At 60.7% G+C, this 114,160-nt stretch carries 112 protein-coding genes (1 of these 112 cut by a window edge); 66 read left to right on the forward strand and 46 right to left on the reverse strand.

The annotated features are described in order from the left end of the window. Window positions 1–123: 123 nt before the first annotated feature. The 6 genes from HU806_RS05030 to HU806_RS05055 form a co-directional block, all read right to left on the reverse strand. Window positions 124–777, reverse strand: a complete 654-nt coding sequence (locus tag HU806_RS05030) for an HAD family hydrolase (RefSeq protein ID WP_186610340.1) — start codon at window positions 775–777, stop codon at window positions 124–126. Between the two features lie 46 nt (window positions 778–823). After that, window positions 824–1,813, reverse strand: coding sequence for an ABC transporter ATP-binding protein (locus HU806_RS05035; protein WP_186610341.1), 990 nt, complete (start codon window positions 1,811–1,813; stop codon window positions 824–826). Continuing rightward, window positions 1,810–2,610, reverse strand: a complete 801-nt coding sequence (locus HU806_RS05040) for an ABC transporter permease (protein WP_186610342.1) — start codon at window positions 2,608–2,610, stop codon at window positions 1,810–1,812. Before HU806_RS05040 ends, HU806_RS05035 begins: the two co-directional genes overlap by 4 nt. Continuing rightward, window positions 2,597–3,433, reverse strand: coding sequence for an ABC transporter permease (locus HU806_RS05045; RefSeq protein ID WP_186610549.1), 837 nt, complete (start codon window positions 3,431–3,433; stop codon window positions 2,597–2,599). Before HU806_RS05045 ends, HU806_RS05040 begins: the two co-directional genes overlap by 14 nt. Before the next feature lie 5 nt (window positions 3,434–3,438). Next, window positions 3,439–4,245 (reverse strand): alkaline phosphatase family protein, encoded by an 807-nt coding sequence (locus tag HU806_RS05050; protein WP_186610343.1) that lies wholly within the window; start codon window positions 4,243–4,245, stop codon window positions 3,439–3,441. A gap of 117 nt (window positions 4,246–4,362) precedes the next feature. Beyond that, complete coding sequence (locus HU806_RS05055) at window positions 4,363–5,430, reverse strand: ABC transporter substrate-binding protein (protein WP_186610344.1); 1,068 nt, start codon at window positions 5,428–5,430, stop codon at window positions 4,363–4,365. Between the two features lie 349 nt (window positions 5,431–5,779). Between HU806_RS05055 and HU806_RS05060 the strand changes: the two genes are divergently transcribed. Next, window positions 5,780–6,505, forward strand: a complete 726-nt coding sequence (locus HU806_RS05060; RefSeq protein ID WP_186610345.1) for a UTRA domain-containing protein — start codon at window positions 5,780–5,782, stop codon at window positions 6,503–6,505. Between the two features lie 7 nt (window positions 6,506–6,512). Here HU806_RS05060 and HU806_RS05065 read toward each other — a convergent pair whose 3' ends face one another. The 6 genes from HU806_RS05065 to minC all read right to left on the reverse strand — a co-directional run bounded on the left by HU806_RS05065 (window position 6,513) and on the right by minC (window position 11,016). Continuing rightward, window positions 6,513–6,695 carry a hypothetical protein gene (locus tag HU806_RS05065; RefSeq protein ID WP_186610346.1) on the reverse strand — a complete coding sequence of 61 codons (183 nt, stop codon included), beginning with the start codon at window positions 6,693–6,695 and terminating at the stop codon, window positions 6,513–6,515. Between the two features lie 206 nt (window positions 6,696–6,901). Beyond that, a complete protein-coding gene (locus HU806_RS05070) occupies window positions 6,902–8,191 on the reverse strand; it encodes a M18 family aminopeptidase (RefSeq protein ID WP_186610347.1) in 1,290 nt (429 codons plus the stop codon). Window positions 8,192–8,278: 87 nt separating this feature from the next. Next, window positions 8,279–8,914 (reverse strand): RluA family pseudouridine synthase, encoded by a 636-nt coding sequence (locus HU806_RS05075; RefSeq protein WP_186610348.1) that lies wholly within the window; start codon window positions 8,912–8,914, stop codon window positions 8,279–8,281. 100 nt (window positions 8,915–9,014) lie between these two features. Further along, a complete protein-coding gene (gene minE / locus HU806_RS05080; protein WP_039594520.1) occupies window positions 9,015–9,269 on the reverse strand; it encodes a cell division topological specificity factor MinE in 255 nt (84 codons plus the stop codon). Next, complete coding sequence (minD, locus tag HU806_RS05085; protein ID WP_003179114.1) at window positions 9,269–10,081, reverse strand: septum site-determining protein MinD; 813 nt, start codon at window positions 10,079–10,081, stop codon at window positions 9,269–9,271. Before minD ends, minE begins: the two co-directional genes overlap by 1 nt. Window positions 10,082–10,281: 200 nt before the next feature. Then, window positions 10,282–11,016, reverse strand: a complete 735-nt coding sequence (gene minC, locus HU806_RS05090) for a septum site-determining protein MinC (RefSeq protein ID WP_186610349.1) — start codon at window positions 11,014–11,016, stop codon at window positions 10,282–10,284. Between the two features lie 118 nt (window positions 11,017–11,134). Between minC and HU806_RS05095 the strand changes: the two genes are divergently transcribed. Continuing rightward, entirely contained in the window at window positions 11,135–12,067 is a 933-nt protein-coding gene (locus HU806_RS05095) for a lipid A biosynthesis lauroyl acyltransferase (protein ID WP_186610350.1), read from the forward strand. A gap of 36 nt (window positions 12,068–12,103) precedes the next feature. Continuing rightward, window positions 12,104–13,276 (forward strand): patatin-like phospholipase family protein, encoded by a 1,173-nt coding sequence (locus HU806_RS05100; RefSeq protein WP_186610351.1) that lies wholly within the window; start codon window positions 12,104–12,106, stop codon window positions 13,274–13,276. A gap of 45 nt (window positions 13,277–13,321) precedes the next feature. On the opposite strand, the gene HU806_RS05105 is transcribed toward HU806_RS05100, so the two are convergent. The 6 genes from HU806_RS05105 to puuE all read right to left on the reverse strand — a co-directional run bounded on the left by HU806_RS05105 (window position 13,322) and on the right by puuE (window position 18,974). Further along, window positions 13,322–14,107: an outer membrane protein OmpK gene (locus HU806_RS05105; protein ID WP_186610352.1), complete on the reverse strand. Its 786-nt coding sequence runs from the start codon at window positions 14,105–14,107 to the stop codon at window positions 13,322–13,324. Window positions 14,108–14,477: 370 nt separating this feature from the next. Further along, window positions 14,478–15,779 carry a urate hydroxylase PuuD gene (locus HU806_RS05110; RefSeq protein ID WP_186610353.1) on the reverse strand — a complete coding sequence of 434 codons (1,302 nt, stop codon included), beginning with the start codon at window positions 15,777–15,779 and terminating at the stop codon, window positions 14,478–14,480. Between the two features lie 50 nt (window positions 15,780–15,829). Further along, window positions 15,830–16,333, reverse strand: a complete 504-nt coding sequence (locus HU806_RS05115; protein WP_186610354.1) for an ureidoglycolate lyase — start codon at window positions 16,331–16,333, stop codon at window positions 15,830–15,832. 139 nt (window positions 16,334–16,472) lie between these two features. Next, window positions 16,473–17,468, reverse strand: coding sequence for an allantoicase (gene alc / locus HU806_RS05120; RefSeq protein WP_186610355.1), 996 nt, complete (start codon window positions 17,466–17,468; stop codon window positions 16,473–16,475). Between the two features lie 67 nt (window positions 17,469–17,535). Further along, window positions 17,536–18,051, reverse strand: coding sequence for a 2-oxo-4-hydroxy-4-carboxy-5-ureidoimidazoline decarboxylase (uraD, locus tag HU806_RS05125; protein ID WP_186610356.1), 516 nt, complete (start codon window positions 18,049–18,051; stop codon window positions 17,536–17,538). Further along, window positions 18,048–18,974 carry an allantoinase PuuE gene (gene puuE / locus HU806_RS05130; protein WP_186610357.1) on the reverse strand — a complete coding sequence of 309 codons (927 nt, stop codon included), beginning with the start codon at window positions 18,972–18,974 and terminating at the stop codon, window positions 18,048–18,050. Before puuE ends, uraD begins: the two co-directional genes overlap by 4 nt. Window positions 18,975–19,385: 411 nt before the next feature. On the opposite strand from puuE, the gene uraH reads away from it, so the two are divergent. Beyond that, complete coding sequence (gene uraH / locus HU806_RS05135; protein ID WP_186610358.1) at window positions 19,386–19,739, forward strand: hydroxyisourate hydrolase; 354 nt, start codon at window positions 19,386–19,388, stop codon at window positions 19,737–19,739. Between the two features lie 147 nt (window positions 19,740–19,886). Here the strand turns inward: uraH and HU806_RS05140 are convergent, their stop codons facing one another. The 3 genes from HU806_RS05140 to HU806_RS05150 form a co-directional block, all read right to left on the reverse strand. After that, complete coding sequence (locus tag HU806_RS05140) at window positions 19,887–20,513, reverse strand: LysE family translocator (protein ID WP_186610359.1); 627 nt, start codon at window positions 20,511–20,513, stop codon at window positions 19,887–19,889. 63 nt (window positions 20,514–20,576) lie between these two features. Further along, on the reverse strand, window positions 20,577–21,926 hold the full coding sequence (locus tag HU806_RS05145; protein ID WP_186610360.1) for a solute carrier family 23 protein: 1,350 nt from the start codon (window positions 21,924–21,926) through the stop codon (window positions 20,577–20,579). Window positions 21,927–22,169: 243 nt separating this feature from the next. Continuing rightward, a complete protein-coding gene (locus tag HU806_RS05150) occupies window positions 22,170–22,607 on the reverse strand; it encodes a MarR family winged helix-turn-helix transcriptional regulator (RefSeq protein ID WP_186610361.1) in 438 nt (145 codons plus the stop codon). Between the two features lie 81 nt (window positions 22,608–22,688). Here HU806_RS05150 and HU806_RS05155 point away from each other — a divergent pair, with 81 nt between their 5' ends. Then, window positions 22,689–23,855 carry an aminotransferase-like domain-containing protein gene (locus HU806_RS05155; protein WP_186610362.1) on the forward strand — a complete coding sequence of 389 codons (1,167 nt, stop codon included), beginning with the start codon at window positions 22,689–22,691 and terminating at the stop codon, window positions 23,853–23,855. 60 nt (window positions 23,856–23,915) lie between these two features. Here the strand turns inward: HU806_RS05155 and HU806_RS05160 are convergent, their stop codons facing one another. The 5 genes from HU806_RS05160 to HU806_RS05180 all read right to left on the reverse strand — a co-directional run bounded on the left by HU806_RS05160 (window position 23,916) and on the right by HU806_RS05180 (window position 26,682). Next, window positions 23,916–24,287: a glutathione S-transferase N-terminal domain-containing protein gene (locus HU806_RS05160; protein WP_186610550.1), complete on the reverse strand. Its 372-nt coding sequence runs from the start codon at window positions 24,285–24,287 to the stop codon at window positions 23,916–23,918. Window positions 24,288–24,385: 98 nt separating this feature from the next. Then, window positions 24,386–24,931: a GTP cyclohydrolase I FolE gene (gene folE, locus HU806_RS05165; protein WP_030142335.1), complete on the reverse strand. Its 546-nt coding sequence runs from the start codon at window positions 24,929–24,931 to the stop codon at window positions 24,386–24,388. A gap of 78 nt (window positions 24,932–25,009) precedes the next feature. Then, entirely contained in the window at window positions 25,010–25,567 is a 558-nt protein-coding gene (locus tag HU806_RS05170; RefSeq protein WP_186610363.1) for a Smr/MutS family protein, read from the reverse strand. Window positions 25,568–25,641: 74 nt separating this feature from the next. Then, entirely contained in the window at window positions 25,642–25,962 is a 321-nt protein-coding gene (locus tag HU806_RS05175) for a hypothetical protein (protein WP_186610364.1), read from the reverse strand. A 129-nt stretch (window positions 25,963–26,091) separates the two neighbouring features. Then, window positions 26,092–26,682 carry a cysteine hydrolase family protein gene (locus HU806_RS05180; RefSeq protein WP_186610365.1) on the reverse strand — a complete coding sequence of 197 codons (591 nt, stop codon included), beginning with the start codon at window positions 26,680–26,682 and terminating at the stop codon, window positions 26,092–26,094. Window positions 26,683–26,936: 254 nt separating this feature from the next. Here HU806_RS05180 and prmB point away from each other — a divergent pair, with 254 nt between their 5' ends. Then, window positions 26,937–27,845, forward strand: coding sequence for a 50S ribosomal protein L3 N(5)-glutamine methyltransferase (gene prmB, locus HU806_RS05185; RefSeq protein WP_186610366.1), 909 nt, complete (start codon window positions 26,937–26,939; stop codon window positions 27,843–27,845). Window positions 27,846–27,929: 84 nt separating this feature from the next. On the opposite strand, the gene HU806_RS05190 is transcribed toward prmB, so the two are convergent. Further along, window positions 27,930–28,718: a hypothetical protein gene (locus HU806_RS05190; protein WP_186610367.1), complete on the reverse strand. Its 789-nt coding sequence runs from the start codon at window positions 28,716–28,718 to the stop codon at window positions 27,930–27,932. A gap of 109 nt (window positions 28,719–28,827) precedes the next feature. Continuing rightward, the gene (locus HU806_RS05195) at window positions 28,828–29,793 is read right to left on the reverse strand and encodes an alpha/beta hydrolase (RefSeq protein ID WP_186610368.1); all 966 of its coding nucleotides are present in this window, start codon (window positions 29,791–29,793) and stop codon (window positions 28,828–28,830) included. A 142-nt stretch (window positions 29,794–29,935) separates the two neighbouring features. On the opposite strand from HU806_RS05195, the gene aroC reads away from it, so the two are divergent. The 5 genes from aroC to mtnC are packed head-to-tail and all read left to right on the forward strand — an operon-like array spanning window position 29,936 to window position 34,076. After that, window positions 29,936–31,027, forward strand: coding sequence for a chorismate synthase (gene aroC, locus HU806_RS05200; protein ID WP_186610369.1), 1,092 nt, complete (start codon window positions 29,936–29,938; stop codon window positions 31,025–31,027). Between the two features lie 34 nt (window positions 31,028–31,061). Beyond that, complete coding sequence (locus HU806_RS05205) at window positions 31,062–32,207, forward strand: MFS transporter (RefSeq protein ID WP_186610370.1); 1,146 nt, start codon at window positions 31,062–31,064, stop codon at window positions 32,205–32,207. Further along, window positions 32,204–32,824: a methylthioribulose 1-phosphate dehydratase gene (locus HU806_RS05210; RefSeq protein WP_186610371.1), complete on the forward strand. Its 621-nt coding sequence runs from the start codon at window positions 32,204–32,206 to the stop codon at window positions 32,822–32,824. The genes HU806_RS05205 and HU806_RS05210 overlap by 4 nt, the downstream gene beginning before the upstream one ends. Before the next feature lie 18 nt (window positions 32,825–32,842). Next, a complete protein-coding gene (locus HU806_RS05215; RefSeq protein WP_186610372.1) occupies window positions 32,843–33,388 on the forward strand; it encodes a 1,2-dihydroxy-3-keto-5-methylthiopentene dioxygenase in 546 nt (181 codons plus the stop codon). A gap of 4 nt (window positions 33,389–33,392) precedes the next feature. Then, window positions 33,393–34,076 (forward strand): acireductone synthase, encoded by a 684-nt coding sequence (mtnC, locus tag HU806_RS05220; RefSeq protein ID WP_186610373.1) that lies wholly within the window; start codon window positions 33,393–33,395, stop codon window positions 34,074–34,076. An 88-nt stretch (window positions 34,077–34,164) separates the two neighbouring features. Here the strand turns inward: mtnC and HU806_RS05225 are convergent, their stop codons facing one another. Next, window positions 34,165–34,443, reverse strand: coding sequence for a DUF3509 domain-containing protein (locus HU806_RS05225; protein WP_030142324.1), 279 nt, complete (start codon window positions 34,441–34,443; stop codon window positions 34,165–34,167). A gap of 357 nt (window positions 34,444–34,800) precedes the next feature. On the opposite strand from HU806_RS05225, the gene HU806_RS05230 reads away from it, so the two are divergent. The 4 genes from HU806_RS05230 (at window position 34,801) to HU806_RS05245 (ending at window position 38,128) form a co-directional block, all read left to right on the forward strand. Continuing rightward, the gene (locus HU806_RS05230) at window positions 34,801–36,627 is read left to right on the forward strand and encodes a long-chain-acyl-CoA synthetase (protein WP_186610374.1); all 1,827 of its coding nucleotides are present in this window, start codon (window positions 34,801–34,803) and stop codon (window positions 36,625–36,627) included. 95 nt (window positions 36,628–36,722) lie between these two features. Further along, a complete protein-coding gene (locus HU806_RS05235) occupies window positions 36,723–37,241 on the forward strand; it encodes an ankyrin repeat domain-containing protein (RefSeq protein ID WP_186610375.1) in 519 nt (172 codons plus the stop codon). 93 nt (window positions 37,242–37,334) lie between these two features. After that, window positions 37,335–37,865, forward strand: coding sequence for a hypothetical protein (locus HU806_RS05240; RefSeq protein ID WP_186610376.1), 531 nt, complete (start codon window positions 37,335–37,337; stop codon window positions 37,863–37,865). A gap of 71 nt (window positions 37,866–37,936) precedes the next feature. Further along, entirely contained in the window at window positions 37,937–38,128 is a 192-nt protein-coding gene (locus tag HU806_RS05245) for a PLDc N-terminal domain-containing protein (protein ID WP_053149901.1), read from the forward strand. Window positions 38,129–38,205: 77 nt separating this feature from the next. Here the strand turns inward: HU806_RS05245 and HU806_RS05250 are convergent, their stop codons facing one another. From HU806_RS05250 to gcl, 9 genes are all read right to left on the reverse strand, one after another. Next, on the reverse strand, window positions 38,206–39,405 hold the full coding sequence (locus HU806_RS05250) for an MFS transporter (RefSeq protein WP_186610377.1): 1,200 nt from the start codon (window positions 39,403–39,405) through the stop codon (window positions 38,206–38,208). A gap of 260 nt (window positions 39,406–39,665) precedes the next feature. Further along, entirely contained in the window at window positions 39,666–40,664 is a 999-nt protein-coding gene (locus tag HU806_RS05255) for a sulfate ABC transporter substrate-binding protein (protein ID WP_186610378.1), read from the reverse strand. 90 nt (window positions 40,665–40,754) lie between these two features. Next, window positions 40,755–41,579 (reverse strand): ion transporter, encoded by an 825-nt coding sequence (locus HU806_RS05260; protein WP_186610379.1) that lies wholly within the window; start codon window positions 41,577–41,579, stop codon window positions 40,755–40,757. Window positions 41,580–41,599: 20 nt separating this feature from the next. After that, window positions 41,600–42,514, reverse strand: coding sequence for an urea transporter (locus HU806_RS05265; RefSeq protein ID WP_186610380.1), 915 nt, complete (start codon window positions 42,512–42,514; stop codon window positions 41,600–41,602). Between the two features lie 57 nt (window positions 42,515–42,571). Further along, entirely contained in the window at window positions 42,572–43,987 is a 1,416-nt protein-coding gene (gene pyk / locus HU806_RS05270; protein ID WP_186610381.1) for a pyruvate kinase, read from the reverse strand. Next, window positions 43,974–45,257 carry a glycerate kinase type-2 family protein gene (locus HU806_RS05275; protein ID WP_186610382.1) on the reverse strand — a complete coding sequence of 428 codons (1,284 nt, stop codon included), beginning with the start codon at window positions 45,255–45,257 and terminating at the stop codon, window positions 43,974–43,976. The genes pyk and HU806_RS05275 overlap by 14 nt, the downstream gene beginning before the upstream one ends. Before the next feature lie 84 nt (window positions 45,258–45,341). Next, window positions 45,342–46,232, reverse strand: a complete 891-nt coding sequence (locus tag HU806_RS05280) for a 2-hydroxy-3-oxopropionate reductase (RefSeq protein ID WP_186610383.1) — start codon at window positions 46,230–46,232, stop codon at window positions 45,342–45,344. Between the two features lie 53 nt (window positions 46,233–46,285). Beyond that, window positions 46,286–47,068, reverse strand: coding sequence for a hydroxypyruvate isomerase (gene hyi / locus HU806_RS05285; protein ID WP_186610384.1), 783 nt, complete (start codon window positions 47,066–47,068; stop codon window positions 46,286–46,288). Window positions 47,069–47,146: 78 nt separating this feature from the next. After that, complete coding sequence (gene gcl / locus HU806_RS05290; RefSeq protein WP_186610385.1) at window positions 47,147–48,922, reverse strand: glyoxylate carboligase; 1,776 nt, start codon at window positions 48,920–48,922, stop codon at window positions 47,147–47,149. Between the two features lie 233 nt (window positions 48,923–49,155). Between gcl and HU806_RS05295 the strand changes: the two genes are divergently transcribed. From HU806_RS05295 to HU806_RS05310, 4 genes are all read left to right on the forward strand, one after another. After that, window positions 49,156–49,596, forward strand: coding sequence for a GlcG/HbpS family heme-binding protein (locus HU806_RS05295; protein ID WP_186610386.1), 441 nt, complete (start codon window positions 49,156–49,158; stop codon window positions 49,594–49,596). 193 nt (window positions 49,597–49,789) lie between these two features. Then, the gene (recQ, locus tag HU806_RS05300; RefSeq protein WP_186610387.1) at window positions 49,790–51,916 is read left to right on the forward strand and encodes a DNA helicase RecQ; all 2,127 of its coding nucleotides are present in this window, start codon (window positions 49,790–49,792) and stop codon (window positions 51,914–51,916) included. A 117-nt stretch (window positions 51,917–52,033) separates the two neighbouring features. Beyond that, window positions 52,034–52,468 carry a MarR family transcriptional regulator gene (locus HU806_RS05305; protein WP_186610388.1) on the forward strand — a complete coding sequence of 145 codons (435 nt, stop codon included), beginning with the start codon at window positions 52,034–52,036 and terminating at the stop codon, window positions 52,466–52,468. A gap of 112 nt (window positions 52,469–52,580) precedes the next feature. After that, entirely contained in the window at window positions 52,581–54,545 is a 1,965-nt protein-coding gene (locus HU806_RS05310) for a FimV/HubP family polar landmark protein (protein ID WP_186610389.1), read from the forward strand. Between the two features lie 35 nt (window positions 54,546–54,580). On the opposite strand, the gene HU806_RS05315 is transcribed toward HU806_RS05310, so the two are convergent. After that, window positions 54,581–56,770, reverse strand: a complete 2,190-nt coding sequence (locus tag HU806_RS05315) for a patatin-like phospholipase family protein (protein ID WP_186610390.1) — start codon at window positions 56,768–56,770, stop codon at window positions 54,581–54,583. A 71-nt stretch (window positions 56,771–56,841) separates the two neighbouring features. Here HU806_RS05315 and HU806_RS05320 point away from each other — a divergent pair, with 71 nt between their 5' ends. Further along, on the forward strand, window positions 56,842–57,129 hold the full coding sequence (locus tag HU806_RS05320) for an Rdx family protein (protein WP_186610391.1): 288 nt from the start codon (window positions 56,842–56,844) through the stop codon (window positions 57,127–57,129). Here the strand turns inward: HU806_RS05320 and HU806_RS05325 are convergent. After that, entirely contained in the window at window positions 57,123–58,013 is an 891-nt protein-coding gene (locus tag HU806_RS05325; RefSeq protein WP_186610392.1) for a DMT family transporter, read from the reverse strand. The genes HU806_RS05320 and HU806_RS05325 overlap by 7 nt on opposite strands. Window positions 58,014–58,105: 92 nt before the next feature. Then, entirely contained in the window at window positions 58,106–58,855 is a 750-nt protein-coding gene (locus HU806_RS05330) for a helix-turn-helix transcriptional regulator (protein WP_186610393.1), read from the reverse strand. 134 nt (window positions 58,856–58,989) lie between these two features. On the opposite strand from HU806_RS05330, the gene HU806_RS05335 reads away from it, so the two are divergent. Next, complete coding sequence (locus HU806_RS05335) at window positions 58,990–59,808, forward strand: UDP-2,3-diacylglucosamine diphosphatase (RefSeq protein WP_186610394.1); 819 nt, start codon at window positions 58,990–58,992, stop codon at window positions 59,806–59,808. Between the two features lie 70 nt (window positions 59,809–59,878). On the opposite strand, the gene HU806_RS05340 is transcribed toward HU806_RS05335, so the two are convergent. After that, complete coding sequence (locus HU806_RS05340; RefSeq protein WP_186610395.1) at window positions 59,879–60,190, reverse strand: Mpo1-like protein; 312 nt, start codon at window positions 60,188–60,190, stop codon at window positions 59,879–59,881. Window positions 60,191–60,508: 318 nt separating this feature from the next. Here HU806_RS05340 and HU806_RS05345 point away from each other — a divergent pair, with 318 nt between their 5' ends. Further along, entirely contained in the window at window positions 60,509–61,561 is a 1,053-nt protein-coding gene (locus HU806_RS05345; protein WP_186610396.1) for an AraC family transcriptional regulator, read from the forward strand. Here HU806_RS05345 and HU806_RS05350 read toward each other — a convergent pair. Further along, window positions 61,518–62,972 carry a TrkH family potassium uptake protein gene (locus HU806_RS05350; protein ID WP_186610397.1) on the reverse strand — a complete coding sequence of 485 codons (1,455 nt, stop codon included), beginning with the start codon at window positions 62,970–62,972 and terminating at the stop codon, window positions 61,518–61,520. The two genes, HU806_RS05345 and HU806_RS05350, sit on opposite strands and share 44 nt — an antisense overlap. Window positions 62,973–63,126: 154 nt before the next feature. Here HU806_RS05350 and HU806_RS05355 point away from each other — a divergent pair, with 154 nt between their 5' ends. Continuing rightward, window positions 63,127–63,690: an NAD(P)H nitroreductase gene (locus HU806_RS05355; RefSeq protein ID WP_186610398.1), complete on the forward strand. Its 564-nt coding sequence runs from the start codon at window positions 63,127–63,129 to the stop codon at window positions 63,688–63,690. Window positions 63,691–63,885: 195 nt separating this feature from the next. Here HU806_RS05355 and HU806_RS05360 read toward each other — a convergent pair whose 3' ends face one another. The 3 genes from HU806_RS05360 to phhA form a co-directional block, all read right to left on the reverse strand. Then, the gene (locus tag HU806_RS05360; RefSeq protein WP_186610399.1) at window positions 63,886–65,079 is read right to left on the reverse strand and encodes an amino acid aminotransferase; all 1,194 of its coding nucleotides are present in this window, start codon (window positions 65,077–65,079) and stop codon (window positions 63,886–63,888) included. Beyond that, window positions 65,079–65,435: a 4a-hydroxytetrahydrobiopterin dehydratase gene (locus tag HU806_RS05365; protein ID WP_186610400.1), complete on the reverse strand. Its 357-nt coding sequence runs from the start codon at window positions 65,433–65,435 to the stop codon at window positions 65,079–65,081. Before HU806_RS05365 ends, HU806_RS05360 begins: the two co-directional genes overlap by 1 nt. Window positions 65,436–65,532: 97 nt before the next feature. Further along, entirely contained in the window at window positions 65,533–66,318 is a 786-nt protein-coding gene (phhA, locus tag HU806_RS05370; RefSeq protein WP_186610401.1) for a phenylalanine 4-monooxygenase, read from the reverse strand. 313 nt (window positions 66,319–66,631) lie between these two features. Here phhA and HU806_RS05375 point away from each other — a divergent pair, with 313 nt between their 5' ends. The 43 genes from HU806_RS05375 to fliP form a co-directional block, all read left to right on the forward strand. Beyond that, entirely contained in the window at window positions 66,632–68,197 is a 1,566-nt protein-coding gene (locus HU806_RS05375) for a sigma-54-dependent transcriptional regulator (RefSeq protein ID WP_186610402.1), read from the forward strand. Between the two features lie 230 nt (window positions 68,198–68,427). Continuing rightward, entirely contained in the window at window positions 68,428–69,165 is a 738-nt protein-coding gene (locus HU806_RS05380; protein WP_186610403.1) for a flagellar basal body rod protein FlgF, read from the forward strand. Between the two features lie 49 nt (window positions 69,166–69,214). Further along, complete coding sequence (gene flgG, locus HU806_RS05385) at window positions 69,215–70,000, forward strand: flagellar basal-body rod protein FlgG (RefSeq protein ID WP_186610404.1); 786 nt, start codon at window positions 69,215–69,217, stop codon at window positions 69,998–70,000. Between the two features lie 63 nt (window positions 70,001–70,063). After that, complete coding sequence (gene flgH, locus HU806_RS05390) at window positions 70,064–70,759, forward strand: flagellar basal body L-ring protein FlgH (RefSeq protein ID WP_186610405.1); 696 nt, start codon at window positions 70,064–70,066, stop codon at window positions 70,757–70,759. Window positions 70,760–70,819: 60 nt separating this feature from the next. Further along, the gene (locus tag HU806_RS05395) at window positions 70,820–71,890 is read left to right on the forward strand and encodes a flagellar basal body P-ring protein FlgI (protein ID WP_186610551.1); all 1,071 of its coding nucleotides are present in this window, start codon (window positions 70,820–70,822) and stop codon (window positions 71,888–71,890) included. A gap of 14 nt (window positions 71,891–71,904) precedes the next feature. Beyond that, on the forward strand, window positions 71,905–73,206 hold the full coding sequence (gene flgJ, locus HU806_RS05400) for a flagellar assembly peptidoglycan hydrolase FlgJ (protein WP_186610552.1): 1,302 nt from the start codon (window positions 71,905–71,907) through the stop codon (window positions 73,204–73,206). Window positions 73,207–73,216: 10 nt separating this feature from the next. Then, entirely contained in the window at window positions 73,217–75,283 is a 2,067-nt protein-coding gene (flgK, locus tag HU806_RS05405; RefSeq protein ID WP_186610406.1) for a flagellar hook-associated protein FlgK, read from the forward strand. Between the two features lie 13 nt (window positions 75,284–75,296). Further along, window positions 75,297–76,862: a flagellar hook-associated protein 3 gene (locus tag HU806_RS05410; protein ID WP_186610407.1), complete on the forward strand. Its 1,566-nt coding sequence runs from the start codon at window positions 75,297–75,299 to the stop codon at window positions 76,860–76,862. A 94-nt stretch (window positions 76,863–76,956) separates the two neighbouring features. Beyond that, window positions 76,957–80,529 (forward strand): glycosyltransferase, encoded by a 3,573-nt coding sequence (locus HU806_RS05415; RefSeq protein WP_186610408.1) that lies wholly within the window; start codon window positions 76,957–76,959, stop codon window positions 80,527–80,529. A gap of 263 nt (window positions 80,530–80,792) precedes the next feature. Then, window positions 80,793–81,566, forward strand: a complete 774-nt coding sequence (rfbF, locus tag HU806_RS05420) for a glucose-1-phosphate cytidylyltransferase (protein ID WP_186610409.1) — start codon at window positions 80,793–80,795, stop codon at window positions 81,564–81,566. After that, the gene (rfbG, locus tag HU806_RS05425; protein WP_186610410.1) at window positions 81,548–82,630 is read left to right on the forward strand and encodes a CDP-glucose 4,6-dehydratase; all 1,083 of its coding nucleotides are present in this window, start codon (window positions 81,548–81,550) and stop codon (window positions 82,628–82,630) included. The genes rfbF and rfbG overlap by 19 nt, the downstream gene beginning before the upstream one ends. After that, window positions 82,627–83,187 carry a dTDP-4-dehydrorhamnose 3,5-epimerase family protein gene (locus tag HU806_RS05430; protein ID WP_186610411.1) on the forward strand — a complete coding sequence of 187 codons (561 nt, stop codon included), beginning with the start codon at window positions 82,627–82,629 and terminating at the stop codon, window positions 83,185–83,187. Before rfbG ends, HU806_RS05430 begins: the two co-directional genes overlap by 4 nt. Further along, window positions 83,184–84,410 carry a class I SAM-dependent methyltransferase gene (locus tag HU806_RS05435; RefSeq protein WP_186610412.1) on the forward strand — a complete coding sequence of 409 codons (1,227 nt, stop codon included), beginning with the start codon at window positions 83,184–83,186 and terminating at the stop codon, window positions 84,408–84,410. The genes HU806_RS05430 and HU806_RS05435 overlap by 4 nt, the downstream gene beginning before the upstream one ends. Beyond that, window positions 84,407–85,264 (forward strand): NAD-dependent epimerase/dehydratase family protein, encoded by an 858-nt coding sequence (locus HU806_RS05440; RefSeq protein ID WP_186610413.1) that lies wholly within the window; start codon window positions 84,407–84,409, stop codon window positions 85,262–85,264. Before HU806_RS05435 ends, HU806_RS05440 begins: the two co-directional genes overlap by 4 nt. Next, window positions 85,254–86,324, forward strand: a complete 1,071-nt coding sequence (locus HU806_RS05445) for a class I SAM-dependent methyltransferase (RefSeq protein ID WP_186610414.1) — start codon at window positions 85,254–85,256, stop codon at window positions 86,322–86,324. The genes HU806_RS05440 and HU806_RS05445 overlap by 11 nt, the downstream gene beginning before the upstream one ends. Window positions 86,325–86,339: 15 nt before the next feature. Beyond that, entirely contained in the window at window positions 86,340–87,077 is a 738-nt protein-coding gene (locus HU806_RS05450; RefSeq protein ID WP_186610415.1) for a cephalosporin hydroxylase family protein, read from the forward strand. A 51-nt stretch (window positions 87,078–87,128) separates the two neighbouring features. Further along, window positions 87,129–90,062, forward strand: a complete 2,934-nt coding sequence (locus HU806_RS05455; RefSeq protein WP_186610416.1) for a TIGR00180 family glycosyltransferase — start codon at window positions 87,129–87,131, stop codon at window positions 90,060–90,062. A 229-nt stretch (window positions 90,063–90,291) separates the two neighbouring features. After that, window positions 90,292–91,218, forward strand: coding sequence for a ketoacyl-ACP synthase III (locus tag HU806_RS05460; protein WP_186610417.1), 927 nt, complete (start codon window positions 90,292–90,294; stop codon window positions 91,216–91,218). An 83-nt stretch (window positions 91,219–91,301) separates the two neighbouring features. Further along, entirely contained in the window at window positions 91,302–92,594 is a 1,293-nt protein-coding gene (locus tag HU806_RS05465) for a motility associated factor glycosyltransferase family protein (protein WP_186610418.1), read from the forward strand. Next, entirely contained in the window at window positions 92,591–92,860 is a 270-nt protein-coding gene (locus HU806_RS05470; RefSeq protein WP_186610419.1) for a hypothetical protein, read from the forward strand. Before HU806_RS05465 ends, HU806_RS05470 begins: the two co-directional genes overlap by 4 nt. A 253-nt stretch (window positions 92,861–93,113) precedes the next feature. Next, the gene (locus tag HU806_RS05475) at window positions 93,114–93,965 is read left to right on the forward strand and encodes a flagellin domain-containing protein (protein WP_079305252.1); all 852 of its coding nucleotides are present in this window, start codon (window positions 93,114–93,116) and stop codon (window positions 93,963–93,965) included. Between the two features lie 72 nt (window positions 93,966–94,037). Then, window positions 94,038–94,403 carry a flagellar protein FlaG gene (locus HU806_RS05480; RefSeq protein ID WP_186610420.1) on the forward strand — a complete coding sequence of 122 codons (366 nt, stop codon included), beginning with the start codon at window positions 94,038–94,040 and terminating at the stop codon, window positions 94,401–94,403. An 80-nt stretch (window positions 94,404–94,483) separates the two neighbouring features. Next, window positions 94,484–95,920, forward strand: coding sequence for a flagellar filament capping protein FliD (gene fliD, locus HU806_RS05485; RefSeq protein ID WP_186610421.1), 1,437 nt, complete (start codon window positions 94,484–94,486; stop codon window positions 95,918–95,920). Between the two features lie 131 nt (window positions 95,921–96,051). After that, on the forward strand, window positions 96,052–96,447 hold the full coding sequence (fliS, locus tag HU806_RS05490) for a flagellar export chaperone FliS (protein ID WP_186610422.1): 396 nt from the start codon (window positions 96,052–96,054) through the stop codon (window positions 96,445–96,447). An 11-nt stretch (window positions 96,448–96,458) separates the two neighbouring features. After that, on the forward strand, window positions 96,459–96,755 hold the full coding sequence (gene fliT, locus HU806_RS05495) for a flagellar protein FliT (RefSeq protein ID WP_186610423.1): 297 nt from the start codon (window positions 96,459–96,461) through the stop codon (window positions 96,753–96,755). A 173-nt stretch (window positions 96,756–96,928) separates the two neighbouring features. After that, window positions 96,929–98,404 carry a sigma-54 dependent transcriptional regulator gene (locus HU806_RS05500; protein WP_030141088.1) on the forward strand — a complete coding sequence of 492 codons (1,476 nt, stop codon included), beginning with the start codon at window positions 96,929–96,931 and terminating at the stop codon, window positions 98,402–98,404. Window positions 98,405–98,514: 110 nt separating this feature from the next. Continuing rightward, entirely contained in the window at window positions 98,515–99,723 is a 1,209-nt protein-coding gene (locus HU806_RS05505) for a sensor histidine kinase (protein ID WP_186610424.1), read from the forward strand. A gap of 5 nt (window positions 99,724–99,728) precedes the next feature. Further along, window positions 99,729–101,117, forward strand: a complete 1,389-nt coding sequence (gene fleR / locus HU806_RS05510; RefSeq protein ID WP_186610425.1) for a sigma-54-dependent response regulator transcription factor FleR — start codon at window positions 99,729–99,731, stop codon at window positions 101,115–101,117. 191 nt (window positions 101,118–101,308) lie between these two features. Next, window positions 101,309–101,635: a flagellar hook-basal body complex protein FliE gene (fliE, locus tag HU806_RS05515; RefSeq protein ID WP_186610426.1), complete on the forward strand. Its 327-nt coding sequence runs from the start codon at window positions 101,309–101,311 to the stop codon at window positions 101,633–101,635. Between the two features lie 15 nt (window positions 101,636–101,650). Further along, window positions 101,651–103,435 carry a flagellar basal-body MS-ring/collar protein FliF gene (gene fliF / locus HU806_RS05520; RefSeq protein ID WP_186610427.1) on the forward strand — a complete coding sequence of 595 codons (1,785 nt, stop codon included), beginning with the start codon at window positions 101,651–101,653 and terminating at the stop codon, window positions 103,433–103,435. Beyond that, a complete protein-coding gene (gene fliG, locus HU806_RS05525; RefSeq protein ID WP_007958288.1) occupies window positions 103,428–104,447 on the forward strand; it encodes a flagellar motor switch protein FliG in 1,020 nt (339 codons plus the stop codon). Before fliF ends, fliG begins: the two co-directional genes overlap by 8 nt. A 7-nt stretch (window positions 104,448–104,454) precedes the next feature. Continuing rightward, complete coding sequence (gene fliH / locus HU806_RS05530; protein ID WP_186610428.1) at window positions 104,455–105,285, forward strand: flagellar assembly protein FliH; 831 nt, start codon at window positions 104,455–104,457, stop codon at window positions 105,283–105,285. Beyond that, window positions 105,275–106,633 carry a flagellar protein export ATPase FliI gene (gene fliI, locus HU806_RS05535; RefSeq protein WP_186610429.1) on the forward strand — a complete coding sequence of 453 codons (1,359 nt, stop codon included), beginning with the start codon at window positions 105,275–105,277 and terminating at the stop codon, window positions 106,631–106,633. Before fliH ends, fliI begins: the two co-directional genes overlap by 11 nt. Window positions 106,634–106,639: 6 nt before the next feature. Next, window positions 106,640–107,089, forward strand: coding sequence for a flagellar export protein FliJ (gene fliJ / locus HU806_RS05540; RefSeq protein WP_003184033.1), 450 nt, complete (start codon window positions 106,640–106,642; stop codon window positions 107,087–107,089). Between the two features lie 99 nt (window positions 107,090–107,188). After that, a complete protein-coding gene (locus tag HU806_RS05545; protein ID WP_186610430.1) occupies window positions 107,189–107,494 on the forward strand; it encodes an STAS domain-containing protein in 306 nt (101 codons plus the stop codon). A 5-nt stretch (window positions 107,495–107,499) separates the two neighbouring features. After that, the gene (locus HU806_RS05550; protein WP_186610431.1) at window positions 107,500–109,206 is read left to right on the forward strand and encodes an ATP-binding SpoIIE family protein phosphatase; all 1,707 of its coding nucleotides are present in this window, start codon (window positions 107,500–107,502) and stop codon (window positions 109,204–109,206) included. Window positions 109,207–109,237: 31 nt separating this feature from the next. Then, window positions 109,238–109,582, forward strand: a complete 345-nt coding sequence (locus HU806_RS05555; RefSeq protein ID WP_186610432.1) for an Hpt domain-containing protein — start codon at window positions 109,238–109,240, stop codon at window positions 109,580–109,582. 86 nt (window positions 109,583–109,668) lie between these two features. Next, window positions 109,669–111,060: a flagellar hook-length control protein FliK gene (locus HU806_RS05560; protein ID WP_186610433.1), complete on the forward strand. Its 1,392-nt coding sequence runs from the start codon at window positions 109,669–109,671 to the stop codon at window positions 111,058–111,060. A gap of 213 nt (window positions 111,061–111,273) precedes the next feature. Further along, the gene (gene fliL, locus HU806_RS05565; RefSeq protein WP_186610434.1) at window positions 111,274–111,777 is read left to right on the forward strand and encodes a flagellar basal body-associated protein FliL; all 504 of its coding nucleotides are present in this window, start codon (window positions 111,274–111,276) and stop codon (window positions 111,775–111,777) included. Between the two features lie 9 nt (window positions 111,778–111,786). Continuing rightward, the gene (gene fliM / locus HU806_RS05570; RefSeq protein WP_186610435.1) at window positions 111,787–112,755 is read left to right on the forward strand and encodes a flagellar motor switch protein FliM; all 969 of its coding nucleotides are present in this window, start codon (window positions 111,787–111,789) and stop codon (window positions 112,753–112,755) included. 73 nt (window positions 112,756–112,828) lie between these two features. Beyond that, window positions 112,829–113,284, forward strand: a complete 456-nt coding sequence (fliN, locus tag HU806_RS05575) for a flagellar motor switch protein FliN (RefSeq protein ID WP_186610436.1) — start codon at window positions 112,829–112,831, stop codon at window positions 113,282–113,284. Next, window positions 113,285–113,722, forward strand: a complete 438-nt coding sequence (gene fliO / locus HU806_RS05580; protein WP_186610437.1) for a flagellar biosynthetic protein FliO — start codon at window positions 113,285–113,287, stop codon at window positions 113,720–113,722. Beyond that, a protein-coding gene (gene fliP / locus HU806_RS05585; protein ID WP_186610438.1) for a flagellar type III secretion system pore protein FliP crosses the window boundary here: on the forward strand, window positions 113,722–114,160 show its 5' portion. 311 nt of this gene lie beyond the right edge of the window; only the first 439 of its 750 coding nucleotides appear in the window; it begins with the start codon at window positions 113,722–113,724; its stop codon lies beyond the right edge, outside the window. The genes fliO and fliP overlap by 1 nt, the downstream gene beginning before the upstream one ends.

Raw genomic sequence — 114,160 nt, forward strand, 5'->3', positions numbered from 1 at the left:
GTGATAGCGGACAGCTTGAATTGCGATGTGTACTTACTCATGAAAACACCCCGGAGGTTGGATAGGGTGTCCAACTTCTGGGGCGCACTTCACGGGGGGCGGAGTGTTGTTCTTGCTTGGTGTTCACTTCCAGGTATGAATAGGCCACCCAGCCAACTCGGCATGGGCCTTCAGCACCGGGTCCGGGTTCACCACGTGCGGGTGATCGACCTTGAGTAACAACGGCAGGTCGTTGCGCGAATCGGAGTAGAAACTCGCGCCTTCGAGGTTCTCTTCCTCGGCATCCAGCCAATCCAGCAGTCGCTCGATCTTGCCCTCGCGGTAGGTCAGGGTGCCCACGGTCTTGCCGCTGTAGACGCCATGGGCCACTTCAAGCTCGATCGCCAGGATCTCGTCGATGCCCAGGCGTTCGGCAATCGGCTTGACCAGATGCGTGCCCGAGGCCGAGATCACCAGGACTCGATCACCGGCCTTGCGGTGTTCAGCGATGGCCTTGGTGGCGTCGCTGAAGATGATCGGCTCGATGAAGTCTTCCACCCATGGCGCCACCAGATGCTCGATTTCTTCCGGCGTACGGCCGATCATCGGTTCCAGGCTGAAGTCCATGTACTCTTCCATGCGCAACTTGCCGTGGCTGTAGGCGTCCATAAGCTCGTTGTTGCGCCGCATGAACGACTCAGGGTCGACCCAGCCCAGGCGCCCCATCTGTTCGCTCCAGAGGGTGGCGCAGTCGCCGTGGATCAGGGTTTCGTCCAGATCAAATATTGCCAGGGCCATCAGCGCGTTTCCCTTTTCAGAATCATTTTCAACATCAATAGAGCCGTCAGGCTACCTCACACAGCGCCGACGGATCGATGGTAAGTGCCAGCCGTGCCCCATCGGGATGCAGGTCTGCCGCCGAGCGGTTGAGCACATCCACCATCAGTTCCACGCCACGGGCCTCGACCCGGTAACGGATCACGTTGCCCAGCAGGCTGTGGCTGCGGATCAGTGCATCGGCCTGGCCGTTGCGGCTCAGCTCGATGGCTTCCGGGCGAATCGCGATGCGGCTGTTCACCGGGCGTTGCAGCAGGCGGGTGGCGGTGTCGGCGTCGAGCAGGTTGTAGTTGCCGATGAAGCCGGCGGCAAAGACATCGACTGGCGCAGTGTAAAGCGTTTCGGCATCGCCGCTTTGTACGATCTTTCCCTGGTTCATCAGGAAAATTCGGTCAGACATGGTCAGGGCTTCTTCCTGATCGTGTGTGACAAAGATCGTGGTCAGGCCCAACTCACGTTGAATCTGTCGGATCTGTTCGCGCAGATGCTTGCGAATCCGCGCATCCAGTGCAGACAGCGGCTCATCCAGCAGCAACAGCCGTGGCCGGGTGACCAGCGAGCGGGCCAGGGCCACGCGCTGGCATTGGCCGCCAGACAGTTGATGAGGATAGCGCGCGGCAAAATCATGCAGCTCCACCAGGCGCAGGATCTCCAGCACGCGCTGGCGACTGTCGTCGGCCGCGACCTTTTGCATGCGCAGGCCGAAAGCGACGTTCTGCTCCACGGTCATGTTGGGGAACAATGCATAGCTCTGGAAGACCATGCCGATCCCGCGTTTCTGCGGACTCAGCGGCACGATGTCTTGGCCGTCCAGCAGGATCTGGCCCGCGTCCACCGCGGTCAGGCCGGCGATGCAGCGCAGCAGCGTGGATTTGCCGCAGCCCGAAGGTCCGAGGAGAGTGACGAATTCGCCCTTGTGGATTTCGCAATTGATGTCGCTGAACACCGGTGTGCCCGCGTAGTTTTTTTGCAGGTGTTGGACGCTGACGTAGCTCATTGGCTTTTGTCCTTGTTCAAGATGTTGGCCGCCCAGGTCAGGACCAGTACGAAGAAGAAGTAGGAAATCACCAGCGCACTGGTGAAGTGGCCGCTGCTGTTGCGCATGTTGTTCAGGTACACCTGCAAGGTTTCATAGCGTGTGCCGACGAGGATGTTGGCGAACACGAACTCGCCGAACAGGAACGAGAAGGACAGCAACAGCGCAACCATCAAGCCCTTGCGCAGGTTCGGCAGCACCACCAGCAACGCCGCCTGGAAAGTGCTGGCGCCGAGCAGTTGGGCGGCGTCCATCAAGTCCCGCAGGTTGATGGCTTGCAGATTGTTGGTGATCGCCCGGTACATGAACGGCAGGGCAACGGTGAAGTAGCAGCCGATCAGGATCCACGGTGTGCCCACCATCGCCAGCGGTCCGGAGCCATAGAGCTGCAACAACCCCACCGAGGACACCACCGGCGGCACCGCGAAGGGCAGCAGGATGAGGATGTTCATCAGCGCGTCGAGCTTGGGAAAGTGGTAATGCACCACGAACAGCAGCGGCAGGATCAGCACCACCGAGAGCACCAGCGCGCCGACGCAGACGATCAGCGATTGGCCGAACGCGTTCAGAAAGCGCGGATCGCTCCATAGCTGCACGTACCATTTGAAGGTGAAGCCGCTGGGCAACACGGTGGCCGACCAACTGCTGGCGATGGAGTAGACCAGCGTGCCGATCAAGGGCAGCAGCAGGATGGCGAACAGCAGGTACACCACCACCCGATGATAGAGCCCGACGGAGCTCGATTCAGCGCGAGACATGGTAGCTCCTCTTGAGCAGCAATTGATGGACGATGGTTACCAGGGTCATCAACGCCACCAACACTACGGCCAAGGCGCTGGCCATGTTCGGGTCGAGGGAAATATCGCCGGATACCATGGCTGCGATGCGAATCGGCAGGACGTTGAAATTGCCAGTGGTCAGGGCATAGACCGTCGCGTAGGCACCGAGGGCGTTGGCCAGCAGGATCACGAAAGTGCCCAGCAGCGCCGGGGTCAGTACCGGCAAGCCGATGTGCCGCCAGAATTGCCAGCCGTTGGCGCCGAGCAGGGCGGCGGACTCTCGCCAGTCTTCGCGCAACGCATCAAAGGCTGGGTAGAGCAGCAGCACGCCGAGGGGAATCTGGAAGTACGTGTAGAGAATGATCAGGCCGGTTTTCGAGTAGAGGTTGAAATCCTCGATGATCCCCGCCTGCTTGAGCATGATCGTGATGCTGCCGTTGAACCCCAGCAAAATGATGAAGGCGAAGGCCAGGGGCACGCCGGCGAAGTTGCTGGTCATGTTAGCGAACGCGTTGACGAAGTTGCGTAGCCGCGAATCGACACGGCGCAGGGAGTAGCTGCCGAGAACGGCGATGATGATGCCGAAGACGCTGGACCAGAAGCTGATTTCCAGGCTGTGCTGGATCGCCTGCCGGTAAAACTTTGAGCTGAAGATCTTGCTGAAATTGGCCAGGCCCCAGCCGAACTCTTCCGATTCCAGACTGTTGACCAGCACCCAAAGCAGCGGGGCGATCTGGAACACGATGAAGAAAATCGCGAAGGGCACCAGGCACAACGCTGCCAGCCATTTGCCGCGCGTCATGGCGTTCACTTGAGTAACTCCTGGCAATAAGGTTTGTCGTGGTCGACGCCGAGCAATTGGCAAATGGTGCCGCACAGTTCGGTCTGCTTGGGCGCGGCAGCGGGATCGAAACTGAAGCTGTCACCCAGCACGAACAGCGGCACTTCCCGTTCTTCGGCCAGCAAACCGTTGTGGGAACGGTCGTTGTTCATGCCATGGTCCGAGGTCACCAGCACCTGGTAACCGGCGTCGAGCCAGGCTTGCAGGTAGACCGCCAGGTTTATGTCGGCCGAGCGGGCACTGTTGCGGTATTGCGGGGTGTCGAGGCCGTGCTTGTGGCCGGCATCGTCGATGTTCATCGGGTGGACCAGCAAGAAGTTCGGCAGGTAGCGCTGGCGCAAGTGTTCGGCGTCGGCGAACAGATGGGAATCGGGGTAGTGGTCATTCCAGTAGAAATGCCCGTATTGAATCGGCAGGTCGGGGTTTTCGGTATGACGGTCCCGGCCGGCTATGAACGGTGACGCGTTATAGAGCTCACTGACCCAATGATACGCAGCGGCTGCCGTGCTCAAGCCGGCGTCGGTGGCGTAGTGAAAAATGCTCCGCTGATTGGACAGGCGCGAGACATTGTTGTGCACGATCCCGCTGTCGATGGGCACGACGCCGGTGAGGATGCATTCGTAGAGTGGGCGGGACAGGGCGGGTAGTTCACATTCCAACTTGTAGAGCGCCGCGCGTCCTGCGCCAACATACGCCTGCAAATGTCCCATGGCATGCCGGGCGACTTCATGGTTGAGGCCGTCGAGCACTACCAGGATGACGTTGTGCTTCATGGATACCGCGACTCCGGGACAAGGACCAGGAAACTCGAACGAACCAGGGTCCCGGTGGAAGCGAGCAAGCCCGCTCCCACAAGAATTCCCAGCGGATATCCGAGCGGGGCTAGCGCCTCACTTCATCTCGACGATGACGTGTTCATTCCACATCTGCGGCAGTGCCTTGGAAGTCTTCTCCCACGCGTCCGCATCCTTGATCGGGGTCACGCCTTTGTACTGCTCGTTCGGCAGCAACTTGGCCTGGACTTCTTCCGGCAGTTTCAAGTGCTCGGCTCGGATGGGGCGGGCGTTGCCTTTGGCCAGGTTGATCTGCCCGGCGTCGCTGAAGATGTATTCGCGGGTCAGCTTGGCGGCGTTCGGGTGCTTGGCGTATTTGTTGATGATGGTGGTGTAGCCGGAGATGACCGAGCCGTCGGACGGAATCAGCACGACGTAGTCATCCGGGTTTGCCATCTTGGCTTTGTAGCTCAGGCCGTTGAAATCCCAGACCACACCGACTTCGACTTCACCTTTTTCCATCGTGGCGATGGTCGGGTTGGCCATGGAAAGGCGTCCCTGCTTGGCGATCTCGGCGAACATCAACAAGGCCGGTTGAACGTTTTTCTCGTTGCCGCCGTTGGCCAGGGCCGCTGCCAGCACGCCGTTGGCGGCCTGGGCGGCGGTACTCACGTCGCCAATCGAGACCTTGTACTTACCGGTTTTCAGATCGGCCCATTTGGTCGGTACATCGGAGCCGTGCAGCAGTTTCTTATTGACGATGAAGGCGATGGTGCCGGTGTAGGCGAGTGCCCAGTTGCCGTCCTTGTCCTTGGCCCAGTCCGGGATCTGTTCCCAAGTGCTTGGCTTGTAGGGTTGCACCACGCCTTGCTTGACTGCGATCGGGCCGAAGGCCGCGCCGACGTCACCGATATCGGCGCTGGCGTTGTCTTTCTCGGCGGCGAACTTGGCGATTTCCTGGGCCGAGCTCATGTCGGTATCGATGTGTTTCAAACCGTAGAGCTTGGCCAGGTCGTCCCAGGTGCCTTTCCAGTTCGCCCAGTCGTCGGGCATGCCGACGCTGTTGACGGCGCCTTCCGCTTTCGCAGCGGCTTCCAGTGTTTTCAGATCGGTATCAGCGGCCATGGCGGCGGTGCACATGGCAATGGTCGAGCCTAACAGTGATGCCAGGAAAAGCCGTTTCATCCGAAGCTCCTATGGGCGTTTTCAACGCTGCGATTGCGGTTGTGTTGGTCTAGGTCAGCAATACCTGAGCCAATGTAGGCGCGTCCCATGACATTTTGATGTCGATGGGAAGTTCGCCAGCAATCGTCAGGCTCATTGAGGCTCGCTGCGTCATAAGCGTAGACCATGGATAAACAACTGATCTGCAAGGACATGGCCGTTAAATTGCAAGGATACGGACAGACCGTTCAGCGGTTCTGTCATCTGCCAGTCATGCTTAACGCCTAGGCTTGAAGGCGTGAATTGCGGATCGACACGGTGACGATCCTGCCCCGAAACAGTGCTGGTCTAGTCCAGATAGGTAACGTTGATGCGCGTTGAGGCAACCAAAGCGGTGACAACCATCGGGCAGGTCCTGCAAGAGCAGATCGACCACGGCTTGCTGGCGCCCGGTTGCAAGTTGCCGGCCGAGCGCAAGCTCAGCGAATTGTTCGGCACCACCCGGATTACCGTTCGCGAGGCGCTGTTGCAGCTCGAAGCCCAGGGACAGATCTACCGGGAGGAGCGTCGAGGCTGGTTTGTCTCGCCGCCACGGCTGGCCTATAACCTGATGCAGCGCAGTCATTTCCACGCCATGGTCGCTGCCCAGGGGCGAGTGCCGTCCACCGAAGTGATCTCGGCGCGCCTGCAGCCGGCCTCGGCGGCGGTGTGCGCCTGGCTCCAATTGCCGGCACTGTCAAGCGTCATCCAGATCTGCCGCACCCGGCGCATAGATGAACGCCTGGTGCTATACGTCGAGCATTACCTGAACCCACTGTATTTTCCGGACATCCTGGAGTTCGACCTCAACCAGTCGATGACCGAGTTGTATGCGAGCCATTACGACCTGCACTACGGCCGGGTGAGATTCGAAATCGTGCCGACGTCGCTACAGCCAGAAGCGGCGGCGGCGCTGAAAGTCTCGGTCGGTAGCCCTGGGTTGCGGATTGCGCGGGTCAATTATGACCAGCACCAGCGCTTGATCGATTGCGACCTGGAGTTCTGGCGGCACGATGCGATTCATGTCGGCGTCGACGTCCCGGCGCAGCCAGTTTGAAGCGGGCTCAGGAAGACTCGTTGAGCTTGGCCATGATCCTGAAAAGCACGGTCAAGAGGATAAGCAACATGCCAATCCACATGGCGAACACCCCGACGTTCTTGTCGCGGAAATTGAAGCCGATGGCGAGCAGGATCATGCCGGCGATGATGGGCACCAGCATGGCGTTGAACGAAGACATGGAAATCATGGCGACAGCCTTGTCGGGAGGGATAAGGTCAGTCTAGTCGGGGTTTGGCGGGCAGATCATTAGCCTTCGCACATTTCGAAGCGAACGCTCTTGTGGCGAGGAAGCTTGCTCCCGCTCCAGTGCGCAGCACTGGCATATCTGCATTCAGTTGCAAATTTGGGGCGGCTGCGCCACCCAGCGGGAGCAAGCTCCCTCGCCACGAAGGCTTACGGCAATTCGCGACAGGCGTAGAACGCGCTCAGCACTTTCACCAGATGCGCCAGGTCATGGCTGCCGCACAGCTCGCGGATCGAATGCATGGCGAACGTCGGCAGGCCGATGTCCACCGTGCGCACGCCCAGTTGGCTGGCGGTGATCGGGCCGATGGTCGAGCCGCAGCCCATGTCGCTGCGCACCACGAAGCTCTGCACCGGCACCTCTTCGGCCATGCACAGATGGCGGAAGAACCCGGCGGTTTCGCTGTTGGTGGCGTAGCGCTGGTTGCTGTTGACCTTGATCACCGGCCCGGCGTTGAGTTTGGGGCCGTGGTTGGCGTCGTGCTTGTCGGCATAGTTGGGATGCACGCCGTGGGCGTTGTCGGCAGACACCAGCAGGGATTTCTGAATGGTTCGTACGAACTCTTCACCTTCGGGCAGCAGGCGACGCAGGGTCTGTTCGAGCATCGGACCGTCGGCGCCACAGGCCGAGCACGAGCCGACTTCTTCGTGATCATTGCACACCAGCACGCAGGTTTCCTCGGTGTCGGCGGTCAGCAAGGCCTGCAGCCCGGCGTAGCACGACAGCAGGTTGTCCAGGCGCGCGCCAGCAATGAAATCGCCGTTCAGGCCGATGACCGCGGCGCTTTGGGTGTCGTAGAAACTCAGCTCGTAATCGAGCACGACGTCGGCATTCAGGCTATGTTCGCGGGCCAGTTGATCGGTGAGCACGGCACGGAAATCGACGCGCTCGTCGCCGGCGAACTGCGCGAGAATCGGCGGCAGCTCGTTCTGCGGGTTGATCGCCCAGCCCTGGTTGGCTTCGCGATTGAGGTGAATGGCCAGGTTTGGAATCGTGGCGACCGGTGCCTTGAAATCGATCAATTGGCTCTCGACCTTGCCATCGCGGCGGAAGGTCACGCGACCGGCCAACGACAGGTCACGGTCGAACCATGGCGCCAGCAGCGCGCCGCCGTAGACTTCGACGCCCAGCTGCCAGAACCCGTGGCGTTGCAGTTCAGGCTGCGGCTTGACCCGCAGGCAAGGGCTGTCGGTATGGGCGCCGACCAGGCGGATGCCGTCGTGCAGCGGTGAGTTGCGGCCGAGCTTGAAGGCGATGATCGAGGAATCGTTGCGCGTGACGTAATAACGACCGTTGGCTTCGGTGGCCCAGGTTTCGCGTTCGTCAAGACGCTGGTAACCCGCCGCCTCCAGGCGCTGGACAAGGCTGGCGGTGGCGTGGAATGGGGTGGGGGAGGCCCTGAGGAAGTCGATGAGGCCTTGGTTCAACTCTGCGCGCATAAATAACTCCAGACAGCAATGGGCGGGAGTTTACCGTATTAGCAGCGTTGGTGAGCATTCCTGGCGGAACTGTGGCGAGGGTGTTTCTCAGAACGGCGCCGGGCATTCGAAGCGCAGGCGCTCGCCACTTTGCGGGTGGGTGAAGCTGAGCATGCTGGCGTGCAGGCACAAGCGTGGCCAGGCGGCCAAGGCCTGCGGGTGGGCGTAGAGTCCGTCACCCAGCAACGGATGGCCGATGGAAAGCATGTGCACCCGCAACTGGTGCGAGCGCCCGGTGATCGGCGTCAGCTCGACCCGACACCAGTCGTCGCAGCGTTCCAGCACGCGCCAGAACGTCAGGGCGTGTTTGCCTTGTTCATGGTCCACCACGTGACGAGGTTTGGTCGGCGGGTCGTAGCGCAAGGGCAGATCGATGCTGCCGCTGTCCAGCTCCGGTTGGCCCCAGCACAACGCCGTGTAGGCTTTTTCGGTTTCACGGTCATGAAACTGCCGAGACAGTTCGCGATGCGTATCCGGGTCGCGGGCCAACAGGATGATGCCCGACGTCTCCCAGTCCAGCCGGTGCACGATTCGTGCTTCCGGATAGCCGTTTTCCTGCAGGCGGGTGATCAGGCAGTCTTTGTTGTCGTCCGCCCGGCCAGGCACGGAGAGCAACAGGGTCGGCTTGTCGACCACGAGCACGGCGGCGTCCTGGTGGATAATGCGGATGTTGGACAGGGGCATTAAACAGTCTCGTTACAAACGCCAACGGCGGCTCGGGCCTTTCTCAATTCCCCAAGGAAGAGCAGAAGAGCCCGAGCCGCCGTGGCTCCCGCCGGTGCGATCAGCGATCCGGCAGGGTGATATTGAGTTCCAGGATCGAGCAGCTGCCCTGGCTTTCCAGTGCGACATGCACGTCATCGTTGCCGATATTGACGTACTTGCGGATCACTTCCACCAGTTCCTTCTGCAACGCAGGCAGGTAATCCGGGGTGCTGCGTTGGCCGCGTTCGTGCGCCACGATGATCTGTAGACGCTCTTTCGCTACCGAGGCAGTACTTGGCTTTTTGTTGGCACGAAAGAAGTCAAAAAGGTTCATTACCTACCTCCAAACAGGCGCTCGAAGAAACCTTTCTTCGTGACATCGAGGAATCGATGCTCGACGGTTTTGCCCAGCAGTCGATCGACTGCATCGCTGTACGCCTGGCCGGCGTCGCTCTGGTCGTCAAGAATGACCGGCACACCGGAGTTCGAGGCCTTGAGTACGGCTTGGGATTCTGGAATCACGCCCAGCAGGGTCACCGCGAGGATTTCCTTGACGTCTTCGACGCCGAGCATTTCGCCGTCGCTGACGCGTTGCGGATTGTAGCGGGTCAGCAGCAAGTGTTCCTTGATCGGCTCTTCGCCTTTCTCGGCGCGTCGGGATTTGCTCGCCAACAGGCCCAGCATGCGGTCGGAGTCACGTACCGACGACACTTCCGGGTTGGTCACGACAATCGCTTCGTCCGCGAAGTACATGGCCAGGTGGGCACCCTTCTCGATACCGGCCGGGGAGTCGCAAACCACGAACTCGAAGTCTTCCTTGAGTTGCATCAGGACTTTTTCCACGCCTTCCTGGGTCAGCGCGTCTTTGTCGCGGGTCTGGCTGGCGGCCAGCACGTAGAGGTTTTCAAGGCGCTTGTCCTTGATCAGGGCCTGCTGCAGGTTCGCTTCGCCGTTGACCACGTTGACGAAGTCATAGACCACGCGACGCTCGCAACCCATGATCAGGTCGAGGTTACGCAGGCCGACGTCGAAGTCGACGATGACTGTTTTGTGGCCGCGCAAGGCGAGGCCGGTACCGATAGCGGCGCTGGTGGTGGTCTTACCCACACCACCCTTGCCGGATGTAACCACGAGAATCTTGGCCAAGGTGTTTCACCCCTAAGGAAAAAGGACTTTGTCAGCCCCTGAAAAACATCTCTGGAAAACTGCTGCAATTGGACAGGCTTGGCTGGAATCGGATGTGCGGCGGGGTCTACCTTCGGTAAACACTGCCTGATCTTTTTCCTACGTCCTTTAAGCCGTTTTCGCTACGTTTTAGAGATGCTTGGAAAATGCGGCAGTATCCGTTAAAGCCGAATGATGTTCAACACGTCGCCCGAAAGGCTGACCTGGACGCCGGCCCCCCACAACGGGTCGCGCCGCAAATCCTCGGAAACCTTGTAATGCCCAGCGATGGAGACCAGTTCCGCGCTCAACTGCTGACAGAAAATCCTCGCCTTGGTGTCGCCCTTGACACCGGCCAGCGCTCGGCCGCGCATCGGGCCGTATACATGGATGTTGCCATCGGCCAGAAGTTCCGCGCCCGGGCTGACCGAGGACACGATGACCAGATCGCCACCCTGGGCGTAGATCTGCTGTCCGCCGCGCACCGGCGAGGTGATGATTCGAGTGGGCTTGACGGAGGGCTCTGGCGGTTTTTCCGGCTTTTTCGGTTCGGCCGGGCTCAGCTCCAGCACGCGTTCGCGGGCGCCGGAGGGCGGCAGCACCGGAATGTCCACGGCGATGGCGGCGGCGATGTCTTCAATGCGGCTGGCGCGGATCGCCAGGGTGCGCAGGCCGTGCTGGCGGCAAACGCGCATCAGGCCTGGCAAATCCACCGAGCCTTCGCCGGCCGGCAGCTTGTCCAACGCCAGCACCAGCGGGGCGTTGCTGAAAAAATTCGGGGCCTGGGCGACTTTCGCCGCCAACTGCCGGTCAAGACCTTCCAGGTCGTTACGGGCCAGTTCCAGCACCGTAATGGCGAGCATGCTGCCCTTCAGCTGGAACACGGGATCTTGGTCTAGCGGTTCGGTTTGGCTCATGGTCGGCGTACAACGACTTGTCACTAAAAGTGCCGAGACTTATAACGAGATCGCCCGCGAGCCGCAAGCCGAGTCGAACAATGTAGAATGCGCGGCCCAGGTCTTGATGGAAGCTGTAATGGATCGCCCGCGTTTTCGAGCTGCGTTTTTTCATCCGCGTTTCTGGCTGCTGTGGTGTGGCCTGGGATTGTTGTGGCTGATGGTCCAGTTGCCTTATCCGCTGTTACTGCGGGTCGGTCGTCTCTTGGGCGCGCTGATGTTCCGGGTGGCCGGCGACCGGCGGCGCATCGCCAGTCGCAACCTGGAGTTGTGTTTCCCCGATAAGTCCGCTGCCGAACGCAAGCGCTTGCTCAAGGAAAACTTTGCCTCCACTGGCATCGCCTTCTTCGAAATGGCCATGAGCTGGTGGTGGTCACGTTCGCGCCTGGCGAAGCTCGCCCATGTCGAAGGGCTCGAGCATCTCAAGCAGGCCCAGCGCGACGGCAAGGGCGTGATCCTGATGGCGCTGCATTTCACCACGCTGGAAATCGGCGCGGCGTTGCTGGGGCAGCAGCACACCATCGATGGCATGTATCGTGAGCACAAGAACCCGCTGTTCGACTACATCCAGCGCCGGGGCCGTGAGCGCCACAACCTCGATTCCCTGGCGGTGGAGCGCGATGATGTGCGCGGCATGCTCAAGTTGCTGCGCGCCGGCCGGGCGATCTGGTATGCGCCGGACCAGGACTACGGCGCCAAGCAAAGTGTGTTCGTGCCGCTGTTCGGTATCCAGGCGGCGACAGTGACCGCAACCAGCAAATTCGCCCGCTTGGGCAAGGCGCTGGTCGTGCCGTTCGTCCAGGAACGCATGGCCGATGGCAGCGGCTATCGTCTGGTGATCCAGGCGCCGCTGGAAGATTTTCCGGGCGAGACCGAAGAGGCCGATTGCCTGCGGATCAACCAATGGGTGGAACGCTCGGTAAGCCAGTGCCCCGAGCAGTACCTCTGGGCCCACCGGCGGTTCAAGACCCGTCCACCGGGCGAGCCGAAGTTGTACGAAAAGCGTGGTTGAGCGTGTAGCCTAATTGACTGACGACGGAGTATTGCGATGACCCCAGCTGAACCGGTAACAGGTTTGATTCTTTCCGGCGGCGGGGCTCGAGCGGCGTATCAGGTAGGCGTACTGGCGGCCATCGCCGAGTTGTTGCCGGACGGGGCGCGAAATCCTTTCCCGGTGATCGTCGGCACGTCGGCCGGAGCGATCAATGCGGTCAGCCTGGCGAGTGGGGCGATGGATTTCAAGAACGCCATCGAACGCCTGACGGCCTTCTGGCAGGCGGTGCGCAGCCATCAGGTCATGCGCAGCGACTGGCGTGGAGTGATGGGCCAGGCGACGCGTTTTTTCAGTCATAGCCTGCTCGGCCTGGGCGCCAAGCTGCCAGTGGCGCTGATCGACAGTTCGCCGCTGCGCGAGCTGCTCCAGGCACAATTTCACGCGTCGGGCATCGAACAGGCGATCGCCGAGCATCAATTGCGCGCAGTGGCGGTGACAGCGTTCGGCTACGAATCCGGACAGGCGGTGACGTTCTATCAAGGTCGCGGCACCATTGGCGCCTGGCTTCGGCATCGGCGCATCGGTGTGCCCACGCAGCTGACGGTGGAGCATCTGCTGGCCAGCTCGGCGATTCCCTTGCTGTTCGCTCCGGTCAAGATCGGCCCACAGTATTTCGGCGACGGCGCGGTGCGCCAATCGGCGCCGATCAGCCCGGCCCTGCACCTGGGGGCGAATCGAGTGCTGGTCATCGGTGTGAGCGGCAACCCCCGTGGCGCGGGTGGGCTGACTCCGACGGAGCGCACCTACACCGGCCAGCAACCGACCCTCGCACAGATCGGCGGCCATATGCTCAACAGCACGTTCATCGACAGCCTGGAAAGCGACATCGAGCTGCTCGAGCGCCTGAACCAGTTCAGTCACATGCTACCCGACGACGTACCGGCCCACGCCCTCGGCGCAGCTCCGGTGGAGGTGCTGGTGATTTCGCCGAGCCAGCCAATCGACGAGATCGCCGCCCGCCATCGCCAGGAGTTACCGCGTGCGTTGCGGGTATTCTTGCGCGGGCCGGGTGCGACCAAGACCAGCGGCGCCGGAGTGCTGAGTTATCTACTGTTCGAGGCAGGTTATTGCGGCGAGTTGATCGAGCTGGGGCGTCAGGATGCGTTGGCGCAGCGTGACGCGTTATGCCGGTTTCTAGGGTTGCAAGCAGGTCCACCGTTACCGTGAGCCGGCTCGCGCCGACAATGGACCTGCTGGGAACGCTTGTTTCGATCAGAAGTGGTACTTCAGCAAAAAGCTGGTATTGCTCTGGTTGGTCTTGAACCCATCGCTGTCTTCAATCGCGTACTTGTTTTTCCAGTAGTCATATTCCACGCCGACATACAGCTGCTTGGCGCCCAGTTTCAACGCCTTGCCCAAGTCGTATTTGATCTGCGGGACGATGTGCAGGTTGGCGTGGTACGTGCCCTTGGAATTGGTGTCATTGTCCACGACCCAATCGATGAACCCGTCGAACAGGATGTCGGATGAACCCACGGGCACGGTAATGGCCCAGACCGGGGTGATCTGCCAGACGTTGTCGCCGGCACGCGGGCCTTCGGTCTGGCGATTGTAGAAATTCAGTTGGAAGTAATCGAAACCGGGAATCGCCAGGTCGAAACCCGGGCCGATCAGGTATGACTCGTTGTCGCCTTCGCCGAACTCGTAGGTCATGGCCAGCAGGACGTCCTTGACCGGACCCAGGGCGAGCTTCTGGTCGAAGATCTTGCCGAACGACAAGCGTGGGCTGAATTCGCCGTAATAAGTGTTCGGGCCGGAATTGCTGTCGTCCTGGCCGTTGTAGAAGATCCGGTCGAGGAAGAAGAAGTTGTCGCCGTATTTCCAGGCATCGGCGTGCTCGAACGTCACGGTTTGCTGGATGCGCGGATTGATCTGGAAATCCTTGCCATAGAGGTAGCTCAGGCTGTTGTTCTGCCACTGGAGGAGATCGCCTGCCATCGCCTGGCCCCCGGCCAACAACGATCCCGCGAGTATCAGGTTGGTGCTCGTACGTTTCATTCGGTTTGCTCCCAAAGGTAGGTGGTACCGCGTTTCTTGTCGTCAGCGCTCTGGTGTGGCGCCTTTTTCCACGGACAAAACATCCGTTCGGTCAGCTTTTTGTTTGTGGCAAGGGCTGAAAGTCGGTGAGTCGCTCAGGTTTTGATTGTTGTTATGAGGTGTCCGGGTTCGAACGGCCGCGCAGGATACGGACTTGCCCGTAGAGGCTCAAGTGCGCGGCAACGGCGCATTTGCGACGAGTTGTGAGTAACGGTCGGGCATCTGCATGGGGGCGTTCCTCTTGTTCTTATTGTTGAGGCGCAGGCAGCCGCTGACGGGCGACCGGTCGGGTGCCGGTCTGCCTGTCTGCGGTATTGCGTGTGTAACGGAACTAGTTGGTGCGCGCGCCTTGGGTGATCCAGGCGCCGATCAGATCGCGTTCCTGCTGGGTCATCTGCGTGATGTTGCCCAGCGGCATGATCTGCGTGGTCACCGCCTGGGCCTGGATGCGCGCGGCCTCTTGCTGGATCTGCTGCGGCGTGTCGAACATCACCCCGCCCGGCGCTGCGCTGAACAGCGGACTGGTGGGTTTGGCCGAATGGCAGACCGAGCAGCGTTCCTGGATCACGCTATGGACTTTCTCGAACGAAGGGCCTTGGGCGTTGGAAGCCTGGGTGGGCGCCGCTGCCGGGGCGGTCGCCGCCGTCGCCGGTTTGGCGCCACCGCCCACTGCGGTCTCCGGCAATGGCTGGTACTCGATGACGCTCGGGTTCTTGGCCACTTCCGGCGCGGTGGACATGGGCTTGGGGCCGGTGACATAAGCCAGGCAGATCATCGCCAGGGCACCTACCGGCAAGGTCCAGGCGAATTTGTTGCTGTCATGCCGCGTGTTGAAGTAGTGCCGCACCAACACCGCCGCCACGGCGATCCCTGCCAGGATCAGCCAGTTGTATTGGCTGCCGTAGGTGCTCGGGAAGTGGTTGCTGATCATGATGAACAGCACCGGCAGGGTGAAGTAGTTGTTGTGGCGCGAGCGTAACAAGCCCTTGGCCGGCAACGCCGGGTCAGGCGTGCGATTCTCGGCGATGGCCGCGACCAAGGCCCGTTGTGCCGGCATGATGATGCGGAACACGTTACCGACCATGATCGTGCCGATGACCGCGCCCACGTGCAGGTAAGCCCCACGACCGCTGAACACCTTGCTGAACCCGTATGCCGCGGCGATCAACAGCACGAAAAGGATCAGGCCGAGCAGGGCAGGGCGCTTGCCCAGGGCGGAGTCGCAAAGAAAGGAGTAGACGAACCAGCCGACGAACAAAGAACCGATGCCCAGGGCCACGCCCTCGGCGCCACTCAAGCTGCTGCCGGGAGCCAGCAGGTAGACAGTCGGGTTCCAATAGAACACCACGCACAGCAGGGCGATGCCCGACATCCAGGTGAAGTAGGCTTCCCATTTGAACCAGTGCAGGTTGTCCGGCATGGACGGTGGCGCGAGTTTGTATTTTTCCAGGTGATAGATACCGCCACCGTGGATGGCCCACAGGTCGCCCGCCAGGCCGCTGCGGGGGTTGACGCGATTGAGGTTGTTTTCCAGCCAGACGAAGTAGAACGACGCGCCGATCCAGGCCACGCCAGTGATCATATGAACCCAGCGAATGCTCAGGTTCAGCCATTCCAGCAAATGTGCTTCCACAGTCTTTACCTCTCGCCCGTCACCCTTGTTTCGGGTGATCGGACCTTCTCTTATTGGTGGGGGGCGAGGATCAAGTACTCATCCTCTTTGAAAAAATGCTCATCGCAGTTATTACCTGTGCCACTGCGATCAACCACCAGGAAGTCATCCCGCTTTTCGATCGTCAGCACCGGGTGGTGCCAGACGCCGCGATGGTAATTGATGCCCTGCCTGCCGTTGGTGACGAAGGCGCGGACCAAGCCTGATACAGGTGCATCGCCAAGTGGCGCGACCACGATCAGAAAGGGGTTGCCGAGCAGCGGAATGAAGGCTTGGCTGCCCAGCGGATGACGCTCCAGCATGCGCACGGTCAGCGGCATGTCCTGCGCGTCGGAGCGGAAAATGCTGATGATCGCCTGATCGTCCGGCGTAGCGGTTTCAACCGTCGCCAGGCGATGGAAGCGCATGGTCGAACCGTTGTTGATCATGAAGTGATCGCTGCCGTCGGTTTCGATCACGTCACCGAACGGGGCGAAGGCTTCTTTGGTCAGCGGTTCGATCTTGAGTGTGCGCATGCTGGTCTTCTTAATCTTTTGAGTTTGATCGTACCCACGCTCTGCGTGGGTACGCCGCCATGGACGCTCCGCGTCCACTGTGACGCGGAGCGTCACGGTATGCATTCCCACGCAGAGCGTGGGAACGATCATCGCAGTCTTATTTAGCTACCTTGCCCAATACACGCAGGCGACTCACGCCACCGTCCGGGAACACATTCAGGCGAATGTGGGTGATCGGTCCCAGCGCCTTGATCTGTTCGGCAAAGGTGTGTTCGGCGTGCATCTCCAGCTTCTGGCTCGGCAGCAGTTCGCGCCAGAACAGCGACTGGGTCTCGATCTGGCTGTCGGTGCCGCCCTTGACGAATGCGCCCTGGATCGAGCAACTGTCGGGGTAGTTGCCCTTGAAGTGCAGCGTGTCGACGACGACTTTTTCAACGATGCCGGCGTGGCCCAGGGCGACAATCACCCAGTCATTGCCGGGGGTGCGACGACGGGCGGTTTCCCAGCCGTCGCCCATGTTGATGCCACGGCCCGGGTTGAGGATGTTGCTCATGCGGCCGAAGTGTTCGTCGGAGCAGGCCAGGGCGCGGCCACCGTTGAGGGCAGCAGCCAGGTCGATCTGTTCGTTGTCGCCCACGGCCGACCAGTCACGGTATGGAATGCCGTACACCCGCAGGCGAGCCACGCCACCATCCGGATAGATGTTGAAGCGCAGGTGGCTGAAGGCTTGGTCATTGCCGATTTCGTGGTAGTGGTGGCTGTCGCCTTTCAACTCGACGGCCGACAGCACTTCGGTCCACTGGGTGTTTTCGTCCGGCTCGCCTTCCGCCAGGAAACAGGCTTCCAGGGAGGCCGACGGCGGGTAGTTGCCGGTGAAGAATGAGGTGTCGATGTCCACGCCCTTGATCGAGCCGGGTACACCGAGGCGAATCACCGCGCTGTCGTAGCCTTCGAAGCGCTTGCGGCGCGACTCCCAGCCGTCCATCCATTTGCCGTTGTCATCGAATACGCCCTCCTTCCACACGGCCGGGGTCGGCTGGAACAGCCGGTTGGCGTCGGCGAACCAGTCGTCGGTCACCGAGATGATTTTGGTACCCAGGCGGGCGTCGGCCAGGTTGACGAACTTCTCGAACGGTACGGCGTAAGCTTTCATTCTTCTTGTCTGCCTTTGATAAGTTGGCTGGGGATGCTTGCAGGACCTGGTCTTGAGGTGCTGCTCGCTAAAGGGTCAGTAATCGGAACAACGCGATCTTGTTGATCTCGGCCAGTGCGCATTTGAATTCGACGTCTGTCGAGTTATGGATGCGCGTTTCGAACGCGGCGAGGATCTGGTGCCGGTTGCTGCCTTTTACCGCCATGATGAAGGGAAACTTGAACTTGGCTTTGTAGGCCTCGTTCAGCTCGGTGAAGCGCTGGAACTCTTCGGCCGTGCATTGGTGAATACCGGCGCCAGCCTGTTCGTTCGTGCTGGCTTCGGTCAGTTGGCCCTGGACGGCAGCTTTGCCGGCCAGGTCCGGGTGAGCGTTGATCAACGCCAGTTGGCTGGCGTGATCGGCGCTCAACAGGATGTCGCTCATGCGCTGATGCAGGGTTTCGATCTGGTCGATCGACGGATCCTGGCCCAGATCGAAAGCTTTCTCGGCCACCCATGGCGAATGTTCATAGATATCGGCGAAGGCTTTGATGAAGGCTTCGCGGCTCAGCGTAGAAGGCTTGAGGGTCTGGAAAGCGGTCATTTGGACGGCCCCTGATACGGATGAGCCTGCTGCCAGTGACGAGCAATATCGACGCGGCGACTGAACCAGACCTGCTCATGGCTCTTGGCGTATTCGAGGAAACGCTTGAGAGAGGCCAGGCGCGCGGGGTGGCCGATCAGCCGGCAGTGCAGGCCGATGGAAAGCATCTTCGGTGCTTCGGCGCCTTCGGCGTATAACACGTCGAAAGCGTCCTTCAGGTACTGGAAGAAATCGTCGCCCTTGTTGAAACCCTGCACCTGGGTAAAACGCATATCGTTGGTGTCGAGGGTGTACGGGATCACCAGATGCGGCTTGCCGGTGGGGTTGTTCGGTTCCCAGTAGGGCAGGTCGTCGTCGTAGGTGTCGCTGTCATAAAGGAAACCGCCTTCTTCCATCACCAGCCGGCGGGTGTTGGGACCGGTGCGGCCGGTGTACCAGCCCAGCGGGCGTTCGCCAGTGATTTCAGTGAGGATGCGGATCGCTTCGAGCATGTGCTCGCGCTCCTGGGCTTCATCCATGTACTGGTAGTCGATCCAGCGATAGCCGTGGCTGCAGATTTCATGACCGGCGGCGACCATGGCGCGGATCACGTCGGGGTGGCGCTGCGCGGCCATGGCGACGGCGAAGACGGTCAGCGGAATGTCGAATTCCTTGAACAACTTGAGGATGCGCCAGACACCGGCACGGCTACCATACTCATACAGCGACTCCATGCTCATGTTGCGCTCGCCCAACAGCGGTTGCGCCGACACCATTTCCGAGAGGAACGCTTCGGACTCACGGTCGCCATGCAGGATGTTGCGCTCGCCGCCTTCTTCGTAGTTGAGCACGAAGGACAGGGCGATGCGGGCATTGCCCGGCCAATGAGGATGGGGAGGGTTACTGCCGTAACCGATCAGGTCGCGTGGGTAGTCAGCGCTCACTGCAGTCTTCCTTCTTGTTCGAACCATGTGGGTGGCGCTCGGGCTTGAATATCTGGCTGGCGTCACGACGATGGAGTGATTGTATACAACTTATCGAGCGACTTGTAAGCCCGTTTTTTGCATTTTTTACCGCAGGCGACGGTTTGTCTACACTGCAAGAAATCTGCCCACTTGGTCAATTTATACCCTGGCAGCCTCCGGGTGCGCTGGATCGGGCACAGATCGAAGTGCCGCGTGCATCATCAGCCAAATCAGGCAGATTCGTGTTTTTAATTGTGTACAATTTCTGTTTGAAGTGTCTTAATTCGTCCACTGCTGCATCGTTTCGTGCTTCGAAACGGTGCGGCCTGTCTTTCAACTGACTCAGGAGGCGCCGTGCCGGGCTGCTCAGCAGCGAGGCACGCACAATCAATGGGACGTCTGACTACACACGTTTTGGATGCCGCACACGGCTGCCCGGGCAGCTCGATCAAGGTCGAGCTGTACCGCGTTGAAGGTTCGCAATTGCACTTGGTCGCCAGTGCATTGACCAATAGCGACGGCCGTTGCGATACACCGCTGTTGCAAGGGGATGACTACCGCAGCGGCGTCTATCAGATTCAATTCCATGCCGGCGATTACTATCGCGCCCGTGGCGTCCAGCTGTCCGAACCGGCGTTCCTGGATGTGGTGGTGCTGCGCTTTGGTATTTCCCAGGAGCAAGAGCATTACCATGTGCCCTTGCTGATTTCACCTTACGCCTATTCAACGTATCGAGGCAGCTGAGCCCCCAAGCAGCTGCCTTGCCCTGGAAGCGATTGCGCATAGCTTCTTTGGTTTTTAGCCCGCTCACACTGCGGGCTTTTTTTGGCCTGTGGAAAAGTGCTGTCCGGGAGCGCGCCTTCGCGAGCAAGCTCGCGAAGCTTTTGCTGTCTAGCGGCTGAACAACGAAGCCGCCCCCGCCCCGCTGAACAACCCCGCACTGACCCGGTTGAACCAGCTCTGGCCCTTGCCTGTGCGCAGGTACCGCGCCGCGCCGTGGGCGCCCAGGCCATAGGCCAACTTGCACAAAAGATCCAGCACGGTCCAGGTGGCGATCATGACCAGCAACTGCGGGAGGAACGGTTGTTGCGCGCTGAGGAACTGTGGCAGGAAGGCGGCGAAGAAGAGGATGTCCTTCGGGTTGCTCGCGCCCAGTACGAACGCTCGACCGAACAAGGCGCGAAAGCGCGGAACGGCGGCCGCCTGGGGCACTTCGGCAGCCTGGGCAGGCTGGCGCGATTGCTGCCAGCTCTGCCAGGCGAGGTAAAACAGGTACAGCGCGCCGACGATCTTCAGGGCGCTGAACAATTGCTCCGAGGCCAGCAGCAGCGCCCCGAGCCCCAGCGCCGAAGCGCTCAACAGGCAGATCGAGGCCATGACCCCGCCGAGAAACGCTGGATAAGAGCGGCGCAGGCCGTAGTTGAGGCTGTTACTGATCATCAGCAGCGACAGCGGGCCGGGGATGAGGATCACCACTAACGCGGCGCCGCTGAACAACAACCAGGTTTCCAGATTCATTGCTTTGCTCCTGATGCACAAAAGCCCCACCAACGGGGTGAGGCGGATGAAGATGTGTACCGTCTACAAGAAGATGAACTTGGCGATAAAGATCGCGCAGAGCGCCCACAAGCTGACGGATATTTCCTTGTATTTACCGGTGCCAGCCTTTAGCACCACGTAGGTGATGAAACCCAGCGCAATGCCATCGGCGACCGAAAAGGTCAGCGGCATCATGATGGCTGTAACGATTGCCGGGATGCTGTCAGTCGCTTCGTCCCATTCGATGTGGGCCATGCCGCCCATCATCAGCATGGCGACATAGATCAAGGCGCCGGCGGTAGCGTAGGCCGGGATCATCCCAGCCAGCGGTGCGAAGAACATGGCGGCAATAAATAACACGCCGACTGTGACGGCGGTAAGCCCGGTGCGGCCACCGGCGGCGACACCGGCGGCGCTTTCCACATAACTGGTGACGGGTGGCACACCGACCATAGCGCCAAATACGCTGGAAGCGCTGTCAGCCTTCAGCGCCTTGGACAGGTTTTCGATCTTGCCATCGGGCTTCACCAGGCCGGCGCGCTGGGCCACGCCCATCAGGGTGCCGGCGGTGTCGAACATGTGGACGAAGAGGAAGGCCAACACCACGCTGATCATGCTGACATTGAACACGCCGGCCACATCCATCGCCATCCAGGTCGGTGCGAGGCTTGGCGGCGTGGACATCACACCGTTGTATTGCACCAGTCCAAGGCCCCATCCGGCCAGGGTCACGGCAATGATGCTGATCAGGATCGCGCCGAACACGCGGTGGTAGCTGAGCACAGCGATCATCAGAAAGCACACCGCGGCCAGCAGCGGTCCAGGCTCGTGCAGGGAGCCCAACTTGATCAGCGTGGCGGGGCTGTCGACGACGATGCCGGCGGTTTTCAGGCCGATCAGCCCAAGGAACAGCCCGACGCCCGCGCCCATCGCATAGCGGAGGCTGACCGGGATGCTGTTGAGCAACCACTCACGGACCCGCGACAGGGTAAGGAACATGAACAACACACCGGAAACAAACACCGCGCCCAGCGCGGTTTCCCAGTTGTAGCCCATTGTGCCGACTACGGTGTAGGTAAAAAAAGCGTTCAGGCCCATGCCGGGTGCCAGGCCTACCGGCCAGTTGGCGTACAGGCCCATCAACAGGCAACCGAGGGCCGCGGCGATGCAGGTGGCGACGAACGCGGCGCCGTGATCAATGCCGGCGTCGGCCATGATGTTGGGGTTGACGAAGATGATGTAGGCCATGGTGATAAAGGTCGTCACACCGGCGATAAGCTCGGTCTTCACCGTGGTGCCATGCAAGCTGAGTTTGAAGAGGCGTTCCAGCCAGCCACTGCGTAATGGCGGCGAGAGATCCAGCGTCTGGGCTTCGGGTTTGCGGCTTTCCACAGCGAGTACTCCTCAAGAGTTTTATTGTTATTTCCAGCACCGCGTGTTCCCTGAGGAAGGCTGCGAGGCATTGAGGCAGGTAAGGCTGGCGAAGTTGTTGACCGCTTGGTCAGGAACTCGCACGAGGCGAATTATGCTTTTGTATACAAATAAAGCAAATAATGTTTTCTGTTTTGTAGACGAAATTTATGGCGATAGGGATATATCGCCATGAGGATGCCTTGGGATCGGACGCGCAAGCTGTCAGTCGCTAGCCTTCCCTAATCCCAGATTCACCGCCAACCAGCCATCGACAGCTGCTTCGCCTGCCTCGGCAAACACCCGTTCGAGCAATTTCACCTGCTCGCGCCGCAGCGCCTGCTCAAACCGCTCGCCTTCGGCCGTCAATTCCAGCAGCCGCTTGCGCTTGTCGGTCTCGGACGCAACGCTGTTGACCAAATGCATTTCCATCAGCTGGCGTAACGGCATGTTCAGCGCCTGTTTACTTACGCCGAGCAGCGCCAGCAATTCCTTCACGCTCAGGGACGGATAACGAGCGATGAAAAAAACGATGCGTTGATGCACGCGGCTCAGCCCGCGACGCTCGAGCATTTCATCGGCCTTGGCGGTGAACGCCTGGTAGCCGAAGAAAAAAGCTTCCATGGCCATTTGTTGGGAGGTTGGGTGTTTAAGGTCAAGCATATTGACGTTTCCGGAGAAGGCGGAGTAATTTCAGTCAACCAGTTTGACTCATCTATCCCTACCCTCGCTACAGGTGACCCCATGGCATTTTCCGAACGTGTCTCGCGCCTCAAGAGCTCTTTGATTCGAGAAATCCTCGCCGCGGCGCAGCGCCCGGAAGTGATGTCGTTCGCGGGTGGCCTGCCCGCCGAAGCCATGCTGCCGAAGGTGGATTGGCAGGATATGCCGCGATCCATGGGCCAATACGGCATGAGCGAAGGTGAGCCGGCCCTGCGTGAAGCGTTGGCAGCGCAGGCGCGATCCTTGGATCTGCCATGTACGGCAAGCCAGGTAATGGTGGTCAGTGGTTCCCAGCAAACCCTCGACCTGGCGGCGAAGTTGCACATCGACATCGGCACCGAGGTCATGCTCGAAGCCCCGACTTACTTGGCGGCGCTGCAGATTTTCCAGTTGTTCGGCGCCAACTGCATCACCGTGCCGCTGGAGGCGGATGGCCCGGACCTGGAGCAACTGCGGGCTAGGCTGGAGCGGCATCGGCCAGCGTTCATCTACCTGATCCCGACCTTCCAGAATCCTTCGGCGGTGCGCTACAGCGAGGCCAAGCGCGATGCGGTGGCGGCGCTGCTGGATGAGTTTGGCGTGACCCTGGTAGAGGACGAACCCTACCGTGAGCTGACGTTCGACGGCGCCAGTGCCACGCCAATCGTCAGTCGCTTGAAAAAAGCCAGTTGGATCTACACCGGCACCGTGTCGAAGACCCTGCTACCGGGGCTGCGGGTGGGTTATTTGATTGCCAGCCCGGACCTGTTCCCGCACCTGCTGCGGCTCAAGCAATCGGCGGATCTGCACACCAACCGCATCGGCCAGTGGCAGGCGTTGCAATGGATCGGCACCGAGCAGTACCGCAGCCATCTGAGCGATTTGAGGGATTTCTACCGGGAGCGTCGCGACCGGTTCCAAGCCGCGCTGCAACGGCACTTTTCCGACCTGGCGGACTGGAACGTGCCTCAGGGCGGGCTGTTTTTCTGGCTGACCCTCAAGCAACCGCTGGACACCCGCACCCTGTTGGCCGCGGCGCTGACGGCGGACGTCGCGTTCATGCCGGGGGAGCCATTCTTTCCGGACCCGGACAAACACCCAGGGCATCTGCGCTTGAATTTCAGCCACATCGATCCGGCACGGCTGGATGAAGGACTCAAGCGCTTGGCAGGCGTGGTGCGTGAGGCGCTGGCCGCGGAAGCGGCGTGACTTCAGGGGGATGGCTTCGACGCTTGCGCGCGATAAGGCCATCCACTGCCTTGAAAATCCTTAGACCGCCGAAAAGCGCTTATCCAGATAATCGATGATCACTTTCGACTCATACAACCAAGTGGTCTCGCCGTTTTCTTCAATTCGCAGGCACGGCACTTTGATCCTGCCGCCTTGCTCCAGCAGCGTTTGGCGATCCTGCTCGTTATTCTTCGCGTCGCGCAGGACCACCGGCACGTTGAGGCGGCGTAGGGCGCGGCGGGTCTTCACGCAAAAAGGACAGGCGTGGAATTGATACAGCGTCAGGCCGCTGGCTGCCTGGTCAACTTGCGCCTGGGCGTCGGCCGTGCGCTGTTTCTTGGCGGGCCGGGTGATGAAATCGAGGAAGATGATGAGCTGGCCCAGGCCAACTCGAAGCGCTTTGACGATCACGGTACAAGCCTCGCGGGAAGAACAGGGCGCGCAGCTTACCTGATTTTTCGCGGGCAAAAAAAAACCGGCGATCAATGCCGGTTTTTTTACGCGACGGGTTACTTGATGAGGCTGAGGAACTCCATGCGCGTCGCCGCATTTTCGCGGAACTCGCCAAGCATCACCGAAGTGATCATCGAGGAGTTCTGCTTTTCCACACCGCGCATCATCATGCACATGTGCTTGGCTTCGATGACGACCGCCACGCCGAGTGCACCGGTCACTTGCTGGACCGCATCGGCGATCTGGCGGCTGAGGTTTTCCTGGATCTGCAAACGACGCGCGTACATGTCAACGATGCGTGCAACTTTCGACAGGCCCAAGACCTTGCCGCTCGGGATATAGGCGACATGAGCCTTGCCGATAAACGGGAGCAGGTGATGCTCGCACAGCGAGTACAACTCGATGTCCTTGACCAGCACCATCTCGCTGTTGTCGGAGCTGAACAAGGCACCGTTGGTGACTTCTTCCAGGGTCTGTTCATAACCGCGGCAAAGGTACTGCATGGCCTTGGCAGCGCGCTTGGGCGTGTCGAGCAGGCCCTCGCGGGAAACGTCCTCGCCCAATTGGCCGAGAATCGCGGTGTAATTCTGTTCCAGAGACATGAAACTACCTGTGGGGATTTTACGCAAAGGGCAAGGGTACGGTGGCGGACACGGCGCTGCAAGCTCGGCAATCGAGGGCTACTCGTCGCGGCCTTCCATCATGGTGCGCTTGAGCATCACGTACACCGCCCCGGCGCCGCCGTGTCTGGCCTGGCAGGAAGTGAAGCCCAGCACTTGCGGATGCTGGCGCAGCCAGGTGTTGACGTGACTCTTGATCATCGGTCGCTTGCCGTCCAGTCGCACGGCTTTGCCGTGGGTGACGCGCACGCAGCGGATTTCGAATTTGGTGGCCTCGGCGAGGAAGGCCCAGAGGGTTTCCCGGGCTTTTTCGACAGTCATGCCGTGCAGGTCGAGGCTGCCTTCGAAGGGGATCTGGCCGACCTTGAGCTTGCGCATCTGGCTTTCCTGCACGCCGTCGCGAGCCCACATCAGCTCATCTTCAGGGCCGACATCGATCACAAACTGATCGGACAAACCGTCCACGGTGGCGGCATCGGTACGCACGGTGGCGGCTTGGCGCAACTTGGCGATCTGCGCGCGATCGGCTTTGGGTTTGCCGGTTTCAGCGCGATCGTGCTTGATCGGTTTTACGCCTTGGATGGCACTTTTGAACAGGGAAAAGTCGTCGTCTTGCATGTCAGCCTCCGCGAAGGCCGGCCAGTTTACCGAACTCCTGGGGGATCAGGCGCAAGAAAACGTCGGATGGCGGGTCAGTCGTGCTTTTTCATCAGATGTGGAGACATGGCCAGCTCCAGGGATTGGCGGGCGCGACGGCGGCAACGGCGCCAAAGCCAGACGCCCAACAGCAATACCAGCAAGCCGATCGCCAGGATCATCGCCGAGCCGAGCGGGGTGGCATTCAATTCACCCAGTGCGGGTGGGCGGCCGAGCAGGCTGGCGGCACCGGCCATGGCCAGCAGGACACCGAGCGTTGCCAGCAGCGCGGCAATCGCCGCGCCGAAACGAAATCGCCAGTTGCTCGGGCCTTTGGGCCGCAAGCGACGTGCATCAAAACCATCGGATATCTTCATTCCGACCTTCCTCAATGGGTATCGGCCCTTCGACCGGAAGATGTTCGGGTTGTTCCTGAGGCTAGGGTATTTGAAGGAAATGGGAGGCTTTTGCGGATGAGCGGCGGAACGGGCCGCTCATCGAGGGCATCAGGTGAAGTCGCGGGTCAGGGCCAAGGTGGCGAAGTTGTCCGCCATGATTGCCATTTCGGTCTGGTGCACCTGTTCGGCGCTCAGCACGCCGCCTTTGTGCGGCAGGTCGCGGGTGGTGCAGGCGTCTTCGACGAGGGTGCAACGGAACCCCAGGTTCTTGGCGGCGCGCACGGTGGTGCTGACGCTGGAATGGCTCATGAAGCCGCAGACGATCAGGTCCAGGGGGCCGAAGTCTTCGAGGCGCTTCTTCAGCTCTGTGCCGTGAAATGCGCTGGGGAGCAATTTTTCGATCACGGTTTCGTCGCCCTGGGGTTCGAGGCCCGGAATGAATTCGCCGCGTTCGCCCTGCGGATCGAACAGCCCGCCATGGGTGCCGAGATGGCGCACATGCACGATCGGGCGCCCGGCGGCTCGGGCCGCGCCGAGCAATTGCTTGATGTTCGCGACCGCCGCGTCCATGCCGCTCAGGGCCAAGGGGCCGGCGAGGTATTCTTTCTGGGCATCGATGATGATCAGGGTCGCTTGACTCAGGTTGGCCGCCGCATAACCACGGCCGCTGAGTTGAAACATCGTTTTTGGAACGGACATTCTGGGGCTCCTTCGGGTGGGGCTTTTGCGACATTGTCCTCCGGCTGAGCGGTTCTGTGAATCGCTTCCATCGCAAGGGCCGCCGTTGCTGGCCTACAGCCTTGTCAAGTTCGGCATCTTGTTCAATAGGACGTGCAAAAAAGGGAAGATTCTTACAGCTAAGCCGGCACTTTTCGTTCGCCCTTGGCGCGTGTTTGGGTGGGCATGCGTTTGGCTGTTAGACTCGCCCGTCGATTTTCCTGGAGTTTGCCGCCGTGATCACATCCCGCCTTCGCACCCTGCGCGACCACATCCGTTGGGCCGTCAGCCGTTTCCATGGGGAGGATCTGTTTTTCGGCCATGGCACCGATAACGCCTGGGATGAAGCTCGCCAGTTGGTCCTTGGCGCGCTGCACCTGCCTTGGGAAATTGCCGACAGCTACCTGGATTGCCGCCTCGAAGACGAAGAGCTGGTGCACGTCCAGCGCTTGCTGCGCCGACGCATTGACGAGCGCATCCCGACTGCCTACTTGCTGGGTGAGGCCTGGTTTTGCGGCATGTCTTTCATCGTTGACGAGCGCGTGCTTATCCCGCGCTCACCCATCGGCGAGCTGATTGAAAAACGCTTCGAACCCTGGTTGGGGCAGGAGCCGGCACGGATTCTCGACCTCTGCACCGGTTCCGGCTGCATCGGTATCGCGTGTGCTTATGAATTTCCCGAGGCCGAAGTGGTGCTGGCCGACCTGTCGTTCGAAGCGCTGGAGGTGGCCAACCAGAACATCGAGCGCCACGGTGTCGACGAGCGGGTGTTTACTGTCCAGGGCGATGGTTTCGATGGATTGCCTGGGCAACGTTTCGATCTGATCGTGTCGAACCCGCCCTATGTCGATGCGGAGGATTTCGCCGACATGCCCCAGGAGTACCAGCATGAGCCTGAACTGGGCCTGGCCTGCGGCGATGACGGCTTGAACCTGGTTCGCCGGATGCTGGCTGAGGCGGCCGATCATCTGACCGACAAAGGATTGCTGATTGTCGAAGTGGGCAACAGCCAGGTGCACGTCGAAGCGCTGTACCCGCAAGTCGACTTTGCCTGGCTGGATTTCGAGCGCGGCGGGCACGGGGTGTTCATGCTCAGTGCCGAACAGTGCCGTCAGCACCAGGCGTTGTTTGCTTCGCGGGTTTGATTCTGGCTACGGCGGACTGCCTTTGTGGCAGGGAGCAAGCTCCCTCGCCACGGGATCGGGGGCGGCCCCCACGTTCAACGGTGCTCAATGCCGCGTCGCAATCCAGATCAGCAACCCCGCCTGGAACATCGCAAACGCCACCAGGCAGGTAATGGTGAAGCGTAGACCGGTGTCTTCGCGTTTGAACTTGTTGACCTTTTCTTCCTGCTTCTTGAGTTTGACTTCCTGTTCCGCCAGGTTCTGCTCGGCTTGTTGGAGCATTTGCGCGGCTTCGAGGATCTCGACGAATTGCAGTTTCTCGGTGTTCCAGTCACCTAGCAGATCGCCGACCTGGGCTGGCTTGACGCTGCCCTTGAGGTGTTGGGCGTCGGCGTAGACCACTTCAAAACCGTGGGCCTTGAGGAAGTGGTCGCGGCGCAGACGCGTGTCTTCGTTCAGCGCGTCCTTGTTATTCAGATCGGTACCGTCGACCCGGTAGCCCGACCAGCGCTTCTTTGCCCAGGTAATGCCTTGGGCGGCGAGGAAGCGACCAATGCCTCGGTTCAACGGCTCGACTTGCAAACTGTCGGGAGAGAAGTACAGGCGTTTTTCGACGTGATCGGCCCAGACATCCAGATGGTTCTGTTCCTTGCGCACCCGCTGGCCCGGCAGCTGGACGCTCATGCGCAGCAAGCTGCGCTCCTTGCTATGGCGCTCGGCATAGCTGAATTCGACAAACCGCAGCGGTCGCACGCCGGTGGCGCGATCGGTCTTGAGCGGGGCCAGCCGGAGCATTTTGTGATGCTCGGCGTGCACGTCCGCCCAAGGCAGGTCCGCCGCAGGTGAGGCGGCCGTTTCGGCGACGGCGTCGGGTGAAGTTTCAGTCTCAGTCATAACGGCAAAATCCTGTCCAGGCCGGCTCCTCGGCAGCCAATGCGCTGTCCGACACCGGTTTATCGGCCGTTTTTGCCAAGACTGGAGGGCTATAGGCCACTAATCCCGCTCAACGGGCGGCCAGCGCGCCAATAAAGTTCAGGATGTGCGCGCCGAGTTCGGCGGCCAGGGGCAGGTTGGGATCCTTGTAGGAAGCCAGTTGCCGTTTCACGTCGTTGGGCACGATGCGCATCACATGGTTCATGCCTTCGATCAACGCCAACTGCGCATCGGGCTTGGCGGCCTTCAACCGCTTGGCGTCGTCGACGCTGACCTGGATATCGTTGCTGCCCTGGATAATCAATGCCGGCATCTTCAGCGCGGCGAAGGCGTGGGCCGGGTCCTGACGGAACAAGGAAATGAGGTAAGGCTGCACGCTGGGGCGGAAGATGACATGCAGTTGCGGCGGCACATCAGCGTCGGGGCGGCCGGCCTTGAGGCTGTCGAGCAATTCGTTGCTGCGCAACATCAGCGCCGGTGGCAGGCGGTTGCTGAGCTGTTGGCGCAGCACTTGGTCAATCGGACGAGCGCTGCCGGACACCGAGATGACAGCCGCCGCGTTGGCCTGGGGCGCGGCGAGGCTGGCGATCAGCGCGCCTTCGCTGTGACCGAGGAGGATCAACGGGCCCAGCCGAGGATCAGCGGCCAGTTTGTGGCTCCAGGCCACGGCATCGGCGACATAGGCTTCGACGCTCAGGTTGCGTTCGTCGGGCGTGGCCGCGAGGCTGGCCGCCACGCCGCGCTTGTCGTAGCGCACGCTGGCGATGTTGTGCCGGGCCAACACCCAGGCCAGTCGCTTGAGGCTGTCGTTGCGCCCGCCCTCGGGGTTGTTTCCGTCACGATCCGTAGGACCTGACCCTGAAATGATCAGGACAACCGGCACCGGCGTGTCGGACTTGGGCAGCAGCATCGAGCCGAAAAGCTCACCGCTACCGGTGTCGAGGCTGATGGGACGTTGCAGCACGGTGGCCTGGGCGAAACCAGGAAGCAGGCCGGTCAACAGGGTAAGGCTCAAGGCAAACGCTCTTAACATCATGACGCCATTAGTTGCAAAGGTGCCGGTTGGACTGGCGGGCACCGATAAGGTTCGAGGATGAACTACTTGGGGAGCCTGCGTATACTGGCGCCCACTACGAATCCAAGGTTGAGTCTCTCAGCGATTTCACGGAGCACCCTGCATGTCCGGCAATACCTACGGCAAGCTGTTCACTGTCACCACCGCGGGCGAAAGCCATGGCCCGGCGTTGGTCGCCATTGTCGACGGCTGCCCGCCGGGCCTGGAGATTTCCCTGGAGGACCTGCAGCGTGATCTGGACCGTCGCAAGCCCGGCACCAGCCGCCACACCACCCAGCGCCAGGAAGCCGATGAAGTCGAAATACTTTCCGGGGTGTTCGAGGGGCGCACCACCGGTTGCGCGATTGGCCTGCTGATTCGCAATACCGACCAGAAGTCCAAGGACTACTCGGCCATCAAGGACTTGTTCCGCCCGGCCCACGCCGACTACACCTATCATCACAAATACGGCGAGCGCGACTACCGTGGCGGCGGCCGCAGCTCGGCGCGGGAAACCGCCATGCGCGTGGCGGCCGGGGCGATTGCCAAGAAGTACCTGGCCAGCCAGGGCATCGTCATCCGAGGCTACATGAGCCAGTTGGGCCCGATCGAGATCCCGTTCAAGACCTGGGACTCGGTGGAGCAGAACGCCTTCTTCAGCCCCGACCCGGACAAGGTGCCGGAACTGGAGGCCTACATGGACCAGCTGCGCCGGGACCAGGATTCGGTCGGCGCGAAGATCACCGTGGTTGCCGAGGGCGTGATGCCTGGCCTGGGCGAGCCGATCTTCGACCGCCTCGACGCCGAACTGGCCCACGCGCTGATGAGCATCAACGCGGTGAAGGGCGTGGAGATCGGAGCCGGTTTCGCCTGTGTCGCCCAGCGCGGCACCGAGCATCGCGACGAACTGACGCCTGAGGGTTTCCTGAGCAACAATGCCGGCGGCATCCTCGGCGGCATTTCCTCGGGCCAGCCGATTGTCGCGCACCTGGCCTTGAAGCCGACGTCCAGCATCACCACGCCCGGACGCTCCATCGACGTTCATGGCAATCCGGTTGACGTCATCACCAAGGGCCGCCACGACCCTTGCGTGGGCATCCGCGCGACGCCGATCGCCGAAGCGATGATGGCGATTGTGTTGATGGATCATCTGCTGCGTCATCGCGGCCAGAACGCCGACGTTCGGGTCGGCACGCCGGTGTTGGGTCAGCTTTGATGACTGGCCAGCCGACCGCCGTGGCCTGACGACCATGGCGGCGTTGCCGTACTGGCGGCTTTCCAGTTTCTATCTGTTTTACTTTGCGTTGCTCGGTTCGACCGCGCCGTTCCTTGCGCTGTACTTCGATCACCTGGGTTTCAACGCGGCGCGTATCGGCGAGCTGGTGGCGATTCCCATGCTGATGCGCTGCGTGGCGCCGAATCTCTGGGGCTGGCTCGGGGACTACACCGGCCGGCGCCTGGCGATCGTACGCTTCGGCGCGATCTGTACGCTGCTGAGCTTCTCGCTGATTTTCATTGATAAAAGCTACGCTTGGCTGGCGATGGTCATGGCGCTGCATGCGTTCTTCTGGCATGCGGTGCTGCCGCAGTTCGAGGTCATCACCCTGGCCCACCTGAGCGGGCAAGCGTCGCGCTACAGCCAGGTCCGCCTGTGGGGCTCCATCGGTTTTATCATCACCGTGGTGCTGCTGGGGCGGTTGTTCCAGTGGCTGAGCCTGGACGTCTATCCGGTAGCCCTGGCCCTGATCATGGCCGGTATCGTGCTCAGCAGTTTCTGGGTGCCCAACGCCCAGCCCGTGCAGGGGCCGCGAGTGGCTGGGGACGGTTTTCTGCGGCAATTGCGCAACCCGGGGGTGCTGGCGTTTTATGCCTGCGTCGGTTTGATGCAACTGAGCCATGGGCCTTACTACACATTTCTGACCTTGCACCTGGAGCGCCTGGGTTACAGCCGTGGATTGATCGGCGTGCTCTGGGCCGTTGGCGTGGTCGCCGAGGTGCTGGTGTTCCTGCTGATGAGCCGGATCCTGGCGCGGTTTTCCGTGCGCCGGGTGCTGATCGCCAGCTTCCTGCTGGCGGCGCTGCGCTGGTTGCTGCTCGGGTCGCTGGCGGAGTTTCTCTGGGTGCTGTTGTTTGCCCAGGTGTTGCACGCGGCGACATTCGGCAGCTTTCACGCCGCCGCCATTCATTTCGTGCAACGTAGCTTCGGCCCTCGCCAACAAGGCCAGGGCCAGGCGCTGTACGCCGCGCTGGCTGGCACCGGCGGGGCGCTGGGCGCGTTGTATTCCGGCTACAGCTGGAATGCGTTGGGCGCCGGATGGACGTTCAATATCGCCAGCCTCGCAGCCTTGGCTGCAGCCGTTATCATTGCCACACGCATGCAAGAGGACAGGCCATGAGCCTTACCCGTGAACAGCTCGCCCAGGAAATCATCGACGCCGGGCGTTTTTTGTATGGTCGCGGCTGGTCCCCGGCCACCAGCAGCAACTATTCGGCGCGGCTTTCGCCTGACCAGGCCCTGCTCACCGTGTCGGGAAAACACAAGGGACAGCTGGACATCGACGATGTGCTCGCCACCGACCTGGATGGCAACAGCCTGGAACCGGGCAAGAAACCGTCCGCCGAAACCCTGCTCCACACTCAGTTGTATCGCTGGCGGCCGCAGATCGGCGCGGTGTTGCACACCCATTCAGTGAATGCCACGGTGCTGTCGCGCCTGACGAGCGAAGCCTTCATTGACTTTGAAGACTACGAACTGCAAAAAGCCTTCAGTGGGATCACTACGCACGAATCCCAGGTTCGCGTGCCGATTTTCGACAACGACCAGGACATCACGCGCCTGGCCGCCAAGGTGCAGCCATGGTTGGAGGCGCACCCCGATTGCGTCGGCTACCTGATTCGTGGCCACGGCTTGTACACCTGGGGCCCGCGCATGAACGATGCGCTGCGGCAGATCGAAGCGTTCGAATTCCTGTTCGAGTGCGAACTCAAGACCCGCGCACTCCTGAACCGTTAATTTGCTGGAGCCATTGCCATGAGCAGCCTGTCTGTCTACCACGTATCGAGTCCCGAGATTCCGAACAAGGTGCTGACCCACTTTGAAGACATTGCCTCGACCCTGGCCGAGAAGGGCGTGCGCTTCGACCGATGGGAAGCCGCGGCCAAGATCCAGCCCGGCGCCAGCCAAGAGGAAGTGATCGCCGCCTACCGGACCCAGATCGACAAGCTGATGACCGAGCGCGGCTACGTCACGGTCGATGTCATCAGCCTCAACAGCGATCACCCGCAAAAAGCCGAACTGCGCGCCAAATTCCTCGATGAACACCGCCATGGAGAGGACGAGGTACGATTTTTCGTCGCCGGTCGTGGCTTGTTTACCTTGCATATCGACGACTACGTCTACGCGGTCCTCTGTGAAAAGAACGACCTGATCTCGGTGCCCGCCGGTACACCGCATTGGTTCGACATGGGCGAACAGCCGCATTTCGTTGCCATTCGCCTGTTCAACAATCCCGAAGGTTGGGTCGCGAAGTTTACCGGCGACGACATCGCCAGCCGTTTCCCGCGCCTGGAGGACTGAGCTCATGACGATCAAAGCCATCCTCACGGACATCGAAGGCACCACCAGCGCGGTGAGTTTTGTATTCGACGTGTTGTTTCCCTACGCCGCTGAACACCTGCCGGATTTTGTCCGGCAGAACGCCGCGCGCGTTGATGTAGCCGAGCAATTGGACGCTGTGCGCCGCGACAGTGGTGAAGGCCACGCCGATACCGAGCGGGTCATCGCCATCCTCTTGGGCTGGATCGCCGAGGACCGCAAGGCCACGCCGCTCAAGGCGTTGCAGGGCATGGTCTGGGAACAGGGCTACCAGGCCGGACAGTTGAAAGGTCATGTTTATCCGGACGCGGTACAGGCGCTCAAAAATTGGCACCAGCAAGGCTATCGCCTGTTTGTCTATTCCTCGGGTTCGATCCAGGCGCAGAAACTGATTTTCGGCTGTTCCGAAGCGGGCGACCTGTCGCCGCTGTTCAGCGGCTATTTCGACACCACGTCGGGGCCCAAGCGGGACGTGCAGTCCTACCAGCGGATCAGCGTGGCGGTGGGCGTTGCGCCGGGGGAAATCCTGTTCCTGTCGGATATCGTCGAGGAACTGGACGCGGCTCGCGATGCCGGCATGGCGACTTGTGGCTTGGCGCGTGAAGGTGGTGAGCTGGTGGGCCATGAAACCGTGGAAAGCTTTGCGCGGATCGATCCGGCGAGTTTCTGAGGCGCAGCACGTCGCCCAAACGAAATCGGGCCATGCAGCCGCAAAGCTTCATGGCCCGATCAGGGTCGTTGTTACAGGGACGTTGCTATCAGGCGCTGTGATAAGTCGGCAGCGCAAAGCGATGCTGGCTCTGCAACATGGCGACCGGCGGCAGCTCGCTGGCCTGTTCAGCCAGGTCACGGCGAATGGCGCTGATTGCCCAGGACAACTGGTCGCCAGCGTGCAACTGAGCGTAGGAAATCGTGCGTTTGAACAGTTTGCCGTCGCTGTTGCGCAAGGTCAGCAGGATGCCGCCATCCGGGCGAGCCTGGGTAGTGACTTCGTAGTTGGAAAACAGCGATGCAAACTTCTCTTGAATCATGTTCATAGTTGACTGCTCCATGGTGTGGCAAACCGTGGAGGGGTAGTTGCAGTGTCTGTGCCAGCATTTGATCGATAGAAAATTCCATAAAAAACAATAGGTTATATTCTTACCGAATTTTCGCTTTCGTGCATCTTGCATGAATGGCCATCGTGCATCCTGCATTTTGCGTGGTTGGAGCAGATTTTTGGAACCAAACTACGCTCGCACGCTCACGCTTCGCCTGGCCTTGGGTTGCGGATACAAAACATTGCAAAAACCGCGTGTACAGCCGCCGAATCGCTGGCGTACTTTCGACTCCAGATTTCGCACAACCTATAACAAGAACCGCGGTCCATAAGGCCGGACGGGGAAGGATCACCCATGAGTCGTACACCCAGCGACGCTATTACCTGGGGCATGATGCTGCGCAAACTGCCGGCCATCGCCAGGGCTGTTCCGCGCCTTGTCAAAGGCATGAAGCTCGCCAACGTCCAAGACCCCAGCCAGCCCTGCGGCTTGGGCTGGTGCTTCGAGCAGGCCACGCAACGTAATCCCCAAGGCCCGGCGTTGCTGTACGGCGACACGGTGCTGAGTTATGCACAGGTCAACGCGCAGGCCAACCGCATCGCCCATTACCTCCAGGCGCAAGGCATCGGCAAGGGCGACTGCGTGGCGCTTTTCCTGGAAAACCGTCCACAACTGTTGATAACCGTGCTGGCGGTGGCAAAGGTCGGCGCCGTCAGCGCGATGATCAATACCTCGCAAACCGGCGATGCGTTGGTCCATAGCCTGGCGCTGGTCGCGCCCGTTGCCGTGGTGGTCGGGGACGAGCGAGTCGCAGTGTTCAACGACGTGCGCGGTCGGACTGCGCTGTCGGAGGCCCGTACCTGGTGGGTGGAGGATCAGGAAAGCGCCGCGGCTCCGTGCGGATTCGTTGACCTGATAAGCAACAGCGAGCAATACCCGGGCGATAATCCGGCCAGCAGCCAGCAGGTCTTCCTCAACGACCCGTGCTTCTACCTCTACACCTCAGGCACTACCGGACTGCCCAAGGCCGGCGTTTTCCGCCATGGCCGTTGGATGCGCACCGCCACCAGTTTCGGGCTGATCGCCCTGGACATGCAGCCCGAGGACATCGTCTATTGCACGCTGCCGCTGTATCACGCCACCGGTCTGTGTGTGTGCTGGGGCGCGGCGGTTTGTGGTGCGTCGGGGTTTGTGATCCGCCGCAAATTCAGCGCCAGTCAGTTCTGGAACGACGTTCGCCGTTACCGCGCGACCACCTTGGGTTATGTCGGCGAGTTGTGCCGCTACCTGGTCGACCAGCCTGAGAACGGCACGGACCGGCAGCACGCCGTGACCAAAATGATTGGCAACGGTCTGCGCCCAGGCGCCTGGGCGGCCTTCAAGACCCGCTTCGGTGTCGGTCACATCTGCGAGTTGTATGCGGCCAGCGACGGCAATATCGGCTTCACCAATATTCTGAATTTCGATAACACGGTGGGTTTTTCCCTGATGGGCTGGGCGTTGGTGCAGTACGACCACGACAGCGGCGCGCCCTTGCGCAACCTGCAAGGACGCATGCAGAAAGTCCCCAAGGGCGAGCCGGGCCTGCTGTTGGCGCGCATCGACGACAAGGCGCCGCTGGACGGCTACACCGATGCGGCCAAGACTGAAAAAACCATCTGCCGGGATGTCTTTGTCCCCGGCGACCGCTATTTCAATACGGGCGACTTGCTGCGCAACATCGGGTTCGGCCATGGACAGTTCGTTGATCGCCTTGGCGACACTTATCGTTGGAAGGGCGAAAACGTCTCGACCACGGAAGTCGAGAACGTGCTGCTGCAACACCCGCAGATCTGCGAGGCGGTGGCTTATGGCGTGGAAGTCAACGGCACCAATGGCCGTGCCGGCATGGCCGCGATCACGCCGTCCGAATCCCTTGCGACGCTGGACTTCAGTGAACTATTGCAGTTTCTCCAGGGCGAGTTGCCTGGCTACGCCGTGCCGCTGTTCCTGCGCATCAAAGTGAAGATGGACACCACGGGCACCTTCAAATACCAGAAGACCCGGCTCAAGGCTGAAGGCTTCGACCCTTGCCTCGCCAGCGACGAACCGGTCTTCGCTTGGCTGCCCGATACCGCGACCTACGTGCGAGTAGACCGGCAACTGGCGACGCGGATCCAGGGCGGGCAGTACCGCTATTGATTCTGGCTATGGCTGTTGCAGGGAAAAAAGGGATGACAGCGCCTAAGTCCCTCGGGAAACTAGCGGCTTTGCGAAGAGCCAACTGGAGTTTTCCCATGTCCGATACAAGCCGCCAGATGACCCCGGAAGAGGCTGCGGAATTTGCCGAGCAGGTGTTCAACGTCGCGCGCCAGGGCGATGCCGCGATGATGGCTGCGCTGCTGAGCAAAGGCCTGCCGCCGAACCTGCGTAACCACAAGGGCGACACCTTGCTGATGCTCGCCGCTTACCACGGGCATGTGGAAACCGTGAAAGTGTTGCTGGAAAACCAGGCCGATCCGGAAATTCGCAATGACAACGGCCAGAGTCCGATTGCCGGCGCGGCGTTCAAGGGCGACCTGGCGGTGGTCTCGGCCTTGGTGGACGGCGGCGCGCAAGTGGAAGGTTGCTCATTTGATGGCCGCACGGCCTTGATGATGGCGGCGATGTTCAACCGGGTGGAAATCGTCGATTACCTGATCAGCAAGGGCGCCGATCCCAAGGCCAAGGATGCCAACGGCGTCTCGGCCCTGGATGCGGCCAAGACCATGGGCGGGGTGGATACCACGGCGCAGTTGGAGAAACTGTTGGGCTGAGAGCGAGTTCCGCCGTCACAGGATCTGCCCTGACATCAGCCGATGTGATGCGCTATCCTGCGCGCCTGAAAATTCAGTCACAGGATTCGCCCAATGAAAGCCGCACTCGCCGAACTCATCAGTAAAATCAGCTCCGGCTGCCTCGGTGAAGCGGACATTGAGAAAATCGCCGACGAAGCGGCCCAGGCCTATGCCGATCCGGTGGCTTTCCTGGCGGCCAATACGGACATCAACTACGACGACACCTTCCCCATCCCGTTGGGCGAATGGGTGGTGGTGGGCAGCCTGCCGGACACGGTGTTGTTCCAGGCTGACTCCTACGTCGAGTTGTTCGAGCAGATCGTCGCCTCGTTCGGCCCCGGTGTCGCCTTCAACCTCAAGCCCAAGCAACTGGCCAAGACCGAAGCGCTGACCGCACTCAACCGCATCCAGATCCAGATGAGCAGCCTGAACAAGGAAAACGGCGGCTACGTGCTGATGAACTTCAGTCAGTTGCTCGACGATGAACTGCAAATGGTACTGGTGTACGGCAATGACCTGCCGCGCGTGCTGGCGCTGTGCGCTGAAGTCGGCATCGCCGCTGCGCCCGCCCTGGAAGCGCTCAAGGTCGCGGTTCACGTCTGATGCAATAATACGGAACCCTTGCCCCGGCGCCGCTATCCTAAGTGTGCATATCACCATTTGGGAGCGACACCATGGGTTCCACTTTCAACGGCCTGATTGGCCTGATCATCCTGGCGCTCGATATCTGGGCCATCATCAATGTGCTCAAGAGCGGCGCGGGCACCGGGGCGAAGGTCCTGTGGGTGCTGCTGATCCTCCTGCTGCCGGTGTTGGGCCTGATTATCTGGGCGATTGCCGGGCCGCGTGGCAACGTGCGGGTCTGACCGCTCCAGCAAAAATGCCCGACAGGTACTGACCTGTCGGGCATTTTTTTATGGCCTGACGTTATCGCGGCAGGCTCTCAGGCCGTTGCCAGCGTGGATTTCTGCGAAGCACTCAAGAAGCGCAGCAACGCCAGCAACGGGAAGGCGCTGCCGACGATCACCACCCACAACCAGCCGCCATGTTCGTAGACCGCACTGGCGATCGACGAGCCGAACGCACCGCCGACAAAAATGCTGGTCATGTACAGCGCGTTCAGCCGGCTGCGACTTTTCGCATCCAGGCCATAGATAGTGCGCTGACCCAGGACCATGTTCATCTGCACACAGAAGTCCAGCACCACACCGGTCACTGCCAGGCCGATGACGCTGTACAACGGGTGAATGAACGCAGGCAGGAAACTCAGGGCGGCGAACAGCATGGCCAGCAGCGAGGCGATGCGCGTGTGTCCTGCATCGGCGAGGCGGCCAGCAATGGGCGCCGCGATGGCGCCGATGGCACCCACCAGGGCGAACAGCGCGATCTCGGTCTGGGACAGGCCGTGGTTGCGCGACAGCTCCAGGGGTACGGCGGTCCAGAACAGGCTGAACGTGGCGAACATGCAAGCCTGATAGAAAGCTCGCTGACGCAACTGCGGTTGCTGGCGCAGCAGCGTGCCGAGCGAGCCCAGCAGTTGCCCGTAGGAGGCACGGTGGTCGGGCTGGCGCTTGGGCACGGTGACCGCCAGGACGATACTGATCGCGGCCATCAGCGCTGCGGCGATCATGAACATCGCCCGCCAACCGAAATGGTCCGCCACGAGGCTGGACACCGGCCGGGCCAACAGGATCCCGAGCAACAGCCCGCCCATGATCCCGCCCACGACGCGACCGCGCGATTCTTCCGGCGCCAAGTGCGCGGCAAGCGGAATCAGCACCTGGACCGAGACCGAACTGAACCCCACCAGCAACGAAACCAGCAGGAATACGTTCGGTTGCTCGGTGAACGCCGCGCCCAACAGGCTGGCAATCGCGACCACGGTGGTGAGGATCATCAGGCGGCGGTTTTCCAGCAGGTCGCCCAGTGGCACCAGGAAAAACAGCCCCAGGGCATAACCGATCTGGGTGAGCGAGACGATCAGGCTGGCCATGGTGCTGGACAGGCCGACGTCGGGCGCAATCAGTTCGATGATGGGCTGGGCGTAGTAGATGTTGGCGACAATGGCGCCGCAGCAGAAGGCGAACAACAGGACCATGCCCCGTGTCAGGGTGGCGGGCGAGGCGGGTGAATGAGCACTCATGGCAATCTCATCGATCGATTGAAAGGGATGGCGAGAGGCTAAAGACTTGCAGGGCTCTGGAACAGGGCTTGGGGTTGATAGCAGTCATGCTTGCGGTTGATGGTGATTGCTGCGATGAACGCTTATGTGGCGAGGGAGCTTGCTCCCGCTCGGCTGCACAGCAGACGCAAAGGAGAAGGCGCCATAGGGCTGCTTCACCCCAGCGGGAGCAAGCTCCCTCGCCACAAAAGCTTGATTGCAATCCTAGGCGAATCAGCGCCTCACCGGCCGTTATAGATCTGGTCGAAAATCCCACCGTCATTGAAGTGGGTCTTCTGCACGGTGCGCCAGTCGCCGAAGGTTTTTTCCACCGAGAGGAAGTCGACTTTCGGGAAGCGGTCGGTGTATTTCGCCAACACCGCCGGGTCCCGAGGGCGCAGGTAATTGGCCGCAGCGATTTCCTGGCCTTCTGGCGACCACAAGTATTTCAGGTACGCCTCGGCGGCCGCACGGGAGCCTTTTTTCTCGACGACTTTATCCACAACGCTGACCGGTGGCTCGGCTTCGGCGGACACGCTTGGGTAAACCACTTCGAACTGGTCGCGGCCAAATTCACGGGCGATCATTTCCGCTTCGTTTTCAAAGGTCACCAACACGTCGCCGATCTGGTTGGTCATGAAAGTCGTGGTGGCCGCGCGTCCGCCGGTGTCCAGCACGGGCGCTTGCTTGAACAGCTTGCCGACGAAGTCCTTGGCCTTGTTCTCGTCGCCGCCATTCTTGAGTACATAACCCCACGCCGACAGATAGGTGTAGCGGCCATTGCCGGAGGTTTTCGGGTTGGGCACGATCACTTGCACGCCGTCCTTGAGCAGGTCCGGCCAGTCCTTCAGTGCCTTCGGGTTGCCCTTGCGCACGATAAACACCGTGGCCGAGGTGAACGGCGCACTGTTGTTCGGCAGGCGGGTGACCCAGTTCTCTGGGACCAGTTTGCCGTTGTCCGCCAGGGCATTGATGTCGGTGGCCATGTTCATGGTGATGACATCCGCCGGCAATCCGTCGATCACCGAGCGCGCCTGTTTGCTGGAACCGCCGAAGGACATCTGCACGGTGATGTTCTCGTTGTGCTCGGCCTGCCAATGTTTCTGGAACGCAGTGTTGTAGTCCTTGTAGAAATCACGCATCACGTCGTAGGAAACATTGAGCAGGGTCGGGGCGGCGTGGGCCAGGCTGCCGAACGTCAGGCCGGCGGCGAGAAGGGTGGCGCCAAAGAATTTCTTCACTGCGAATTCCTTTTTATTGAAAGAGTAGGGCGATAAGCCAGCACACTAGCGATTGGCTTATAGGCCTTCAAGTATTTAAAAGTGCTTTGCTTATTCCAATTTCTTGAACAGCGCGTTGCCACAACGGGAGCAAAAGGCGGCGCCATGTTCATGGTTGTTTTTACTGCACACCGGGCAGTCGTGCTTGAGCTGGTCGCCGCGCATGGCGTTGGCCAGCTCGGCGGTGAAAATTCCCGTAGGCACGGCGATGATCGAGTAACCGGTGATCATCACCAAGGATGAAACCACTTGGCCCAGCGGGGTTTTCGGCACGATGTCGCCGAAGCCCACCGTGGTCAATGTCACGATAGCCCAATAGATTCCTTTCGGAATGCTGGTGAAGCCGTGCTCGGGGCCTTCGATGACGTACATCAGCGTGCCGAACACCGTGACCAGGGTCGATACGCTGACCAGGAACACGATGATTTTCTGCTTGCTGCCCCGTAGCGCGGCTAACAGGTAGTTGGCCTGCTTGAGGTACGGGCTGAGCTTGAGCACCCGGAAAATCCGCAACATGCGGATGATCCGCACGATCAGCAGATATTGGGCATCGCTGTAGTACAGCGCGAGGATGCCCGGCACGATCGCCAGCAAATCTACCAGCCCGTAGAAACTGAACGCGTAGCGCAGCGGCTTTGGCGAGCAGTAGAGGCGCAAGCCGTACTCCACGATGAAGATGAAGGTGAAGCCCCATTCGATGGCGGCCAGTAGCGTGGCGTAGTTCTTGTGCACGCTGTCGATGCTGTCGAGCATCACGATCACCAGGCTGGCGAGGATGATCAGCAGCAGCGCGCTGTCGAAGCGCCGGCCGGCCACGGTGTCGGTCTGGAAAATGATCACATAGAGGCGTTCACGCCAGTTGTTGCTGCTGTCCATAACCTTCGCCTGATCGATATTCAGCGAAGCCTAGGGTGATTGCCCCGCGGAGTGCAAGGCGCAGTGTCGAGGCTGGCCTGATGCCACAGCCGCTCGGTCGCCTGCACCAGCCAGCACGCGAGGATGAACGGCGCTGTCAGCGGTGCCAGGCCCAGCGCCGCGAAACCTGGCGTGAGGAGGACCGCCAGCAGCATGCCGGCCAGTGGCTTCCATGGTTGACCGCGCTGTTGGCTCAGCGCCAGGGCGGCCAGCGCCGGGTTGTAGCCGCCCAGTCCGGACAGGGCTTGCAGCGTGTCTTGATGCAACCCGGTGAAAACCAGGCCGGCGACCGAACCGGACAGCGCCCAGGCAGCGGCGCGACGGTTGGCAATCAGCAAACCGATGGCGATCAGCGCACCGGCGAGCGGATGGTCGAGAAACATGACCTGTCCGAGGCCGTTCAAAGGGGCGGCCAGCAAAGAGGGATAAGTCATCTCCAACGATGTGGGCGCGGGTGCCTGCGGGACAAAACCCAGCAGGAGCCAGCCAAGCCCGACGAAAGGCGCGGTGTAGGCCGGCAGGCAGCGTGGGCGTGGGGTTCGCTTGAGCCATTGTTGGCTCAACATCGCGCTGAGACCTGCGCTGGCGATGATCAATAGTGGCAGCAAAACCGACCAGGGAAATATCAGGCTCAGCAGCAATCCCAATAGGATGCCGTTGTAGCTGAACAGCCCGGCCTGCCGGTGTTCCTTGGCATAACCGCGTCGCTGCGCGGTCAACAAACCCGCCACGCCGCCCAGCAGCGCACCGCCGAGCAAGGCGGGCGCCGTCAGCAGAATGGCCACCAGACACAGCAAGCCGCACAGCGGATGACGCTGGAGGAAAATCTGGCTGAAGCCGTTGAGCAGGGCGGTCGCCCAGTCGGGGCACTGGGAGGGTGAGCAATGATTGGGCATATGGGTCAGGGATAAGGAAACATGGTGGCGAGAAGCAAGCTCCCTCGCCACGGAAAATCAGATCAACGTCTCAATGCGCAGCGAATTGGTTGAACCCGGCTGTCCAAACGGCACGCCCGCGGTGATCAGCAAGGTGTCGCCGCGCTGGGCCATGCCTTGGGCCTGGGCAATTTCCAGTGCCGTGGAGCACACCTCATCCACTTGCTTCAACCGATCGTTGACCACCGAGTGCACACCCCACGCCACGGTCAGGCGGCGCGCCGCCTGGAGATTCGGCGTCAGATTGAGGATCGGCACCGTCGGCCGTTCCCGCGCTGCCCGCAAGCTGGAACTGCCCGATTCGCTGTAATTCACCAGCACCGCCACCGGCAGCACGTTGCTGATCCGACGGATCGCGCAACTGATCGCGTCCGACACCGTGGCCTCGGCTTTCGGCCGGCTGACGTCCAACTGCGCCTGGTAGTCCGGGCCGCTTTCCACCTGGCGAATGATCTTGCTCATCATCTGCACGGCTTCGAGGGGATAGTCGCCCGAGGCGGTTTCCGCCGACAGCATCACCGCATCGGCGCCTTCGGCCACGGCGTTGGCGACGTCGGTGACCTCGGCGCGGGTCGGCGCCGGGGAAAAACGCATCGACTCAAGCATCTGCGTCGCGACGACCACCGGTTTGCCGAGGGCGCGGCAGGTGCTGATGATGTTTTTCTGGATTTGCGGCACGCTCTCGGCCGGCACCTCCACACCCAGGTCACCGCGGGCAACCATGATTGCGTCGCTCAACTCGGCGATTTCCCGCAACTGGGCGACGGCCGAGGGTTTCTCGATCTTGGCCATCAAGAACGCCTTGTTGCCGATCAGCGCGCGGGCTTCGCGGATATCCTCGGGGCGTTGCACGAACGACAGCGCCACCCAGTCCACGCCCAGCTCCAGGCCGAAGCTCAAGTCGCGACGGTCCTTGGCGGTCAAAGGGCTCAGGTCCAGCACGGCTTGCGGCACGTTCACGCCTTTGCGGTCCGACAATTCGCCACCATTGAGCACTTCGGTGTCGATGGCGTCGGCGTGTCGGGCGACCACCCGCAGGCGCAGCTTGCCGTCGTCCAGCAGCAGGTCCATGCCAGGCTCCAGCGCCGCAATGATTTGCGGATGGGGCAGGTTCACCCGACGTTGATCCCCCGGCGTCGGATCCAGGTCCAGGCGCAAGGCCTGGCCCCGTTGCAGCAGCACCTTGCCGTCGGCAAATCTACCGACCCGCAGCTTCGGGCCCTGCAAGTCCATCAGGATGCCCAGTGGATAATTGAGCTGCTGCTCGACTTCGCGGATCCACTGGTAGCGCTGGGCATGGTCGGCGTGGTCGCCATGGCTGAAATTCAGGCGAAAGATGTTCACGCCGGCCTGCACCAGTTCGCGAATGTCATCGATCCCGCGGGTGGCGGGGCCTAGTGTCGCGAGGATCTTGACCTTCTTATCGGGCGTCATTTTTTGGATTCTCTAGGATCAGGATGGCGCGGAAGTCGTTGACGTTGGTGCGGGTCGGCTCGGTGACGATCAGCGCATCCAGGGCAGCGAAGTAGCCGTAGCCGTTGTTGTTATCCAATTCGTCGCTGGCGCTCAGGCCCAATTCGACGGCGCGGCGATAGCTGTCCGGGGTCATGAGCGCGCCGGCGTTGTCTTCGGATCCGTCGATGCCGTCGGTGTCGCCCGCCAGCGCATAGATGCCGGGGTGGCCCTTGAGGCTGTCGGTGAGGCTCAGGAGAAACTCGGCGTTACGTCCGCCACGGCCATTGCCACGAACGGTAACCGTGGTTTCGCCGCCCGACAGGATCACGCACGGCGCCGCCAAGGGCTGGCCGTGTTGGGCGATTTGTCGGGCGATGCCGGCGTGGACTTTCGCCACCTCCCGGGATTCGCCTTCCAGATCGCCCAGGATCAACGGACTGAAACCGGCCTGGCGGGCTTTCACAGCGGCGGCTTCCAGGGATTGTTGCGGGCGGGCGATCAGTTGGAAATGACTGCGGGCCAGGCTCGGGTCGCCGGGCTTGACGGTCTCCGACTCGGGGCTTTGCAGCCAGGCGCGCACCGAGGCCGGTACGTCGATGTCGTAGCGCCTGAGGATCGCCAGGGCATCGGCCGACGTGCTGGGGTCGGCCACCGTCGGACCGGAGGCGATGACCGTGGCCAAGTCGCCCGGCACATCGGAAATTGCGTAGGTGTAGACCGTCGCCGGCCAGCAGGCTTTGCCCAACCGCCCACCCTTGATCGCCGAGAGATGCTTGCGCACGCAATTCATCTCGCCAATGGTGGCGCCGGATTTGAGCAGGGCTTTGTTGATCGATTGCTTGTCAGCCAGGGTGATGCCGGCTGCGGGCAACGCCAGCAACGCGGAGCCGCCCCCGGACAGCAGGAAAATCACTCGGTCGTCTTCGTTCAGGTTGCTCACCAGTTCGAGTACCCGTCCGGCCACTTCCAGGCCAGCGGCGTCCGGCACCGGATGGGCGGCTTCGACCACTTCGATTTTCTGGCAGGGCGCGCCGTGGCCATAGCGGGTCACCACCAGGCCCGTGACTTCGCCCTGCCAGCAACGCTCGACCACCTGCGCCATGGCCGCCGCAGCTTTGCCGGCACCGATGACGATCACCCGGCCGCTGCGGTCAGCGGGCAGGTATTGTTCGAGGACTTGCTGCGGATGGGCCGCGTCGATGGCTGTGGCGAACAGCTCGCGGAGCAATAGTTGCGGATCGACCGACATGGCGGGCTCCCGATTTTTATTATGGGTGTGATGCAGGCCCGTGGGGAGCGAGCGAACCCGTTCCCACGGGTGGAGCGGCAGGGCTTATTTGTCGCGGATCGAGAAGTTGGCCATGTGCTCCAGGCCCTTGATCAGCGCCGAATGGTCCCAGTTGCTGCCGCCGATGGCCGCGCAGGTGCTGAACACTTGTTGGGCGTTGGCGGTGTTGGGCAGGTTGATGTTCAGCTCCTTGGCGCCTTGCAGCGCGAGGTTCAGGTCCTTCTGGTGCAGGCTGATGCGGAAGCCCGGGTCGAAGGTGCCCTTGATCATGCGCTCGCCGTGTACCTCGAGGATTTTCGACGAGGCGAAACCGCCCATCAATGCTTCGCGGACCTTGGCCGGATCGGCGCCGTTCTTCGAGGCGAACAGCAGGGCTTCGGCCACGGCCTGGATGTTCAGGGCGACGATGATCTGGTTCGCCACTTTGGCGGTCTGGCCATCGCCGTTGCCGCCGACCAAGGTGATGTTCTTGCCCATGGCCTGGAACAGCGGCAAGGCGCGCTCGAAGGCCGCGCTGTCGCCACCGACCATGATGCTCAGTGTCGCGGCCTTGGCGCCGACTTCACCGCCGGACACCGGGGCGTCGAGGTACTGCGCGCCTTTCTCGTTGATCTTCGCCGCAAACGCCTTGGTGGCGGTGGGCGAGATCGAACTCATGTCGATCACCACCTTGCCCGCGCCCACGCCGGCCGCCACGCCGTCGGCCCGCAGCAGCACGTCTTCGACCTGCGGGGTATCCGGGACCATCACGATGATGAACTCGGCTTCCTGGGCGACTTCTTTCGGGTTGGCCAACGCCACCGCGCCACCGGCTACCAGGTCCGCTGGGGCGGCGTCGTGGTGCTGGGACAGGAACAGGCTGTGACCGGCCTTTTGCAGGTTCAGGGCCATGGGGTGGCCCATGATGCCGGTGCCGATGAATCCGATTTTAGCCATGGGAAAATCCTCTCTTGTTTAAATGTCCCGGGTCTCACAAAAGCACTGTCGGGTCAGATCGCGTTGTGGGTTTTCAGCCAGCCCAATCCCGCTTCGGTGGTGGTCAGTGGCTTGTATTCGCAGCCGACCCAACCCAGGTAGCCGATGCGGTCCAGGTGTTCGAACAGGAAGCGGTAGTTGATTTCGCCAGTGCCCGGCTCGTTGCGGCCAGGGTTGTCTGCCAGCTGCACATGGTTGATTTCGCTCAGGTGCGCAGACAGGGTCCGGGCCAGGTCGCCTTCCATGATTTGCATGTGATAGATGTCGTACTGCAGGAACAGGTTGGCGCTGCCCACCTGTTCACGGATCGACAGGGCCTGGGCGGTGTTGTTCAGGTAGAAACCGGGGATGTCGCGGGTGTTGATGGCTTCCATCACCAACTTGATGCCGGCGCCCTGGAGCTTTTCGGCGGCATATTTCAGGTTGGCGACGAAGGTTTTTTCCGCCAGCGCTGCGTCGCACTTCTGCGGACGAATTCCGGCCAGGCAATTGACCTGGGTGTTGCCCAGCACCTTGGCATAGGCAATCGCCAGGTCGACCCCAGCGCGAAATTCCTCGACCCGGTCCGGTAGGCACGCGATACCGCGCTCACCGTTGGCCCAGTCGCCGGCCGGCAGATTGAACAGCACTTGGGTCAGGCCGTTGGCGTCCAGCAGGGCCTTGAGTTCGGCGGAGCTGTAATCGTAGGGAAACAAGTATTCGACCCCACTGAAACCGGCCTTGGCGGCGGCTTCGAAACGGGCGAGGAAATCCTGCTCGGTGAACAGCATGGACAGGTTGGCGGCGAAACGCGGCATGGTGGTCTCCTGTAAATGTAAGGTGGATCTGATCGTTCCCATGCTCCGCGTGGGAACGATCAATCAAACAATGGGCTATCAGTCGAGCAGCGAAATGGCGGTCGGTGCATCGTTGCCCACCAGCGCCAGATCTTCAAACTCATTGACTGCGTTGATCTCGGTGCCCATGGAGATATTGGTCACCCGCTCCAGGATGATCTCGACGATCACCGGTACCTTGAACTCCTCGATCATCTCCTGGGCCTTGCGCAATGCCGGCTGGATGCCAGAGGGTTCGAATACCCGCAACGCCTTGCAGCCCAGGCCCTCGGCCACGGCGACGTGGTCCACGCCATAACCGTTGAGTTCCGGCGCGTTGAGGTTGTCGAACGACAGTTGCACACAGTAATCCATGTCGAAACCGCGCTGGGCCTGGCGAATCAAGCCCAGGTAAGAGTTGTTCACCACGACGTGGATGTACGGCAGCTTGAACTGCGCGCCCACCGCCAGTTCTTCGATCATGAACTGGAAATCATAGTCGCCCGACAGCGCCACGACCTTGCGGCTCGGGTCGGCCTTGACCACCCCCAGCGCGGCCGGAATGGTCCAGCCCAGGGGGCCGGCCTGGCCGCAGTTGATCCAGTGGCGCGGCTTGTAGACGTGGAGGAATTGCGCCCCGGCGATCTGCGAGAGACCGATGGTGCTGACGTAGCAAGTGTCCTTGCCGAACACCTGGTTCATTTCCTCATAGACGCGTTGCGGCTTGACCGGCACGTTGTCGAAATGGGTCTTGCGTTGCAGGCTGGCCTTGCGTTGCTGGCAATCCTGGAGCCAGGCGCTGCGGTCCTTCAGCTTACCGGCGGCTTGCCACTCGCGGGCTACTTCGAGGAACACGGTCAGGGCCGAGGCTGCGTCGGAAACGATGCCGAGGTCGGGGGTGAACACGCGGCCGATCTGGGTCGGTTCGATGTCCACGTGAATGAATGTGCGACCTTCGGTGTAGACATCCACCGAGCCGGTATGACGGTTGGCCCAACGGTTGCCTACGCCCAGCACCACGTCCGACTTGAGCAACGTTGCGTTGCCGTAGCGGTGCGAGGTTTGCAGGCCGACCATGCCGACCATCAGCGGATGATCGTCCGGGATCGTGCCCCAGCCCATCAATGTCGGGATGACCGGGATGCCGGTCAGTTCGGCGAATTCCACCAGCAGGTCACTGGCATCGGCGTTGATGATGCCGCCACCGGCGACCAGCAATGGGCGCTCGGCCTGATCCAGCATCGCCAGGGCTTTCTCGATCTGCACGCGGTTGGCCGAAGGTTTGGCCAGGGGCAGCGGCTGGTAGGCGTCGATGTCGAATTCGATCTCGGCCATCTGCACATCGAACGGCAAGTCGATCAACACCGGGCCTGGACGGCCTGAGCGCATCTCAAAAAACGCCTTCTGGAACGCGTAGGGCACCTGGCCCGGCTCCAGGACGGTGGTCGCCCACTTGGTCACTGGCTTGACGATGCTGGTGATATCCACAGCCTGGAAATCTTCCTTGTGCATACGGGCGCGGGGTGCTTGCCCGGTGATGCACAGGATCGGGATCGAGTCGGCCGAAGCGCTGTAGAGTCCGGTGACCATGTCGGTGCCAGCCGGCCCGGAAGTGCCGATGCAGACGCCGATATTGCCAGCCTTGGTCCGAGTGTAACCCTCGGCCATGTGCGAGGCGCCTTCAACGTGGCGAGCGAGGACATGATCGATGCCGCCAACCTTTTGCAGGGCAGAGTACAGCGGGTTGATCGCAGCACCCGGGATGCCGAAGGCGGTGTCCACGCCTTCACGACGCATCACCAGGACGGCGGCTTCGATTGCTCTCATTTTGCTCATGGTTTTGTGCCTCTTACGTTTTGTAATTGTATACAAGTGGCTTCTGGGTGGAGTGTATTCAGAGCGAGCGGCGCAGGTCAACGCATTTCCTCAAGCAGCTGTTTTATTCGTCGGGAGGCGATATTTGGCCGGATTGCTCGAATAGTGCTCCATTTGTTGATAATTATTGTATACAAAATTACTACGTGTTGTGTTCTATTTGCTTCTTCAAAAAACCGAGAAGGAAAGCATCCATGAACGCTCTGACCCTGGAAGTCGCCGTCAACCTGGCGGTGCAAGCTCTTGCCGCAGGTCATGAAATCAGCGCCGCGCCCTTGACCGTCGCGGTTCTGGACAGTGGCGGGCACCTGATTGCCCTGCAACGGGAAGACGGCGCCAGCCTGCTGCGCCCACAGATCGCCATCGGCAAGGCTTGGGGCGCCATCGCGTTGGGCAAAGGCTCACGCCTTCTGGCCCAGGACGCCCAGCAGCGCCCGGCATTTTTTGCAGCGCTGAACGGGCTGGGGCAGGGCAATATCGTGCCGGCACCCGGCGGGGTGTTGATTCGCGATCAGGACGGGAAAGTGTTGGGAGCCATTGGGATCAGCGGCGATGTGTCGGATGTCGACGAACAGGTCGCGATCAGGGCGGTAGAGGCATTGCAGCTGCGGGCCGACGCAGGGACAGCCGCTTGACGCCACGGGCATGGCCGAACTCCACACCTCTTGTCAGCGGCCCCCTTTGCAACGAAGGGCTCGGGTATACTGCCGCGTTTTGTGATGCCCTGCGGTGTCCGGCCGGTTTGAAACGCACACTTACGATTTGTCGGTGCGTTTTTTGGATTCTGAACCAGCCTTGCAGGGATGTTTTGGTGATTTTGGAGTTTCTATGCTCGAACAGGCTCAACGCGTTCTTAAGGACATCTTCGGCTACGACAGTTTCCGTGGCCGCCAAGGTGCCATTATTGAGCGCGTGGCCAGCGGTGGCGATGCGTTGGTGCTCATGCCCACCGGCGGCGGCAAGTCCTTGTGTTTCCAAGTCCCGGCGCTGTTGCGCGATGGCCTGGCGGTGGTGGTTTCGCCGCTGATCGCCTTGATGGATGACCAGGTCGCGACCCTTGAAGAACTCGGTGTCGCTGCCGCTGCGCTGAACTCCACCCTGAGCGCCGAACAGCAGCGGGACCTGGCGGCGCGGATCAAGCGCGGCGAAGTGAAAATGCTCTACCTGGCGCCGGAGCGCCTGGTGCAACCGCGCATGCTGGCGTTTTTGCAGAGCCTGGAAATCGCCCTGTTCGCCATCGACGAAGCACACTGTGTGTCGCAATGGGGTCATGATTTCCGCCGCGAATACTTGCAGCTGGGGCAACTGGCCGAACTGTTTCCCGATGTGCCGCGCATCGCCCTGACCGCCACCGCCGACAAGCGTACCCGTGAAGAAATCGTCGAACGACTGCATCTGCAGAACGCCGAGCGGTTCCTCTCAAGTTTCGACCGCCCGAACATTTTCTACCGCATCGTGCCCAAGGAGCAGCCGCGCAAGCAGTTGCTGGCGTTCCTTGCCGAGCGGCGCAGCGACGCCGGCATCGTCTACTGCCTGTCGCGCAAGAAGGTCGAGGAAGTGGCGGCGTTCCTGAGCGAACAGGGTTTTCCCGCATTGCCTTACCACGCCGGCCTGCCCAACGACCTGCGCGCCTATCACCAGAAGCGCTTCCTCAATGAGGAAGGCTTGATCATGGTCGCCACCGTGGCGTTCGGCATGGGTATCGATAAGCCCAACGTGCGGTTTGTCGCGCACCTGGACTTGCCCAAGTCCCTCGAGGCGTACTACCAGGAAACCGGGCGTGGCGGCCGCGATGGGCTGCCGGCCGATGCCTGGATGGCCTACGGCCTGCAAGACGTAGTGATGCTCAAGCAGATGTTGCAGAACTCCGAAGGCGATGAGCGCCACAAACGCCTGGAGCAACACAAGCTCGACGCGATGCTTTCGCTTTGCGAAGAAACCCGCTGCCGTCGCCAGACCTTGCTGGCCTATTTCGATGAAGACATGCCGCAACCTTGCGGGCATTGCGACAACTGCGTCGATGGCGTGGAAACCTGGGACGCCACCGAACCGGCGCGCCAGGCCCTGTCGGCGATTTATCGCACCGGCCAGCGTTATGGCGTGGGGCACCTGGTGGACGTGCTGCTGGGCAAGGACAACGAAAAAGTACGCAGCTTTGGCCACCAGCACCTTTCGGTATACGGCGTGGGCAAGGCCCGCAGCGAGAGCGAATGGCGGTCGTTGTTTCGACAGCTCGTCGCGCGTGGCCTGGCGGACATCGACCTGGAAGGCTACGGCGGCCTGCGCTTGAGCGCGAGCTGCCGGCCGTTGCTAAAAGGCGAGGTCACCCTCGAGTTGCGCCGTGACCTCAAGCCCGCCACGGCGGTCAAGAGCAGCAAGAGCCAGGCCAGCCAACTGGTGCGCGGCGAGGAGCGCGATCAGTGGGAAGCCTTGCGTGCCCTGCGCCGCAAGCTGGCCGAGGAACACGGTGTGCCACCGTATGTCATTTTCCCCGATTCCACGTTGCTCGAAATGCTCCGCAGCCAACCGACTTCCCTGGCGGAGATGGCCCGGGTCAGCGGCGTCGGCGCACGCAAGCTGGAGCGTTATGGCGAGGCCTTCCTGCAGGTGCTCGGCGGCGAAGTCGAGGTACCCCCAGCAGTCGCCGATGTACGTCACGAACTCATCACGCTGGCCAGGGCGGGCATGACCCCGATGCAGATCGCCGGGCAATTGCAATGCTCGGAAAAGAACGTCTACACGATGCTGGCCGAGGCCATTGGTCAACAACAACTGTCGTTGGAGCAGGCGCTGGACCTGCCCGAGGAACTGATGGGCGAAGTGCAGGACGCTTTTCTCGATGGCGAAGGCGAACTGCCCTCGGTATCGGAAGTGGCCGCGCTGTTTACCGGTCGGGTCCCGGAAGGCGTCTTGTATTGCGTCAGGGCTGCACTGCAATCGGAATTCGAAGTCTGATCAGGCAGTTACATTCCTTTAACGATTCACTACAGTGCCAGCCTTGCCTGAATCCAAAGCTCATGCTTAGCTGACTAATAATTAGTTTTTCTCTATTTCAGATCCTATGAGTTTTTTATGTCCTTGACCGATCAACACCGTTTTGGCATGCAGCTGGCACAGATGTCCCGCGGCTGGCGCGCCGAGTTGGACCGTCGCCTGGCCGGGCTGGGCCTGTCCCAGGCGCGCTGGCTGGTGCTGCTGCACCTGGCCCGGTTCGAACAGGCGCCGACCCAGCGCGAATTGGCCCAGAGCGTTGCGGTAGAAGGCCCGACCCTTGCCCGTTTGCTCGACAGTCTGGAAACCCAGGGACTGGTGCAGCGCCAAGCGGTGGCCGAGGACCGCCGGGCCAAGAAAATCGTACTGTGCGCACCGGCGCTGCCGTTGATCGAGCAAATCGAAACCATTGCCACCCAGTTGCGCCGGGAATTGTTCGAAGGCGTCGACGAGGAGGACATGCGGGTATGCATGCGCGTCCACGGCACGATCCTGGCCAACCTGGAAAAATCCTGAGGCATATCCCCGGCGCCAGACTTTTGAGATTCGGCCGTTAGCGAACTATAACCAGTAGTGAGCGTTCGTATTGGAAGCGTTTCGTACTGGTTAGTGAATCAAAAGGATGCCCATGCTTGAAAGTTTGAAGTCCACGTTGCGCAGTTGGATCAACGTGTCGATCGTCGTGGGTGCCCTTGGTTTTCCGACCTTGGCGTCGGCGCTGGGCCTGGGTGAGATCACGCTTCATTCCGCGCTCAACCAGCCGTTGCGCGCCGATATCGCCCTGGTCGACGCGGCCGGCCTCAGTGAAGGTGACTTGTCCGCGAGCCTGGCGGGTCCGGACGACTTCAGTCGTGCCGGCGTAGAGCGGGTGTTCTTTCTCAATAACCTGCGCTTTACGCCGGTGCTGCGCGGCGAGCGCAGTTTCATTCGGGTCACTTCCAGCAAACCGGTCGAAGAACCCTTCCTCAATTTCCTCGTGCAGCTCAACCAGCCCAACGGGCGCCTGCTGCGCGAATACACCGTGCTGATCGATCCGCCGGGAACCCCGGGTATCGTGCCCATCCGCGACGAGCCTTCCGCCCCGGTCGAGGCAAAGGCTGCCACCAAGCCGCCGCCGGCGACACAAGGCAAGCGCTACACCGTCGTGCAGGGCGATAACCCGTGGATCATCGCCAAGCGCCTGCATGATGCCGGCAGCAATGCGTCGGTCAACGAGCTGATGCAGGGGATCCAGGCGCTGAATCCCGGTAGCGAGCGACTCTCAATCGGCCAGCGCTTGTTGTTACCGGATTCGGCGATATTGCCGCCCGCCGAACGCAGCCCGGCCGCGGCCCCCGTCGCGCCTGACAACAACGCCGAGCAATTGGCGACCAGCGTGCTGCAAAGCCAGCAGCAACAGCAGACCATCGAGCAACTGCAAGCCAGGATCCAGGCCCAGGACGAGGAAATAGCTGCCCAGCGGCAGCAGGTCAGCGATCTGCAAGCGCAACTGACCCAAGCCACGCCGCCGGCCGATGCGCCACCACCCTTAGCCCCGGCACCCGACGAATCCGCTCCGGCGGTTGAGGCAGAGCCATTCGTCGAGGCAGTGCCAGTCGCGCAAGGCGAGGGTATCGACTGGTTGTGGATGACGGGACTGGTTGGGCTGCTAGGGCTGCTTGCGCTGTTGCTGTTTCTCCGTCGCCGGCAACAGCAGGAACTGGCCAACCCCGAGCCCATGCAGGGTCGTCCCGACCCGACGGTGGATGATGACACCGAAACCTATGCAGAAGCCGCCGACGCCGAGCGTCCCGAGGTCGCCGCATCGTTCCATAACGGCGATGCTCCGTTGGGCGATGTGCTCGAGGGCGTAGGCATCTACCTGACCTATGGCCGTTTCACCGAAGCCGCTGGGCTGCTGCGCGCTGCGTTGCTGGCGGAGCCTGGGCGCACCGACCTCGGCCTGAAGTTGTTGGAGGTACTGGGTAAGCAAGGTGATGTCATCGGCTTCCAGGCGCAGGAAAATCACCTGTTGGCCCAGGGCGTCGATCACGAGGCGCTGGAAGAAATCCGCAAGCGCTATCCCAAGGTTGCGGTGATCAACGCGCCGATCGAGGCGCCGGCAGAGATCCAGGCACCGGAGCCCCCACCGACACCGGAACCTGCCCCCGAAGCCGGCGACGAATTCGAACTGAAACTCGACGGGCTCTCCCTGGAAAACAGCTGGGACCTGGGCGATGCCCAACCGATGTCCTCTGGACCAGAGACGCCGCCGTCCGCCAGGGCCGAGACGTTGTCCCTCTCGGGATTCGACGAGCCCGACCTGCAATGGGGCGCGCCGCTGGAAACCGAATCGCTGGACGATGATTTCCTCGACGGATTTGCCGACGAAGAACAGTCGCTGGAGCTGGAACCGATGAGGCTTGAGCCGCTGTCGCTCGAACCGGTCTCCTTCGAACCTCCGCCGGAACACTCGCTCAAACTGGAAGAAGCGCAGAATTGTATCGATGAGGGCGACTTGAAGAGCGCTATCACCCTGCTCGAAGAGTTGCTGGAAGAGGGCGATGAACCGCTCAAAGAGACCGCCCGGGTGTTGTTGGCCGGGATTCGTTGAGTTGCTCTTGAAGCGGACTTGATCAATGAACGGGTCTAGAACGTCTGCCCAAGATTCAAATACACCGCCTGCTCGTCGTCATCGTTGAAGCCATAGCTGAAATTCAGCGGCCCCAGCGGCGTATCGAACCCGAGGAAGACACTGGCGGCGTTGATATAGCCGCTGTCGAATTCGTTGTCGTTGTTCCAGGCCCGACCGCGCTCCAGCGACCCGCCGACGTACAACGGAAAATCCAGCGGTAAATAAGCGCGCGGGGTGAGCCTGCGGTAATACACGGCACGCATCAGGCTCATGTTCTGTCCGGATACCCCATCCTCGCGAAAGCCCGACAACTGCCGCGCACCGCCCAGTACGAAACTTGAAGTCACCACCTCGGCGGTGTCCAGGGTCCGGCCGTAGCGGCCGCCCAGGATGAAAGTGTCCGGGCCGCTGCTCAGGGCCTTGTCCAGCTTGAACTCCCACTGACGATAACGCTGGTCGGAACCCAGGCCCGGTTCGTATTGGCGCCACGACAGGCCGATGTCCTCGCCTTCGTGAGGGAAGTACACGCTGTCGAGAGAGTCGAACGAATATTTGAGTTCGTAGAAGCCTTCGTTGAAGTTTTCGCTGGGTTGGTCGTGATCGCCGATGCGCACATCGGCCTTGCCCCAGGCCTGGCCGACGCCGAAGCGGATCTCCCCGCTGTTGCCAATCTGGCGGCCCAGGTTCAAGCCGAAGCCATAGCGCTCGACCCGGTACTGAGCGACCGGATCGTTATCGAGGATCGACTCGACGTTGCGCGATTCGAATTGCCCATAGGGCGCGATGAAGTAGCGCGAACCGACGTCCAGGGGCTGATAGAACTCGCTGTACAGCTCCTGCTTGTCGCCAATCTGCGCCCGGGTCAGCCATTCCGCGCCGAGGCGATTGATGCCGTTGACCCGGTAGCTGGCGCCGAGGTTGAAGGCGCTGTCGCCGCGCATGTCGTCCGACAGGCTCAGGCCCAGACGCAGGTAGTCGGTGCCGGTGCGCCTGCCGCGGGCGCTGATCACCAAGGTATTGTCAGCGCCTTTGTGCACCACGCGGTATTGCACCTGCTCGAAATAATCCAGGCCGTACAGCGTGCCCATGTCGGTCTGCAGGCGACCCAGGTCGAGCGGCTCGCCGACCTGCTGGCGGATGTAATAGCGGATCACGTCGTCGCCGACTTTCGAATCGTTTTCCACCCGGATCCCGGTAATGACCGGGGTGCGCTCGCTGGGCGTGCGCGCGGCTATCAGGTCGGCATCGACTTGTTTGACGGGGCGCAGGTGCGCCAGGCGCGCCTCGAGTATGCGGGTGGCGCGATAGCCGGCATCGATCATTTCCTGGGCCCGGCCAAAATCGGTGGAGCCGTAGCTCGCCAGCGCCGGTTGGATCAACACATCGTCTTTTCTCAGCGTCGCCAATTGTTCTTCGGAGTTGCGTCGGGTCATCAGGGTGGTCGACTGATTCAGAACGTCCACCACCGTGACCAATTGCTTGCGATTGCGCAGTGGCGTGCCGATGTCGACGACGATGGCCATGTCCACGCCCATTTCCCGTGCCACATCCAGCGGTATGTTATCGGCCATGCCGCCATCCACCAGCAGGCGGCCGTCCAGTTCCACCGGGGCGAACACGGCCGGGATCGACATGCTGGCGCGAATTACCTTGGGCAGGTGACCCTTGCGGAACACCACTTTTTCGCCCGTGGCGATGTCGGTCGCCACGGCCCGGAAAGGGATCGGCAACTTGTCGAAATCCCGGGTATCGCTGGCATGGGCCAGCAGGCTTTCGAGCAGCAAGGCCAGGTTCTGTCCCTGGATGACCCCCAACGGCAGGCCCAGGCTCCCGTCATCGCGAAAGCTGAGTTTCTGTTTTACCAGGAAGTCCCGGTCATCCTGCTTGCGCCGGAAGGGCACGTCCTTGCGCGGCGGCGCATCGGACAAGGCCTGTTGCCAGTCAATGCCCAGGGCAAGTTTTTCCAGTTCGTCGATCTTGTAGCCCGAGGCATAAAGCCCGCCGATCACCGCGCCCATGCTGGTGCCGGCGATGGCGTCGATCTTGATACCTTGTTCTTCCAGGGCCTTGAGCACGCCGATGTGGGCCAGGCCACGGGCCGCGCCGCCGGACAACACCAGGCCGATTTTCGGATGCGGCGGTTCGACCGCGTCGGCAAACAAGGGCAGCAGTAACAGAAGCAGGCAAGGCAGCAGGCGGCGCATCGTCAATCTCGAGGCAGGCAATCAAAGGCGAGTAGTATAACGACGCCTTTGAAGCCAGGAGTTCATCCGCCATGACCGAGCCAAAACCAGAAGTCGTCATCACCTATTGCACCCAATGCCAATGGCTGTTGCGCGCCGCGTGGCTGGCCCAGGAGCTGCTCAGCACGTTCGGTGACGACTTGGGCAAGGTGTCGCTGGTGCCGGGTACCGGTGGGGTGTTTCACATCAGTTGCGACGGCACGCAGCTGTGGGAGCGCAAGGCCGACGGAGGCTTTCCCGAGGCCAAGGTCCTCAAGCAGCGGGTCCGCGACCGGATCGATCCGGAGCGCGACCTGGGGCACAACGACCGGATTCAGTGAGACGGCGCTTGGGCGCTGACACTGGATTTTTTCGTGCCACTTAGTTGGCTAGATACCACAATCGCGACGATGATCAACATGCCTCCCAGCAGCATGCGCAACGTCGGGTTCTCATCGAACAGCAGCCAGGCGATGGTAATGCCATAGACCGGCTCCATGGCGAACACCACCGCTGCGGTGCGGGCCTTGATCACCGCCAGGCTGGCGACGAACAGGCTGTGGGCCAGGCCGGTGCAGAACACGCCGAGCAGGCCGATCCACAACCAGTCGATGGGACGAACATCGCTCAATTGCGGCGCGGCCATCGGCAGCAGGCACAGCCCGACCACCAGGTTCTGGCAGAGCGCGGCCTGTACCGGTGGGACATGCCCGGAGCCGGCGCGGTTGGTCAGCGACAGCAGTGAGAACAGCAGCCCCGACGCCACGGCCCACAGCAGGCCGGTGGTGGCGCCGCTGGCCAGGTCGAAGTCCGGTGTGACCAACACCAGGCCGATGCTCACCAGGACCACCAGGAGGATTTCGTTGGCGCGGATCCGTTCGCGGAAAATCAGCCCTTCGAGCAGCACCGTGAACGCCGGGAAACTGGCGAACCCCAGTGTGGCGATCGCCACGCCGGCGATTTTCACCGAAATGAAAAAACTCACCCAGTGCGCGGCCAGCAGCAATCCGCCAAGCAGCAACCGGCGAGCGTCCCGGAACCGAAGTTTGTGCCAGCGGGTGCTGCTGGCGAACCGGGCGAAAATCGCCAGGGCCAACACGGCGAACACCGCGCGGCCAAACACGATGATGGCCGGCGAGGCGGCGGCGAGTTTGCCGAACACACCGGTCAGGCCAAACATGAGTGCGCCAATGTGCAGGGCGCCGAGGGCGGTACGGGGTGTCATTGCAATCCTTGTTGAACGGTTGGACGTGCGGGTATTGAACCCGGTGCCGAGCGTTTTTGTCTGTCGCGATCCTAGCGATTTTTAACGCGGATCTAGTGTTGGCGTCGGAGTTTGCCCGGCGTGGCGCCGAACTCGCGCAGTACCGCCGCGGCGAAGGCACTCTGGGAGCTGTAGCCGACCCGGTGGGCGACCTCCCCGATGGGCAGGTCTGTCTCACGCAACAGCGCCACGGCCTTGTGCAAACGACGGCTGCGGATGTACTCCATCGGCGTCTGCCCACGTTCAGCGACGAAACGGGCATGCAGGCGAGCGCTCGAAAGCCCGGCGACCCGGGCCAGGTCCGCGACCTGCAGCGGATAGGCGGCATATTGGTCGATGTGAGCATCGAGCGCGGCGTAGGGCAGGCGCCGGCCGCCGGTCGTTTCGTGACGGGCGCCATTGAGGCTGGCCAGCAACAACACCGCGCCTTGCTGAGCGATCAGCGGATCGTCCACCGGGCTGCCCGCGAGCCAGCTGACCAACTGGCTTTGCCCCGCATCCAAGGGCAGGCGGGCGGTGTTGTCGAGCAGTCTGCGACTGGCATCGGCGTGATTGCCCAGGCATTGCCCGATCCAGTCATCGTCAGGCACGTCCAGCACCAGGCAGCGACTGCCCAAGGGACTGCCGCAGGCGTGATGGGCGCCGGCCGGTACCACCACGAAACTCTGCTGCACCACTTGGCTGCCGCAACCTTCGACTTCGAAGTCCAGCGCGCCGGACAGCCCGAACACCAGCTGCGCATGGTCGTGGCTGTGGACAATCAGGTCGTGGCTGTAATGGCGTAGCGTGAGGATCGGTCTCATCGCGGTCTCCCGTGGCTGACGGCCAGTCTACACCGGGGGCGCGGCGTCCCGCGCTGTCATCTAAACGACTTATTGCTGTCATGACGCATTAACCGCTGGCGTGCACTGTGGTGAAAACGATCAGAGGGTTGCCCATGACCAGCGCCGAGCTCGCCAGACCCAGCCGCAAGCAGCGTGTTCGCACCCTGTGGATTTCCGACGTCCATCTGGGCACCCGGGACTGCCAGGCCGAGCACCTGTCGCAGTTTCTCAAGGGCTACCACACCGACAAGATCTATTTGGTAGGAGACATCATCGACGGTTGGAAGCTGCGCAGTGGCATGTATTGGCCTCAAGCCCACACCAACGTCATTCGCCGCTTGTTGACCATGAGCAAGCGCGGCACCGAAGTGATCTACGTCACCGGTAATCACGACGAATTCCTGCGACGCTATTCAAAGCTGATCCTGGGCAATATCCAGTTGGTGGACGAAGCGGTGCACGTAACCGCCGATGGCCGGCACTTGTTGGTGATCCATGGCGATCAGTTTGACGTCATCACCCGTTACCACCGCTGGTTGGCGTTCCTCGGGGATTCGGCCTACGAGTTCACCCTCACGCTGAACCGCTGGCTCAACCATTGGCGGGCCCGTTATGGCTACGGCTACTGGTCGCTGTCGGCGTATCTCAAGCACAAGGTCAAGACCGCCGTCAGTTTCATCAGCGACTTTGAAGAAGCCATTGCCCATGAATGCGTGAAGCGCGAGTTGCACGGTGTAGTGTGCGGGCACATCCACCACGCCGAAATGCGCAAGGTAGGCGAAGTGGAATACTTGAACTGCGGCGACTGGGTCGAGTCATGCACGGCATTGATCGAACATTGGGACGGGACGATCGAGCTGTATCGACTGGCTGACGCCCAGGCGCGCGAGGCGCTGGTCAAGGCTGAGTTGAAAGTGACCGAGCCTGCCTAGGCCGGCCTGCCCCTTCTCAAACAAACATACAACCCTGTGGCGAGGGAGCTTGCTCCCGCTGGTCCTTTGCCTAGAACGCAACCTTGCCCAGCAACATGTCGCGGTACATGACGAAATCGCCAAGCAGGCTATAGAACGGATGCTGGAAGGTGGCGGGGCGGTTTTTTTCGAAGAAGAAGTGCCCGACCCAGGCGAAGCCGTAGCCAGCCACCGGAAGGGCGACCCACAGCCACCAGGCGCCGACGACAAGGGCCATGGCGAGAAGCAGGATGACCAGGGAGGTGCCGACGAAATGCAAGCGTCGGCAGGTGCTGTTGCTGTGTTCGGCGAGGTAATACGGATAGAACTCGGCGAACGTAGTGAATCGTTTGGTGTTTTCCAAGACTGCGGGCTCTTTGGTTATTATTTTGGCGGCCGATGTTTCGAACCGCTTACATTCAGTCTAGAGCGACCGCCTGCAACAGCCAGTGACAATCAGCGCCAGTCTAGTGTCCTGTCTTACAAATACTGTTCCTTCTGGACGGCGTCTGTTGCCATCATGCTGCGTTGCCGCTCCTCGCCATAGCTGGCTATGACTCGTCGCGGCGCCTTGCCTGACGACAACAGCCACTCGTCCAAAAGGAACGTATTCGTAAGACAGGACACTGATATCCTTCGCAAATCCGGCCGTACCCCGCGGCTCGTCATGCAAGTAAACGTCATGAGCGAACGAACGACTTCTTCGAGCTGGGCGATGGGGATTGTCAAAGCGTTGGAAATGGATGGCCTGGACTGTCGGGCGCTGTTCAAGCAGTTGGGGTTGGATTATGCCGCGTTGGAGGATCCGGACGCGCGTTATCCCCAGGACTCGATTACGCGGCTCTGGCAGTTGGCGGTGACGCTGTCGGGTAATCCTGCCATAGGTCTGAACATGGGCAAGGTGGTGCGTCCGGCATCGTTCCATGTGGTCGGTTACGCCTTGATGTCCAGTCGAACGTTAGTCGAAGGCTTCCAGCGCCTGGTGCGTTATCAGCGAATCATCGCCGAAAGTGCCGAGCTGAGTTTCCGTCGCCTGGAGGAAGGCTACGGGCTGATCCTGACGGTGCACGGCGACCACCTTCCGCCGACCCGCCAGAGTGCCGAAGCGTCCATGGCTTGTGCGCTGGCCTTGTGCAGCTGGTTGACCGGACGCACCTTGCATCCGGTGAAAGCGCTTTTCCAAGGCGCAGAGCCCGTTGACGTTACGCCTTATCAGCAGGTTTTCGGCGCGCCGCTGGTGTTCGATGCGCCCTATGACGCGCTGATTTTCCAGCAGGTCGACATCGAAGCGCCGCTGCCCACGGCGAACGAGGCGATGGCGCTGCTTCACGATCGGTTTGCCGGGGAGTACTTGGCGCGTTTCTCCGAAAGCCGCGTGACACACCAGGCGCGGCAAGTGCTTTGCCGGCTGCTGCCCCAGGGCGAGCCCAAGCGTGACGTCGTGGCGCAGACGCTGCACCTGTCGCAACGCACCTTGCAGCGGCGCTTGCAGGAAGAGGGCACCAGTTTCCAGAGTCTGCTGGACGACACCCGTCGCGATCTGGCCGAGCAATACCTGGCGCAGCCGGGCATGACCTTGCTGGAAGTCGCCTATCTATTGGGCTTTGCCGACCCGAGCAATTTTTTCCGGGCCTTTCGTCGCTGGTTCGGGACCACGCCCGGTGAATACCGGACGCGCAGCGCGACTGCGCTCAGTGACGCCAGAACGCCGGAATACACAGCACGAACACCGTGATGATCTCCAGTCGGCCCAACAGCATGCCGCCCGAAAGAATCCATTTGGCCGCGTCCGGCAGCGGCGCGAAGTTGCCGGCCGGGCCGATGGTCTCGCCAAGGCCCGGGCCGACGCCGGATACGGTGCTGGCTGCGCCGGTCAACGCCGTCATCCATTCCACGCCCAACAGCGACAACAGCAGGGCGATCACGCAGATGGTGATGGCGAAGAAGAACGAAAACGTCAGGATCGAACGCACGATTTCTTCATCCAGGCGATGACCGTTGTACTTCTGCTTGATCACCGCGCGCGGGTGGATCAGTTGGTTAAGGTTGGCCCGCAGCAGGATGTAGGCAACCTGGAAACGGAAGATCTTGATCCCGCCGGCCGTCGAGCCCGAGCAGCCACCGACAAAGCCCAGGTAAAAGAACAGCATCAGCGAGAAATTGCCCCACAGGCTGTAGTCCCCCAGGGCGAAACCGGTGGTGGTGACGATGGACGTCACGTTCAGCGCCACGTGTCGCAGCGCGTCGAGCCAATGCAGGTCGGTGGTGATCCAATACCAGGTGCCGAGCACCAGCCAGGTGACCAACAAAACGCCGATCAGCCCCTGGACCTGTTGGTCCTTGATCAGCGCCCGGCGATTGCCGCGCAGCGTCGAGACATACAAGGCGAAAGGCAGGCTGCCCAGGATCATGATGACAATGATGACCCAATGCACGGCCGGTTGGGTCCATTTGGCCAGGGACAGGTCCGAAGTGGAAAAACCACCGGTGGAAATGGCCGACATCGAGTGGTTGATTGCATCGAACAGGCTCATCCCGGCCCACCACAGGGCCAGGGTGCCGAGGATGGTGATGCCCACGTAGGACGCCACGATCAGCCGCGCCACCATATGCGAGCGGGGCATGACCTTTTCCGAACGGTCGGACGATTCGGTCTGGAACAGCCGCATGCCACCGATTCGCAACAGCGGCAGGATCGCCACCGCCATGCCGATAAAACCGATTCCACCGAGCCAGTGCAACAGCGAGCGCCACATCAGGATTCCCGGCGACATCGTGTCCAGGCCGCTCAAGACCGTGGCGCCAGTGGCCGTGATGCCCGACATGCTCTCGAAGAACGAATCCGTGTAACTGATGTGCTGGGTCAGCAAAAAGGGCAGCGCCGCAAACACGCACACCACCAGCCAACTGCTGACGGTCAGCAGGTACATGTCACGGGGGCGCAGGTGAATGTGTTCGGGACGTCCCGGAAGAACCAGGGCCAGGCCGGCAACAAAGGTGATCATGCTCGACCAGAGGAACGACGGCAGGTCGCTGGTGCGCTCGTAGACCAGCAACGTGGCCATCGGCACGACCATGAAGATCGCCAGGGTGATCAGGAAGATGCCGATGATAAAACCAATGATCCGCAGGGTCGGCAACGCCATGGAGTCCGCTCGGGCTGAAAGGGAAGGGGCGCCATTCTACCTGCGACAGGCGGCATGTAAACCGGCGTCCGGGGTCGCTTGTATCTGAATTTGAACTAACGAACTGGCGGCACAAGCCACTAGAATAGCCGAACATTTTTCCAGGAGGTCGTCGATGCAGGCTTTAGATGCTTTGCTCAACCGTGTTTCTGTCCCGCGTCTGGTGGACCCGGCGCCCACGCCCGAACAACGCGAGGTAATGTTCGCAGCCGCGATGCGTGCGCCTGATCACGGCCAGTTGCGCCCATGGCGTTTCCTGACGGTAGAAGGACAAGCGCGCAATCGCATGGGTGAACTGCTGGCCGAAGCGGCTCGCTTCAATGACCCGCTGGTATCCGAAGCCGTCGTGGAAAAGGCCCTCAACGGTCCGCTGCGCGCGCCGCTGGTCGTGGTGGTGATTGCGCGTTTGCAGGACCATTTCAAGATTCCGAAATCCGAACAATTGCTGGCGGCCGGCTGCGCGGCCCACGGCATCCTGCTGGCCGCTTATGCCCAAGGGGTAGGTGGCGTGTGGCGTACGGGTGAGTTGGCGTATTCGCTCCATGTGGCGCGGGGGCTGGGCCTTGAAGAGGGGGAAGAGGTGATCGGTTTCCTATATTTGGGTACACCGCAGAAAGAAGCGCGCACGGCGCCGAAGGTGGAAACCGCAGAATTTGTCAGCGAGTGGACAGGCCAGTAGCCTCGCAAGGGCAGCGGATTATTTGAGGCTGGTTTGATCCACTGTGGCGAGGGAGCTTGCTCTCGCTGGGCGGCGAAGCCGCCCCAAATGGAACGACGCTATCTGCCTGACACACCGCGCCAGGCCTGTTTACGACTGCTGCGCAGCCGAGCGGGAGCAAGCTCCCTCGCCCAAAATCAACGGCCGACGGTGGTGCTATCTGCAAACATCCGCAATCGCCTCGGCCAGCGCATCCAGCCGCGTCGCATCGATGCCGGCCACGTTGGCCCGGCCTGTGCCGACCAGATAGACGCTGTGGCGCTCGCGCAATTGCTTGACCTGCTCCGGCGACAGGCCGGTGTAGGAAAACATCCCTCGTTGCACGCCCATATGAGCGAAGCGTTCACGCAAGCCGTGGGGCTCGAGCGCCTCCAACAAGCCTCCGCGCAACTGAGCGATGCGCAGGCGCATGGCTTCCACTTCGTCAGCCCACAGGCCCTTGAGCTCCGCGTTGCCCAGGATCGTCGCCACCACCGCCGCGCCGTGATCCGGTGGCGTCGACCACAGATTGCGGGCGATGTTCGCCAGTTGGCTGCGAATGTCGAGCAGTTTGTCGGCATCGCGGGCACAGACAATCAGTGCGCCGGTGCGGTCGCGATAGAGCCCGAAGTTTTTCGAGCATGAACTGGTGATCAGCACTTCCGGCAACGCTTCGGCAAACAAACGCACGGCCCATGCGTCCTGTTCCAGCCCGTCGCCAAAGCCTTGGTAAGCGAAATCGATCAATGGCAGCAGGCCGCGGCTGCGAACCACATCCAGCACCTGGCGCCATTGCTCGTGGGTCAGGTCGAAGCCGGTGGGGTTGTGGCAACAGGCGTGCAGCAGCACCACATCCCCTTTTGGCACTTGGCCCAGGGTCGCCAACATTGCCTCGAAATCCAGGCGATTGTCGGCGCCCACGTAGGGGTAGTGGCTGGCCTTGACGCCCGCGGCGGCGAAGATGGTTTCGTGGATCGGCCAGGTCGGGTTGCTCAGCCAGACGCCACGGCCCGGCAGGCACTGGGCGATGAAGTCGGCGCTCAGGCGCAGGGCACCGGTGCCGCCCGGTGTCTGGGTGGCGCCGGCGCGTTTTGCTGCGATCAACGGCGAGTCGGCACCCAGCACCAGTTCATTGATCAACTGGCCGAACGCGGCGTCACCATGGCCGCCGATGTAGGTCTTGGTGGTCTGCCGATCCACCAGCCGCTGCTCGGCCTGCTTCACCGATTGAAGGATCGGCGTCAGGCCTTGAGCATCCTTGTACACACCGACGCCGAGGTCGAACTTGCTGGGATTGCTGTCCGCCCCGTAGGCCTCCATCAAGCCGAGGATCGGGTCGCCGGGAACTCGGCCGATGGCATCGAAATGCATTACTTGCGGCCCTCGGCGGTCTTGGCTACGTCATCGGTGCGGGCGGCCATGATGAAGTCGTTGCGGTGCAAGCCCTTGATGGAGTGGCTCCACCAGGTCACGGTGACTTTGCCCCATTCGGTGAGCAGGCCTGGGTGATGGCCCTCGGCCTCGGAGATCTCGCCGACGGCATTGGTGAAGGCCAGGGCATGCTTGAAATTCTTGAACAGGAAAGTTTTCTCCAGCTGCATCACGCCGTCGCGCACTTCGATATTCCAGTCCGGGATCTGTTTGATCAACATCGGCAATTCTTCGTCGCTGACTTGCGGGGCGTCGGCGCGGCAGGCTTCGCAATGGGCTTGGTTCAGAGTGTTCATGGTGTGTTCCCGAATCGAATATGGAAAACGTCGATGCAGCCACGCTAAAGCAAAGGGATGTGGCGCAACAGACTCAATTGAAATCAAAAGTAGCGGTTCACGCCGCTTTCGGTGGAAATTTTGGCGCGTGCAGGCCCAGTTCCCGACCGCGCTGGACCATGCCCATGATGTCTTCATGAGCGAGGTCGAACAGGCGCTTGAGCTCGGGCAGGACGAAATACACGGGCTGCAGGATGTCGATGCGATACGGCGTGCGCATGGCTTCCAGTGGGTCGAAGGCTTGATGCTCGGGCTCGTCTGACAGGCAGTACACGGTTTCCTTCGGCGACGAAAGGATGCCACCACCGTAGATGCGCCGGCCTTGCGGAGTCTGGACCAGGCCGAACTCGATGGTCATCCAATACAGGCGCGCCAAGTAGACGCGCTCTTCCTTGGATGCCTGTAGGCCGAGTTTGCCGTAGGTGTGGGTAAATTCCGCGAACCAGGGGTTGGTCAGCAACGGGCAGTGGCCAAAGATCTCGTGGAAAATGTCCGGCTCTTGCAGGTAATCCAGTTCTTCGCGGGTACGGATAAACGTCGCGACCGGAAACTGTTTGTTGGCGAGCAATTCGAAAAACGTCTGGAAGGGAATCAGCGCCGGCACCCGGGCGACTTGCCAGCCCGTGGTCTCGCCCAGCACTTTGTTGACTTCGTCCAGCTGCGGGATACGGTCGTGGGGCAGGCCCAGCTTGTCGATGCCGTCCAGGTATTCCTGGCACGCACGGCCTTCGATGACTTTCAGCTGGCGGGTGATCAGCGTGTTCCACACAGCATGCTCTTCAGCGGTGTAGTGGATAAAACCTTGCGCATCGGGCTCGCGGGCCACGTATTGCGTCTGCTTCATGCTGCTCTCCTGCTGTTTTTCCTCCGGCGTTTCGAGCCGGGAGAAAGGCTGTTTATTTTTATGTCCAGCGATGCATTAGAGATAACCCGAAGCAGGATGCGGTGCAGTAGGTTGGTTCAGGTTTCTTCGATCCTTCTGGTCAAAAAATGTAAAGTTTTCGTTACGTATGTAGGCGTGTCACGGCGTTGTTGGGATTTTCAGCTGTAAAACGTCCTACAGGTGTCACATAATCTTGACGATTATTTGCGCCGCCTCGCAGAAAACCTTTGTGGCGAGGGAGCTCTTTTTTATCTCAAGCACCTGGGCCTTTTTCATGCGTATCAAAGTCCATTGTCAGAATCGCATCGGCATCCTGCGGGACATTCTCAACCTGCTGGTGGAGTACGGCATCAACGTTGCTCGTGGCGAGGTCGGTGGCGAGCATGGCAATGCGATTTATTTGCACTGCCCGAACCTTATCAACATCCAGTTCCAAGCGTTGGGTCCGAAATTCGAAGGCATCGCCGGGGTATTCGGCGTCAAGCGCGTAGGACTTATGCCCAGCGAGCGTCGGCACATGGAGCTCAACGCGCTGCTCGGCGCCTTGGAGTTTCCGGTGTTGTCCATCGACATGGGCGGCTCCATCGTCGCGGCCAACCGGGCCGCAGCGCAGTTGCTCGGGGTGCGAGTGGACGAGGTGCCAGGCATTCCCTTGTCCCGGTATGCCGAGGACTTTGACTTGCCGGAGCTGGTGCGCGCCAACCAGTCGCGCATCAATGGCTTGCGGGTCAAGGTCAAGGGCGACGTGTTCCTGGCGGATATCGCCCCGCTACAGTCGGAACACGACGACAGCGAGGCCATGGCCGGCGCGGTGCTGACCCTGCACCGCGCCGACCGGGTGGGCGAACGTATCTATAACGTGCGCAAGCAGGAACTGCGCGGTTTCGACAGCATTTTCCAGAGTTCGAAAGTGATGGCGGCGGTGGTCCGCGAGGCCCGGCGCATGGCGCCGCTGGACGCGGCGCTGTTGATAGAAGGCGAAACCGGTACCGGCAAGGAGCTGTTGGCCCGCGCCTGCCACTTGGCCAGTCCGCGTGGACAGTCGCCGCTGATGGCGCTCAACTGTGCCGGTTTACCGGAGTCCATGGCCGAGACCGAGCTGTTCGGCTACGGCCCCGGAGCCTTCGAAGGCGCCCGGGCCGAAGGCAAGCTCGGCCTGCTGGAACTGACCGCCGGGGGAACGCTGTTTCTCGACGGAGTCGGGGAGATGAGCCCGCGCTTGCAAGTGAAACTGCTGCGCTTCTTGCAGGACGGATGCTTCCGGCGTGTCGGCAGTGATGAAGAGGTGTACCTGGACGTCAGGGTGATCTGCGCCACCCAGGTCGATTTGTCCGAACTCTGCGCCCGGGGCGAATTTCGTCAGGACCTATACCATCGCTTGAACGTGCTTTCCCTGCATATTCCACCGCTGCGCGAATGCCTCGACGGGCTTGCGCCGCTGGTCGAGCATTTTCTCGACCAGGCCAGTCGCCAGATCGGCTGTCCGCTGCCCAAGCTGGCCCCAGCGGCAATGGACCGTCTCAGTCATTACCATTGGCCGGGCAACGTCCGGCAGTTGGAAAACGTATTGTTCCAGGCCGTTTCCCTGTGTGACGGCGGCACGGTGAAGGCCGAGCACATCCGCCTGCCGGACTACGGTGTGCGTCAGCCCCTTGGCGATTTCTCCCTCGACGGCGGGTTGGACGATATCGTCGGAAGGTTCGAGAAAGCCGTGCTGGAGCGGCTGTACTCCGAACACCCCAGCAGCCGGCAACTGGGCAAGCGGTTGGGGGTTTCCCATACGACGATTGCTAATAAGTTGCGTGAGTATGAAGTCGGTAAGGAACCCGGAGCGTACTAGACCAGCTACCACAGAAATATGGTGCCGCTGCCGGATAGGTAAACCTTTGCCTTGCAGCGGCACGACACCGCCGGTTTTTCGTCTTCGATACACCGCAGTATTCCTTCCGAAAGTCCCAAGCCCTTTGTTTACCGGGTCCCTGCGCGCCAGAAAAAAGTTGGTCTGCAAATTGCTTAAGGCTGTGCAACACAGCAGTGGGCGGCAAACGTCCGGCATGCAGAGGAACGACAGTGGACAAGTACCTTTATGTGGCAATGACCGGCGCCAGCCAAAACGCGCTGGCGCAACGGGCCCATGCCAACAACCTGGCGAACATCTCCACCAACGGTTTTCAGAAAGACCTGGAGCAGGCACGTTCGATGCCGGTGTTCGGCGACAGCTTTCCGGCGCGGGCGTTTGCGATGTCCGAGCGTCCCGCCACCGACTTCACCCCGGGTGCGCTGATTGAAACCGGTCGCGACCTCGACGTGGCGGTCAGCGGGCCGGGCTGGATGGCGGTGCAGAATCCTGACGGTGGCGAAAGCTACGTGCGCACCGGCAGTCTCAATGTCGATGCACTGGGTGTCTTGCGGGCCGGCAACGGCATGCCGGTGATGGGCAACGGTGGTCCGATCGCCGTGCCGCCGGAGCAGAAAATCGAGATCGGCCAGGACGGCACCATCAGCATCCGCGCCATGGGCGAAGGCCCGCGTGTGATGGCTGAAGTGGACCGCATCAAGCTGGTCAACCCGGACCTCAAGACCATGACCAAGGGCCTGGACGGTTCGATCCGTTCCAAGGACGGCCAACCGGCGCCCATCGACGCCAACGTGCAATTGGTGTCGGGGTTCCAGGAGGCAAGCAACGTCAACGCCGTGGATGAGATGACTTCGGTGCTGGCCCTGGCCAAGCAGTTCGAGCTCCACGTCAAGATGATGACCACCGCCAAAGAAGGCGATGAAGCCATGGCTCGGGTCTTGCAGATCTAACTATTAATTACAGCGTTGCGCCGAAAAACAGGCGTACGAGGAGAATCGAATGCTTCCGGCTCTTTGGGTTGCCAAAACAGGTCTGTCCGCCCAGGACACCAACCTTTCCACTATATCCAACAACCTGGCGAACGTTTCGACCACGGGTTTCAAACGTGATCGCGCCGAGTTCCAGGACTTGCTCTACCAGGTAAAACGCCAGCCAGGCGCCCAGTCGACCCAGGACAGCGAATTGCCGTCGGGCCTGCAAGTAGGTACTGGTGTGCGCATCGTCGGCACCCAGAAAAACTTCAACGCCGGCAGCCTGCAAACCACCGAACAGCCGCTGGACATGGCCATCGACGGTCGTGGTTTCTTCCAGATCCTGCAGCCGGACGGCACCACGTCCTACACCCGTGACGGTACGTTCCACCTCGATTCCAATGGCCAGATCGTCAACGCCAGCGGTTTCGCCCTGGAACCGGCCATCATCATCCCGAACGATGCCCAGACCTTCACCGTGGGCCGCGACGGCACCGTGTCCATCACCGTGGCGGGCAACCCGGCCTCCCAGGTGATCGGCAACCTGCAGACCGCTGACTTCATCAACCCGGCCGGCCTGCAAGCGGTGGGTAACAACCTGTTCATGGAAACCGCCGCCAGCGGCGCGCCGCAAGTCGGCACCCCGGGCCTGAACGGTTTCGGCACCACGCTGCAGAACACCCTGGAAACCTCCAACGTGAGCACCGTTGAGGAGATGGTCAACATGATCACCACCCAGCGCGCCTACGAGATGAACTCCAAGGTGATTTCCACTGCCGACCAGATGCTCTCGTTCGTTACGCAGAATCTGTAATCACGTCGCAAAATCCGTAGACAGGGCGGCCTGAGGCCGCCTGCAACACCAAGAGGTAGGGTCATGAATCGCTTCGTATCTGTTCTGGCACTGAGTGGGATCACCGCACTCGCGGGCTGTGTCGCGCCAACGCCAAAGCCCAATGACCCGTACTACGCTCCGGTGTTGCCGCGCACACCGTTGCCGGCGGCGGCCAATAACGGTTCGATCTACCAGGCCGGTTTCGAGCAGAACCTGTACAGCGACCGCAAGGCTTTCCGGGTCGGTGACCTTATCACCATCACCCTGAACGAGCGGACCCAGGCCAGCAAGAACGCTAACTCGCAGGTCGACAAGACCAGCGAGACCAGCGTCGGCTTGACGTCGTTGTTCGGCTCGAGCCTGACCACCAACAACCCGATCGGCAGCAACGACCTGAGCCTCAGCGCTGGTTATGGCGCCGACCGTGCCACCAAGGGCGACAGCAAGTCGGGCCAGAGCAACAGCCTGACCGGCTCGATCACCGTGACCGTTTCCGATGTCCTGCCCAACGGCATCATCGTCGTACGGGGCGAGAAATGGCTGACCCTCAACACCGGTGATGAACTGGTGCGCATCGCCGGCATGGTCCGCGCCGATGACATCGCCACCGATAACACCGTTTCGTCCACTCGCGTGGCCGATGCGCGCATCACCTATTCGGGCACTGGTGCCTTTGCCGATGCGAGTCAGCCAGGTTGGTTCGACCGTTTCTTCCTCAGCCCGAAGTTCCCTTTCTAGGTGGCCCAGTTGAATCTTAAACGGTTGAACCTCAAGCAGCTGTTGATCGGCGCCCTGGTAATGACGGCAGCCTTCAGCGCTCAAGCCGAGCGCCTGAAGGACATCGCCAGCATTTCCGGTGTGCGTTCGAACCAGTTGATCGGCTACGGCCTGGTCGTGGGCCTCAACGGCACCGGTGACCAGACCACCCAGACCCCGTTTACCCTGCAGACCTTCAACAACATGTTGTCGCAGTTCGGCATCAAGGTGCCGGCCGGTTCCGGCAACGTGCAGTTGAAAAACGTCGCGGCGGTGTCGGTCAGCGCCGATCTGCCGGCGTTCGCCAAGCCCGGCCAGCAGGTGGATATCACCGTTGCGTCGATCGGTAACTCCAAGAGCCTGCGCGGGGGCACCTTGTTGCTGACGCCGCTCAAGGGTATCGACGGCAACGTCTACGCCATCGCCCAGGGCAACCTGGTGGTAGGCGGTTTCGATGCCGAAGGGCGCGACGGTTCGAAGATCACTGTCAACGTTCCGTCGGCCGGTCGCATCCCCGGTGGTGCGTCGGTGGAACGTGCGGTGCCGAGCGGTTTCAACCAGGGCAACAGCCTGACCTTGAACCTCAACCGTTCCGACTTCACCACGGCCAAGCGCATCGTCGACAAGATCAACGACATGCTCGGCCCAGGCGTGGCCCAGGCCATCGACGGCGGCTCGATCCGCGTCACCGCGCCACTGGATCCGAGCCAGCGCGTCGACTACCTGTCGATCCTGGAAAACCTCGAAGTCGATCCGGGCCAGGCGGTGGCGAAAGTCATCATCAACTCGCGCACCGGCACCATCGTGATCGGCCAGAACGTCAAGGTTTCGCCGGCCGCCGTGACTCATGGCAGCTTGACGGTAACGATCACCGAAGACCCGATCGTCAGCCAGCCAGGCCCGTTGTCCAACGGCCAGACCGCCGTGGTACCGCGTTCGCGGGTCAATGCCGAGCAGGAAATGAAGCCGATGTTCAAGTTCGGCCCGGGCACGACCCTGGATGAAATCGTCCGGGCGGTGAACCAGGTCGGCGCGGCGCCGGGCGACCTGATGGCGATTCTCGAAGCCTTGAAGCAGGCCGGCGCGTTGCAAGCCGACCTGATCGTGATTTAAGGAAACGCGCCATGGTGGATATGCGCAAAGGCGCCTTGACCAGCGGGGATTCAGCCTCCTATTCGGACCTGAACCGTCTTAACCAGCTCAAGGTCGGCGACAAGAACAGCGAAGGCAACCTGCGCAAAGTGGCGCAGGAATTCGAGTCGCTGTTCCTCGGCGAAATGCTCAAGTCCATGCGCTCGGCCACCGAGGCCTTGGGCAAGGACAACCCAATGAACACGCCGGAAGCCAAGCAGTACCAGGAAATGTACGACCAGCAGTTGGCCGTTTCCATGTCCCGCGAAGGCGGCGGCATCGGCCTGGCCGATGTGCTGCTGCGCCAGATGTCCAAGAACAAGCCGCTGGCCTCCGGCGAGGCGGCCACGTTGTCGGCCGCCAAGCAGCAAGAGGCGCTGGAAAAAGTCGCCAAGGCACCGGTGCCTACGCCAGTGGCCGCCGGAACGCTGCCCGATGGACCTTTGTCGCGCAGCAACGGCCAGCGTCCGCTCTGGGCTTCGCGGGCCGTGAGCGCGCCGCAAGGGGCCGAGGGCATTCATCGCAACGACATGGAGCTGATCAACCAGCGTCGCCTGGCCCTGCCACCGAAGCTCGCTGATCGCTTGCTCGCCGGCCTGGTGCCGCCAGCCGCGGTCAACGCTGAAGCCGTCGGCCATAACGTCTTGCCGGATCGCGCCGTTACCGCCGTCAAGCCCGCCACCGGTGAACTGGCCAATGGCGACTGGCTGGCCGCGCTCAAGGCTGCCGAGCCCAAAGGCGACCTGCAGGTTTACGGTCGCGCCGTGGCCCAGCCACCGCTGGCACCCGCGCGCAAGGCCTTCCGCGATGCCGATGAATTCGTCGACGCCATGCTGCCGATGGCCAAGGAAGCTGCCGACCGTATCGGTGTCGACCCGCGCTACCTGGTGGCCCAGGCTGCCCTGGAAACCGGTTGGGGCAAATCGGTCATGCGCCAACCCGATGGCAGCAGCAGCCACAACCTGTTCGGCATCAAGGCCAGCAAGAACTGGACGGGCGATTCGGCGCGCGCCATCACCAGCGAATTCCGCAATGGCGAGATGGTCAAGGAGACGGCCGAGTTCCGTTCCTACTCCTCTTATCGCGACAGCTTCCATGACTTGGTCAACCTGCTGCAAAGCAACAGTCGCTATCAAGATGTCCTGAAGTCCGCCGATAACCCGGAACAGTTTGTACGCGAGTTGCAGAAGGCCGGTTACGCCACCGACCCGAACTACGCCAGCAAGATTTCGAACATAGCCCGGCAGATGACGAGTTACCAAAACTACGCTTCGGCTGGCGCCACCACGACTTTATAAGGTCTGAACCATGAGTTTGCTCAATATCGGGATGTCGGGTCTGTCCGCAAGCCAGACCGCACTGGTGACCACGGGTAACAACATCGCTAACGTCGATACCGCCGGGTATTCGCGTCAGCAGACCGTGCAGACCACCAAGGCGTCGAACCAGTACGGCAACGTGTTCATTGGCTCCGGCACCACCTTGGCGGACGTTCGCCGGGTGTATAACTCGTACCTTGAAGCACAACTGAAGACCACCACCTCGCTCAACAGCGACGCGGCGGCTTACCAAGGGCAGATTACCCCGCTCGATTCCCTGTTGTCGGACAGCGGCACTGGCCTCAACGGCGCGTTGACCAAGTTTTTCGCCTCGGTGCAGAACGTCAACGCCAAGCCGGGTGACGATGCATCCCGCCAGTTGCTGCTCAGCGATGCCCAGGCCCTGAGCAACCGTTTCAATTCGGTCGCCAGCCAGTTGACGGAGCAGAGCCAGAACATCAACGGCAACCTGTCGAACATGGTCGACCAGATCAACAGCCTGGCCACCACTGTCGCCCAGTTGAACAAGAAAATCGCCGAAGTCTCCAACTCCGGCGGCGCGCCGAACGACCTGCTCGATGCCCGCAGCGAGACCATTCGCCAACTGTCGACCTTCACCGGCACCCAAGTCGTCGAGAACGGCAGCAGCCTGGACATTTACCTGGGTTCCGGTCAGCCATTGGTGATGGGCAACATCACCAATAAACTGGAAGCGGTGCCGGACAAGAACGATCCGGGGCGCATGGGTATCCAGCTCAACAGCGGCTCCAGCGTCATGGACCTCACCCAGGTGATGACCGGTGGCGAGATTGGTGGCCTGATGCGCTACCGCAGCACCGTGCTCGACCCGGCCATGAATGAGCTGGGCCGCGTGGCACTGGTTGTCGCCGATCAGATGAACAGCATCCAGGCCTCGGGCATCGACAAGAACGGTGCGTTTGGTTCCAACCTGTTCAGCAGCATCAACAGCGCCGCGCAGATGAGCCAGCGCAGTGTCGCCTCGCTGGGCAACAGCGCCGGGTCCGGCAACTTCAACGTGTCCATCGAAGACACCGGCAAGCTGACCACCAACGACTACAAGATCACCTTCACCAGCGGCACCAACTACACCGTACAGCGCTTGCCCGATAACACACCGATGGGCGCGTTCAGCACCACGACCACGCCGCCGCCGGTGGTCGATGGTTTCGCGCTGACCTTCGCCAACGGCACCGCCGCCGCGGGTGATTCATTCAGGATCACCCCGACCCGCAACGCGGCGGGCAGCATCAAGACCGAGATGACCGATTCCAAGCGGCTGGCGATTGCCGCCCCGCTGGGCGCCGCCATCACGCCGGGCGGCAGCGGTACGCTGACCATCCCGGCCAGCGGCCAGCCGACCATGACGACGAAGCTGGACATCTACGACGAAGCGACCACCAGCATCATCCAGAACGGCATCAAGAATTCCATGCCGGTCAAAGTGGTGTTCGGCGCGACCTCGGCCGATGGCACCAGCCAGGCTTACCAACTGCTCGACGCCACTGGCGGTACGATCAGCAGCGGTACGATCAAGCCTGGCCAGAGCAACACCCTGAGCCTGAGTGTTCCGCTCAAGGATGCCACGGGTGCCCCGATCATGGATTCGTCCGTACCGCCGGTGCAGCGCACCGTCACGTTCGACATGTCCATCGCCGGCGCGCCTTCCCAAGGTGCCGGCATCGACATCAGCCTCAGCCAGCCCGGCAGCCTGGACAACCGTAATGGTACTGTCCTGGCCGGCTTGCAGACCGCCAAGACCGTGGATACCAACACCGCCAGCAAAGGTATTTCCCTGAACGATGCCTACGGCAAGCTGGTGGAAGGCGTCGGCGCCAAGGCCGCCCAGGGCAAGCTCGACAGCGCTGCCACCGGCGCGATCCTGGACAACGCCAAGAACGCCCGCGACTCGCTTTCGGGGGTGGACCTGGATGAAGAAACCGGCAATCTGGTCAAGTTCCAGCAGTACTACACCGCGTCTTCGCAGATCATCAAGGCTGCGCAGGAAATTTTCAGCACGTTGATCAACAGTCTTTAAGGAGCCGTAGCCCATGCGCATTTCTACCTCTCAGTTTTACGAAAGCACGGCTGCGAACTACCAGAAGAACTTCGCCAATGTGGTCAAGACCAGCGAAGAAGCCAGTAGCCTGGTGCGTATAAACACCGCCGCCGATGATCCGGTGGGGGCTTCGCGTCTATTGCAACTGGGTACTCAGGCCTCGATGCTGACCCAGTACGAAACCAATGCCAACACGATCAAGGCCACCCTGGGCACCACCGAGGCGGTGATGACCAGCATCGGCAACGTGCTGCAGCGCGCCAAGGAATTGGCTGTCGGTGCCGGCAACGCCGGTTATACCGATGCCGACCGCCAGGCCAACGCCTCTGAGTTGGCGCAGATCGAAGAACAGTTGCTGAGCCTGATGAACAGCAAGGATGAAAATGGCAAGTACATTTTCTCCGGTTCCAAAGGCGACACCATTCCGTTTTCGCGCAATACCGATGGGTCCTACAGCTACAACGGCGACCAGGTGACCCTCGACCTGCCGGTTGGCGACACCATGTCGATGGCCACCAACAGCACCGGCTGGGAAGTGTTCCAGCAAGCCGTCAACACCAGCCGCAGCCAGGTCACCCGGACCGCTCCTGCGGTCGACGATGGGCGCGTGGTGTTGTCCAACGGCCAGGTGTCGTCCAGTGTCAGCTACAACAGCAAGTTTCGTGGTGGCGAGCCGTACACCGTGGATTTCACCAGTGGCACGCAACTGAGGATCACCGACTCGCTCGGCAACGACGTGACCGCCGAAGCCAGCCGGGGCGGTGCGTTCGACCCTAACGGCAAGAGCGGGCAGGCCGTGCAGTTCCGAGGCGTGGAACTGACCCTGAACATCAATCTGCAAACGGGTGATGCTCCCGGTGCTGTATTGCCAGGCCATACCTTCACCCTGGCCGCCAAGCCGGACAGCTTTGTTCCGACACGTAGCCCCGGTAACCCGACCGCAGTGCAGATCACTGGCAGCGAAATCACCGACCCGGTGGCTTATCACGCCAGTTTCCCTACGGGCTCGGCCGTGTTGAAGTTTACCAGCGCCACCGATTTCGACCTTTACGCTGCACCGTTGACGGCTGACAGCCAGCCTGTTTCCAGCGGTACCTTGGCTGGCAACGTAGCCACAGCATCGGGCGTGAGCTTTACCCTGAACGGTACGCCTGGCGCAGACGATCAATTCAGTATCGCGGTCAACACCCACGAAACCCAGAACGTCCTGGACACCGTGAGCCAACTGAAGGCGGCGTTGAGCACGCCTACCAACAACGATCCGATCGCGTTGCAGAAACTGCAGGCTTCGCTGGCTTCCGGTATCGGCAACCTGGCCAGCGGCACCGATCAATTGTCCAGTGCCTTGAGTTCGGTGGGTGGGCGCGGACAGGCCCTCGATACCCAAAGTGACACCAATCAGAGCCTGATCCTGGCCAACAGCCAGACCCAGTCGTCGATCCGCGATTCCGATGCGGCCGAAGTAATGACCCGCCTGACGTTGCAACAGACCATGCTGCAAGCCTCGCAACTGGCGTTCAGCAAAATCGCCCAGTTGGGCCTGTTCAATAAGATCTGAGCCGGTATCGACCGAGCCGCCAACCGTCTTTTTTTAAGCGGTTCCGGGGCCCCGACCTGAAAAGATCGGGGCCCGCCGCTCGAGAGTTTTAACCGTGAAGCCACTTCCCCTCGTCAGCATCGTCATTCCCGCGTACAACCCCAGGTTTTTTGACCAGGCACTGCTCAGTGCGCTGGCCCAGACTTACGAAAATATTGAAATCATTGTTTGCGACGATTCGCCTGACGATGAAATCCGCCACATCGTCGAGTCTTTTACACAGCCGGCCCATCCGGTCCACTACCTGAAAAATCCGCAACGACTCGGGCTCCAGGGCAACCTGTTGCGTTGTGTCGAAGAGGCGCGTGGCGAATTCATCAAGGTGTTGTGCGATGACGATCGGCTGTTTGCGCCGAGCATTGCAATTCAGGCCCAGGCGCTGATGAATCATGCTGACGTCAGCGTGGTGTTTGCACTACGGCTATTGTGTGACGCAGGTAACTTCATCTTGCCGCCGCGCGTTGACAATTGCCGCTTCTCGCCAAATGACGCCTTGCTCAAGGGCGACGACATGCTGGCGATTTTCGAGGGTACGCCGACCAACTTCATTGGCAATTTCAGCTCGACCCTAATGCGTACGGCCGATGTGCTGGAGTTGTTGCCTGCGCTGATTCAGGACGGTGGCGGTTTTCTCGCTTTGCTCGACTTTGCTTTATTCGTGTGCCTGATGCGACGCGGCAACATGATTGCCTTGAACACCGTGTTGAGTATTGAGCGACTCTACCCGGAGCGTTTGAGCAAGACCCCGGAGATGCTGAAGGCCGCCAAGGCGGAGTGGGGGTGGCTTTCGCAGATGCTTGTGGCGCGCAGCGGCGAAGCGGCCCCGGCCTCGGGGTGGGTGCGCTGCATTGATCTGGACAAGATCACCGATCAGCCCCATGCGTGGCAGGAGCTCTGCGTAACCCGCGTGCTGGGCAACCGCAATACTGTCGTCAATGGTCGGGTGGGGGCGCAAAGTGAGAGCTACGCCGACTTCTATCGCGAGTGGCTGGCCGTCCGCCAGTTCAGCGAGGTGGAGCGGCGTGTGATGCCGGCGCGCATTGATAGCTGGCCGTTTCGGCCGAACATCGTGCCCGTGATCATCGACAGCCTCGGCGATGCGGCATCGCTCGCGACGACCTTGCATAGCATCAAGGGTCAGTTGTATCCAGCCCAGGCCGTGGTGGTGCTTTCCGATGCGCGTTGCGAGGCCGACCAACGAGTGCTTCAGTTGCCTTATCAAGCTGACTGGCCGCGTCAACTCAATGTCATCGTCCCACAGCTCGAAGGCGCGCATTGGTTCTACCTGCTGCAAGCGGGCGACGCCTTGCGCGATTCGGCGTTGTTGATCCTGGCCGAGCGCATTGCCGGAAAGCATGGTGTTCTCTGTATCTATAGTGACGAAGGCGCGCTGGTGGGCGGAGAGTCGTTCGAGCCGGTATTCAAACCGGACTTCAACCTGGACCTGATGCGCGCCTATCCCTATGTCGGTCGGACCCTGGCTTTCGAACGTGAGCGATTCATGGCCGTGGGCGGTTTTGAGCCTGCCCAGGGTGAACTGGCGCCCCATGACATGCTCTGGCGGCTGGTGGAGGAGGCGGGCCCGCAGACCATCGAACACATCGCGGAAATCCAGGTAGAGTCGGCCCAGAGCTTCGCCCAATGGTTGTCGCTGCCCGAGATCATCGAAGGTAATGCCCGGTTGGTTGACGCACACCTGGATCGTATCGGCATCGCACACGAGGTCTCGCCGGATACGTTGCCGTTGATCAATCGCATCAACTATCGACACGGTGGACACCCGCTGGTGTCGATTATCGTGCGTACCGGTGACTCGCTTGCAGCCTTGCAACGTTGCGCCGAAAGCTTGATCGAACGCACCGCTTACACCCAATACGAAATTCTGATCGTCGACAGCGGCGTCCGGGACCCGGCCATGCTCGGCTGGTTGGAAAACATGTCGCAGCTGGGCGCCAGCATGTTGCGGGTGCTGCGTCATGGCGGTGAGGACAATGACGCTTCGGTGCGTAACTTCGCTGCTGGCCAGGCTCGGGGCCAATACCTGCTGCTGCTCAGTCCACACATGGTTATTTGCGAAAACGACTGGCTGGACGAGATGATCAATCACGCCCAGCGCCCTGAGGTCGCGGTGGTGGGGGCCAGGATACTCAGCCCCCAGGGCGCGATTGTTGGTGGCGGACAGGTCCTCGGTTTGGCCGGACCGGTGGGCACGCCGTTCTACGGTGAGTCAGCGGCTTCCCGGGGCTACATGCAACGTTTGCATACGACCCAGAACTGGAGTTCGGTCAGCAGCGATTGCCTGATGATCCGCAAGCAGGTTTTCGACGAACTCGGTGGCCTGGATGACGCTTCTTTCACCCTTGGTCTCAGTGACGTCGACCTGTGCTTGCGCGCTGGGAAAAATGGTTACCTGGTGGTCTGGACGCCTTATGCGACTGTCATGCAGGCCAGCCCGCAGTCGACCGCCGCCGAGACTGAAGAGACGATGTTGCTGGAGCGCGAGCGCGAAGTCTTTTCTCGCACATGGCTGCCACAGATTGCCCGGGATCCGGCGTACAGCCCGTCGCTGAGCCTGGGAGCGTCCAGCTTCAGTCTTGAGCCGTCGCTGCGCAACAACTGGAATCCGTTCTGCACCCGCGCGCTGCCATTGGTGCTTGGCTTGCCGGTCAATGCCACTGCGGTCGGCCATTATCGTGTCACGGCCCCGTTAGCCGAATTGGAGGCTGCCGGACGGGTGATTGCCCGGGTCGCCTACGAATCGCCTTCGACTGTAGAGATCGAGCGCTTGTCGCCGGACACGATCGTCCTGCAAGGGCGCTACAGCGAAGGTGCCGCCGGCGATATCCTGAGAATGAAGAAGTACTCCAATGCCCTGCGGATCTTCGAGCTTGACGATTACGTCGTCAGTGCCCCCAAGAAGAACACCCATGCCCGCAACAAGCCTGCCAATATCGAGCAAATGCTGCGCGAAGGGATCGGACTGTGTGATCGCGTCGTGGTAACGACGCCGTCGCTCGCTGATGCGTTGTCCAGCATGCACAATGAAATCCGTATCGTACCTAACATGCTGCCGCCAGAGCCTTGGAGTCGATTGACCAGTCGACGCGGCACCTCCTCCAAACCCCGGGTGGGTTGGGGAGGCGGGACCAGCCACAGCGGTGACCTGGAGATCATCGCCGACGTGGTCAAACAGCTCGCCAATGAGGTGGAGTGGGTGTTCTTCGGCATGTGCCCAGATGCACTGCGTCCATACATCCACGAATTCCACAGCTCGGTCGCCCTCAGCACCTATCCGTTCAAGCTCGCCAGCCTGAACCTTGACCTGGCCCTGGCACCGCTGGAATTCCACATCTTCAACGACTGCAAGAGCAACCTGCGCTTACTGGAATACGGCGCCTGCGGCTACCCGGTAATCTGCACCGACACCAAGGCCTACGATGGTTTCCTGCCCTGTACCAAAGTGCGCAGCAACAGCACCGAGGAGTGGATCTCCGCCATCCGCATGCACCTGGCCGACCCGGATGCCAGCTACCGAATGGGTGACGAGCTGCGTGAAGCGGTGCTGCGCGACTACATGCTCAATGGCAAAAACCTGCAGCATTGGTTGTGGGGGTGGTTACCCGACTGATTGTTGCCTGGTGCTGCGCTGTTCCGTGGCGATGGGGCAACTTCCTCGCCAAAATCACGGCGCCTGGCCATCTACCTGATGTTTTTCTCTTCGAATAATCCTCCACCACAGCTGGCGCGTTTCCTGCAAGCCCCCCTCATATCGCCATAAAACGAGCGCTCGCGGCTCATCGCAGCGCTCGGATCGGCATCGAAGGTGTAATTCCCGCGCCCGCAAAGCGAAACAACGCTTGCCGAGCCCGGTGATGAACAAGAGGGGAGACGATGAAGGCAGTTATCTTGGCAGGTGGTCTCGGTACGCGAATCAGCGAAGAGTCGCACCTCAAGCCCAAGCCGATGATCGAGATCGGCGGCAAGCCAATTCTTTGGCACATCATGAAGCAGTATTCCGCCCATGGAATTCATGACTTCGTGATCTGCCTGGGCTACAAGGGCTACGCCATCAAGGATTTCTTCGCCAACTATTTCCTGCATACCTCCGACGTCACGTTCGACATGTGCAACAACCGCATGGACGTTCACCAGAACTACAGCGAACCGTGGCGCGTGACCTTGATCGATACCGGCGAGGACACCATGACCGGCGGGCGCCTGCGTCGGGCGGCGCGTTACCTGGAAAACGAAGACGCGTTCTGCTTCACCTATGGCGATGGCGTGTCTGACCTCAACATTGGCGCGTTGGTGGACTTTCATCTGTCCCACGGCAAGCTCGCCACCGTGACGGCGGTACAACCGCCGGGACGTTACGGTGCGTTGGAGCGCGACGGTGATTCGGTCCTGGGGTTTACCGAAAAACCTCGTGGCGATGGTGGTTGGATCAATGGCGGGTTCTTTGTGCTTTCGCCGAAGGTCTTGCCTTATATCGCAGATGACCAAACCTCCTGGGAAGCCGAGCCTCTGGCGACGCTTGCGGCCGAGGAACAACTCAATGCCTTCCAGCACGACGGCTTCTGGCATCCGATGGACACGTTACGGGATAAGAACCACCTCGAGGCCCTGTGGCTAAGCGGGGAGGCTCCATGGAAGCAATGGGGATGAGCCCGGAATTCTGGCGTGGCAAGCGCGTACTGGTCACCGGCCATACCGGCTTCAAGGGCAGTTGGCTGACACTGTGGTTGCAGAGCCTGGGGGCCAAGGTCAGCGGTTTTTCCCTCGACCCGGTCACCCAGCCAAACCTGTTCGAGCTGGCCCGCGTGGGCGAAGGCATCGATGACCGGCGCGGTGACTTGCGCGACCTCGGCGCCTTGTTGGAGTTGCTGGCCGACGCGCAGCCGGAGATCGTTCTGCACCTTGCGGCCCAGCCGTTGGTGCGCGAGGGCTATCGTGACCCGTTGGGCACTTATTCCAGTAACGTCATGGGAACTCTCAACCTGCTGGAAGCGGTTCGCCAGGTGGGCGGCGTCAAGGCGTGTGTACTGGTTACCACCGATAAGGTCTACGCGAACCAGGAGTGGCTATGGCCCTACCGAGAAAACGAGGCTCTGGGCGGTCACGATCCCTATAGCAGCAGCAAGGCCTGCTGTGAGTTGCTGGCGCAATCTTACGCTGCCTCGTTCTTTTCGGCTGAGCGCTATGCCGAGCACGGCCTGGCCCTGGCCACGGCGCGGGCCGGCAACGTGCTGGGCGGCGGTGATTTCGCTCCCGAGCGCCTGATTCCCGACGTGCTTAAAGCCTGGTCGGCCGATGAGCCAGTGACGTTGCGTTATCCCCAGGCCGTGCGCCCATGGCAGCACGCCCTCGAACCGTTGGCCGGCTACCTTCAATTGGCTGAGTGCTTGTATCAGCGGGGACCAGAGTTCGCCGGGGCCTGGAATTTCGGTCCAGGTGAAACTGACATGTGCAGCGTTGGCGAAGTCGTCCAGTTGCTGGCCGAGCGCTGGCCGCAAGCGCCGGGCCTGCGCATCGAGCCGAGCGATTTGCATGAAGCCGGCCTGTTGCGCCTGGACAGCAGCCGCGCCCGGCAACTGCTGGGCTGGCAGCCGCGTTGGTCGTTGCAACAGTGCCTGGCCCAGACCCTGGATTGGCATTTGGCATGGCAGAACGGTGACGACATGCGTCAGGTCACCCTCGGCCAATTGAACCTGTACCGAGGCGCGTTGTGAACGAGTTCTCCTTGAAGGCATTGCCGCTGGACGGCCTGTTCAGCGTCCAGCACAAACGCTTCGCAGACCAGCGCGGGCATTTCGCCCGGCTGTTCTGCGAAGGCAGCCTGAGCGCATTCGGCCAGCCGTTCCATATCCGCCAGATCAATCATTCCTGTACCCATGAACGCGGTAGTGCGCGCGGTTTGCATTATCAGAACGCGGCGCAGCCGGAAGCCAAGCTGATTACTTGCCTGCGTGGCGAAGTTTGGGACGTGGCCGTGGATCTGCGCCCCGAGTCCGAGACTTTCCTGCATTGGCATGCCGAGCATCTGGTGGCAGGCGATGGTCGCAGCCTATTGATCCCGGCCGGGTTCGCCCACGGCTTCCAAACCCTGACCGACGATGCCGAACTGCTTTACTTGCACAGCGCCGACTATGCCCCGGAGCATGAGGGCGGTTTGTCGGTGAATGATCCGCGGCTGGCGATTGCCTGGCCGTTGCCTGTCAATAACCTGTCGAGCCGGGACAGCAACCATCCCTTGCTCGACGAGCGTTTCGCTGGAGTGCGTCTATGAATTGCCGAGGTTGCGGGACTGCCCTGGCCTTGCCATTGATTGACCTCGGCACGTCGCCGCCGTCCAATGCCTATGTGCGAGCCGACCAGTTGGGTCAAGCTGAACAGTGGGTTCCGCTCAAGGTCGCGGTGTGCCAGCAATGCTGGCTGGTTCAGACCGAAGATTACACTCGCGCAGACACGTTGTTCGACGCCGAGTACGCCTACTTCAGTTCTTTCTCCAGCACCTGGTTGGCCCACGCCGAGCGTTATGTGGCCGAAATGGCCGAGCGCTTCGATTTGAGCGATGACAGTCGCGTGGTGGAGATTGCCGCCAACGATGGCTATCTGTTGCAGTACGTGGCCAGGCGCGGTATCCCGTGCCTGGGCGTTGAGCCGACGCGCAGCACCGCCGAGGCGGCCCGCGCCAAGGGCCTGGAGATTCGCGAGTTGTTCTTCGGTCGCGAAGCAGCCATGCAGCTCAAAGGCGAGGGCTGGGCGGCGGATTTGATGGCAGCCAACAACGTGCTGGCCCACGTGCCGGACATCAATGATTTCCTGGTGGGTTTTGCCACGCTGCTCAAGCCGACTGGCGTTGCAACGTTTGAATTTCCACAACTGCTCACGTTGATGGCCGGGCAGCAGTTCGACACGCTGTACCACGAACATTTTTCCTATTTGTCGCTGACGTCCGTGCTGACCCTGTGCGAGCGCAATGGACTGGAAGTATTTGATGTCAGCCCACTGTCGACCCACGGCGGTTCGTTGCGAGTCTTCGTCCAGCGTGCGGACGGCATTCGGCGGCCGATCGAGCCCTCGGTGCAACGACAATTACAGGCCGAACTGGATGCTGGCATTAAAACCGCCGCTTATTACAGCACCCTGGCACCGGCGGCCGAAGCGATCAAGCATGGCCTGTTGCGCTTCTTGCTGCAGGCCAAGACCGATGGCAAGCGGGTAGTCGGCTATGGTGCAGCCGCCAAGGGCAATACGTTGCTCAACTACGCCGGGGTCAAGCCTGACCTGTTGGCGTGGGTGGCCGATGCCAACCCGCACAAGCAGGGCAAGTACTTGCCCGGTAGCCGAATTCCCATCGTGTCGCCTGAGCGCATCGCGGTCGAGAAGCCCGATTACATCCTCGTCCTGCCCTGGAACCTGCTGAGCGAAGTCAGCCAGCAATTGGACGAGGTCCGTCAGTGGGACGGCCGGTTTGTCATCGCTGTACCTGAGTTGACGGTCTTATGAAGGTTCTGGTGACGGGTGCCACCGGGTTTGTGGGGCGTCATTTGGTTGAAGCCTTGCTGGCCCGTGGCTGTCAAGTCCGCGCTGTTGCCCGTCGGGCCGCGCCGGCAAGGGAGCTGCCCTGGTTCGACCGGGTTGAATTTGTAGCCGCCGATATTCATGGCGAAGGGCTCGATGTCGCTGCAGTGGTCGAGGGAGTCGATGCGCTGGCGCACCTGGCATGGCCCGGCCTGCCGAATTATCAGGCGTTGTTTCATTATGAAAACAACCTGATGGCTGACTATCGTTTTATCAAATTGGCTGTCGCTGCTGGGGTTCCTCAGGTCCTGGTCACCGGCACTTGTTTTGAATATGGGTTGCAAAGCGGACCGCTCGACGAGCTGACGACGCCGCAACCGGCCAATCCTTATGGCTTGGCGAAAAACACCTTGCGGCTGTTCCTCGAGCAGTTGCAACGCGAGCATCCGTTCACCTTGCAGTGGGCGCGCTTGTTCTACCTGTACGGCGCCGGCCAGAGCCCCAGCAGCCTGTTGGCGGCGCTGGATCGGACGATTGATGCGAGGGAGACCGATTTCAATATGTCCAGCGGCGAGCAGTTGCGCGATTACCTGCCCGTTGAAAGGGCCGCTGCATATCTGGCGGGCCTGCTGCAGCGGCGCGAATTCAATGGCGTCGTCAACTGTTCCAGCGGTCAACCGGTGTCGGTGCGGGCGCTGGTTGAAGCACGCCTGCGCGAGCGAGGAGCCGACATTCGCTTGAACCTGGGCCATTACCCTTACCCGACCCACGAACCGATGGCGTTCTGGGGCGTGGCTGACCGTTTGCACACCTTGCTGGGAGCCGCACATGACGCGTGAGCTGTATCGGGCCACTGGCCTTCCGGTTTTGCAAAACCGTACCTTCGTCGATGAACAGTCGGCTAAAGCCTCGGCGAGTGCCGACATGGTGTTGGTCCAGGACGAAGTGAGCGGGTTGATCTTCAATCAGGCGTTCGATGCCGACAAGCTCAGCTATGACAGTGACTACCAGAACGAACAGGCCCACTCTGGCCAGTTCCAGAAGCATCTTGCTGACGTGGAAAGCATCATTGCCCGACATTTCAACGGCCAGGAACTGATTGAGGTCGGTTGCGGCAAAGGCTATTTCCTGGAACTGCTCAAGGAGCGCGGTTACGCGATCACCGGCATCGATCCGGCCTATGAGGGCGACAGCGTCGATGTCATCAAGGCCCCGTTTACCCGTGACCTGGGGCTGTCAGCCGATGCAGTCGTGCTGCGTCACGTGCTGGAGCATATCCAGGATCCGGTGGGCTTCCTGGCTCAAATCGCAGCCGCAAACCAAGGTGGGCAGATCTATATCGAAGTACCGTGCCTGGACTGGATTCTGGAGCATCGTGCATGGTTCGATCTGTTCTACGAACACGTCAATTATTTCCGCCTCGACGACCTGCGACGAATGTTCGGCACGGTGCACGAAGCGGGGCATTTGTTCGGTGGCCAATATTTGTACGTCGTCGCCGACCTGGCCACCCTGCGCATGACACCTGGGCAACCGGTGCCAAAGCTGGCGCTGCCCAACGGATTCACCGCAAGCCTCGGTCGCGCCGTGCAGATCATTCAGGCCGCGCCGCAACAAGGCTCGGCGATCTGGGGCGCCTCTTCGAAAGGGGTAATTTATTCGCTGTTCCTGCAACGGGCCGGCGTGACGGTGGATTGTGTTGTGGATATCAACCCGGCCAAGCAGGGGCGATATCTGCCGTTGTCGGGCGCCCGGGTGTCTTCGCCGCAAGAAGCCATGAATGCGCTGCCCGAAGGCGCCAACCTGTTTGTGATGAATTCCAATTACCTCGAAGAAATCAAGCGGATGACCGGTGGGCGCTACGTCTACCACGCCGTTGACAGCGCTTCGTTCCAATAACCGCGAGATTCGAACATGACCGACAATACTATTCATCAAGCTTTCGAAGCCCAATGCCAGACCGAAATCGCCGGTCAAGGCCAAGATCAAAAACTGGTTGGCCTGGCCAAGGATTTTTTCAACGAATCGGCCAAGCACAAGTACAGCTACCATTTTTCATGGATGGGCCGCCCCATCATTCAGTTGCCGCAGGACATGATGGCAATGCAGGAGCTGATCTGGCAGATCAAGCCTGACCTGATCATCGAATGCGGTATTGCCCACGGCGGTTCGATCATTTATTACGCTTCGTTGCTGGAGTTGCAAGGCCATGGCGAAGTACTGGGTATCGACCTGGATATTCGCCCGCACAATCGTGAAGCCATCGAGAGCCATCCGATGAGCAAGCGCATCTCGATGATTGAAGGTTCGAGCATCGATCCGGCCATCGCCCAGCAGGTGCATGCGGCGGCCGAAGGCAAAAAAGTCATTCTGGTTCTCGATTCCAATCACACCCATGACCATGTACTCGAAGAGCTGCGTCTGTACGCACCGTTGGTTTCGGTGGGCAGCTATTGCGTGGTGATGGACACGGTGGTGGAAGACATGCCGGCGGACTTCTTCCCAGATCGCCCCTGGGGCCCGGGCGACAATCCGAAAACCGCCGTGTGGAAATACCTCGAGGAAAACGACAGCTTCGAAATCGACCAGCAACTGCAGAACAAGCTGCTGATCACCGTTGCACCGGATGGCTATCTGCGCCGGGTTCGTTAATTCATTCGTTTCAAGTCATTGGTGTCTGGCAGGTTGTGGGGATCAGGAAATATGCAGGTTCGAAATAGGCTTCAAGACAACGTGGCACCGCTGAGCGAGCGGTTCACCGTGGTGGTCATCTCCCACAACCGCAGCGCCTTCCTGCGCCGCACGCTGCACTACTACAACAGCTACCCTTGTTCAGTGCTGGTGCTTGATTCGTCGGTGGAAAAGGACGAACAGATTGTCCGGGATTTCCCATCGGTCGATTACCGCCATTTGCCTCAGTTCACCTACAAGGGGCTCCAGGAAAAACTCACCTATGGCGTCGGCCAGGTCAAGACGCCTTACATGGTGTTCGCTGCCGACGATGATTTCCTGTTGCACGATGCCTTGACCGAGTCGGTGGGGTTTCTCGAAGCCAATCCTGACTATGGCCTTTGTCACGGCTACGGCATCATGTATCTGTCTTGCGCGACAGAAGTCTGTTATTTCCGTCGCGACCGCAAGGTGCACGAAGACTACAACAGCGAGTTGGCCGAGGACCGGGTGATCCGCTTCATGGATCAGTTCCTGCCGCCGTTCTACGCCGTGACCCGAACCGACCTGCTGCAGCAGTGGTACGGCATGCTGCCGCCAGCCACCAGTTTCGAATGGCAGGAAATCGGCCATACGTTTTACCTGCTGGCGTGTGCCAAGGCGCGGATCCTGCCGATTCCGTTCGCTGTGCGCGAACTCAACTATGGCGGTTCCGAACACAACACCAACGTGCTGACGGTGCTGAGTTACAAGGACGCCAAAAGCGTTGCCGAACGAGAGCAGTTCGCCGAGTTCCTGGCATCAGTCCCAACCCAGCTCAGCGAGCAGGCACCGGGGCGCATCAAACAAATTGCTTTGGACAGTTTTGCGGCCATGGCTGACTGTCTGCAGCAGGGGCGCTCGCTCAAGGGGACGCAGATCATCCGTTCGACCTGGCTGGAGGCGGGGGGCGAGCCGATTCGTTCGTTTGGCCCGCAGCAATTTGTCGAAATGCCTTTCTACAACCAACCGGTCTTCGATCTGCTGACCCACTTTGAATTCCTGCTGCATGCAATGCCGGCCGGTCGCCTTCAGCTGCAGCAGTTGGAAGGCATCCTGCTGCGCCAACACGAACTGATGCAGGTGCAACCCAACGACAACGAACGCACGATACGCAGCCGCTTGTGGGAAGCCCAAGGCCTTTATGCGTTCAACCGTACCGTGGTCAAGCGCCTCGCAGCATCCTTGAAAACCAGCGACGAGCCCGAGGAAGCCTTGAAATTGCAAGCCTGGGCCGAGCGCCTGGATTCAGTGCCTGGGCAGCAGGATCGCCAGTTGCTGGAGAACATGCCTTCCGGTCGCCTGTTGAGCTGGCTCGAAGCGCGCAACCCGGACGAAAAACAGCTCCAGTCGATTGCGGCCCATCTGGCCAAGCATCAAGGCGGCCCGCGGTTCGGCATCCTGCTGCTGGACCTGGACGCCGACATGGCCAAGCTGCAAGCGACCTTCGACAGCCTGGTCAATGGCCACTGCAGGACCTTCAACGTCGTAGTCTTCACCACCGGCGACTTGCCGGCGACCACTACCGTGCGCGACACCGTGCATTTCGTCAAAGTCAGCGCGACCAACTATGTAGAGCGCATTAACCAGATCATCGGGCAGTCTAGCGCTGACTGGATGGTGCTGGCCGAGGCGGGCGACCGGTTCACCCAGAGCGGCCTGCTGCGCGCGAGCCTCGAGTTGGTCGGTGCCGACAACGTGCGTGCCGTGGCCATGGATGAAATCCAGCGCAAGGCTGATGGCAGCCTGACTGAGGTGTTCCGCCCGGGCGTGAGCCTCGATTTCCTGCAATCGGTGCCTTCGCTGATGGCGCGGCATTGGCTGATTCGTCGTGACGTGTTGGCCCAGGCTCGGGGATTCACGCCTGAATACACCCAGGCCCTTGAACTCGACGTGCTGTTGCGCCTGATCGAAGACGAAGGGCTTGCGGGTTTGGCGCACCTGGCCGAACCGTTGCTGATCTGTAACGCTGCGGCGCGGGAGGACAACCCCCAGGAGCGTCAAGTCCTGACGCGTCACCTGGCTGCCCGAGGCTATCGTGCCCAGGTCACTTCGGCGCAGCCGTTGACCTACCAAGTCGACTACCAGCATGCGGAGCGACCATTGGTGTCGATCATTCTCCAAAGCCGGGACAATTTCGAACAGGTACAACAGGCGCTGGTCAGCGTGCTGCAACGCACCCGCTACCATCGTCATGAGATATTGATTGCAGATAACCACAGTCAATCCGAGGAGCTGGCCCAATGGCTCGACAGCCTGGAAGGCAAGGGCGACCGGATTCGCATCCTGCGCAGCGACCAACGCTTGAGCACATCGGCGCTGTATAACTGGGCCAGTGGCCAGGCCAAGGGCGAATACCTGGTGGTGCTGTCGGCCGAGGCACAAGTGATCAATGCCAACTGGCTCGACAGCCTGCTCAATCAAGCCCAACGGCCTGAAGTGGGGATCGTTGGCAGCAAGCAGATGGACATTCGCGGTATCACTACCGAGGCTGGCCTGGTGCTCAAGCCCGACGGACAAGTGGCCTCGGTGTTTGTTGGCGAGCGCAAGGACGCCAAGGGTTATCTCAACGGCCATCAGGTTGAACAGAATTACTCAGCGGTCTCCGGCGTCTGCCTGATGATTCGCAAGGACCTGTTCGACGCTGTGGGCGGCATGGATGAGGAGCATTTCGCCGAAGCCTTTGCCGACGTCGATCTTTGCTTGAAAGCCGCCGACGCGGGCTACCTCACGGTCTGGACGCCTCAGGCCCAGATGCTGCACACCGGCAGCTCCCCCGATGCGCCGGAGGCGGCCGATGCCTTGCGCGACAAGTGGCTGGCGCGCTTCGAACATGACGTGGCCCGCAATCCCAACCTTGCCTTGACGGGCAACGGCTTCGCGCTGGGTGCCGCCAAGGCGGTGGATTGGGCGCGGTTGCTCGCATAGGCTCAATTACCTGTAACCGCCCAATAAGCCCTTTCCAAAAAAAGGGCTTATTGGCAATTTAGCGTGACCTGCGAGTCATAACGCGCATCTTCACTGTATTGTATTGACCGGGAAGATGGCGCCTGGCCCTTATCAGGACCAGTGATAGCCCTTTACGCTTCCCGTTTGTCGGCGCCCCTCGATTCCTTGCGAGCGGTGGTATTGGGCTGTTTTTGATTGGGAAGCCGTAATGATTGGCATAAAAAGCATTGCGAGCTACGTTCCTGTAGCCGGCGTGGACAATTACGCACAAGGTGCAAAATTTGAAAAGGATGAAGAGTTCATCCTTGGCAAGATCGGTTCCGCCTTCTTGCCACGCAAGGATGACGGGCAGGAAACCTCGGATCTGTGCGTCGAAGCAGCTAATGCGCTATTTGCCAATAATCCCGATCTGAAGCGCGAATCCGTTGACGTGCTGATCGTTGTCACTCAGAACGGCGATGAAGAAGGTTTGCCTCATACAGCGGCTATCGTCCAGGACAAGCTCGGCCTGCCCACCACAGTGGCAGCGTTTGATATTTCCCTGGGCTGCTCAGGTTATGTCTACGGCATCTATGCCATCAAAGGTTTCATGGAAGCCGCTGGCCTGAAGAATGGCCTGTTGGTGACCGCCGACCCCTACTCGAAAATCGTCGATCCGGAAGACCGCAACACCACGATGCTGTTCGGCGATGCCGCCACGGCGACGTGGATGGGCGAGGATGCGCCATGGCAACTGGGCAAGGCAAAGTTCGGCACCGACGGTTCCGGCGCGCCGCACCTGAAAGTCAGCGACGGTGTGTTCTTCATGAACGGTCGCCAGGTATTCAACTTCGCCCTCCTCAAGGTACCGGCACATCTTCACGAGTTGCTCGCCGATTCCGACCTGCAACCCAGTGATATCGATGCCTTCTGCATCCACCAGGGCAGTGCTGCGATTGTCGATGCCGTGGCGCGTCGTTTCGAAGGCGAGCCGGAGAAGTTCATCAAGGATATGGTCGAAACCGGCAATACCGTGTCGTCGAGCATCCCGTTGTTGCTGGAAAAGCACGTGCTTGATTCCAACTGGAAGCGCGTGGCGCTGAGTGGTTTTGGTGTTGGGTTGTCTTGGGGATCGGCGATTATCTATCGTCCCTGAGTCGTTTAAACCCAGGCACAAAAATAGCGTCCAAGGTGTAACCTTGAACGCTATTTTTTTGCCTGATGCAAAAGCGAGACGCCATGAGCGAGTTCTTCGAGCGCAATCTTCAGACAATCCAGCAGCGCTGGCCGGCCATGGCCGAGCGCTTGTTGCTTGAGGATGTCGGTGGGGTGCAGGCTGATCTGGTGGAAGGCCTGGGGTCAACCCTGAGCATCAACGGCATTCAACTGAGCAGCCGACATGACCGTCTTGCCGAGGCCGACCTGCAAGCCGCCAGTTTTCCATTGGGCGCCCCCGTTGTGCATGTCTATGGCACCGGGCTGGGCGATCTGCAGAACCGCTTGCTGGAACGGGCGGGGCTCGAAAGGTTATATGTGCATATCCTCAACGGTTCGGTGTTCGCCTTGGTGTTGCAGGTGCTGGATCAATGGTCATGGCTCGACGACCCGAGAGTGGTATTGCTTTATGCCGGTGATCTGGCGGAAATCCAATTGCCATTTTTTGCACTGCCCGCCGAGCTGGTGCTGGCCGACGATTACAACGCCAAGATTCGTGATCGATTGATCAGCGAAGTCCATCTGGCTTTTACCAACCGAGAGTTTGACCCCCGCTCCCCTGAGATTATTGAACGCCTGCAATCCACCTTCAGCCTGGTGCGCGAAGATCGCGATGTCGCCGAGCTGTTCGGCGCGTTCAAGGGGCGTGAGGCGTTCGTCGTGGCTACCGGCCCCAGCCTGGAGCAACATTTCGAAAGGCTGCGCCACCTGAGCGAGCAAGCCGAGCGACCCTTGTTGATTTGTGTCGATACGGCCTATCGGCCGTTGATCAATCACGGCATTCGTCCCGACATCGTGGTCAGCATCGACCAGCGTATCTCGGCGCGTCATCTTCCCCCGGAAAACACCGACGGCATCGCGCTGGTCTATCTTCCGATGGCTGACCCCTCGGTGATCGGGGCGTGGCAAGGGCCGCGCTACGTCGGTTATTCCTCCAGCCCAGTCTATCGCCAGATGCGTGAGCAACTGCACCGGGCCGAACTCCACGTAGGCGGGAGCGTGATTCATCCGGCGGTCGATCTGGCGGTGCAAATGGGCGCTGCGCACATCACACTTTTTGGTGCTGATTTTGCCTTCCCCAATGACAAGACCCATGCAGGATGGGGCGACGGCGACTTGGGGCCGCAGTTAGGGGCGTCCAGGCACTGGGTGCTTGATGGGCATGGCAGGCGGGTCAAGACCCAGCTCAACTTCCGCAGCTACCTATGTGAGCTGGAGCGTTTTATCGCCAGGCATCCCCAGGTGCGGTTCTATAACAGCAGTCGAGACGGGGCATTGATTGTGGGCACCGATTTCCACCCGGAATATGCGCAATGACCAAGCTTGAAGTAGTGATCGATGATGCCCGCGAATGCGCGCGCTTGTTTCGCCTGGGACGAGATGTCGAGGCGGGGCTGGCAATGGTCGCGCTGATCGAATCGACGCAGCCTTTGGTCGAGCTGATGCCAGGCGATGTCCCCGCGTCGTGGAACAAGCTGCTTGCCTTGATGCTGGATGACCAGCAGGCGCAGAACTGGGTCTCGTTGGCCGATTACCTCGAGTATGAATGGGCCCAATTGTTAACCGCTGGTCGGCGCAAATAACTTCCTCGACGCCATTCAACGCTGTCCTGCGCCTCCAGCGCCGTCGCTGGCGTTTCCCTGGCGCCATTTTTTAACCCTCCAGGCGCGGCCAAGTCCTTGATTTACGAGGGGTGGCATCCTGATGGCAAAATTTTTGAAAATTCTGCTAAAGCAAGTTCCGATTACGACGATAACTATTACGAAGGTTCTCTAGGCCACACCCGGCGGTTGCCAGGGCCGGAAGCCGCAGTACCCAACCAACGAGGAATTCGTCATGGCTTTAACAGTAAACACTAACGTCACATCGTTGAATGTTCAGAAGAACCTGAACAAGGCTTCCGATGCTCTCTCCACTTCGATGACCCGCCTGTCTTCCGGCCTGAAAATCAACAGCGCCAAAGATGACGCCGCCGGCCTGCAGATCTCCACTCGTATGACCTCGCAAATCCGCGGTCAGACTGTTGCGATCAAAAACGCCAACGACGGTATCTCCATCGCTCAGACCGCTGAAGGCGCTCTGCAGGAATCCACCAACATTCTGCAGCGTATGCGTGAACTGGCAGTTCAGGCACGAAACGACAACAACGGTACTGCTGACCGTGATGCTCTGAACAAAGAATTTGCTCAGATGTCCGACGAACTGACCCGTATCGCCGATTCGACCAACCTGAACGGCAAGAACCTGATCGACGGTTCCGCTGGCACCATGACCTTCCAGGTCGGCTCCAACACCGGTGCTACCAACCAGATCACTCTGACCCTGAGCGATAGCTTCGACGCTGCAACCCTGAGCGTTGACTCTGGCGCCATCGCGATCAGTGCTGCAGACAGTGCTGAAGCTGAAACCAACACTTCCGCTGCAATCGACGCGATCGATGCTGCTCTGGCGACCATCAACGCCAGCCGTGCGGATCTTGGTGCTGCCCAGAACCGTCTGACCAGCACCATCTCCAACCTGCAGAACATCAACGAAAACGCCGCTGCTGCACTGGGTCGCGTACAAGACACCGACTTCGCTGCTGAAACTGCCCAGCTGACCAAGCAGCAGACTCTGCAACAGGCTTCCACTTCGGTTCTGGCCCAGGCCAACCAACTGCCATCCGCTGTACTGAAGCTGCTTCAGTAATAGCCGGATGAGTTTTAGCGGGGGAGTGCGCATGCGTACTCTCTCGCTTTTTTCGTTCAAGAGGTGATGGACATGGATATGAGCGTGAAGCTGAACTTGTCTTATCCGGCGGCGAAACCGGCTCCGACAGTTGCCGACAAGCCAGTGGAGAAGCCTCGCACCGAGGTCAGCAGCCTGGCATCGGTCAAAGACGAGCCTACAGATGCAATGACCGAAAAAGACAAGCTCAAACAAGCGGTTCAGGAAATTGAAAAGTTTGTACAGTCGGTTAAGCGTAACCTGGAGTTTTCTATTGATGAGCCTTCAGGCAAAGTAGTGGTCAAAGTGATTGCCAGTGGTTCCGGCGAAGTGATTCGTCAGATCCCTAATGAAGAAGTTCTGAAGTTGGCCAATAGCTTGAATGATGCAAACAGCCTGTTGTTCAGCGCGCAAGCCTGACAGCTGGTAAGAATTTTGTTGATCGGTTCTTTAGCGTTGCAATCGCCAAAAGGTCGCCGACACACTGAAGGGAGTCCCACATGGCAAGTCCAATTCTACCTGGCTTGGGTTTAGGCTCTGGCCTTGACACCGGTGCTATCGTCAAGGCATTGGTGGATTCTGACAAAGCAGCCAAGCAAGGTCAGATTGACCGTGCCACCAAGACTAACGCCTCCAATATTTCCGGGATTGGCACCCTGAAATCCCTGTTGGCTACCTTCCAGTCCACGCTGAAAGCCTTGGGCAGCACGAGCACCCCTCAATTTACCGGCGTTGCCGCCACGTCGGCCAATACCAGTGCGTTGACGGTGACGGCGGGCAACTCGGCGGTAAGTGGTACCTACACGGTAAACGTTACTCAGCTTGCGACTTCTTCAAAAGTTGCGACGGCTGCTTTCGCCGGTGGGACTTCCAGTGCCGTAGCGGCCGGTACGCTGACTATCAGCCAGGGCGGTACGGATTACGCCCTTGATATCCCGGCGGATTCGACATTGCAGTCGGTGCGGGATGCCATCAACAGCAAGTACTCGACCAGCGGTCTGACCGCGAACATCGTGACCGACAGCTTCGGTTCACGCCTGGTGGTCGGCTCGACTAAAACCGGTGCGGGTAACGATATTTCCCTCAGCGGTATTGCCAGCCTGACGGCTGACGGTTCCGTTAAGATGGTTTCGCCACCTACCGCGAATTCCTCAGGGTCTCTGGGGCTCGCCCAGGACGCTATATTCACGGTTGACGGCCTGGAGATGAGCAGCAAGACCAACAAGCTGGACAACGTGGTTTCAGGCTTGAGCATGACGTTACTGGTTGAGGACACGGGCCCGACAATCGTTACCGTCGCTACTAACGCTGACGGCCTGAAGGCTTCGATCCAGAAATTTGTCGATGCCTATAACGCCGTTGCGAAAGCCGTGACTTCCTTGACTAAGCCATCGACAGATGCAGAGGGTAATTCGGTCCCGGCGGCATTGACCGGTGACTCGTTGCCCCGCTCGCTGTTGGCGGCCATTCGCACGCCTTTGTCCGAGGCCGGTTCAGGTGACAAGCTGACCGTTCTTTCTCAGTTGGGAATCACCACCAACCAGACGACCGGAACCCTGGATTTCGACAGTGGGAAATTTACTGCGGCGTTGAATGACAAGCAGTTGGGCGGGGAAGTTCAGACACTCTTCACTGGTGAAAATGGCCTCCTTGAGCGCATGAATAATGCTATCAAGCCATACACCGAAGGCAAGACTGGCGTGGGGGGGCTAGGGGGCTCAGAGGCCATCCTGACCACTCGCGCCAAGAACCTGGATCTTCTCAAGGAGAAACTGAGCGAAGAACAGTTGGCCTTGGATCGCCGGATCGAGACCCTGACGGCAGTCTTGACCAAAAAGTACAACGACATGGACACCTTGGTCGGCAAGCTGAAAGCCACCGCCAACAACATCACCTCCATGTTTGAAGCGATGACGGCACAACAGAAGAACAGTTGATTTTCGACCGATGCAAAAGCCCGGCAGCGTTTTGACAACGCTCCGGGCTTTCGGCTTTTCGGTCTAAAGTTTTTTGACGCGGCGTCGATACGCTGTTTATACGAACCGAAGTTTTTTTGATGAGGTAGAACATGAATCCGATGTTAGCCCTTCGCCAATACCAGAAGATTGGTGCCCAGGCGCAAACCTCCGAAGCAAGTCCCCATCGTCTTGTGCAGATGCTCATGGAAGGCGGGTTGGACCGTATCGCCCAGGCCAAGGGCGCGATGGAACGCAAGGATATCCCGAACAAAGGCGTTCTGATCAGCAAGGCCATCGGCATCGTTGGCGGCCTGCGCGAAGGTCTGGACCTGGAAAACCAGGCTGAGTCGGTCGCTGAGCTCGATGCCCTTTACGCCTATATGATGAAGCGCCTGGCCGAAGCCAACGCCAAGACCGATCCGAAGATCCTCGACGAAGTTGCAGATCTGCTTCGCACGGTCAAGGAAGGTTGGGATGGCATAGCGGCGCCTGGCCCGCAATTCTGAGGAGCATGCTCATGAGTCTTGTCCTGCAGCGAATCGAACAAACCCGTGATGCCCTGGTTGATGCCCTGGCCGAGCGAAATTGGGAAGCCATTGGTCAATTGGACCTGGCGTGCCGTACCTGCATGGAAGACGTCATGAGCGAGTCCGAGGTGGACGAGGCGGCGTTGCGTAATAATCTGGAAGAGTTGCTAGGGGTTTACCGCAACTTGCTGGAAGCGGCGACCGGAGAACGTCAGGCAATCGTGGATGAGATGTCGCAGATTCATCAGGCACAGAACGCGGCGAAGGTTTATCACCTGTTCGGCTGATTTAATTTTCAGTTAACCCGAACAAAGTGCGCCATAAATTTGACTGTGGACGATTTTTTGACTTAACTAGTGGCTGTTTACAGATTTCAGGCGTCTACAGGCATGACAAGTCTGCAAGCGTCTAGCTTGCCCCCAAATTCGGGCACTGAGTTGACTAGGGAAGTTGCTATTGCATGTGGCGTGAAACCAAAATTCTCCTGATCGATGACGATAGCGTCCGCCGCCGTGACCTGGCGGTGATCCTCAATTTTCTTGGCGAAGAAAATTTGCCCTGCGGTAGCCATGATTGGCAGCAGGCTGTCGGCTCTCTGTCCTCCAGTCGTGAAGTCATTTGCGTCCTTATTGGGACCGTAAATGCCCCCGCGTCGCTTTTGGGCTTGCTAAAGACACTCTCAACCTGGGATGAGTTCCTTCCAGTTTTGTTAATGGGTGAAAATTCTTCTCTCGACTTGCCTGAAGACCAGCGCCGCCGGGTACTTTCCACTCTGGAAATGCCGCCCAGCTACAGCAAATTGCTTGATTCGCTGCACCGCGCCCAGGTTTACCGTGAAATGTACGACCAGGCCCGTGAGCGCGGTCGGCATCGCGAACCCAATCTTTTCCGCAGCCTCGTCGGTACCAGCCGTGCGATCCAGCACGTACGCCAGATGATGCAGCAAGTGGCCGACACCGACGCCAGCGTGCTGATCCTGGGCGAGTCCGGCACCGGCAAGGAAGTGGTTGCGCGCAACCTGCATTACCATTCCAAACGCCGCGAAGCGCCGTTCGTGCCGGTCAACTGCGGTGCGATTCCCGCCGAGCTGTTGGAAAGCGAATTGTTCGGCCACGAGAAGGGCGCCTTCACCGGTGCAATTACCAGTCGCGCCGGGCGTTTCGAATTGGCCAACGGCGGCACGCTGTTCCTCGACGAAATTGGCGACATGCCGCTGCCGATGCAGGTCAAACTGCTGCGGGTTCTGCAGGAGCGTACGTTCGAGCGCGTGGGCAGCAACAAGACCCAGAGTGTCGACGTACGGATCATCGCCGCGACCCACAAGAATCTCGAGAGCATGATCGAGGTCGGCAGTTTCCGCGAAGACCTCTATTACCGCCTCAATGTGTTCCCAATCGAAATGGCACCGCTGCGTGAGCGGGTCGAAGACATTCCGCTGCTGATGAACGAACTGATCTCGCGCATGGAGCATGAGAAGCGCGGTTCGATCCGCTTCAACTCGGCGGCGATCATGTCCCTGTGCCGCCATGGCTGGCCGGGCAACGTCCGGGAGCTGGCGAACCTGGTCGAGCGCATGGCGATCATGCACCCCTACGGTGTGATCGGCGTCGCCGAGTTGCCGAAGAAATTCCGCTACGTCGACGATGAAGACGAGCAAATGGTCGATAGCCTGCGCAGCGACCTGGAAGAGCGCGTGGCGATCAACGGCCATACGCCGGATTTCACCAGCAACGCCTTGCTGCCGCCGGAAGGCCTGGACCTAAAGGACTATTTGGGCGGCCTGGAGCAAGGGCTGATCCAGCAAGCCTTGGACGACGCCAACGGCATCGTGGCCCGCGCCGCAGAACGCCTGCGTATCCGTCGTACCACCCTGGTAGAAAAGATGCGCAAGTACGGCATGAGCCGTCGCGAAGGAGATGAACAGGCGGATGATTGACGCCTGTTTTGCAACCGCCTGATTTTCAGGCGGTTTTTTTTCGGCACGGGTATTGCTACAGCCCTCGCAACGTTCCGTTTAACTGACGGTCAGCCAAGCGAGAGAGCACGATGACCCAAGCCGCCCTGTTGTCTCCTGTCCCAGAGTCGGGACACATGCCGTCCGCCGAACAGGCTAGTCGTCTTGGACTTGAGCAGGCGTTTTCGCTGTTTAACCAGATGTCCAGCCAGCTGACCGACTCCTACAGCCTGCTTGAAGCCCGGGTCACCGAGCTCAAGGGTGAGCTGGCAGTGGTCAGCGCCCAGCGCATGCAGGAACTGGCGGAAAAAGAACGCTTGGCCAATCGGCTGCAAAACCTTCTCGACCTCTTGCCTGGCGGCGTCATCGTCATCGATGCCCACGGCTTCGTGCGCGAAGCCAATCCGGCGGCCTGCGAGCTGCTGGGCTTGCCGCTGGAAGGCGAGTTGTGGCGACACGTCATCGCCCGTTGCTTCGCCCCGCGTGAAGATGACGGTCACGAAGTCTCCCTCAAGGACGGCCGTCGCCTGTCCATCTCGACTCGATCGCTGGACGCCGAGCCCGGTCAGCTGGTGCTGCTCAACGACCTGACTGAAACCCGTCACCTGCAAGATCAACTGGCCCGTCACGAACGCTTGTCCTCCCTTGGGCGGATGGTGGCGTCGCTGGCTCACCAGATCCGCACGCCGCTGTCTGCTGCGTTGCTGTACGCCAGCCATTTGACCGAGCAGCAATTGCCGGTGGAGATCCAGCAACGCTTCGCCGGTCGCCTGAAAGAGCGCCTCCACGAACTTGAACACCAGGTGCGCGACATGCTGGTGTTCGCCCGTGGCGAGCTGCCCCTGACCGACCGTGTAACGCCCAAGGCGCTGCTGCAATCCTTGCAGGCTGCGGCGCTGACCCACGTGCAGGGCTTGCCGATCCGCTGGCAGTGCGACAGCCATGTCGGCGAGGTGCTGTGCAACCGCGACACGCTGGTGGGGGCGGTGTTGAATCTTATTGAAAATGCGATCCAGGCCAGCGATGGCGAGGTGCGGCTCAAGGTCCATCTGTACACGCGCGACAACACCTTGCGCCTGTGCGTCAGTGACAGCGGCAGCGGTATCGAGCCGGCCGTGTTGACGCGTCTGGGCGAGCCATTCTTCACCACCAAGACCACCGGCACGGGCCTCGGCCTGACCGTGGTCAAGGCGGTGGCCCGTGCCCATCAGGGAGAATTGCAGTTGCGCTCGCGGCCGGGGCGCGGCACGTGCGCGCTGGTGCTCTTGCCGCTGTTTTCCAGTGCGCCAGGGGTGGAGTGAGGGTTATGGCGATCAAGGTTCTGCTGGTCGAGGACGACCGCGCCCTGCGCGAAGCGCTGGCCGATACGCTGTTGTTGGCCGGGCATGATTATGCAGCCGTCGGTTCGGCAGAAGACGCATTGCTCGCCGTGGCCCATGAACCGTTCAGCCTGGTGGTCAGCGACGTCAACATGCCGGGCATGGACGGCCATCAGTTGCTTGGTTTGCTGCGGGTGCGCCAGCCGCAATTGCCCGTCTTGCTGATGACCGCCCACGGCGCCGTCGAACGTGCGGTGGATGCCATGCGCCAGGGCGCCGCGGATTATCTGGTCAAGCCGTTCGAGCCCAAGGCGCTCCTGGATCTGGTCGCGCGGCATGCCTTGGGAAGCCTCGCTGTCGAGGGTGAGGGGCCGGTGGCCATCGAGCCGGCCAGTGCGCAGTTGCTGGAACTGGCGGCGCGGGTAGCTCGCAGCGATTCAACCGTGTTGATTTCCGGTGAGTCGGGTACGGGCAAGGAAGTCCTGGCTCGCTATATTCATCAGCAATCCCGGCGCGCTAGCGAACCGTTCATTGCCATCAACTGCGCGGCGATTCCCGACAACATGCTCGAGGCAACGTTGTTCGGGCATGAAAAGGGTTCGTTTACTGGCGCTATCGCGGCCCAGCCCGGCAAGTTCGAGCAGGCCGACGGCGGGACGATCCTCCTCGATGAGATTTCCGAAATGCCGCTGGGCCTGCAGGCCAAGTTGCTGCGTGTATTGCAGGAACGGGAAGTGGAGCGGGTCGGCGCGCGCAAGCCCATCAGCCTGGACATCCGCGTGGTGGCAACGACCAACCGCGACCTGGCCGGCGAAGTGGCGGCGGGGCGCTTTCGTGAAGACCTCTATTACCGGCTGTCGGTTTTCCCCTTGGCCTGGCGTCCATTACGCGAGCGCACCGCCGATATCCTGCCGCTGGCCGAGCGCCTGCTGGCCAAACACGTCAATAAAATGAAGCACGCAACGGCCCGGCTGTCTGCCGAGGCGCAGGCTTGCCTGATCGCGTATCCCTGGCCCGGCAATGTCCGTGAGCTGGACAACGCCATTCAGCGAGCATTGATTCTTCAGCAGGGCGGCTTGATCCAGCCCGAGGATTTTTGCCTCGCGGGTCCGGTGGCCTGCGCGCCATTACCAGCGCTCAAGCCTGTGCCTACGCAGGTTCAGCCGGTCGAAGTGACGGGGGAATCGGCGGGGGCCCTGGAAGACGACCTGCGTCGTCGCGAATTCCAGATGATCATCGACACCCTGCGCTCCGAGCGCGGCCGTCGCAAAGAGGCGGCTGAACGCCTAGGCATCAGCCCGCGTACCTTGCGCTACAAGCTGGCGCAGATGCGTGATGCCGGGATGGACGTGGAGGCTTATCTCTTCGCCAGTTGACGCCTGTTGCCAGGGGCTGGCCAAGCATGAGTGCGAAGTGCTCATGCAGTAACGGTTGAACCGCGTAGCGCCGGATGCGCTCGCGCGCGCATTTGTTTCTGACGGCCATGGAGCTGGCACCCTTGTTGCTAACACCTGTATACCCGCTGAGTAAGTGTCAAAAAAATGCGGGCCGCCAGAGAGAATAGATCATGAGCCAAGGTATTGAATTTAATCGGTTGATGTTGGACATGCGGTCCATGCAGATGGACGCCATGGCCCAGCCTAAATCGGTCGCGGTGCCGCAAGTGGCCGGCAGCAGTTTTTCCGACTTGCTCGGTCAGGCCGTCAATAAAGTGAACGATACCCAGCAGGCTTCGAACCAGTTGGCCAGTGCTTTCGAGATTGGCAAAAGTGGCGTCGACCTGACGGACGTAATGATCTCTTCGCAGAAAGCCAGTGTCTCGTTTCAGGCGTTGACCCAGGTACGCAACAAACTGGTTCAAGCCTACCAAGACATCATGCAGATGCCGGTCTAAGGAAACTATTGAGTCATGGCAGAAGCAGCCGTTGATAACGTTCCAGCCAAGACCACACCGGTAGACGGCAAGCCGCCGTTGTTCGGTATGTCTTTCCTGGAAAACCTCTCCGAGATGACCATGCTGCGTCAGGTTGGCCTGTTGGTTGGCCTGGCCGCCAGCGTGGCGATTGGTTTCGCCGTGGTGTTGTGGTCCCAGCAGCCAGACTACCGTCCTTTGTACGGCAGCCTGGAGGGCATGGATGCCAAACAAGTCATGGAAACCCTGGCTTCTGCCGACATTCCTTACACCGTCGAACCCAACTCTGGCGCCTTGTTGGTCAAGGCCGACGATGTGGCGCGTGCGCGCCTCAAGCTCGCCGCCGCTGGCGTAACGCCGACCGATGGCAACATCGGCTTCGAGATTCTCGACAAGGACCAAGGCCTGGGCACCAGCCAGTTCATGGAAGCGACGCGTTATCGTCGCGGCCTGGAAGGCGAACTGGCGCGGACCATTTCCAGCCTCAACAACGTCAAGGGTGCCCGCGTGCACCTGGCGATTCCGAAAAGCTCGGTATTCGTGCGCGATGAGCGCAAGCCGAGTGCCTCGGTCCTGGTCGAACTGTATTCCGGCCGCTCGCTTGAGCCAGGCCAGGTCGTTGCCATTATCAATCTGGTGGCGACCAGCGTTCCTGAATTGAGCAAGTCGCAGATCACCGTGGTCGACCAGAAGGGCAACCTGTTGTCCGACCAGGCGGAAAATTCCGAACTGACCATGGCCGGCAAGCAATACGATTACAGCCGCCGCATGGAAGGCATGTTCACCCAACGTGTGCATAACATCCTGCAACCGATCCTCGGCAATGGTCGCTACAAGGCGGAAGTTTCGGCGGATGTAGACTTCAGTGCCGTCGAATCGACATCCGAGCAGTTCAACCCGGATCAACCGGCGTTGCGCAGCGAGCAGTCGGTGAACGAACAACGGACTGCCAGCAATGGCCCGCAAGGTGTGCCAGGTGCCCTGAGCAACCAGCCGCCATCGCCGGCCAGCGCGCCGCAAACCACCGGTGGCGCTACCGCCGCCGCAGGCATGGTGCAGCCAGGCCAGCCGCTGATCGACGCCAACGGCCAGCAGATCATGGACCCGGCCACCGGCCAGCCGATGCTCGCGCCGTACCCGGCCGACAAGCGTCAGCAATCGACCAAGAACTTCGAGCTCGACCGTTCCATCAGCCACACCAAGCAGCAGCAGGGCCGTTTGAATCGCCTGTCGGTCGCGGTGGTCGTGGACGATCAAGTCAAGATCAACGCGGCCAACGGCGAAACCAGCCGTGCGCCGTGGACCGCCGACGAATTGGCGCGCTTCACTCGCCTGGTGCAGGACGCCGTCGGTTTCGACGCCAGCCGCGGCGACAGCGTCAGCGTGATCAACGTGCCGTTCTCCCTGGAGCGCGGTGAAGAAATTGCCGACATCCCGTTTTATTCGCAACCCTGGTTCTGGGATGTGGTCAAGCAAGTATTGGGTGTGTTGTTCATCCTGATACTGGTATTTGGTGTGCTGCGCCCGGTGCTCAACAACATCACCGGTGGCGGCAAGAACAAGCAGCTGGCAGGCTTGGGCGATATAGAGCTGGGAGGCATGGGCGGCCTGGATGGCGAATTGGCCAACGATCGCGTCAGCCTCGGCGGACCGCAGAGCATTCTGCTGCCAAGCCCGAGCGAAGGCTATGACGCTCAGTTGAACGCCATCAAGAGTCTGGTGGCAGAGGATCCGGGTCGTGTGGCCCAGGTCGTGAAAGAGTGGATTAACGCAGATGAGTGATAATCGAGCCGCTGTTGCCAAATTGTCCCGGGTCGACAAAGCCGCGATCCTGCTGCTGTCCCTGGGTTCGACCGACGCCGCCCAAGTGCTGCGCCACATGGGTCCGAAAGAAGTCCAGCGCGTCGGCGTGGCCATGGCGCAGATGGGCAACGTGCACCGTGAACAGGTCGAGCAGGTCATGAGCGAGTTCGTCGACATCGTCGGCGATCAGACCAGCCTGGGCGTCGGTTCCGACGACTACGTGCGCAAGATGCTCACCCAGGCCCTGGGCGAAGACAAGGCCAACGGCCTGATCGACCGGATCCTGCTGGGTGGCAACACCAGCGGCCTGGACAGCCTCAAGTGGATGGAACCGCGCGCGGTGGCCGACGTGATCCGTTACGAGCACCCGCAGATCCAGGCGATCGTCGTGGCGTATCTCGACCCGGACCAGGCTGGTGAAGTGCTGGGCAACTTCGACCATAAAGTGCGTCTCGACATCATCCTGCGGGTATCGTCGTTGAACACAGTGCAACCGGCGGCCCTGAAAGAATTGAACCAGATTCTCGAGAAGCAGTTCTCGGGCAACTCCAATGCTTCGCGCACCACCCTGGGCGGTATCAAGCGCGCCGCGGATATCATGAACTTCCTCGACAGCTCGATTGAAGGCCAACTGATGGACTCGATCCGCGAAGTCGACGAAGACCTGTCCGGTCAGATCGAAGACCTCATGTTCGTGTTCAACAACCTGGCCGATGTCGACGACCGTGGCATCCAGGCACTGTTGCGCGAAGTGTCCTCCGATGTGCTGGTCCTGGCCCTCAAGGGTTCGGACGAAGGCGTCAAGGAGAAGATCTTCAAGAACATGTCCAAACGGGCGGCCGAACTGTTGCGCGACGACCTCGAGGCCAAAGGCCCGGTGCGCGTCAGCGACGTGGAAACCGCACAGAAGGAAATCCTCACCATCGCCCGCCGTATGGCCGAAGCCGGAGAAATCGTCCTCGGTGGCAAGGGCGGCGAAGAGATGATCTAAGGTCGTTATGTCTGCCAAGAGTGATGAGTCACCCAGCGACCTGATCCGCGCCCGGGACGTCGGTGGCTTCGACGTCTGGTCGCTGCCCAGCTTCGATCCCCACGTGCCGGAGCCCGAGCCGGAGCCGGTGGAAGAACTGCCGGAAATGGAGGAAGTGCCGCTGGAGGAAGTCCAGCCACTGACCCTCGAAGAAGTCGAGAGCATTCGCCAGGAAGCCTACAACGAAGGCTTCGCCATCGGCGAAAAAGAAGGTTTCCACAGCACCACGCTCAAGGTCCGCCAGGAAGCCGACGTGGCGCTGACGGCCAAGCTGCGTGCGCTGGAATCGCTGATGCTCAATTTGTTCGAGCCCATCGCCGAACAAGACACTCAGATCGAAAAATCGTTGGTGGGGCTGGTGCAACACATCACCCGGCAGGTAATCCAGCGCGAGCTGGCGATCGATTCGAGCCAGATCGAACACGTCATGCGCGAAGCCCTCAAGCTGTTGCCGCTGGGCGTGGGCAACGTGCGGTTGTACATCAACCCGCAGGACTTCGAACTGGTCAAGGCGCTGCGCGAGCGCCATGAGGAAACCTGGCGGATTGTCGAAGACGAAACCCTGCTGCCGGGCGGATGCCGGGTCGAAACCGAGCACAGCCGTATCGATGCGACGGTCGAAACGCGCATCAGCCAGATCATGGCCAAGCTGTTTGACCAACTGCACGAACAGGCCCTGCACCCGGCTCCCGCCGACCTGAGCCTGGAGTTGCCGGACGAACCCAAGGCCGCCGTCATCGTCGATCCGGACGGTGCCGAGCTGATAGCCCCTGAACTGGACGGTCGCGATGCGCCTTGATCGAACCAGCTTCGGCAAGCGCCTGGGCAGCTACGCCGAAGCCACCGAACTGGCCGGCCAGCCGATCCTGGAAGGCCGCCTGCTGCGCATGGTCGGCCTGACCCTCGAAGCCGAAGGCTTGCGCGCCGCCATGGGCAGCCGGTGCATGGTGATCAACGACGACAGCTATCATCCGGTGCAAGTCGAAGCCGAGGTCATGGGCTTTTCCGGCAGTAAGGTATTCTTGATGCCGGTGGGCAGTGTTGCCGGCATCGCGCCTGGCGCCCGCGTAGTTCCGCTGGCCGATACCGGTCGGCTGCCCATGGGCATGAGCATGCTCGGACGGGTGCTGGACGGAGCCGGGCGTGCCCTCGACGGCAAGGGCGGCATGAAGGCCGAAGACTGGGTGCCGATGGACGGCCCGACAATCAACCCCCTCAAGCGTGACCCGATCAGCGTGCCGCTGGACGTGGGCATTCGCTGCATCAACGGATTATTGACGGTGGGCCGCGGCCAGCGTCTGGGCCTGTTCGCCGGTACCGGCGTGGGCAAGAGCGTGCTGCTGGGCATGATGACCCGCTTCACTGAGGCCGACATCATTGTGGTGGGGCTGATCGGTGAGCGGGGCCGCGAGGTAAAGGAATTCATCGAGCACATCCTCGGCGAAGAAGGGCTCAAGCGTTCGGTGGTGGTGGCGTCGCCAGCGGATGATGCGCCGCTGATGCGCTTGCGCGCCGCCATGTATTGCACGCGCATCGCCGAATATTTTCGCGACAAGGGCAAGAACGTCCTGTTGCTGATGGACTCGCTCACTCGTTTCGCCCAGGCCCAGCGGGAAATCGCCCTGGCCATCGGCGAGCCCCCGGCCACCAAGGGTTATCCGCCTTCAGTATTTGCCAAGCTGCCCAAGTTGGTAGAGCGAGCCGGTAACGCCGAGAAGGGTGGCGGTTCGATTACCGCGTTTTATACCGTGTTGTCCGAAGGCGATGATCAGCAAGATCCGATCGCCGACTCGGCGCGGGGTGTGCTCGATGGCCACATTGTCTTGTCTCGGCGCTTGGCCGAAGAAGGGCACTACCCGGCCATCGACATCGAAGCCTCGATCAGTCGGGTCATGCCGTCGGTCATCAGTGCCGAGCACATGAAACGCGCCCAGCAATTCAAGCAGTACTGGTCGCGCTATCAGCAGAGCCGCGACCTTATCAGCGTCGGTGCCTATGTGCCGGGTGGTGATCGCGAGACGGACATGGCCATCAATCTCTATCCGGCCATGGCGGTTTATCTACGCCAGAGCCTGAACGACAACATCGGCATGGGCGCCAGCGAAGCGCACCTGCAGACCATCTTCACCCCCGTCGCTGGCGCGTAACCGGTCATGGCCACGAGTCGTGCTGCACGCCTGGCGCCGGTGGTGGACATGGCGGAAAAAGCTGAGAAGACCGCCGTCCAGCGATTGGCGTATTTCCAAGGGCAAGTGGCCGTCGCCGAAAGCAAGCTGGCCGACTTGGAGAATTTTCGTCTCGAATACCAGGAGCAATGGATCGCCCGTGGTAGCCATGGGGTGTCCGGGCAATGGCTGTTGGGTTACCAAGGGTTCCTGGCACAGTTGGGCACCGCCATCGACCAGCAGCGCCAGAGCCTGGTCTGGCACCAGAACAATCTGGAAAAGGCCCGCCAGAGTTGGCAGGAAGCCTTTGCCCGAGTCGAAGGGTTGCGCAAGCTTGTACAACGCTATATCGACGAGGCACGGCAATTGGAGGACAAGCGCGAGCAGAAACTGCTGGATGAGTTGTCCCAGCGCCTTCCCCGGCAAGACCCGTATTGATGGTGGATAGAGTTTTGTCGGGAAGTGCTGTGAAGCCTTGCTCGAACCTCTACCAAGTGCTAAACCTTGTACACGTGTGTCCACGACAAGGAAGTGAATATGTCTGTCGTAACTGAAGTATCCCCAGATGGGCAAAAGCTGACGATCTCGATCAAGGGTCGATTCGATTTTGGCCGGCACCAAGAATTTCGCGAGTCTTATGAGCGGCTCGACAAAAAGCCTGAATCCATCGTGGTGGATTTGAAAGAGGCCACTTATCTCGACAGTTCTGCCTTAGGCATGCTCCTGCTGTTGCGCGATCATGCCGGTGGCGACACGTCAGATATCCGGGTCGTCAACAGCAGCAGCGACGTCAAGAAAATCCTCGCGATCTCCAACTTCGACAAACTGTTCGACATCAGTTGATCGCCATGCAATCGTCGTCGGAGCCACTGACGGTCCTGATTGCCGAAGACAGTGCCGCTGATCGACTGCTGTTGTCGACCATTGTCCGCCGCCAGGGCCACCACGTGCTTACGGCGGCCGATGGCGCCGAGGCGGTCGAGGTCTATCTGCAGCAGCGCCCGCACCTGGTGCTGATGGACGCAATGATGCCGGTCATGGACGGCTTCGAAGCTGCGCAGAAGATCAAGCAACTGGCCGGCGACCAACTGGTCCCGATCATTTTCCTCACTTCACTGACTGAAAGCGAAGCCTTGGCCCGTTGCCTGGAGGCCGGGGGCGATGACTTCCTGGCCAAACCCTACAACCAGGTTATCCTGGCCGCGAAGATCAAGGCCATGGACCGCTTGCGACGGTTGCAGGCCACGGTGGTGGAGCAGCGCGACCAGATCGCCCGGCACCACGATTACCTGCTCAACGAGCAACGGGTCGCCAAGGCCGTATTCGACAAGATCGCCCACTCTGGTTGCCTCAGCGCGCCGAACATTCGTTATCTGCAGTCGCCCTATGCCTTGTTCAACGGTGACTTGCTGCTGGCCGCGTTCAACCCGGCTGGCGATATGCATATCCTCTTGGGGGACTTCACTGGGCATGGCTTGCCGGCGGCGGTCGGCGCTATGCCGTTGGCGGAGGTGTTCTACGGAATGACCGCCAAAGGCTACGGCCTGGCGCAAATCCTGCGGGAGATGAATGCCAAGCTCAAACGCATCCTACCGGTGGATATGTTCTGCTGCGCGACGCTGTTGTGCCTGAGTTTCCAGCGCTGCACCGTCGAAGTCTGGAACGGCGGCATGCCCGATGGCTACCTGCATGACAGCCTGAGTGGCGCGCGCACGCCCTTGCCGGCCCGGCATTTGCCACTGGGCGTGCTGACGCCGCAGCTATTCGATGACCGAACTGAAGTCCATCCCCTGTCGGTAGGGGATCGGGTTTTCCTGTTGTCCGATGGTGTGATCGAGACCAGTGACCGCGATGACCAGCCGTTTGGCGTGGAGCGGTTGCAGCAAGTGTTCTCGGCCAACCGCGAAGCCGATTCTCTCTTCGAAGATATCCAACAAGCCCTGCAGGATTTTCGCGGCGAGGCCCGTGACGACTTCAGCATGGTCGAAGTGCGTCTGGTCGCGCCGACGCAACTCAATCCACCGCCGCCGGTCTATTCCGATAGCGGCCAGTCCAGCCCGCTGGACTGGTCGGTGAGCTTTGAATTCCGGGCGCAGACGCTCAAGCGCTTCAACCCGATGCCGTACCTGTTGCAATTGTTGCTGGAGGTTCACGGGTTGAGAGGGCAGAGCGGTGCCTTGTACAGCGTATTGTCGGAGCTTTACTCCAATGCGCTTGAGCATGGCGTGCTGGGGCTTGATTCAAGCCTCAAGCGTGATGCGGTCGGCTTTGCCCGCTACTATCGGGAGCGTAGCCTGCGCCTGGACGAGTTGAGTGACGGTCACGTGCGGGTGCATTTGCATGTCACGCCCCATGGCGACGGTGGTCGCTTGGTCATCGAGGTCGGCGACAGCGGCAAAGGCTTTGATGTTGCCAAGGTGCTGGCGCGACCATTGGACAAGGATCGATTGTCGGGCCGTGGCGTGAGCCTGGTTCGTCAGCTATGCCATCAGGCCGCGTGGTCCGACGATGGTCGTAGTGCGCGCGTGGAGTTTTTCTGGGAGGCTCTGGCATAATCAGGGCCATTCTTGATCAAGGAGCGAACAAGTGAGCGAAATTCATCTGGATCGCGACGTGCTCAGCACGTTGCGGGAAGTCATGGAGGAGGGGTATCCGGAATTGCTGGATACCTTTCTCAATGATTCCGAGGCGCGCTTGCGCGTGCTGCATGAGGCGCGCGACGCTGAAAAGCTCAGCGCCACGGCCCACAGTTTCAAGGGCAGCAGCAGCAACATGGGCGCCCTGCGCCTGGCCGAGCTGTGTGGCGAACTGGAGCAGCGTGCCAAACAGCCGTCGCTGGGCGGTATCGAAAAACTCGTCAGCGAAATCGATAGCGAATTTGCCCGAGTGCGTATTCTCTGCCGAGAGGAGCGCGAAGGCTTCCATTGCTGAAATCAGCGCCGTTCACACGTTGGCCCGTCCCTTGCATTGCACTGTCTCGACTGCATCTATGATTCCAGTGCAGCGGAGACCATTTTATGCCCGTTACGCCTAATACACTTATCCAGGCCACTGCCCAGGCCAAGCCGCAGGCCGCTGTCAATCCGCTGGCAGCAGGCCCGGACGCCGGGAATAAAGCCTCCAGCTTCGCCCAGGTCTTCGCCAAACAGGCGCCCGTCAAATCACCGGCGGTACCTGAGCCATCGACAAAACCGCTGCGCGACAAGGCAGCCGATAACACCGTCAAGAAGGACGTCGACAGCGATACGGCTGCCGCGCCGGAACCGGTGGTTGCCGATAGCGGCAAACCCTTGCCCGCCGACAAGCCGGCGACTGCCGACAAGCCGGCGACTGCCGACGGCAAGACGACGCAAGATGCTCCCGCCGATACGGCTGAAGTTCCGGTAGTGGATGCAGCGCCTTCCGATCCGACGCTTGATCCGGCCTTGCTGCCGGACGCCGTTGCTCTGGTGGCCGCCGTCGAGGCTCAGCCTACGCCTGTCGTAACCCCGACCGAGGCTCCAGCCACTGCGGTGGTAGCGGCTCCCGTCGTTGCCTTGAGCACGCCAGCCAAGGCAACGGACCCGGTGATCGATCCGGAGTTCGACCCGCAGGCCGATCCACTCGATGCGCTTCCTGCCCTGCGCCTGGCGATGGAGCAGGGTGGCCATGTGTCCGCTTCCAGCCAGGCACAGCCCAAGGCAGCGACACCGGCGTCCCTCGATGGCGAACCGACATCGGCCCAGACCTTCGCCGCCGGGATGGCGAGCATGCTCACCGTGCAAGCCGACCAGGACAGTACCGGCGCCGGTAGCCAGGGCGGCGACAAGGCGTTCAGCGGTCTGATCAGCGAAGGCCTCAAGGACCTGACCGCGGCGTCCAGCGATACCCGCGTGGACGACTTCGCCAATCGCCTGGCAGCGCTGACCCAGGCGGCCACGCCAAAAACCGCCAACGCGGTGCCGGTCAACCAGCCTATCGCCATGAACCAGAGCGGCTGGACTGAGGAAGTGGTCAATCGGGTGATGTACTTGTCGAGCGCCAATCTCAAGGCGGCCGACATCCAATTGCAACCGGCCGAACTCGGTCGCCTGGATATCCGGGTGAACATGGTTCCGGACCAGCAGACCCAGATCACGTTCATGAGCGCCCACTCAGGCGTTCGCGAAGCCCTCGAAGGCCAGATGCACCGCCTGCGCGACAGTTTTGCCCAGCAGGGCATGGGGCAGGTCGACGTCAACGTATCAGATCAGTCGCGTGGCTCTCAGGGCCAGGATCAGCAAGCCCAGCAGCAAGCCCAGGCGGGACGCACGACTCCCTCCGGTGGTCGAGTGGATTCGGTGGATGAAGTTGTGCCGGCCAGCGTGGCCGAGGTGGCGGCCAACACCGTCAGCGTGATTGGCACCAGTGCGGTCGATTACTACGCCTGATTCAATGCAGTAAACCTGCGGGAGCGCGTTTGCTCGCGATAGCGGATTGTCAGCCAGCGTTGTTCTGGCGGGAATCAACCCTATCGCGAGCAGGCCCGCTCCCGCTTTGTTTGTGGGCGGCGCAAACCACCTGAGCTGCACACTTCTGGCATAACACTTGCTCCTGCCTAGCCGTGCAACAGTGAAACCCCCGATTAGTGACGGATTATTGGCATGGCGAAGAGCGAAGCAGCAGCAGTAAAAGACCCTGCAACCAAAGGCAAACTCAAGATGATCATCATGATCGTGGTGGGCTTGCTCCTGGCGGTGGGTGTTTCCGTGGGGGCGACCTGGTATTTCATGCACAGCGCCCAGAGCAAGCCGGCGCCGGCTGTCGAAGTCGCTCCAGTAGGCAAGCAGCCGGCGATTTTCGAGCCCATGGCCCCGGCCTTCGTGGCCAACTACACCCAGAACGGTCGCCAACGCTACATGCAGGTGAGCATTACCCTGTTGGGACGTAACCAGGCTGACTTGGAAGCGTTGCGGGTACACATGCCACTGATTCGCAATAATCTGGTCATGCTATTTTCAGGACAGAGTTTCGACACCCTGGCCACTCCGGTTGGCCAGGAAATGCTGCGTCAGAAAGCCACGGCCAGCGTTCAGGAAGTGGCTCAGAAAGAGCTCGGCAAAGTGGTGATCGAACAGTTGCTCTTCACTAACTTCGTATTGCAGTAGGAACACGACATGGCCGTGCAGGACCTGTTGTCCCAGGACGAAATCGATGCGCTGTTGCATGGTGTCGACGACGGCCTGGTGCAGACCGAAAACGCTGCTGAACCGGGCAGCGTCAAAAGCTACGACCTGACCAGTCAGGATCGCATCGTTCGCGGACGCATGCCGACCCTGGAAATGATCAACGAACGTTTTGCCCGATACACCCGCATCAGCATGTTCAACATGCTGCGGCGTTCGGCCGACGTGGCCGTTGGGGGCGTGCAGGTGATGAAGTTTGGTGAATACGTGCACTCGCTGTACGTGCCCACCAGCCTCAACCTGGTCAAGATCAAGCCGCTGCGCGGCACTGCGCTGTTCATCCTCGACGCCAAGCTGGTGTTCAAGCTGGTGGATAACTTCTTCGGCGGTGACGGTCGTCACGCGAAGATCGAAGGTCGTGAGTTCACCCCGACCGAGTTGCGCGTGGTACGCATGGTCCTGGAACAGGCTTTCGTCGACTTGAAAGAAGCCTGGCAGGCGATCATGGAAGTGAACTTCGAGTACATCAACTCAGAAGTGAACCCGGCCATGGCCAACATCGTCGGGCCAAGCGAAGCGATTGTCGTCTCGACTTTCCACATTGAACTCGACGGCGGCGGCGGCGACCTGCACGTGACCATGCCGTATTCGATGATCGAGCCGGTGCGTGAAATGCTCGATGCCGGTTTCCAATCGGATCTCGATGACCAGGACGAGCGCTGGATCAACGCCTTGCGCCAGGACGTGCTGGACGTCGACGTGCCAATCGGCGCGACCGTTGCCCGGCGCCAGCTGCGCCTGCGAGACATCCTGCACATGCAGCCAGGGGACATCATTCCCGTCGAGATGCCGGAAGAGATGATCATGCGCGCCAACGGCGTACCGGCCTTCAAGGTCAAGATGGGCTCTCACAAAGGCAACCTCGCGTTGCAGGTGATCGAGCCGATCGAACGCCGCTGAGCGGTGTCAACCGCTTTAAGTTTGTAACGGATTTTTAGGTTTTTAACCGATTTTTGCCCGCCGAGGACACATGATGGCTGACGATATGAATACCCAGGATGACCAGGCGCTGGCCGACGAATGGGCTGCCGCCCTGGAAGAAACCGGCGACGCCGGGCAGGCCGATATTGACGCGCTGCTGGCCGCCGATACCGGTAACGCTTCCAGCCGCCTGCAGATGGAAGAGTTTGGCAGCGTGCCAAAAAGCAACGAGCAAGTGACCCTCGACGGGCCGAACCTGGACGTCATTCTCGACATCCCTGTGTCGATTTCCATGGAAGTGGGCAGCACCGATATCAACATCCGCAACCTGTTGCAGCTCAACCAAGGCTCGGTGATCGAGCTGGACCGCCTGGCCGGTGAGCCGTTGGACGTGCTGGTCAATGGGACTCTCATCGCCCATGGCGAAGTGGTGGTGGTCAACGAGAAGTTTGGCATTCGCCTGACGGACGTGATCAGCCCGAGCGAACGCATCAAGAAGCTGCGCTGAATGAAAGGCTTTCTCGCCGCAGCCTTGATGCTGCCGTTCAGCGTGCTGGCGGCCGAACCGGTGGCCACGGCGGCCGCTGCGCCGGCGGGTGGCAGTGGTATCGCCGGGCAATTGGCGCAATTGGTGTTGGGCCTGCTGCTGGTGCTCGGATTGATTTTCTTCCTGGCCTGGATGCTGCGGCGCGTGCAACAGGCGGGGCCTGCCGGCAAAGGGCAGGTGATCGACATCGTCAGTTCCCGCGCGCTCGGCCCGCGAGACCGACTGGTGCTGGTGCAGGTTGGCAACGAGCAGATCCTGCTCGGCCTGAGCCCCGGCACGATTACCGCCTTGCATGTCCTCAAGGAGCCGGTGCAGGTGCCCACCGCTGAGCAGGCTACCCCCGAATTTGCCCAGCGGCTCATGGAATTGCTGGGTAAAGACCAGAAGGATAAAAAGTAATGCCGTTGCGCATTCTGTTGGCGTTGGTCCTGATGCTGGCCGCGCCGTTGGCGTTTGCCGCCGACCCGCTGTCGATCCCGGCGATTACCTTGGGCACCAACGCCGAAGGGGCACAGGAATATTCGGTCAGCCTGCAGATCCTGCTGATCATGACCGCGCTGAGTTTCATCCCGGCGTTCGTCATGCTGATGACCAGTTTCACTCGGATCATCATTGTTTTCTCGATCCTGCGTCAGGCCCTGGGCCTGCAGCAGACGCCGTCGAACCAGATCCTCACCGGCATGGCGTTGTTCCTGACCATGTTCATCATGGCGCCGGTGTTCGACCGGGTGAACAAGGACGCGCTGCAACCCTACCTGGCGGAAACGCTCAGTGCCCAGGACGCCGTGGCGAGGGCTCAGGTGCCGATCAAGGATTTCATGCTGGCCCAGACCCGCA

The sequence above is a fragment of the Pseudomonas sp. SWRI154 genome (genome assembly GCF_014268645.1).
GTDB lineage: Bacteria > Pseudomonadota > Gammaproteobacteria > Pseudomonadales > Pseudomonadaceae > Aquipseudomonas > Aquipseudomonas marvdashtae.

Coding starts and splice junctions, on each gene's coding strand:
- HU806_RS05265 (WP_186610380.1), bottom strand. CDS start 42,514: ATGCCCAATCATTGCTCACCCTCCCAGTGCCCCGACTGGGCGACCGCC.
- phhA (WP_186610401.1), bottom strand. CDS start 66,318: ATGAAGCAGACGCAATACGTGGCCCGCGAGCCCGATGCGCAAGGTTTT.
- HU806_RS05455 (WP_186610416.1), top strand. CDS start 87,129: ATGCAGGTTCGAAATAGGCTTCAAGACAACGTGGCACCGCTGAGCGAG.
- HU806_RS05465 (WP_186610418.1), top strand. CDS start 91,302: ATGAGCGAGTTCTTCGAGCGCAATCTTCAGACAATCCAGCAGCGCTGG.
- fliE (WP_186610426.1), top strand. CDS start 101,309: ATGAGCCAAGGTATTGAATTTAATCGGTTGATGTTGGACATGCGGTCC.
- fliM (WP_186610435.1), top strand. CDS start 111,787: ATGGCCGTGCAGGACCTGTTGTCCCAGGACGAAATCGATGCGCTGTTG.
- pyk (WP_186610381.1), bottom strand. CDS start 43,987: ATGACGCCCGATAAGAAGGTCAAGATCCTCGCGACACTAGGCCCCGCC.
- HU806_RS05035 (WP_186610341.1), bottom strand. CDS start 1,813: ATGAGCTACGTCAGCGTCCAACACCTGCAAAAAAACTACGCGGGCACA.
- uraH (WP_186610358.1), top strand. CDS start 19,386: ATGGGACGTCTGACTACACACGTTTTGGATGCCGCACACGGCTGCCCG.
- HU806_RS05325 (WP_186610392.1), bottom strand. CDS start 58,013: ATGACACCCCGTACCGCCCTCGGCGCCCTGCACATTGGCGCACTCATG.
- recQ (WP_186610387.1), top strand. CDS start 49,790: ATGCTCGAACAGGCTCAACGCGTTCTTAAGGACATCTTCGGCTACGAC.
- HU806_RS05205 (WP_186610370.1), top strand. CDS start 31,062: ATGGCGGCGTTGCCGTACTGGCGGCTTTCCAGTTTCTATCTGTTTTAC.
- HU806_RS05250 (WP_186610377.1), bottom strand. CDS start 39,405: ATGAGTGCTCATTCACCCGCCTCGCCCGCCACCCTGACACGGGGCATG.
- HU806_RS05410 (WP_186610407.1), top strand. CDS start 75,297: ATGCGCATTTCTACCTCTCAGTTTTACGAAAGCACGGCTGCGAACTAC.
- HU806_RS05245 (WP_053149901.1), top strand. CDS start 37,937: ATGGGTTCCACTTTCAACGGCCTGATTGGCCTGATCATCCTGGCGCTC.
- HU806_RS05480 (WP_186610420.1), top strand. CDS start 94,038: ATGGATATGAGCGTGAAGCTGAACTTGTCTTATCCGGCGGCGAAACCG.
- fliL (WP_186610434.1), top strand. CDS start 111,274: ATGGCGAAGAGCGAAGCAGCAGCAGTAAAAGACCCTGCAACCAAAGGC.
- HU806_RS05175 (WP_186610364.1), bottom strand. CDS start 25,962: ATGAAGATATCCGATGGTTTTGATGCACGTCGCTTGCGGCCCAAAGGC.
- HU806_RS05240 (WP_186610376.1), top strand. CDS start 37,335: ATGAAAGCCGCACTCGCCGAACTCATCAGTAAAATCAGCTCCGGCTGC.
- HU806_RS05505 (WP_186610424.1), top strand. CDS start 98,515: ATGACCCAAGCCGCCCTGTTGTCTCCTGTCCCAGAGTCGGGACACATG.
- fliD (WP_186610421.1), top strand. CDS start 94,484: ATGGCAAGTCCAATTCTACCTGGCTTGGGTTTAGGCTCTGGCCTTGAC.
- HU806_RS05305 (WP_186610388.1), top strand. CDS start 52,034: ATGTCCTTGACCGATCAACACCGTTTTGGCATGCAGCTGGCACAGATG.
- HU806_RS05150 (WP_186610361.1), bottom strand. CDS start 22,607: ATGCTTGACCTTAAACACCCAACCTCCCAACAAATGGCCATGGAAGCT.
- HU806_RS05345 (WP_186610396.1), top strand. CDS start 60,509: ATGAGCGAACGAACGACTTCTTCGAGCTGGGCGATGGGGATTGTCAAA.
- uraD (WP_186610356.1), bottom strand. CDS start 18,051: ATGACCGCTTTCCAGACCCTCAAGCCTTCTACGCTGAGCCGCGAAGCC.
- fliO (WP_186610437.1), top strand. CDS start 113,285: ATGAAAGGCTTTCTCGCCGCAGCCTTGATGCTGCCGTTCAGCGTGCTG.
- HU806_RS05230 (WP_186610374.1), top strand. CDS start 34,801: ATGAGTCGTACACCCAGCGACGCTATTACCTGGGGCATGATGCTGCGC.
- fliJ (WP_003184033.1), top strand. CDS start 106,640: ATGGCCACGAGTCGTGCTGCACGCCTGGCGCCGGTGGTGGACATGGCG.
- HU806_RS05100 (WP_186610351.1), top strand. CDS start 12,104: ATGACCCCAGCTGAACCGGTAACAGGTTTGATTCTTTCCGGCGGCGGG.
- HU806_RS05500 (WP_030141088.1), top strand. CDS start 96,929: ATGTGGCGTGAAACCAAAATTCTCCTGATCGATGACGATAGCGTCCGC.
- minE (WP_039594520.1), bottom strand. CDS start 9,269: ATGAACCTTTTTGACTTCTTTCGTGCCAACAAAAAGCCAAGTACTGCC.
- flgH (WP_186610405.1), top strand. CDS start 70,064: ATGAATCGCTTCGTATCTGTTCTGGCACTGAGTGGGATCACCGCACTC.
- alc (WP_186610355.1), bottom strand. CDS start 17,468: ATGAAAGCTTACGCCGTACCGTTCGAGAAGTTCGTCAACCTGGCCGAC.
- HU806_RS05075 (WP_186610348.1), bottom strand. CDS start 8,914: ATGCCCCTGTCCAACATCCGCATTATCCACCAGGACGCCGCCGTGCTC.
- HU806_RS05550 (WP_186610431.1), top strand. CDS start 107,500: ATGCAATCGTCGTCGGAGCCACTGACGGTCCTGATTGCCGAAGACAGT.
- fliT (WP_186610423.1), top strand. CDS start 96,459: ATGAGTCTTGTCCTGCAGCGAATCGAACAAACCCGTGATGCCCTGGTT.
- HU806_RS05095 (WP_186610350.1), top strand. CDS start 11,135: ATGGATCGCCCGCGTTTTCGAGCTGCGTTTTTTCATCCGCGTTTCTGG.
- HU806_RS05320 (WP_186610391.1), top strand. CDS start 56,842: ATGACCGAGCCAAAACCAGAAGTCGTCATCACCTATTGCACCCAATGC.
- fliI (WP_186610429.1), top strand. CDS start 105,275: ATGCGCCTTGATCGAACCAGCTTCGGCAAGCGCCTGGGCAGCTACGCC.
- HU806_RS05225 (WP_030142324.1), bottom strand. CDS start 34,443: ATGAACATGATTCAAGAGAAGTTTGCATCGCTGTTTTCCAACTACGAA.
- HU806_RS05450 (WP_186610415.1), top strand. CDS start 86,340: ATGACCGACAATACTATTCATCAAGCTTTCGAAGCCCAATGCCAGACC.
- HU806_RS05545 (WP_186610430.1), top strand. CDS start 107,189: ATGTCTGTCGTAACTGAAGTATCCCCAGATGGGCAAAAGCTGACGATC.
- HU806_RS05030 (WP_186610340.1), bottom strand. CDS start 777: ATGGCCCTGGCAATATTTGATCTGGACGAAACCCTGATCCACGGCGAC.
- HU806_RS05190 (WP_186610367.1), bottom strand. CDS start 28,718: ATGACTGAGACTGAAACTTCACCCGACGCCGTCGCCGAAACGGCCGCC.
- HU806_RS05210 (WP_186610371.1), top strand. CDS start 32,204: ATGAGCCTTACCCGTGAACAGCTCGCCCAGGAAATCATCGACGCCGGG.
- HU806_RS05235 (WP_186610375.1), top strand. CDS start 36,723: ATGTCCGATACAAGCCGCCAGATGACCCCGGAAGAGGCTGCGGAATTT.
- HU806_RS05050 (WP_186610343.1), bottom strand. CDS start 4,245: ATGAAGCACAACGTCATCCTGGTAGTGCTCGACGGCCTCAACCATGAA.
- HU806_RS05335 (WP_186610394.1), top strand. CDS start 58,990: ATGACCAGCGCCGAGCTCGCCAGACCCAGCCGCAAGCAGCGTGTTCGC.
- HU806_RS05560 (WP_186610433.1), top strand. CDS start 109,669: ATGCCCGTTACGCCTAATACACTTATCCAGGCCACTGCCCAGGCCAAG.
- HU806_RS05280 (WP_186610383.1), bottom strand. CDS start 46,232: ATGGCTAAAATCGGATTCATCGGCACCGGCATCATGGGCCACCCCATG.
- HU806_RS05360 (WP_186610399.1), bottom strand. CDS start 65,079: ATGCATTTCGATGCCATCGGCCGAGTTCCCGGCGACCCGATCCTCGGC.
- fliF (WP_186610427.1), top strand. CDS start 101,651: ATGGCAGAAGCAGCCGTTGATAACGTTCCAGCCAAGACCACACCGGTA.
- HU806_RS05180 (WP_186610365.1), bottom strand. CDS start 26,682: ATGTCCGTTCCAAAAACGATGTTTCAACTCAGCGGCCGTGGTTATGCG.
- fliN (WP_186610436.1), top strand. CDS start 112,829: ATGGCTGACGATATGAATACCCAGGATGACCAGGCGCTGGCCGACGAA.
- HU806_RS05195 (WP_186610368.1), bottom strand. CDS start 29,793: ATGATGTTAAGAGCGTTTGCCTTGAGCCTTACCCTGTTGACCGGCCTG.
- HU806_RS05070 (WP_186610347.1), bottom strand. CDS start 8,191: ATGCGCGCAGAGTTGAACCAAGGCCTCATCGACTTCCTCAGGGCCTCC.
- HU806_RS05365 (WP_186610400.1), bottom strand. CDS start 65,435: ATGAACACTCTGAACCAAGCCCATTGCGAAGCCTGCCGCGCCGACGCC.
- minC (WP_186610349.1), bottom strand. CDS start 11,016: ATGAGCCAAACCGAACCGCTAGACCAAGATCCCGTGTTCCAGCTGAAG.
- HU806_RS05460 (WP_186610417.1), top strand. CDS start 90,292: ATGATTGGCATAAAAAGCATTGCGAGCTACGTTCCTGTAGCCGGCGTG.
- HU806_RS05315 (WP_186610390.1), bottom strand. CDS start 56,770: ATGCGCCGCCTGCTGCCTTGCCTGCTTCTGTTACTGCTGCCCTTGTTT.
- fliS (WP_186610422.1), top strand. CDS start 96,052: ATGAATCCGATGTTAGCCCTTCGCCAATACCAGAAGATTGGTGCCCAG.
- HU806_RS05065 (WP_186610346.1), bottom strand. CDS start 6,695: ATGATTTCCATGTCTTCGTTCAACGCCATGCTGGTGCCCATCATCGCC.
- HU806_RS05260 (WP_186610379.1), bottom strand. CDS start 41,579: ATGGACAGCAGCAACAACTGGCGTGAACGCCTCTATGTGATCATTTTC.
- HU806_RS05445 (WP_186610414.1), top strand. CDS start 85,254: ATGACGCGTGAGCTGTATCGGGCCACTGGCCTTCCGGTTTTGCAAAAC.
- HU806_RS05350 (WP_186610397.1), bottom strand. CDS start 62,972: ATGGCGTTGCCGACCCTGCGGATCATTGGTTTTATCATCGGCATCTTC.
- HU806_RS05060 (WP_186610345.1), top strand. CDS start 5,780: ATGCGCGTTGAGGCAACCAAAGCGGTGACAACCATCGGGCAGGTCCTG.
- fleR (WP_186610425.1), top strand. CDS start 99,729: ATGGCGATCAAGGTTCTGCTGGTCGAGGACGACCGCGCCCTGCGCGAA.
- flgK (WP_186610406.1), top strand. CDS start 73,217: ATGAGTTTGCTCAATATCGGGATGTCGGGTCTGTCCGCAAGCCAGACC.
- HU806_RS05105 (WP_186610352.1), bottom strand. CDS start 14,107: ATGAAACGTACGAGCACCAACCTGATACTCGCGGGATCGTTGTTGGCC.
- HU806_RS05155 (WP_186610362.1), top strand. CDS start 22,689: ATGGCATTTTCCGAACGTGTCTCGCGCCTCAAGAGCTCTTTGATTCGA.
- HU806_RS05040 (WP_186610342.1), bottom strand. CDS start 2,610: ATGTCTCGCGCTGAATCGAGCTCCGTCGGGCTCTATCATCGGGTGGTG.
- HU806_RS05395 (WP_186610551.1), top strand. CDS start 70,820: ATGACGGCAGCCTTCAGCGCTCAAGCCGAGCGCCTGAAGGACATCGCC.
- HU806_RS05055 (WP_186610344.1), bottom strand. CDS start 5,430: ATGAAACGGCTTTTCCTGGCATCACTGTTAGGCTCGACCATTGCCATG.
- HU806_RS05355 (WP_186610398.1), top strand. CDS start 63,127: ATGCAGGCTTTAGATGCTTTGCTCAACCGTGTTTCTGTCCCGCGTCTG.
- fliG (WP_007958288.1), top strand. CDS start 103,428: ATGAGTGATAATCGAGCCGCTGTTGCCAAATTGTCCCGGGTCGACAAA.
- HU806_RS05045 (WP_186610549.1), bottom strand. CDS start 3,433: ATGACGCGCGGCAAATGGCTGGCAGCGTTGTGCCTGGTGCCCTTCGCG.
- HU806_RS05440 (WP_186610413.1), top strand. CDS start 84,407: ATGAAGGTTCTGGTGACGGGTGCCACCGGGTTTGTGGGGCGTCATTTG.
- HU806_RS05140 (WP_186610359.1), bottom strand. CDS start 20,513: ATGAATCTGGAAACCTGGTTGTTGTTCAGCGGCGCCGCGTTAGTGGTG.
- gcl (WP_186610385.1), bottom strand. CDS start 48,922: ATGAGCAAAATGAGAGCAATCGAAGCCGCCGTCCTGGTGATGCGTCGT.
- fliH (WP_186610428.1), top strand. CDS start 104,455: ATGTCTGCCAAGAGTGATGAGTCACCCAGCGACCTGATCCGCGCCCGG.
- HU806_RS05115 (WP_186610354.1), bottom strand. CDS start 16,333: ATGCGCACACTCAAGATCGAACCGCTGACCAAAGAAGCCTTCGCCCCG.
- HU806_RS05330 (WP_186610393.1), bottom strand. CDS start 58,855: ATGAGACCGATCCTCACGCTACGCCATTACAGCCACGACCTGATTGTC.
- HU806_RS05215 (WP_186610372.1), top strand. CDS start 32,843: ATGAGCAGCCTGTCTGTCTACCACGTATCGAGTCCCGAGATTCCGAAC.
- HU806_RS05470 (WP_186610419.1), top strand. CDS start 92,591: ATGACCAAGCTTGAAGTAGTGATCGATGATGCCCGCGAATGCGCGCGC.
- aroC (WP_186610369.1), top strand. CDS start 29,936: ATGTCCGGCAATACCTACGGCAAGCTGTTCACTGTCACCACCGCGGGC.
- HU806_RS05375 (WP_186610402.1), top strand. CDS start 66,632: ATGCGTATCAAAGTCCATTGTCAGAATCGCATCGGCATCCTGCGGGAC.
- HU806_RS05310 (WP_186610389.1), top strand. CDS start 52,581: ATGCTTGAAAGTTTGAAGTCCACGTTGCGCAGTTGGATCAACGTGTCG.
- HU806_RS05275 (WP_186610382.1), bottom strand. CDS start 45,257: ATGTCGGTCGATCCGCAACTATTGCTCCGCGAGCTGTTCGCCACAGCC.
- rfbF (WP_186610409.1), top strand. CDS start 80,793: ATGAAGGCAGTTATCTTGGCAGGTGGTCTCGGTACGCGAATCAGCGAA.
- mtnC (WP_186610373.1), top strand. CDS start 33,393: ATGACGATCAAAGCCATCCTCACGGACATCGAAGGCACCACCAGCGCG.
- HU806_RS05170 (WP_186610363.1), bottom strand. CDS start 25,567: ATGCAAGACGACGACTTTTCCCTGTTCAAAAGTGCCATCCAAGGCGTA.
- hyi (WP_186610384.1), bottom strand. CDS start 47,068: ATGCCGCGTTTCGCCGCCAACCTGTCCATGCTGTTCACCGAGCAGGAT.
- folE (WP_030142335.1), bottom strand. CDS start 24,931: ATGTCTCTGGAACAGAATTACACCGCGATTCTCGGCCAATTGGGCGAG.
- HU806_RS05295 (WP_186610386.1), top strand. CDS start 49,156: ATGAACGCTCTGACCCTGGAAGTCGCCGTCAACCTGGCGGTGCAAGCT.
- flgG (WP_186610404.1), top strand. CDS start 69,215: ATGCTTCCGGCTCTTTGGGTTGCCAAAACAGGTCTGTCCGCCCAGGAC.
- rfbG (WP_186610410.1), top strand. CDS start 81,548: ATGGAAGCAATGGGGATGAGCCCGGAATTCTGGCGTGGCAAGCGCGTA.
- HU806_RS05475 (WP_079305252.1), top strand. CDS start 93,114: ATGGCTTTAACAGTAAACACTAACGTCACATCGTTGAATGTTCAGAAG.
- HU806_RS05435 (WP_186610412.1), top strand. CDS start 83,184: ATGAATTGCCGAGGTTGCGGGACTGCCCTGGCCTTGCCATTGATTGAC.